A 110,721-nucleotide genomic window follows, 5' to 3' on the forward strand; every position below is an offset into this window, starting at 1 on the left:
CAGACGGCTCGACGGTCTCGACCTCGGTCACGTTGTTGCTGGTCATCGATGCATCTTCCATGATCGGGAGTTACACCGAACGTTTTACAGTCCCGAGACTCTCACGCACCATGACGTGGAAGAGGAGCGAATATGCCCAGGCAGGGAATGAATGAAGGAAACCGCCGCTTGCAGTACGGCGAAGGACGAGGACATCCCGAACTCATCTGCGCGGTGGCGGAGGACGTGGGCGTGGAGATCACGCCATCGGGCGCGTCGTCGGCCCGAGGCGTTGATGTGGCCGGGCTGAATGAGCTGGCGGCTGCACCCGACATCGTCCTGAAGCCACTGTTCGACGCCGACTTGGCACGATTGGGCCGCCAGGCCCAATCGATGCCGCGGGCAGGGGAGTCCGCCGGTCAGGTCGAGGGGAACCTTGGCAGAATGGTGCGCTTCTACCAGGTGGACGCGCCCGAGGACCGGCTTGAGGAGATCGCCGGAAGACTCCGGGGACTCGACGTCATCGAGGCCGCCTACGTCAAGCCGGCTGCCGAACTTGCCCGCGCCGGAACCGAGGCCCGGCCCCGGACACGCTCCTTCTCCAAGGCTGAGGAGCACAAGGAAACGCCCATCAACGACATGGCCCCCATTGGCCCGGACGCACCGTCGATGACACCCGACTACACGGTCCGCCAAATCTATCTGGGCCCGGGCCCGGCTGGCATCGACTCCCGCCACGCCTGGCAGCAGCCCGGCGGCACAGGGCACGGGGTCCGAGTGATCGACTGCGAATGGGGTTGGCGCTTCGGGCACGAGGACCTGCTCCAGAACCAGGGGGGTGTCATCGCGGGAAACAACAGCACCGACACCAATCACGGCACCGCTGTCCTCGGCGAGATCAGCGGTGACATGAACGGGTTCGGCATCACCGGTATCGCGCCCGACGCGGTGATCAGCGCCTCGTCGTTCTCCCTGCCGACCGCGACCGCCATCCGGGCCGCCGCTGACCGACTGGGTCCCGGGGACATCCTTCTCCTGGAGATTCACAGGCCGGGTCCACGGGCCACCGGGACAGGCCAGCAGGGGTTCATCGCGGTCGAGTGGTGGCCGGATGACTTCCTTGCCATCCGGTATGCCACGGACAAAGGCGTGGTCGTCGTCGAAGCCGCTGGCAATGGCGCGGAGAACCTCGACGACCCGGTGTACGACAGGTCCCCCAGCTTCCCCCTGTGGTGGACCAACCCGTTTCGGCGCAACCTGCTCGACTCCGGTGCCGTCATAGTCGGCGCCGGCGCTCCCCCGCCCGGCACTCACAGCGCGGACTGGGGCCCCGACCGTTCCCGCCTCGACTTCTCCAACTTCGGCTCGTGCGTTGACGCGCAGGGTTGGGGCCGAGAGGTCACCACGACGGGATACGGCGACCTGCAAGCGGGAGGGAATCCCGACTTCTGGTACACCGACAGGTTCAGCGGGACTTCGAGTGCGTCCCCGATCGTCGTTGGCGCTGTCGCATGCGTACAGGGCGTGCTGAAGGCGAGCGACCGTGTTCCGCTGGACGGGTGGCAGACCCGTAAAGCGCTGAGGAACACCGGCTGGCCTCAGCAGGACGCGCCCGGACGCCCGGCCACCCAGCGGATCGGGAACCGGCCCGACCTGAGTCAGCTGATTCCGGCCGCGCTGGCATGATCGCCGGCGACCGCCGACGACAGTCGGCGCTGCGTGGCCAGAGCTAACAGCAACTCATTTTCCACCAGCACCGTGTCCTATGTGGGGACTGCCCATTGGTCCGGTCAGGGGGCGGGGTGCGTGACCCCGACCGTCTTCGAGGGGGACGCCGGCGCCTCCAGCCGTCTCCACTCGAGGTCACAGGGCTGTGACTGGACAGGCGCGTTGGCGGATTGTCACGCATGTTGGCGCAGCCGCCGGAGTGACTGGGCGCTCAAGTTCGCGGGCACAGCACGCACGCCAGGACCTGCTGCCTCGGCGACCAAGTCATGACCACCGTGCAGGGCTGGCGTCTCCTGCGAAAGGTCCGCTGCAGCACCAACCGGATCGCTGACCCCGTGAAGGCCACCGTCGCCCTTCATCAAGCCTCAAGCTGAGGTCGGAAAAGGCTCTCAACGTCTTTGCGCACTATGCGGTGCCGTATCCTGCGGTGGGACAGCCATCGCCGCTGCCTCGCTGGACCACTGCAGTAGTAGCCCATGTGGCGTGTAGCTGCCCGGGCTTGCGCCGGCCGCCGGGGAATACCAGATCAAAGGTATGCCCTGCACGAGCGGTGTCAGAGTCTGGGCCGACGGCCGGTTCGCTCCCGCACTGCGGAGGTCGTGCGCGACTTCCGGAGGCAGGGAGACTCGTCGTCGACGGCGTCCTCGGGCCGCAGACCTGCCCCGTCTCCTCAGCTGAACCCGCCGCATTGCGCCGCATTCGGCGCGGCGTGACGATAGAGGAAAGGGCCTGTTCCCAGCGGCAGTCCGCCACCTGACCGGTGTCGTGCCGTGATTGCGGCGGACCGTCCGCTCCGAGCTTCCCCGAACCCCTGAACAGGCGAATCGGAGGACGACGGACATGACGGAAGAAGAGCGCTTCACTGTTCCGGTGAGCAGGAGAGAAGACCTTGGAGCCTCGGGTGACGAGAAATCCCAGGACCGCAAAACGAACGTCACGGTGCGCCGGCCCTACCAGACGGGTCAGGTCCCTGATGTGCTCGTCGAACGCGAGGGCCGCGAGGGTGTACGTCCGGCTCCTGGCCGGACCACGAGGTCCGGGAAGAGTTGAGGGCCGGAGGGAGATGCCACGATGTTGCAGTATCTGAACCGGTGCCCGTTCACGGTTTCGGTGGCCATCATGCGGTTCACCCCCGGTTGCCCGGACGGCGGCGACTGGACGAAAGAAGGCTGGTGGAACATCCCACCGGGCGGCTCCAAGATTCCGTACGGCGGTGATCTGGACGACGTGAGCGTCTGGTGGTGCGACTTCATCATGGGCGGTGGGAAGGTGTGGCCGGGCTCGGGGATCACCCGCGCCCTGCCGTTGCGGGAGTTCAGCTGGTGTGAATGGACGGCCAGCACCGACTCCTTCGACGCCGACATGTTCCTGTACAACGTGGACAGCAACAACGACCAGATCTTCGACATCGCCCCCTGACCCGGCGCTGCCGCAGTACCGCCCGTGGCTGTACCAGCCGTCCAGTACCGGCGCGGGTGTCGAACTGCCAGTCGTCACCCCACATATGGACCTCGCCCGCCCTCCCTCGCCCGCCCTCCCGTTCCCGCCGAACGCAGGTCCGGCGGGAACCTGCCAAGTCCTTCTTCACTTCGGCGTCGAAGCCGAAAATCCGGACGTGACGCTGCGGCGCCCGGTGGAGGGCGTCCGAGAGGGCGCTTGTGCGGGGTGAACTGGGCGGCCACCGCGTTCATCCAAGCGGTGGCCGGCCGACGATGGCCTCCTCCTGCATGAGGGGAGGCCACCGGCGCGCTATGTGCTCAGCGATTGGTCCACAAGTTCCACACCCAGGGCCAGGCGGAGCCCTCGGCGCACTGATAACGGTCCCAGTGTCCACGATCGATGCCCTGTTGGCCGGCGGTCTGGCAGCCGCCCAGGGTCATGTACTTGCCGCGGTGGATGTTGAGGCTGTCGGCCGCCTGGACTGCGGCCACCCGATGGGATGCCGAGCCGGGTGCCGCGACGGCAGGCGCCGCCGCGCCCAGGCCGAGCCCGACCACGGCGATCGCTGCGTAAGCGGACAGTGCGGTGCGTACACGCATGGTGAAGGTCCTTTCGGTAGGGGTTCGAAGTTGGGTCCGTGCGACATCCGCCGACACGGCCACGACCACCGGCACGCTCACCCTTGGGGGTGATCTGCTCAGCCGGTACGCCGAGTTTGCGCAGGAAGCTGCGCCTTCACAACCAGATCCCGCTTGCTTCACTGATGTCGGGATAAATACCATCCTGACCTGCTGGGACGCACCCGTCCCGGGACATGGGACAGCCGGCGGGACGCCGTTGCCCCGCCAACGGAGAGGGCCATTTCGATGACCGGCCAACGGCCCGACCACGGCGCGACAGCACGGAAGCTGGGGCAGGCGCTGCGGAGCCTGCAACAGCAATCAGGGAGCACACTGCGCAGCCTCGAGACCCAGGTGCGTATCAGCGACTCGTCTCTCTCCCGCTACTTCCGCGGCGAAACCGTGCCTGCCTGGCCCGTGGTGAGGGACCTGTGCCACGCGCTGGGAGCAGATCCTGCCGAGTACCGCGCCCTGTGGGAAGCTACCGCCCAGCCCCCGCCCGACGAAGCAGTCACCACCGCCGACGCTGCCAGTCCGTCACGCTCGCCCGGCGTGGCCCGGTGGCACCGATGGCGCAAACCTCCGCCCAGCCGTGGAGCCATCGCCGCGGCCGCTGCCACGGCGGGTGGACTCGTGGCGGTGGGGCTCCTGTTGCTCCTACTCCCCCCACAGGGCGTGCCCGGTACCGCGCCCGCGGCACAGGACGGCGCAGACAGGAGCAGCGATGCAGGTGTTCTCGTCCACAACGTCGAGAAGGCATGCCAGGAACCACGCACAACGGAATGCGCACTCTCCCTGGCCTACAACCCCTACCGCCCCTATGTCACTGCCAACTCAGCCGACCGTGTCTGGCACCACGATCTGCTCGATGCCCGCTGCACCATCGCCAACGGCATCACTGTCACCGACGAGAACCACAAGCACACCAGCATCTGGATCCAGGTCACGCGAAACGGAAAACACCTCTGGCTCCCCGGAATCCGTGTCCACCCCGACAACCTGAACCAGCTCACCACCGCCCTGCCCCCATGCCCCCCTTGAGCGCCCATGTCGCCTCAATACGGCAGCAACCCTCCACACGACGCAGACGGCAGAACACACCAGCAGGCATCCGGCTGCCCCCTGTTCCCCCACCCCGGCCCGTCACGGCAGCGCTGTTGGCCTGCGGGGCGGTGGTACCGCGCGCAGGAGCTCCCACAGGGGACGGGACCCGTCGGCCCAGGCGGCCAGGGTGTGGCGGTCGATGAATTCGCCCAGGTGGACGGGCCGGCCGGTGCCGTGCAGGTCGGGGATCCGATGGCAACTCCCGCGTGACCCGCGCTGCGGTGTTCGCACTGGATGAGCCAGTGACGGCCGAAGGCTTCGGTGGCCTTCACATCCGCCCCGTGGTCGCCCACGCCGCCGGCCTGGACCGCCTCAGGTGACGGGGGGTCACGTCTGGCGACGCAAGTTCGCGGCCGCACGATCAACGATCGCCGCAGCCCTGGGAGCCTTGCTCGCGCCGAGAGACGGACGTTGCCGCCCGGGCATCTCCCCCGGGCGGCAACTGCGGGAGTATCGGGCGCCTCAGGGTGTACCCGTCAGCGGAGTGGCCAGGGCCTTGGTTTGCCGACTTGCCGCCGATGGTGCCGCTGACCGCGATGCAGGTTTCCGGCCATCGGCGTACACGGGTCGGCATAAATCGTGTAGTAGCCGTCGTCGACGTCGCCGACCCCCTTCAGCGGTGCGAGTGATCCACGCTTCCTTCCAGAACGCCGCGCCTGGGACGTTGCGCACTGCAACGGCACAGATCTTGTTGACCGCCCCGTTCCAGAAGAGAGATAGGGTGCCGGAGTTACCGATGGCCGCCGATTCGACGACGCTATAACCTGCCCCGCACAGACCGTTACGCGAGGCGTTGCGCAGTCGCGGGGAGCGCCAGCATCCCGGCACTCGCCAGGGCCAGCGCGCCAGCGACATGCCCTTATTACCCGTCCGCCGCCTCGGCAGCGGGCCGGGACGTGGCGGAGGCCAAGGTGCCGCAGTGCCCTGGGCCGGAATGCCCGGCCCAGGATCCCACCTGGCCGTTGAAGGACACGCAGGTACCAGGCGCGTGCAGATAGACCGGACCCGCGTACTGGGTGTAGTCCCCCTCGTCCCACACGCCGGCGCCGTCGCTCTCCCTGAAGAGACCCACATACATGAACTGCCGCGAGCCACCGGACTTGGGGACGGTGTAAGCGCAGTTCTCTCCTGTCGCGCTGCTGTAGTAAAGATAGGTGTAGCCGGTATTGAACTCCAGGGTGTCGATCTTGGTTCCGGCGCAGACAGCGGCAGCATGCGCGGCGCTCGCACCACCCGCGACCAGTCCCCCGGTACACAGGGCCAATATGGCGGCGGCAGCCGCCGTCCGCTGTGCGGACTCTCTCAACAGGAAGCGCACGTTGATCTCCTTCTGTGGAGATGGGCCATACCTGAACCAGATCAGAGTGTGCTGGCAGATAGGCAGAAAACAATTCGAAAACGCGTCAAACCGCTCTTTGCGGTTCCGTAAAGGACACTCGGCCTGACCGTGGCGTTGCCGGGAGGTCGCGCCTACACCCGGATCAACTCTCCTCCGGGTCTGCGCTCGAGTGCCTGCCGTGAGGCACACGCCAGACAGACCGGCGCCGATCACGCCGCCCCGGGGGGGGAAGTGTTCAGGTGGTCGCCCGATCGGGTTGCCGCTGGATGTGACGTCAGATGTGCTCCGCAGGAGTCAGCCGTGCAGCAGTTCCAGTCGGCGCTGAACTGCAGCGATCGCCCCAGGTCGCCGACCAGGCACATGACCGCGCAGCGCGACCAGGGGCGGGCCGAGTTCTTGAGCGCGTCGCGGATCCCGGAGCTCCTGCCACTGGTGGTGTGCACGGTCGACGGCATCTACGACTGCGGGATCGTCCGGGAGTTGCTGCCGCGCGAGGCGAGCATCGGCTGCGGACATCCACAGCTCGCAGCTTCGCGCTGGATCTCCGGCGAGACGTGCGAGGTCGGCCCGAATCTCGAGCCAGTGAATCGTCTGCGCGGAGCCGGCGCCGTAGGTGCGCAGCGCCCATTCTTCCCACATGGATGCGAGTGCCACGGCCTCGCTGTGTCGTCCGGCGTGGGCCGCGGCGAGGATCGCGGGCAGCGGATCGTCTGGTTCCGTTTGCTGGGGGCCCCGGCTCGGTGCCGGGCCGGCTGATGGTGCGGGAGTGGCGAGGGGCGTGATGTCGATGGCCAGGTGCAGTGCGTCGCCGGAACCGGCCTGCACCCCAACTTGAGCGATGGCCTGCTCATGAAGTTGAGCGAGCGGCGGATTGCTTCCACTGCGCCAGGTGGTGGCGATGGTCTTCAGGTAGGCCGGCTCTACGGTTCGGCGGCGTGGCGGCTGCGGGGCTACACGGCCGTACAGGCGTATCCCGTGGCCGATCGTGAGGCCGTCGTCACGGATGTGCTGCCAGGTGTCCGGGGTGGCGATCAGGTCGGCGACGACGGTGGTGGTGCCGGGTTTGCGTGGTTTTAGTTCCCCTGCCAGCCAGTGCCAGGGGAGGGCGGAATAGCGCAGGGTGGCCGGTGTGGTGCGGGCCAGGGCGAAATGGACCAGGTGCTGCTTGGTATCGAGGTGGAGCTGCCCGACCAGGAAGAGGGTAAGCGGACCGGGCGTGGTGGCCGCGGCGCGGATACGGGTGAGGACGGTCTGCGGGTCGATCGGATCGGCGAGTTCGACGATGGTCCCCGCCGTGGTGCCGGTCAAGATGCTGGGGGGGACGGCTGCGAGCGCGGGCAGGACACTCGTCGCATTGATGAAGCCGCTTCTTCCTGCCGGGGAAGCTGCGAGGAGCAGCGCGGTCCCCGGTGCTGTGTTCTCCACTGTGATCACCACATCAGCACGGTAACCCGTGCTCCCGGGGTGGATTACCAATCAGCCGGGAGTACGCAAGGGGCGGGCCTCAACGTTTTGGCCCCTCCTCGCCGACCAGTCACATATGTACTCGTTCTTACAGGGACCACCTCGTACTCCACCACCGTGTCGAAGTAATCGAGTCGACGGTCTCGGTCCCACGGACCGCTATCAGGTCACGAAAGTGGCGCCTGCTCTTCGCCATCGCCTCGATGGGCGGCACGGGCACCTCGGGCGTGCAGGCTGCCTACGGCCGGCTGTGATCGTGGCGTTCGATCGCGGGGCTCAGCGGCGCCCCGGTGGGCGCGAGCGCGGAGGAGGCGTGTCGCCATGCCCGGCAGAGCACATGGTTCGACTTCGAAGCCGATGCGGACTGATTTCCAGAACCAGTCGGTTCCGACTCCGGCATAGCCGCCCTCTCCCCGGCTGCCGTCGACTCGCCGTGCTGGCGGCGACGGACACCGACTGGAGCGACCGCTTCCCGACGCGAACCTTTCCGGAGCTGGTCCGACCCCAGCTGTAGAACTGGTGGCGGCCGGAGGTCATTACGGGCCGCCTGACGGCAGCGTTACGGCTGGGGCTTCTTCGCGAACACCCACCGGTTACCCGCGAGCGCGTCGTTCGGCTCGGGGAGCGGACCGCGTCCGTGCCGACGAGTGAAGTCGAAGGGGGTGTGAACCGATGTGGACCAGCCTTGGCTCGCCAGATCACCTGCGGAGTCGGGCCGCGGCTGTGCGTCGAACAGGTCGAGCAGGTCGATGCCGAGCTGGTGTTTCGTCGAGGTATAGAGGGGGCTGTCACGATATTCCAAGAGGTTTTTCTCGAGCTTGACCTCGAATGCCAGCGCACTTCCCCCCGTGCTCAACCTGTCCACCGTGTCGATGAGGTAGGTTTCGGCGGCAGCGGGCAGGTAGAACAGTAATCCCTCAGCCAGCCAGACGCTTGGTGCGGCGGCGTCGAAGCCGGCGTCGGTGAGCGCTGCGACCCAGTCGGCTCGCAGATCGATCGGGATCGGTATCCGAGTCGCTTTCGGGGTGGCCGACGTGCCGCTCAGCACTTTGTGCTTGAACGCAAGCACGCCCTCCCTGTCGATCTCGAAGATCACGCAGCCGGGGGGCCAGTCGAGTCGGTACGCCCGTGAGTCCAGTCCCGCCCCGAGCAGGACCACTTGGCGTGCGGCAGCTGTGCGCACCGACTGGATGAGGAAGTCGTCGAGGACTCGAGTGCGCAGACCGAAGTAGCGTGCGAATCGACCCCACAGGGGGTTCGCGTCCCCGTCCGGAACCTGTTGTATGCGCACCGGCCAGGCCGCGGACGCCGGTGCGGCACGTACGAAGTGTTCTGCGTATACGTCCCGTGCCAGGCTGTCGGGGCGGTGGGTCTCGATCGCTCGGGCTGCGGCGACCATGAGACCGGTCAGACCGACGCCGCCCTCCACCCCTTCCACATCGGTGTTCTGCTGTGCTGTGTCGGCCATGTGTACTCCCTTGGTGCGGGTAGGGACATGAGCGTGCTTGATGAACTGATGAATCTGTGGTGAAGGCACGGCTCCACAGCTTCGGGGTCCTGTTCCCGGGGCCGTACGCGGTGGGGGGCCAACTCTGCGGCCACCGGCTTTGTTCAGCGGCCTGATCAGTCCGGTCGGCCCGGCGTGGGTCATCTCGCCGCCCGGGCCGGCCCTGGCGGGGCGCGGTGTCCGTGGCTGTGGGGTGAGTGCTTTGCTCATCGGCATGGAACCAGGACGGGTTTGACCACAAGGCCCGCGTCACAGTCGCGTTCGGCCTCGTTGATGTCGGTGAGCGGGTATGTTCGGAGCAGCTGGTCGAAGGGGAACAGCCCGGCCTGCCACAGTGCGGTCAGCCGGGGAATCAGCAGTGCCGGCACCGCGTCCCCCTCGCAGATGTGGGAGATCCTCCGGCCTCGGTCCAGTGCCCCCGGATGGAGCGGGAGCGTGGTGTGGATGCGTGCTACCAGGCCGAGGTGACCGGTTGGACGCAAGGCCTGGAGCGCGTCGTTGATCAGCTCGGCGGAACCCGTGGTGTCCAGTGCGTACTGTGCTCCGCCGTCGGTCAGTTGCTGGATGCGGCCGGGCAGGCCGGGCGATGAGGCGTGGAGCGGGATCGCGTGGAGTCGTTCGGCGAGGGCCAGCCGTTCGGGATGCCGGTCGATGGCCACGGTCACCGCTCCGGCGGCGGTGGCCGCCATCACCGCTGCCAGGCCTACCGCTCCCGCGCCGAAGACGGCGATGGTGTCGCCGGGGCCGGCGCCGAAGGTGTTGAGGACCGCTCCGGCGCCGGTGAGGAAGCCGCAGCCGAGCGGTCCGAGCAGTTCGACGGGCAGGGAGGTATCGACCCTGACGGCATTGCGGGCCAAGACGATCGCGTACTCGGCGAACGAGGACTGGCCGAACCACCGGGGGGCCAGTTCGCCTCCGGCCGCGTCGGTGAAGCGTCCCGCGTTCTCCCTGCGTCCTCCGAAGAGGTTGAGGGAGGCGAAGGAGTCGCAGTAGGCGGGGGCCGCGCCCGTGCAGTTGCGGCAGTGTCCGCAGGAGTCGAAGCTCAGCACGACATGGTCGCCGACGTTCAGGCCGGTGTCCGGGCCGCCCGTCTCCACCACGGCCCCGGCCCCCTCATGACCGAGCACTGCCGGCAGCGGGGTGCGCCCTGCCGAACGCCGGACCGCGAGGTCGGTCCGGCACATCCCGCAGCCCGCGATCCTGACGAGGATCTCGCCGTCGGCCGGCCCCGCGTTCAGGATCACCTCCTCGACGGCGAACCGGTTTTCGTACGAGCGCAGCACCGCCGCACCGAACCTCATCGTCATGCCTCCTTCGGACGGTGCACGACGAACGGCCTCAGGTTCCCGTAGAGCCCCCAGGGTCCGCCCGTGACGCCGACACCGCTTTCCTTGGTACCCGCGAAGGGCTGCGCGAGGGACAGTTCGGCGTGGTGGTTGATCCAGGCTGTCCCGCACTCCAGCCGGCCGACGACCGCCTCGGCCCGGTCGAGGTCGCTTCCCCATACCGAACCGCCCAGTCCGAAGCCGGTGTTGTTGGCCGCCTCGACGGCTTCGTCGAGGCTTCCGTACGGCAGCACCGGCAGGACGGGGCCGAACTGCTCTTCTGTCACCACCGGGCTGCGGGAGGGGACATCAGCAAGGATGGTGGGGGCGAAAAAATAGCCCGGCCGGTCCAGTCGGTGGCCACCAGCCGCGACTCGGGCACCGTCCGCGAGGGCCTGGGTGGTGCAGTGTTCGACCCGGGCCAGTTGGGGGGCGTTGTTGACCGGCCCCAGCTCCGAGTCCGAGTTGAGGCCGGCTCCTACGACTACGGTCTTCGCGCGCTGCGCGAGGGCTTCGACCACCTGTGAGTAGAGGCGGGCCGGGGCGTAGACGCGTTTGACCGCCATGCAGACCTGCCCGCAGTTGCGGAACGCCGCCCAGAACAGGCGTTCCGTGATCCGCTCCACATCCACGTCCTCCAGCAGGATCGCGGCATCGTTCCCGCCCAGCTCCAGGGTGACCCGGGCGAGCGAGGCCGCCGCGCCCGTGGCGACGGCCCGTCCGGTGGGAACGGAACCGGTGAACGTCACATGGCGGATCCCGGGATGCGATGCGAGACGAGCACCGAGAGGCTCGCGGCCGGTGACGACCGTCAGTACGTCCTCAGGCAGGGCGGTGGAGATGACGGACCCCAGCAGTTTCGTGGCCAGGGGTGTGAACGGCGACGGTTTGAGCACCATCGTGTTGCCCGCGGCGAGAGCGGGCGCGAACTTCGCCGACGCGAGCTGGAGTGGGAAGTTCCACGGGACGATCGCGGCGACGGGCCCCAGCGGCCGCCAGTGGATTTCGCTGTGTACCGGTCGGCCGTCCGTGATGAGCTGGGAACCAGGGGTCAGCTCGGCGAAGTAGCGTAGACGGGCTGCCGTGCGGGCGATCTCGGCGTACGACTCGGACAGGGGTTTGCCCTGTTCACGGGTAAGCAGCGGGGCGAGGTCGGCCCCGGCCGTCTCGACAGCGTCGGCTGCCCTGAGCAACGCGCTGGTACGGGTGGCGGGGTCGGACCGCCAGCTGCGCCAGGCCTCGTGGGCCCGTTCTACGACGGCGTCCAATTCGTCCGGCTGCTGGTCGGGAACCTCGTCGAAGGTCTCGCCCGTTGCCGGATCGAGCACGGAGAGACATTCGCCGGGGGTCCCGGGCGGCCGACTGGGCGGGCGTGTAGGCATACCTGACGGTCAATTCGCAGCGGGGGAAGCGGGCGCGGCAGCCAGGTGTTCCCGGGTATGCCGGTTCATCTCCGCCCGGAAAGCGGCGATCAGTTGTGGCTGGATCCTTCCGGCGTTGCGGTCGCCCCTCTCGCAGACCGCTCCGCGTACTCCCACGATGTCTGTGCCGATACGGGTCAGCGCGCCGAGGTCTGCCGCCCTGATGCTGCCCGCGAGAGCGGCGAGCAGATCAGCGTCATGGGCCAACTGGACGAATTGCGCGCACAGGTCGGGCGACAGATGGTCGAACAGCCGTGTTCCGTCCTTGATCGCGGTGTCGAGCATGGCGGCGTCAGCACCGGAACAGCGTGCGATGTCGGGCAGCGCGAGTGGGTTGACGCATCCGATCCGGTGAGCGTCGGCGTAGCCGGACGCGACGACGAGCGCGTCCGGCCGGTGGTCCTTCACTGCCCGGACCACGCCTTGCATGACGTCGATGGCCTGTTGGGGCGTCGTGCATCCGTAGAGGCCGACCTTGATGTACGTAGCTCCGGAGACAACTGCACCGAGCGCCGCCTGAGCCACCGTGCCGGGCTTGTACGGTACGTCTCCCACGGTCGCGGAGACCGGCTTGTCCGCCGGGACCGCGGCACGGATCTCCCTGATGACCCACGGGAAGTTCGCACCGAGCGAGCCCTCGTCGGGCTTCTTGACATCGACGATATCGAGGTGCTCGGCCGCTTTCGCGCAGTCAAGGGCTTCCTCCACACCATCTGGAGAGATGAGCAGCAACAACGTGGTTCCTTCCACCGTATGTTCACCCGCCGAAGGAATAGGGCGAGTGTGCGCGGAACTGTTCGGATCACGTGCGGTCCGATCATGATTACCGGAACCTGCGGTCACCGGCAGGGCGTACGGAGTACCGAACGAATCATTGCCATGAGGAGTCCACGCCCTCCTGGCGCGCCGTCCCACGCCGGTTCGGACCACCTGCGAGCAGGTGCCATGAAGACCCGCCGGTGCCTACGAACAATCTTGGTAACCACAGTGGTCACCGACGGTGGTGTCCGGGGTCCGGTCCCCTGGTGGTGCTACGTCACGGTTCGCCACAAACAGACCACAGACCCACCACCCGTTCAGACCCCACAGGCCCCGGGCCGGCTACGGCGGGGGCGGTCGCCATCGGTGGACCGGCCCGGCCCACCGTCGAACAACCAGACACAGAACCGGAGGAAGAAGCCCCAGGAGCGCCGCGGCGCCACTCGGCCGACGGGAACCTGAGGATATGCGTTCCTCGCATCGTTGCGAGTCGTGTCGAATCACTCGCCGTAGGTCCTCGAGCGCCGCGTCGAGATCTTCGGGTGCAAAGTCCTGCACTCGGTTCCACAGCGCCAGGTACGGGGACGCCGGTGTCTGCACCTGCAGAGCGAAGACCCTGCGGACCGCCTCCTCCACACGGATGCTCCGGCGTGCTCATGGCGGATCATGCCGGGCTACGCAGTCGCCGAGGTGCGGTCGCCGAAAGGGCGGAGGTGGAGGCGAGAGCCATCGCTTCCGATGGCCCGTTCGCCCAGGTTTAACTATGTTGATACCGGTTACTGGTGCGGCGATGTCTGAAGAACGGGAAGACACGGCTGACGGAGACATCTCATGGGTCTGCGTCCGCTCTCGCTGTTGATGAGCCGACCCGTGTCCGTAGCCCCGACCGACGTTCCGCATACACACCCCACGACGAAGGGGAAACGAAAGTGACCGACACGTCGCACGAACCGACCACGATGGACTCCGGCGCCCCCGTGGAAAGCGATGAACATTCGCTCACCGTCGGCCCAGCGGGGCCGATTCTGCTGCAGGACTCCTACCTGATCGAGCAGATGGCCCAGTTCAACCGGGAGCGAATCCCCGAGCGCCAGCCGCACGCCAAGGGCAGCGGCGCCTTCGGGCATTTCGAGGTGACCGGAGACGTCAGCGGCTACACCAAGGCAGCACTCTTCCAGCCCGGAACGACGACCGACATGGTCATCCGGTTCTCCACCGTCGCCGGCGAGCGCGGAAGCCCGGACACCTGGCGCGACCCGCGCGGCTTCGCGGTGAAGTTCTACACCAGCGAAGGCAACTACGACATGGTGGGCAACAACACCCCCGTGTTCTTCGTGAAGGACCCGATGAAGTTCCAGCACTTCATCCGGTCCCAGAAGCGCCGTGCGGACAACAACCTCCGCGACCACGACATGCAGTGGGACTTCTGGACCCTCTCCCCCGAGTCCGCCCATCAGGTCACCTGGCTGATGGGTGACCGTGGCATCCCGCGCACCTGGCGTCACATGAACGGCTACACCTCCCACACGTACATGTGGATCAACTCGAAGGGCGAGCGCTCCTGGGTGAAGTACCACTTCAAGACGGACCAGGGTGTCGAGACGTTCACCCAGCACGAGGCCGACCAGATGGCGTCGGCCGACACCGATTACCACATGCGTGACCTCTTCGAGCACATCCGTGACGGCGACTTCCCGAGTTGGACGCTGTACGTACAGGTCATGCCGTACGCGGACGCAGTGGACTACCGGTTCAATCCGTTCGACCTGACCAAGGTGTGGCCGCACGGAGACTATCCGCTGATCAAGGTGGGGCGGATGACCCTGGACCGCAATCCCACCGACAACCACGCCGAGATCGAGCAGGCAGCGTTCCAGCCGAACAACCTGGTTCCCGGCATCGGCCCGAGCCCTGACCGCATGTTGCTGGCACGTCTGTTCTCGTACGCGGACGCACACCGCTACCGCATCGGAGCCAACTACCAGCAGCTCCCCGTCAACGCTCCGGTCGTGCCCGTGCACACGTACTCCAAGGACGGGGCGATGGCGTATCGGAAGACCACCGATCCCGTCTATGCCCCGAACTCGAAGGGCGGCCCGGCCGCCGACACCGACCGTTACGGGAACCCGCCGAGCTGGCACACCGACGGAGACATCACCCGTGCGGCGTATGTCTCCCATGCAGAGGACGACGACTGGGGTCAGCCCGGCACCATGGTGCGCGAGGTCCTCGACGACGCGGCACGGGACCGGCTGGTGAACAACGTCGTCGGCCATCTGCTCAACGGCGTGACCGAGCCCGTGCTCCGACGGGCTTTCGAGTACTGGTCGAACATCGACAAAGCGATCGGCGAGCGTATCGAGCAAGGGGTGCGCGCCAAGGCCGACGAAAGGGACCCCAAGGCCTCGGAGCAGGGCAACCCCGCGCGTCGGTCCATGCAGGACAAGGCCTGATCACCAGGCGTCCACCACCCCGGGCCCCTGAACCCTTGTCCGCGAAGTGCCGCGCTGCGCCCCGGCCCGGGGGCGCAGCGCGGGCTGCCTTCGAGAAATCTGGACCTGACGGGTCCCGTCGCTCCGGTGTGGCGCCGGTCGCCGCAATACGGGTCAGCCCAGGAGTCTCGCGAGGTGTGGTGGTGCGGCGGCCAAGGACCGGGAACCCTGCCGGCCCTTGCCAGACCGCAGGATGCCGATCACCGTGGTGAGGCCGGAGGAGTCGAAGAATTCCACGGGCTCCAGATCGATGATCAGGTGTGGCCTGCCCAGCCTGATCAATTCCCGAGCCCTGGTACGTAAGGGGCACGCTGTCGACGTCGATCTCGCCGGCGATGGTGAGGACGGCGATCGAATCCGTCGGTTGCCGGACGGTGAGGGCGAGGCTCGGCCGTCGCGTCACGGATGTCAGTGCTCCAGGCCGGGGTGCGATCGCGGCCAAAGCGACGGTGACCGCGGAAGATCACGTAAAGGATGCCGACCGCGGGGTCATACCCTACGACAACTGTTGCTGTGCAGAAACTTTACGAGGCCGACGGTGACCTCAGGAACCGTTGCGGACGGAGGTACGATATTCAGGGCCACACGCGTGTCCCGGAACCTTTGCCCTGGCTGTCCATGCGAGCGCATCCGATACCCGGCTTGTTTGCCCGGTCCGGTGGCCAGACGGACGAGTGAGGCGATGCCGGATCGGAGTGTCATCGATATGGGCCTGAACCCCGAACCCGACCACAGGTCCCGGGATGCGGCCCGTGAGGGTTCCGAGTTCGTCGAACTTCTGGAAGTCCTCTGGGAACACGGACGTGAGGCCGTGCCGACCGGTCCGGTATCTCCCTCCCAGCTCCGAGTGTTGTACACCCTGGACCGGGAGGAGGGCATCAATCTGCGCATGCTCGCCGAGGCCCTGGGATCGGCCTCCCCCTCGGTAAGCAGACTGTGCGACCGACTGCAGGCGACAGGATTCGTGGAGCGCGCCCCCAGCCCGGTGAGCCGTCGGGAGCTGGAGCTCCGGTTGACCAGCCACGGCAAGGCGTACCTCGTCGACCTGCGCACGCGCAGGGAAGAGGTACTCATGTCGACGATCGACGCCATGCCGGCCAAGGCGCGGCGTTCGCTCCTCGAAGGGCTCAGGGCTTTCCGCGGCGCGGCTGCGGCCTCCGGGCAGGACAGCAGCGGGGCGAGACCCTTGCGGTCGACCGGATAGAGCCACTCGCCCGCTCGCCCGCCCAGGTCACGCGTACGCGTCACCGGCGGAGGCACGCCGACCGAACCAGTCCAGGCAGACCACCAGGGCGTCATCGTCCAGCGGCGTGGTACCCCGGTGGTCCCTCAGGTCGCGGAGTACCGCCAGCGGCACCTGCTCGGACGGCAGGAAGCGGTGCGCGGACAGCGACCGCGCGAGGCCGCGCTGCCCGTAGCACTCCCCCGCCGCCGACGCGCTGTCGTAGACACCGTCGCTGCCGATCAGCAGCCGGTCGCCGGGTTCGACGCGCAGGTGCTCCGCGACGTACTCCGTCTCTTCGAACATGCCCAGCGGGAGCTGCGCGTCGAAGTCAAGGGACTCGACGCTGCGGCCCCTCAGCCGCCACATCCGTGGGGATCCCGCGTCCACTGCCTCCACCTCACCCGTCGCCAGGTCGAAGCGCAGCAGCAGGACCGACGCGTGCAGTGCGCCACGGTACTGGGTGTAGACGGCCTGGTCGGCGAGACTGGCCTGGCCGGCGAGGTCGAGACCGGCCCGCCGGGCATTGCGCAGTGCGTTGACGACGAGATTGGTCAACAGGGCCGCCTCCATCCCTTTGCCCATGCCATTGGTGACGGTGAGCGTGAGGTGATGGGCCGACACCGACCAGTCGAAGTTGTCACCGAAGATCGCGTAAGCGGGCTCCAGATGGGCACCCAGGGAGAATTCGGGGCACGCAACGGAGCGGCCGGGCAGCAACTGCCACTGCATCTCCGCGGCAAGGGTCAGCCGTGTGGCGCGGCGGGCGAGGAGGTAGAGGTCGGTATCGCGTTCGGCTACCAGGATCTCATGGCCGAGCGCCTCGCAGATCTGCTGCATCTCAGCCAGGTCCGCCCGGGAGCACCTACCCTCCGGCGCTGTGACGGTGAGGACACCGAGCCGGTCACCACGGACGGTCACCGGCAGGTGCGCGGTCACCGGGCCCGGCGTGATCCGCGGCTCCACATACGGCTCCTGGGCGCCGAAGGCTCGCCCCTGCGGGCTGCCATGAACGTGCACCGGTTCGGCGAGCGGCGCCTCGGACACCACCTGGAGCGTGGTCATGCCGTAGTCGGCGAGCCGCAGCTCCACACTCTGCACGCCGCAGTGCTCCCGCAGAGCCGCCGTGACGACGTCGAGGAGCAGATGGGGTGCGGCCTTGCGCAGCTCCCGCTCGACCGCAGCGAATCTGTCCACGTGATCCTGCTTCTCCATCGTGCCGCGCCGAGACCCGGGCCGTCTTCGGGCCCCGGCATTCGGCCCCCAGCGTACGGGCCTGAACCCGGGCCAGCTCGGCACGCCCCGAAAGGTCGCACCGGTGGCCGGGGCTGCTCATCTTACGATGTCCCGAGACAACTGTTTCCACACAGCAAGAAAATGCGCCGTACGGTGCATGGGGCCTCCGATGCGGGGCAAGGGCTCGGAAGGAAGCGCGCTCAGTACCAGGGAGGGTGGGAACAAGAAGTGATTGCTGAACAGACTGCCGAGGACGTACCGGCTGATGAGCTGTCGGCTGCGGAGGCCTTGCCGTCGCGCGTCGGTGAGCTGCCCTGGATCGAGGACGCGGGCAAGGTGACGCCGAAGGACGCCCGCGCCCTGTCGAAGCTGTTCTTCGAGCAGTTGCAGGTTCTCGAGGAGGGCACGCACGAGTACCAGTACGCGCGGAACACCCTCATCGAGATGAACATCTCCCTGGTCCGGTTCGCCGCCCGCCGCTTCCGTAACCGGGGCAGCGGCGACATGGAGGACATCACCCAGGTGGGAACCATCGGCCTCATCAAGGCCATCGATCGGTTCGAGCTCTCGCGGGAGGTTGAGTTCGCCACCTTCGCCGTCCCCTACATCGTCGGCGAGATCAAGCGTTTCTTCCGTGACACCACCTGGGCCGTCCACGTCCCCCGACGGCTGCAGGAGCTCCGCGTGGAACTGGCGAAGGCCAAGGACGAACTCGCGACCCACCTGGACCGTGACCCGACGGTGAAGGAGCTGGCAGCCCACTTGGAGCTCACCGAGGACGAGGTCACCGAAGGGATCATCGCCTCGAACGGCTACACCGCCGGATCGCTGAGCCTGCCGGCCGACACCGGGGAGACGACGAGCGCGGCGTCCCGTACTTTCGCCGACGTCCTGGGTGAGCCGGACTCCGCCATCGAGACGGTGGAGAACCTGCACGCCTTGGCCCCGCTCCTGGAAGAGCTCGACGACCGCGAGCGCCGCATCATCGAGATGCGCTTCGGTCAGGAGATGACCCAGTCCCAGATCGGCGCCGCACTCGACGTCTCCCAGATGCACGTGTCCCGTCTGCTCACGCGCACCCTCGGGAAGCTCCGGGCAGGCATGTTGGCCTGATCAGCCCGGCCCGCCCCCTGTCCTCACATCGAAGCGCGAGAACGAGCATGGACATGTAAAAAACAGTCCATGGGCGTCGCCAACCGTCCGGACCCGACCCTGTGCTTGGGGCGGGCTCCGACCGGGCCTCCGTCTCGTGAATTCTCCCGCCGTCTGGAGGCTTCGGAGATGGCCGTACACAAAAACCTGGGCTCTTTCGCGCATTAGGGGGCTTGTTCGGAGGGTGCACGGCGGCGCAGTCGCCACCCGGTCAGCCAGGAGGAGGCGGGGATTCTCTTCGCGCGAGCCTTGGGAGGCCGCGCCGAAGAACCGGCTCCGTGCGGTCGTGGCCGCCATGGTGGAGCCGGGGACGCTTGTGCTTCCGGACGCGGGCACGACGACCGCGCGCGTCGCTGCGCACCTTGCCGAGCGGGCCCCGCTGATGGTGGCAGTTCTCAGCCCGCAGGCCACGGTGCGCCTGGCCGACCGGCCGTGAATCGATCTGCCGACCGTCGGGCGCCTGTCCCGTCCCGTCGAACGATCTCTGGTCGACCCCCTTGGCCTGCGCACGCTCGAGGCCCTGACCTTGAGCTGTTTCGTGCTGTCCCTCGGCGGTGCGCACGCCGAGTACGGGTGGTCGGAGTCCAGGCTTGGTCGCATCCGCCGCCGCGATCGTTCGGACGGCACCCGACAGGGCAGCCCGTTCGACGGCCGTGCAGTCCAGTGAGGGATCCCGGCGCGCATCCCAACGGCCCAGCGATGTTGACGGCCCTTCGCGACGTCTGCGTCCCGTCCTGGCCTGCTCGACGGCAACGTGCCCGCGGACGCAGTCCGCAAGGAGGCAGCCGAGGGGACCGGGCTCATCATCGCCCCCGAGCCGGCCTCCTGCGTCTGCATGAGTCCTGGGTCCATCACCGAATGTCTGCACTTCGGATCGCCGCCGAGGGAGAGCACATCGAGCCCCTGGAACTCCCGATCGAGAGGGACCTGACGAAGATCCGCAGCGGGGACATCGCCGACGCGGCGCTGCTCCAGTGAGCCGTCCTCGACGGGCCTTTTCCGGCGCCCCGGCACACTCATGGCGTGATGCCCGGCGCCATTCCCCAGGCCGGTGGGGAGCCGGACCACGCTCATCCGATTCATCCTGATATGCGCCCTTCGGCGAGCCGTCCTAGCCTGACAGATATTGCTCGGGCACCGGGCAGTCGACAGCCGGTCAGCCGGCGGAGGGCGAGCTTCCATGGCGAAACGGCGTATGGGATCCGGAATGCTGGGCGAGTTGTCGGCCGAGTTCGCGGGCACGATGGTCCTCATCCTCTTCGGCTGCGGCGTGGTGGCCCAGGTGGTGGCCGGCGGGGCTTTGACGGATCCGCCCGGCGGCCTCGGAGACCACGACAGCATCGCCTGGGCGTGGGGGCTGGGCGTCACCCTGGGTGTCTACGTGGCGGCACGGCTGAGCGGCGCCCATCTCAATCCCGCCGTAACCCTCGCACTCGCCGCTTACAAGGGGTTCCCGTGGCTCAAGGTGGCACCCTACGCACTGGCCCAGACGGCCGGCGCTTTCGTGGCTGCGCTCCTTGTCCGCTGGAACTACAGCGAGGCACTGGCGAAGGCCGACCCCGGACACACCGTCAAGACGCAGACGGTGTTCTCCACCCTCCCCGCCAACGGCAACCCAGCTCTGCCGGTCCACGAATGGGGTGCGTTCCGCGACCAGGTCATCGGCACCGCCATCCTGCTGCTGTTGATCATGGCCATCACCGACCTGCTGAACACACCGCCGGGCTCGAACCTGGCCCCGTTCGTCATCGGCCTGGTAGTGGTCGCGATCGGGATGGCATGGGGAACCAACGCGGGTTATGCGATCAACCCGGCCCGTGACTTCGGCCCCCGCCTGGCGAGCTTCATCACCGGGTACGGCGGAGCGTGGAGAGATCAGTACGGAAATCTCTACTTCTGGGTCCCGATCGTCGGCCCGCTCATCGGCTGCCTGCTCGGCGCGGGCCTGTACAAGGCGTTGGTCGGCCGGTTCCTGCCTACCGCGGAACCCGAGCCACCGGGGCGCGTCCCGGCACCCGAGGACTGACCGCACCGGCCGGAAGGTGGCACATCATGGCGGACTTCATCGGCGCGGTGGATCAAGGAACCACCAGCACCCGATTCATGATCTTCGACCACGGCGGCAACGAAGTCGCCAAGCACCAACTGGAGCACGCCCAGATTCTCCCCCGCTCGGGCTGGGTGGAGCACGATCCGGTGGAGATCTGGGAGCGCACCAATTCGGTGATGCAGAACGCCCTCCGGTACGGCGGTCTGGCTCCGGGGGACCTGGCGGCGATTGGAATCACCAACCAGCGCGAGACCACGGTGATCTGGGACCCGCGCAGCGGGCGGCCCTATTACAACGCCATCGTGTGGCAGGACACCCGCACCGACGCCATCGCGGCGGACCTCGAACGCACGGGCCGCGGCGAAGTCATCCGCCGCAAGGCCGGACTGCCGCCGGCGACCTATTTCTCCGCCGGCAAGATCCAGTGGATCCTCGAGAACGTCGACGGCGTACGGGAGGCCGCCGAGAGGGGCCACGCCCTTTTCGGCAACACGGACGCTTGGGTGCTGTGGAACCTGACCGGCGGTCCCGACGGCGGCATCCACGCCACCGACGTGACCAACGCGAGCCGCACCATGCTGATGGACCTGGTGACCCTCGACTGGGACGACGAGCTGCTGAGCTTCTTCGGCATCCCCCGGGCGATGCTCCCCACCATCAATCCCTCCTCGCATCCGGACGCCTTCGGTTCCACTCGCACCTCCCGTCCACTGCGCGCGGCCATTCCCATCGGCGGGGTCCTCGGCGACCAGCAGGCGGCCACCGTAGGACAGGTCTGCTTCGCACCCGGGGAGGCCAAGAACACCTACGGCACAGGCAACTTCCTCCTGCTCAACACCGGCACGGAACTGGTCCGCTCCGAGCACGGTCTCCTCACCACGGTGGCGTACCGGTTCGGTGACAGCCCAGTGGTCTACGCGCTGGAAGGTTCCATCGCCGTGACCGGCTCCGCGGTGCAGTGGCTGCGCGATCAGATGAAGATCATCAAGACTGCGGGCGAGAGCGAGGCCCTCGCCCGCAGCGTCAGCGACAACGGCGGCATGTACTTCGTCCCCGCGTTCTCGGGTCTGTTCGCCCCCTACTGGCGCTCCGACGCCCGAGGAGCAATCGTCGGGCTCGCCCGGTACAACGACAACGCCCACCTGGCACGGGCAACCCTGGAAGCCATCTGCTACCAGAGCCGTGACGTCGTCGAAGCCATGGAGCAGGACTCCGGCGTCCACCTCGACGTCCTCAAGGTAGACGGCGGGGTCACCGCCAACGACCTCTGCATGCAGATCCAGGCCGACGTCCTCGGCGTCCCGGTCAGCCGTCCCGCCGTCGCGGAAACCACCGCTCTCGGCGCCGCCTACGCGGCAGGGCTGGCAACCGGCTTCTGGCAGGACACCGACGAACTGCGCACCCATTGGCACGAGTCCGAACGGTGGTCGCCGCAGTGGTCGGCCGACCAGCGCGCGGAGGGCTACGCAGGCTGGAAGAGGGCCGTGGAACGTACCCTCGGCTGGGTCCACGTCCCGTAGGCCGCCGCGGCGGTACCGTCTGTTCAGCACGACGGACCCTCCGCAGCCGTACAGCGCGTCGGATAAGGTCGCCGCCATGCTGCGACTCGGGATCCCCGTCATCGGTGTCTCGGACGTCCCCCACGCGGTGGCCTTCTGGACCGCGGCTATGCACCTGGTCGCCACCGACGAGTGGCACAGCGGAACATGGCGGACGCTCAATCACGCCGACGGCTCCGGCCGGGCCCTCGGCCTGATGCACAGCACCTCGCCCGCCGAGCCACGACCCCGTCTCCACCTGGACCTCTTCACGGATACGGCGGAGGAACAACAAGCTGAGGTCCGGCGACTGGTGGGTCTCGGTGCGCGGACCGTGGACTGGCACCTCTACCCGCCGGAACCGGATTTCGTCGTTCTCGCCGATCCGGACGGCACCGTCTTCTGTGTGGTGGACCTGAGCCACGCACCCAGCGGGGGTGACCAAGCCGGCGCCCTGATGGACCGCGCATGCCCTCGGGCAGCTTCCGGGCACCTCGCGTCGGGCACCGGGCCCGTGTGGCGCCCGCCATGGACCTGCATTCGTCCTCGCGATTCCTGTCGTGCAATGCTGAACAGCACGTCAGACTTGGCGGGTAAGCGAAAGAAAGCGCAGGGTGAGGGCAGTGCGGCGGCGGGGCGGGGCCATCATGTGGGATCGGTTCGCGGCGTCCGATCCAGGACTGCTGCGGCTAACGGCGGGGCTGCGGACCGTCTCGGCGGTCGCGCTCACCCTCGGAGTCCTGGCCCCCTTCGGCACCGATGTCACCCATATGGTCGCCGGTGCGATGACAGCGATGACCGCCACCTTCGCGATCAAGGACACACTCGTACGCGATCAGGCGGTCACCCTCGCTCTGGGCCTGCCGGTCGCGCTCGTCGCGACGTCGTTGGGTGCGCTGCTGGCCTCTCAGGTCATCCTGGGTGACCTGTTTTTCGTGGCCCTCATCTTCGGAGCCGTCTACTGCCGGCGCTTCGGTGATCGTGGGACCGCGCTGGGCCTCATCGGCTTCCAGATCTACTTCCTCTCGCTGTTCGTCGGAGCGGCGACGACTACCCTGCCGGCGCTCTGCCTGGCTCTTTGCGTCGGGTTCGGCTGCAGTGCGGTGGTGCGATTCGCCGTCGTCCCGGAAACGCCCCCACGCGTCCTGGCACGACTGCGCGATGCCTTCCGGACGCGGGTCGCCCAGCTCATCTCCATGCAGATCGAGCTGCTCGACGCCGAACCCGGGCAGTTGGAGAGAGTGCTCGACGACCTGCGGCGGCGCACCGCGCGACTGCATGAGACCGCTCTGATGATCCAGGGCCGTCTGGAGGAGGGCACACAGGACACCGACAAGGCGGCGCTGCTGCAACGCCGGGTCGCGGACGCCGAGATCGCCACGGAACGGTTGGGCATGCTGCTGCTGAACGCCCGCAGCGCCGAGCGTGCGGACACCCTCACGCTTCATCTGCCGCACGCGCCCGTACCGCTGACCGGGGACTGGAGGCCTGCCGATGACGACGCGACCATAGCCCTGCGCCGGGACCTGAAGGCTCTGCACCTCCTGGTCATCAGGCCGGCGTCGAACGACGAAGGCACGGCGGTGGCCCACATCCGCAACAGACTGCTCGGCTATCGCGACGAGGAGAGGCTTCCGCCCGCGCCCGCCGGCATCCAGGACGCCTTCCGCGGCATCGGCGAGGCCGCCCGGTCCGTGCTGGGTCTGCGACTCGCACTGGACGGGCCTCAGGACGAGTCCGACGACTCGCCGGCGACCACCCGTTCCCGCGAGGAGTTCGACGCGGAGGACATCGCGCTCGCCTCTTCCGAAGAGCCCGAGGACGAGGAGCGCACCGGCTTCCAGCGGCCCACCACGAGGGCGGCCTTCCAGGTGTCGGTGGGCTCGGTCCTGGCCATCATCGGCGGTGAGCTCCTGTCCACCCAACGCTGGTACTGGGCCGTCCTCACGTGCTGGGTGGTCTTCCTCAACACCGCCTCAACCGGCGAGATTCTGGTGAAGGGCTACCGTCGGCTCCTGGGCACCCTTCTGGGCGCCGTGGCCGGTGTCGCGCTGGCCGGACTGGTCGGTGACCATACCTGGGTCGCGTTCGCGCTGGTCCTCGTCTTCATCTTCGCGATGTTCTTCACCGCTCCGCTGTCGTACGCGCTCATGTCCTTCTTCGTCACGGCCATGCTGAGCATGCTCTACACCCTGCTGAACTCGTACAGCTTCGATGTGCTGGTGCTGCGCATCGAGGAGACCGCGATCGGCGCCGCGTGCGGTGTCATCGCCGCCGTACTGGTGTTGCCGGTGCACACCGACCGGCGTACCGACGAACTTCTGGGCACGGTCCTGGACAGGCTGGGCGACGTCGCGTCCGCATCGGTGGAGCAGCTCAGCGGCGGGCCTGCGTCCGATTTGCTGGGGAAGGCCCGCAGCTTGGACACGGCACTGGACGAACTGCGGGATTCCACCAAACCGTTGACCTACCCGATCACTCCGCTGCGCGGCCGACGGCAGACCGTCCGCTATCTGGTGGCGCTGCTGGAGACATGCGCCTACCACGCCCGCGCGCTCGCGGCGACGGCCGAGCTCGTGCCGCACAGCAAGACCGTCGCGGCGGATCCGCGGCTGCATCGGGCCGGGCAGCGTATCGCCCACAACATCGAGGTACTTGCCGCGTATGTGGAGGACGAGCGGGCGCGGGGCGAGGTCCGGTCGGGTGCCAGTATCGTCTCGACGTTGCGGGACGAAGGATCAGGCACCCTGCCGTCCGGGTCGGTGGCCTCCCGCGTGCTGCGTCACCTGCAGCGACTCGACGAGGGAGTGGTCGGTCTTGCCCGCCCCTTGGACGTGCCGGTAGCCGAGCGTGCCGGGGCGAAGGCGGTACGCGGCTGAACGGCTCGGGTACTGCTCCGGCGCCCCGGACCGCTTCTCCACGACCGGCGAACAGGGCAGCCAGATCGTCGCCCTTCGCGAGCGGGCCCCCGGCCTCCGAGGTTCGCCGGTGGAGATACTCTGCTGAAGGAAGGCTGCTCCCCGTGCCCGATGCGGTCGACGCCGACGGCATCGCCCGCTGGCACGTGCCCCTCCCTCCCGACAGCCATCGCGCGGTCACCCTCTTATACGAACTGCCGGCGAGCGTCAAGGTCACCGGGCTGTGAAACTGAACGGTCCGCCGCACTGCGAGCGGACCTCGCGCCGAGGTGCGCGCTCGTCCGCCGGATGCGGTGGCTCTCACGGTTCTTCCTCGAGACTGGATCCGCCGTGGCAGGCCGGCTCGCTACAAGTTCCCGCGCCACCTGCCGCTCCCGCACGCCCTGGCGATGACTCTGCACCGGTCAGGTGGGCAAGCTGGACTGCGGGCGACGGTGGCGCGGGAACTCATGGCCGAGGGACGAAGCGGATCACTTGATGGTGGTCCGGCGAACCTCCTTCAAGGCTGCGCAGTTGGTGTTCTCCACCGACACGTACACGTTGGCGATATTGCCGCCCCAGCTCACGCAGTAGCCCTTGCCGTAGGCGTAGGCCGGCCCCGCGTACGACGTGAAGTTTCCTGAGTCGTCGGCCCACTGGTCGGTGGCGGGAACGTAGATGTACGTCGACATGGACGTGGCCGCGCCCGGGCTGGAGCGAATGGTCGCGACGCAGTTCTTGCCGTTCGAGGAGTTGTACGTCAGGTAGACGGTACCCAGCGAGCCGACGGGCACCGAGTTCACGGTTTTGTAGCCACTGCCGCAGACGCCCTGGGGTGTGACGTCGGGCGCGGCGGAGGCGGTAGTGGCGAAGGCGGTCGTGGCACCCATCACCAGTGCGGTCAACGCACCGGCAGCCGCAATGGAACGCGCGTTTCTCATATATCCCCCTTGTATCCCTGAGAGCGGTTTGCTCCTACTTGATGGGACCGCCGATCATCCCCGATGGTTGTGCCGCGTCCGGGACCTTGTGCCGGACGACGGCCGCACAGATGGGGATGCGCTCGTTGTGACACGACGCAGGGGACCTGCCTGACCGACACCGGCTGAGCCCTTTCCCTGTGGGCGGACAACACGGCGTCAGCGCGCCCAGGCCTGATGGGAGGCCGACGGGAGAAGGCATCGCACCGCTCTGCGGCTGATGGCCGACCGTGCGCAATGGCTTCAGTCGGCAGCTACCACGTCAGCCCCGCCCACTTCGGGAGGATGGCCTGCGCTGGTTTCACCCTCGCCCCCTTCACGGTCGGGCGACGCGATACCGACAGCGACGGCTTGCTGCCGGACGGGAAGGCGAGGGCCCCCGTCGCGGGTGACTGCACCGGAGGCGGGTAGACGTTCGGCGAGACCCGCCAGAAGCCTGGCGTAGGCCGCGCGCTTCGGCCGCCGCGGCTCCGCCTTCCCGCTTTCCCAGTTACCCACCGCTTCTCGTCGCACTTCGAGCGCGGTGGCGACCTGAGCCTGGCTCAACCCGGCCGCTTCGCGCAGCCGCTTACGTTCGGCAGGCGCTGGCAGTCCGTCCCGCGCGACCTGTTGGAGTAGTGCGTCGACAGCCCCGAACAGCTCGTTCCCAGCGGACAAGGGACCACCTCCCAGGACGACGATACCCCCAACCACTCGGCCATCCGCGCCCGAACCGCACACGAAACGCTCTTCCCCGGCTCACCCTCGGGGCCGGCGCGACAAGACATGTCGAACAAACCCGACCTGACGTGAAGTCATAGCGCCCGTTCCGTTCGTCCTGGATTCAGCCTGCTTCCGTCTTCCATGACCAGGCGTCCGCCTCACCGGGATCTCGGACGGGTCCGCTCCCATGCGAAGTCGGCTACCGAGGGCTCCGGTTGCGGATGCCCTCACCACATGTGAGAGATTGTCATTCCTCTTCCTGAATCCTCTGAACGGGAACGGTTCAGGAGCCAGGAGCAGAAGACGACAGAATCGGGCCGCGGCATGGCAAACGCGCTCATCAACAGGGCTTTATGCGGCGCGCGTTCGCCGCGTTCGCGACCAGATCCCCACCTCTGGCAGGGGCGCGACCCGGTGATAGCATCCCCGCATCTGTGATCTTGATCCACTTGGATTCAGATGCTGATCTGCGATCGGCGGCCTGCCCTCCACGCAACAGCGGCCCGGCAACGCCGAGTGGCTGTGTCGCGGGTCCTCGCGAGGTATGTCCGTCGCCGTCCGCCTGCGCCGGGAAAGGTTTTCATGAATCAAGACGCACTCGTGTGGTGCATGGTTGCGGTGGCGGCGACAGCCGTTGCCGCGGTCGTGGCACTCGCTGCCCGTAACAGAGCCCTAGGGGCGAAGAAACAGCAGTCCGAGGCAGAGCTGAGGCGCCAGCTGCACGCATCCGACAGCCAACTCCACCTCTCGCGCGCAGAACTGCAGCGCTTCAGGAGCGAGCAGGACGGAACGCTCCGGGAGGCCAAGGAAGCGGCGGAGGAGAACACCAAGGCGGTCCTCAAGGGCGCGGCCAGCTTCCTGCAGAGTCTCGCGGCGGAGCAGACGACGCTCCTGGACGGCGTCCAGCGGAAGTACGGCGGCCACGCCGTGCTCAGCGACCTGCTGGAGGTGAACCACGCCAACGCGCAGATGGCGCGCAAGGCGCAGGGCATCGCGGTCATGTGCGGTGCACCGCTCGGCCGCCGCAACAGGGCCGCCAGCGTCTACGACGTGGTGCGCAGCGCCCAGGGGCAGATCCGTAACTTCCACCGGGTTTCCGTCATGCAGCAGACCGCTCTCGCGCTGAAGGCGTCCGCGGTGGCGCCCGTCGCCCTCGCCGTGGCCGAACTGCTTGACAACGCTGCCAGCTTCTCCCAGCATGACGCACCGATCGAGGTAACGTTTCAGCGGGCCCAGAGCAACCTGTGCATCGTCATCGACGACGCCGGCGTCGGTATGAATGACGAGGACCGCCAGCGGGCGACCGACCTGCTCTCCGGCGATGTCCTCCCCCGCCTGTCGCAGCTCGGGAACCAGCCCAAGTTCGGCTTCCCGGTGATAGGCCTGATCGCACGTCAGTACGGCTTCAAGGTGGATGTCACCGGAGTCTCCCGGTACGGCGGCGTCCGGGCCGTCGTCCTGCTGCCCGAGGAGCTGTGGACCATGGAGGAGACACCGCCTGCCCAGGAAGCGCCCGTCAGCAGCATTCTGCGTGCGGAAGGCCGGTCGCCGAGCGGGACATCGCGTACGACTCACGGCCTGCCCAAGCGCGGAGCGCGCCAGGCGCCCATCGCGAGCGTGCCGGACCCGGTGACGACGCGATCGGCGCCACCGACACCTGAGAGGACCGGCCGTTCCTCCGGACGCAGCCTGGGGGCTTTCCAGCGCGGCACCCTGTCAGGCCGCAATCTCGATACCACGTCGCCCGAAGGGTCCGAAGACGCATGACCGCAGACCTGTCGTGGATGCTCGAGGACATCGTGCAGAACGTGCCCCGGGCACGGCACGCCGTCCTGTTGTCCGCGGACGGCCTTCCCCGTGGGGCCACGGAGGGCATGGCCGAGAAGGAAGTGCGTACCATCTCCGCCGCCATGGCCGGGATGCAGTCGCTCAGCCGGGCCACGGCCCACTTCGCCGGACCGGAGGAGGACCGGCAGTGGAGTCAGACGATCATCGAGTTCTCCCACGGGTGGAGCTTTCTGATCGGAGCAGGGCAGGGTGCCTACCTGGCCGCGGCCGCCGCACCCGATGTGGACATGCAGCAGATCTCCTTCCGTATGCACCGCCTTGTCGCCCGGCTGGGAAACAACCTCACCTCGCCCCCCAGAGTCAATACCGCGGATGACGCCGGGACGCGGAACACCGGGACCGCCCGGCGTGGAGGGACGGGCGATTCGGGTTTCGTGCTCGCCGATCTCGACCAGGTGATCGCCGATGTACAGGGGGCCCGTCACGCCGTGTTGCTGGGCTCCGACGGGCTGCCCCGGGGGGCGACCAGCGGGCTGAACCGAGATGTGGCGGACACGATATCCGCGGCCATGACGGGCATCCACGCCTACAGCAGGGTCACCTCGCAGTTCGCGGGCGTCCAGGAGGACGCCGCGTGGCGGCAGACGGTCATCGAGTTCCAGCACGGCTGGATTTTCCTGATATCGGCAGGTACAGGGGCATTCCTGGCCGCCGCCGCCGAGCACGACTGCGACATCGAGGAGTTCACCACCCGCCTGCACGAAGTGATCCCGAAGCTGACCCCGTCGGCTGCGGGCGGAGAGGGGGTGGCCCATGCCTGACGAGTCCGGTCACGAGCTGGAGCTGACGTCGACGTTAGTCCCTCTCTTCGTCATCACCAACGGACGCGCTCTGCCCCCGGACCACGAGTACGAGCACACCACACTCGTCATGGCGGCGCAGGACGCATCGGCCTCGGCGCGCACGCTCTCTCCTGAAGCCGGCCAGGTCGTGGCCCTGGTCACCGAGGGTTTCCTGTCCGTCGCCGAGGTGGCCGGCCACACGCACCTGCCGCTGGGCATCGTGCGCATTCTGCTGGCGCAGTTGGAGGAGGACAGCCTCATTCTCGTGCGGAGGCCGATACCTCGCGCCGAGCGTGTCGACAGAGAACTGGTCAGCGCCGTGCTCGAAGGCCTGAAGAATCGATTCGGAGCGTAACGCGTGTACCTGGATCCAGACGTCTCCCACGCGGTGAAGATCCTTATAGTCGGGCACTTCGGGGTCGGAAAGACCACCTGCATCGCAAGTCTCTCCGAGATCGAGCCGCTGCGGACCGAAGAGGAGATCACCGAGGCCAGCGAGGGATTCGACGACCTGTCGGGCACACCTCACAAGAAGACCACCACTGTGGCCATGGACTTCGGCCGCCTCACCCTCAGCGACTCGCTGGTCCTCTACCTCTTCGGAACGCCTGGCCAGGAGCGTTTCAAGGAGATGTGGGAGGAGCTGTCGCGGGGTGCGCTCGGCGCGCTGGTCCTCGTGGACCCTGAGCGCCTGCACGAGTCCTTCCCCGTCCTGGACTTGGTCGAGAGCTTCGGTCTGACGTACGCCATCGGGGTCAATCACTTCGAAGGGACCACGGATTACCCGCTCGACGAAGTCCGCGAGGCTTTGAACCTGACCGCCGACACGCCCGTCGCCAGGTGCGACGTCCGTGACGAAAGAACCTCGGCGCAGGCACTCATCACCCTCGTCGAACATCTCATGTCCCAACTCGGCTAGGAGCGACGCACCATGCAGCAGCCGCTTGACCCGCAGGAGATACCTCCCGGGTGCCCCGTGCACGAGAACGTCCGGCTGTACGGCCCCTCCTTCGGAGCCGACCCCGACGGCCACTACGCGCATCTGCGTTCGTTCGGCATGAGCGCACCGGTCGACATCGCCCCGGACGTGGAGGTCGAGCTGGTCACCAGCTACGACGCTGCCCTCTATGTCCTGCAGAACCCCGCTTCCTTCGTCCGGGACTCCCGCCGCTGGAACGCGCTGAATGAAGGCCGGGTCCCGGCAGACAGCCCGGCCCTGCCGATGATGAGCCACCGCCCCAACGCGCTGTTCAGTGACGGTGCGGCGCACGCCCGGCTGCGCCAGGCGGTCACCGACAGCCTCGCCACGATCAACGAGCTCCAGCTCGTGAGGCAGACGCAACAGTCCGCCGATTACCTGATCAGCCGCTTCAGCTCCCAGCCCCGCGGCCAGGCGGAGCTGATGGCGGAGTACGCCCAGCCGTTGCCGCTGCTGGTCTTCAGTGATCTGTTCGGCTGCCCGCCGGAGATCGGTGACCGTGTGATCGCCGGGATCAGTGGCATCTTCGAGGGCACCCCGGGTGCCGACGAAGTTCTGGGTGGAGCGCTCACGGAGCTGATCGCCCTCAAGCGGCGTCGTCCCGCCGCCGACCTGACGACGCGTTTGATGGAGCATCCGGCCCAGCTGAGCGACGAGGAGGTGCTGCACCAGCTCGTGACCCTGCTCTCCGGCGGTACCGCACCCCTGACGGCCACGATCGGGAGCAGCAGTGCGTTGTACCTGGGAGAGGAATGGCAGACCGGACTGCCGGTCGAGGACGCGGTTTCCCAGAGCCTGTGGAATTACGCGCCGATCGCCAACTACGCGGCTCACTACCCGGTCCATGACGTCGAACTGGGCGGCAGGACGCTTCGGACCAACGACCCCGTGCTGATCTCTTTCGCCGCGGCCAACACCGACCCCAAACTGACCGAGCACCGCCAGCAGCTCAGTGCCAAGGCGCACCTCGCCTTCGGTGCGGGCCCGCACGCGTGCCCCGCCAAGGACCCGGCGTTCATGATCGCGGTCACCGCGGTCGAGACCCTGCTCAACCGGCTGCCCGACATCGAGATGCGGGTTCCGTTCAAGACACTCGCCTGGACGCCGAGTCCGTGGAGCCGTTCGCTGGTGACCCTCCCGGTCCGGTTCACGCCTCGAGCCCAGCCTTCGGCCGCTGCAGGACCCGCCCACACGGAGCCGGGTGGCACACCTCAGCAGGCCGCGCCCGGCGGACAGCCCTCCGGTTCGCAGGCTTCCCAGCCGCAGGGTGCTGCGGCGCCACAGCACAAGGGGGGTCTGTTCAGCCGATTCCTGGCATGGACGAGAGGGGAGTGATTTTTGTTACCCCCTGATGCCCCTGTGTTATTGGATGCTTCAAAGATCTTGTGGGTATGCATGGCGGCTGGTTCTAGAAAGGAGCCGCCATCATGGGAGTCACCGCAACTCCGTCGTCCGACCGCAGGGCCTCCGCATCCCTCTTCTCGCGTCTGCGGACGGCACAGGGGCAGGCTGATCCCTTCCCGATATACGAGGAGCTGCTGTCCAGGGGTGGGGTGAGCCCTGCTCCGTGGGGTGGTTCGTTCGTCACGGGCTTCGACATGTGCGATCAGGTACTACGCAGCCGCGACTGGCTGGAACCCGACAAACGCTGGCGCGAGCGGCAGGGATCAGGCACACGCTGGAACGCCTCGTCCTCGCGGGAAATGAGCAACACGCTGGCCGCACTCAATCCCCCCGACCACACACGGGCCCGCCGGGCGGCCGGCACGTTCGACCGGGCCACGGTGGGGCGGATCGGCCGGTCGGTGAGCCGGACGACCGATCAGCTCCTGAGCAGCCTGGTGGAACGGTTGCGGGACGGGGAAGCGGACTTCTCGGCCCTCGTGGGCGAAGAACTGCCGGTCGCCACCATCGGTGACTGGCTCGGGCTGCCTACTGCCGACTGGCCTCGTCTGCGAGAGCTGACCCACGACCAGGTCTTCACTCAGGAACTGCTCCCGTCGGCAAGCCAACTTGCCGCATCGGATGCGGCCACGGCCGAACTGCGCGTCTACTTCATGGGCCTGGTGAAGGATCGGCGCGCCCGCCCCGGCGAGGATCCGGTTTCCCGCTGGATACGGTCCTGGGACGCCGTGGAACCCGACCGCGACAAGGCCGACGAGGCCGTCTACTTCCTCGTGCTGTTCATCCTCCTGGCCGCCCTGGAAACCACCGCGACCCTCCTGACGACCATGACGCTCCTGCTCGTCGAGAGCCCGGCACGGTGGGACCTTGTCGCGGACAACCTCGATCTGGTCCCCGCGTTCGTGGAGGAGGCACTGCGCTACGACCCGCCTACCCATGTCATCAGCAGAGTCGCCGCCGCAGACTGCGTACTGGGCGACATAGAGATACGCAAGGACGAGATGGTGCATCTCATGGTGGGGGCTGCCCATCGGGACCCGGCGAAGCACAGGGAACCCGATGTATTCGACCCCTTTCGCCCACAGGCACACCTCGCCTTCAGCGGCGGCATCCACTACTGTCTCGGCGCACCGCTGGCCCGGCTGGAGGCCCAGACCCTTCTCGGTCACCTCATCCGTCGCCTCCCCCGTCTCACCCTCGTGCGCCGCCCGACGATGGCCCCCCGGGTCGCGTTCCGGCGCCCGCTGAACCTGGATGTCGCTTTCGCATGAACGAAACCGTCAGTTCGCTCACCAGCTCCTCCCGCAAGGCGATACGTGTCGAGGAGGACGGACCCGTGCTCCATGTCCGCCTCAACCCCTGGGACCAGGAAGACACTCTGGGCGCCGCCGTCGTCGATGATCTCCTCCTTCTGCTGGATGATCTGCACGAACGCCCCGACATCCGCGTCCTGACTCTGTCGTCCATGGGTTCGGACTTCTGTCTGGGCGCCGACCGCAACGAGTACCAGGCGGCGCTGGCCGCGGATCCGACCGGATCCGCGTTGCGGCGCATCGCGGACAAGGCTCAGCGCCTGTGCCAGGCAGTGGAGAACACCCACGCGGTCACCATCGCCAGGCTCCACGGCCGGGTGATCGGTGCAGGGCTCGCGCTGGCCTCGTTCTGCGACCTGCGCGTGGGGGCGGACACCTGCCGCTTCCGCATGCCGGAGATAGGGGTCGGGCTCCCACCTGCCTGGGGAGGAGCCATGGGCCGCCTCGTCTCCGAGGCCGGTGCCGCCAGGATCCGTGAACTCATGCTGACCTGTGACGTATTCGACACCACCACCGCCCACCGGCTCGGCCTCGTCCACCGGACCGCCCCCCTCGACCGACTGGACGAGGTCGTCAACGGCTGGACGAGGCCTCTCGTCCGGCGCTCGCCCGAAGCCCTCGTCCTGACCAAGCGCATGCTGGCCGGCTACGCGCGGGCCGATCGAACGACGGATGCCTCCCTGCTCGACTCCCACCTCCTGACCGCCCACATCAACCAGCAGCGATAGCCGACCCCCCGCCCGGTGCCCGGTGAGATTCTCGACTACGCGACGGGCCGTCCTCGGTGCTCGGCGACCGGATGCGAGAGACCCGCCGTGGAAGGGGTCGCTCGGCTGCTTCAGTCCGGATCACGCCGACCCACGAGGCCGACGCGGTCCGGGCGAAGGGCCCCTGGTGGCTCGGCCTACGGCGCACGTCCGCACCGGCATGATGGTGTACAGCTGACATCCGCCCCGCACCGCGGCAGGTCGAGCGTCCGCTTCTACGATTTCTGCTGTCCCGGCTGTGGCACTGACAGGATCGCACTGGCATCCGACAGCGACACCGTTTCGCGGTGAGTTGGGTCGTATGAGCACCGGCCGTGCTCCTGATGCTGCACCACTGCCGGGTGCGCCACAGATACAGCACACCGGAGAAGCTCCGAGCAGCGATCGCCGAGGACGACGTGCGGGCTCTGCGGTCGCAGGCGATGAGTGGCGAAGATCAACGAGGACCTGGGCGAGGCCGAGCGGATGCTTCGCCCGGCGGTGGACCGGAGAGACCCCGAGGTCATGTGGGAGAGGGGCCGGCTCGTCGAGCCACGCGACGGCCTCGCCGCATCCGGGCGGTGGTTCCGGATGGCTGCGGAGAACGGTCACTTCTTCGCGAAGCGCCTCCTCCGGCCCGGGCACGCACGCACCATGGACGGGAACCCGCTGTAGGGGCAGGAGTAGGACCACCCGTTCCGCCACGCCGCCCGACGAGGTCGTTCACGCCTCGATGTAGGCGACAACCACTACGGTACGCAGTGCGGTGACGAAGTACAGGACTCGTACGTCCTCGACCTCATCGGCGTACTGCCGCAGCGCGGGCTGTGTTGTGGGGCCGGGGATGGGATCACCGATGTCAGGGTCGACACTGATGGCGACAAGCGTTCGGTCGAGAGCGTGGACGGCGTTCTCGGAGAGCTCTTCGAATTGCTTGACCGCAAAATCGCTGAAGGCGATTCGGGCGCGCCTCTGCCCCATCAGGCGACGGCCGGGCGCTGGGCGGCGAGCTGGGCGAGGTGCGCGTCGCGGAGGTCCTCCCACGGGGTGCACTCTTCGACGGAAGGCATGCCGTTCGCAGCGATGTCCTCGAGGACCCCGGCCAAACGGTCGGCGTCCGCGCGGGTCTTGGCCGCGTACGCGCGGACCGCGTCGGCGACCGCGGGCTCCAGCGGCATCCGGTCTGCCGCGGGGGCGGGGGCCGGCTGTTCGCTCATCGAAGGCTCCAAGGGACGGGCTTGGGGTGTCCGCCCAACGGTATCTCCAGGCCTGCACGCGGGTGACCCACTCGGCCAGACTCCCTCGGCCGAGCGGCGTATCCCATGACGAGGAACGGTCGAGGAAGCGAGCCTTGGGTTCAGGCAGTTCCCGCCCGCCGCACGCCACCGGCGGCGTGCGCTGCCTCCCGGACGCAACGACCGGCGGGACCCGTGCGGATCAGAGCTGGAACTCCGCAGGGGACAGTCCCAGTGCGGTGCACGCCTCCCGGAGGATCATGTGCTCGGGCTGGGAGAAGCTGCCGTCGGCGCCGGCGATGACAATGCCGGTCTGGATGACGGCTCGTGCCTCCGTCGGCTTCTTGGCCGTCTTGGCGATCTCCTGCATCGCATCTGCCTTGCCCTGCTGGAAGTTGAAGGTCAGCTGATCCACGTGCTTGTTGAAGCGCTGACGCAACTGTTCTGGCGGGAAGTTCTGCAGCACCTCGTTGCCGAGGATCATCGATTCCACATGCTGACGCTCGGCGGGGTCCACGTGTCCGTCAGCAGCCGCGACCAGTGCGCACATGGCCATGCTCGCGTCTCGGTAGGCTCCGCTCTTCAGCTCCGTCTTGAGGGAAGCCAGCTGCGTTTTCAGCGTGCTCACCAGTTGGGCACGCGACCCGCTGCCGGATCCCTGTCCGCCGCTTCGCCCGCCGGCCGCGCCGCGCGCGCCCTGGGACTGCTGCAGAGTCCTGGCCTGATCCTTGAGCCGGTCCCACACTGCCATGGAGGTCACCTCGGTCTTCGTCTGAATAGTCGGTCACGAGCACGCGGGCTCATTGGGCCAACGGCCTACCCGGGGTAAAGGTTCCGCAAAGTGGCCGGAGTTTCATATCGGGAGTGACTGCCCGGACGTTGCGGCATCCAGTCCCCGCAAGGCCCCGCGCGACGAGAGCACGTCACTCCGCGCTTTCGCTCGTGGGCTCCGAGAGCCTGGGACAACTCAATGACAATCGTGGTGCTCTCAGCCTGCAGCGCACCCACCCACCGGATCCGCCTTCGGCCAGGCTGCTCGACGAGGCCTACGGGCGGTAGCGGAGCGGGTGGTCGGCGGGCACCTCGGTCAGCACGATGCGGTGGCCGTCAGGGTCCGCGATCCACATCTCGATCAGCCCCCAAGGTTCTCTATGCGGCGGCCGGAGGATACGCGCCCCCCGCCCCGCCAGCTCCTCGTGCGCAGCCACGCAGTCAGCGACCTGCATCCAGAGCCGCAGCGTTCCGGTGGGCGGCGTATCCGTACGCCCTGACACTTCGAGGAAGCCCCCGCCAAGGAAGTACACGGTTCCGCGGTCGGGGCCGGTACCGAACTCCCTGTAGACGGACAGCCCCAGTGTCTGTCCGTAGAAGTACCGGGAGGCCTCCGGGTCCCCAGGGCTCAGCAATACGCGGCTGCTCAGGACATGCACCATGGTCACGACCTTACGGCGGGCAGCAGCGATGGATCGGCACACCGCTCCGCACCGTTGGAGTGCTCCCGCCCTGTGCGGGCCGGCGGACATGGGGTCGGTCGCCCGGCCCCGGAACCACGCTGCGACCGGCGCATTTCGGCCCCGAGGTCAATGGGCGATGGTGTCGATCAGCTCGCGTGCTCCCTGGCGCAGCAGGGTTACGGCGACGGAGGAGCCGAGGGTGGCGGGGTCGAGCGGGCCGGCCCATTCGTGTGCGTTGAGGACGGTCTTGCCGTCGGGGGTGAACACGCAGGCCCGAAGCGAGAGGTCTCCGTTGCGGTGGGCCGTGGCGTAGCCGGCGATCGGGGAGTTGCAGTGCCCCTGGAGGACGTGGAGGAACATGCGCTCCGCCGTGATCTCCCGGTAGGTCCCCGGGTGGTTGAGCGCGCTCACGGCGTCGATGGTCGCCGCGTCGTCCTCGCGGCACTGCAGGGCAAGGACGCCCGCGCCGATCGGAGGGCACATCGTCTCCGGGGAGAGGATGTCGCTGATCACCTCAGGGCGGCCGATGCGGTGGAGACCCGCCACAGCCAGAAGGAGGGCGTCGGCCTCCCCCGCGTCAAGTTTCGCCAGTCGCCGGTTTGCGTTGCCGCGGAACGGAACACAGTTCACGTGAGGATGTGAAGCCGCGAGCTGCGCGGTCCGGCGAACGGATGAGGTGCCGACACGTGCGCCGTCGGGAAGCTGGTCGAGCGTCAGCCCGCCCGGGTGGACGAGGGCGTCGCGGATGTCGTCCCGCTCGAGGAAGGCTGCGAACGTCGTGCCTGCCGGGAGCGGGCGGTCGGCGGGGATGTCTTTGACGCAGTGGACGGCCAGGTCCGCCTCCCCGGCGAGCAGGGCGGCGTCGACCTCCTTGGTGAAGGCCCCCTTGCCTTCGACCTTCGAAAGATCGCCCATCCACCTGTCTCCCGTGGTCTTGACGGGGACGACCTCGGTGACGGTGGCGGGATGGCGGGCCGCCAGTTCGGTCCTTACACGCTCCACCTGGGCCAGGGCCATGGGTGAGTCGCGCGAGACGATGCGGATCAGCTCAGGGACGGACATGGCTCCACGATAGGCCTCCGGACTCGAGCGGCGTTCGTCCGACGCGGTTCGGGGCGCCGGCTTCCGGACCGCCGTCGCAAAGGATGGCGGTGACGACTCCGTCGATTTCCGGCCGCGTTGAATTTATGACCCGCGCGCTCCGTGCTCAGGTCTTGCAACCCGGCTGTTGCAAGACAATAAGCCGTTCATCAGCGAGAGTTGCTGTTTCACCACCTGGAAATAGCCGCACCAGCAGGCGCAGACCCGGTTGCGCTTGTCTTCTGCCCTCGCCCCGTGTGGCTGATTCGATGCCATGCGGCCTTGCCTCACTCCCAGGAGGGCTGTCAGCCACCCTGGGAGATCCCTAGCATGACCACGCACGGACACCGATTAACTCTTTTTGAGCCGCGAGGGACCGGATGAGCAACGGGGACACTTCCATTCCGACGAACATCGACGTGAACGTGCCGAGTGTCGCGCGGATGTACGACTACTACCTGGGCGGCAAGGACAACTACCCGGCCGACCGGGTGGCATGTGAACAGCTCCTGGAACATGTGCCGAGCACCAAGGTCCTGGCCGTGAACAACCGAAGGTTCCTGCGGCGCGTCGTGCACCACCTGGCGTCCGATTACGGCATCCGGCAGTTCATCGACCACGGATCCGGCCTGCCGACCCAGGACAACGTCCATCAGGTCGCCCAGCTCGTGGATCCCGGGGCCCGGGTGATCTACATAGACAACGACCCCATCGTCCTGGCGCACGGCAAGGCCATACTCGAGGAGAACGACAGGACCGCGGTCATCCAGGCGGACATGCGGGACACCGAGGGAATCTTCGGCCACCCGGAGACCAACCGGCTCATCGACCTCGACGAACCGGTGGCCGCCCTGTTCGTGTCCGTCCTGCACTGCATTCCGGACGAGGACGACCCCGCGGGTCTGGTGCGCCGGGTGGCCGCCGAACTGGCTCCGGGAAGTTTCCTGGTGGTGTGCCAGCTCGTGAGTGAGGAGGCGGCCACCCGGGACTTCGTCACGGACTTCATGGCGAAGAGCACCGGCAATCAGTGGGGCCGGGTGCGCCGGCCGGCTGAGGTACACGGGTTCATGGAGGACCTCGACGTGCTGGAGCCGGGCCTGGTGGAGGTTTCGACGTGGCGGCCGGATTCCGATCTGGCGCCGAAGCAGGAGACCCACGAATGGATCGAGTACGGCGGCGTCGGCCGCAAGTGGTGACAGCTCGTGAGGCGGCAGGACGACGGTAACGGGGGCACTCAGCTGTAGCGCTCGAGTGCCTGCCTCAGCACGCCTCTGCTCTCGGCCGGGCTCGGCGATTGGGCACTGAGCGAGTCGAGGATCCACCGGTACTCGTCCGTGCTCTCCTGCTTGTTGACGGACGTGGCGTTGGTCAGGTGCTCGATGTACGCGACATCGGGGAGTCCTTCCATCGCGAACCGCAGATACGTGATGCCGTTGCCTGGAGACGTGTGGGCGGTCACCTCGAAGGGGGCCACCTGCACGATCACGTGGGGCAGCTCCGTCATCTCCAGCAGATGGGCGAGCTGCTCACGCATCACCCGGGCGCCACCCGTCGGGCGCAACAGCACGGCCTCGTCCAGCAGCACCCAGAGCTTCGGTGCGTCTGGCCGCATCAGTAACTGCTGGCGTCTGAGCCTCAGTTCGACGCGGCGTCGAGTGACCTCCTCCGATTCGATAGCATGTCCGGAACGCACCACCGCGTAGGCGTAGTCGGCGGTCTGCAGCAGTCCCGGAACGTAATGCCCCTCGTACGTACGAATGGACGCGGCGGCCTCCTCCAGTCCCACCAGGGGCTCGAACCAGTCCGGCAGTACATCGGCGTAGTTGCGCCACCATCCGCGCTGCCCCGCCCTGCGCACCAGCTCGATGAACTCGGCCGTCCTGACGGGGTCGGCCACTCCGTAGAGAGCGAGGAGATCGGCGGCGTCGCGTTCCTTGCACGGTGAGTGCCCCGTCTCCATCCGGCTGATCTTCGCCGTCGAGCACCGGATCCGGTCGGCGGCGTCATCAGGGCTGAGGCCCGCCTCGCCACGCATCCGCCGCAGCTGCGCGCCCAGAACCAGACGCAGGGCTGTGGGACTTGCCCCTGCGGCAAGGGCGAACGTCGGCCTCCGTGACGGCTGAAGCGGTTCAATGCCGGGCATGCGGACTCCTGAGGACGGGCGTCTTGACGCCAGTGTGCCATCAGGAGCCCCCGGAGGGCCCGGCCGATACGAAGAATGCCGTGCTTTTCAGCCCTTCCTGCCTCGCGTTCAGCCGGTCATGATGTCGAAGTCGCCGTCCCTGACGCCCGCGAGGAACGCGCGCACCTCATCTGCCGTATACACGAGGGCAGGACCCTCGGGATACCTGGAGTTGCGTACGGCCACCGCACCGCCGGGCAGCCGCGCCAACTCGACGCAGTTCCCACTGGGATTGCTGTGATGACTTTTCTTCCACTCCACGCCGGTCAGGGAGTTGGCGGGAACGCCATTGTCGATGTTCTGCATGCGGTCCGTCCTTTCGTCGCGCCGTCACATACTGGTGTGCCACCAGGGCCCGCGCCGGGTGAACTGGTGTCCCCACCTCACACCCCTGGGTGCAATTCCGGATGCAATTGCACCCAGTACGCGGACGGCGAGGATACTAGTGCTCATCCGACCCACGGCACCACGAACCGGCTTTCAGCGGAGGGCGATCAGCGCTCATGCAGGCGGAGAACACACCACGTCACGGAGCAGTTGTCCCCGTGCCCGGCCCGGCCGGGAGTGGCGCGGACCCTTACGAGGAGCTGGCGCGGGATCTCGGCATCGGGGCCCCGGGATTCACCACGCGCGGCCTAAGCACGGAACCGGAGAGTCTGCGGCAAGCGCGGGTGTTCGTCCGCGACGCGCTGGAGGGTTGGGGCCTGCGCTCCTGTGCGGACGATGTCACCCTCGTCGCGGGCGAGTTGATGGGCAACGCGGTCTGCCACGGTCTGCAGCCCACCTCGCACCCCGCCGAGCGGGCGCCGGCCCGGCTCGGCCTCGCTTGTCAGGACGGGACGCTGGTCTGCGCGGTGAACGATCCCAGCCCCGAGGTGCCCGTACTGCGCCAGGCGGACGAGTCGCTCGAGCGTGGCCGAGGCCTGCGCATCATCGACGCACTGAGCAGTTCCTGGGGCTGGTCGCGGTCCACCGGGGCCGGCAAGACCGTCTGGGCCAGGATTCCTCTCCTCCGGGCCCCCGCGCGCTACAGCCCGGCCAGTGCCGTCCAGGCTTCCGCCAGGAGCGTGTGCCCGAGCGGGGTCGGGTGGACTCCGTCGCCCGCGATGTACGCGGCGCCGCCCGCGTCGCTCGCCGCCTGGTTGAGTAGCCCGTCCGCCGCCAGCAGTGCGGCGCCGAACTCCTCGGCCAGCCGGCGGACCGTCTGAATTCTGGGGTCGAGGTCCTCTCGCCAGGTCCATTGGTCTTCTCGCACCGGCACGAGGAAGGGCTCGATGAGGATCAACCGGGCGTCCAGCTCGTCCCGGACCTGCGTGAGGATGGCGCGGTAGTCGTTCTCGTACGCACGCACCGAGGTGACGGCGCCCGAGTCGTAGCGGCGCCAGGTGTCGTTCACGCCGATCAGGACCGACACCACGTCCGGTTCGAGGTCCAGGGCGTCCTCACGCCAGCGAGCGCGCAGATCGGAGACGCCGTCTCCGCTGACGCCCCTGTTGACGAACGTGATGTCGCTGTCCGGCCGTGCGGACCGCACACGTTCGGCGGCGATACAGGCGTAGCCGTTGCCCAGCGGACTGTGCTGTTCCTCCAGCCGTCCCACATCGGTGATGCTGTCGCCCTGGAAGAGGACGGTTGCTGAGCGGTGCAGGGTGACGGTCACACGGTGCTCCGAACGGTGAGAAACCAGGAATGCCGGACGTGACCCTGCCCACAGACGTCCAGCGCGATCCGGACCAGGCCTGATCGGGCCCGGCATGATCCGGACCAGCCCTTCAGCGGGCGGAGGCCGGCGCGCGTACGGCACTGAAGTCGAGCGCGCTCTCCACCTCCAGCAGGGTCTGCTCGGCCACCCGCCGCACCTCGGCCGGAACATCACCCTGCTCCTCCACCAGACCGGCGTAGATCGGCGCGTCGGATGCCTCTGCGAAACTCACGTGAAACTGCCTATCGATCGGTTATGCCCGCCAATCAGCGGAAACGGGAGCCGAGTGTACGCGTTCCCCTCCGGCAGCCGGATAGCGGACCCTGAGAACGGGATGCGGCCACCGGAAAACCGGGTCGTCGGCGGCCGCGGCGTCCGCGAGGCTGGTTACACCGGAGGGGCGTGGCTCAGAGGCCGGAGCGCCGGTCTCCAAAACCGGATTCCCCAGGTTCGACTCCTGCCTCCCCCTGCGGGATCGGCCCCCGCGTCGCCGGGGGCCCGGTCCGCTATTCGATGACGAGCTCGACGTCGATGTTTCCGCGCGTGGCCTTGGAGTAGGGGCAGTACGCGTGCGTCGCCTCGACCAGGCGCCGGCCGGTCTCCCCCTCGAGTGCCTCGGGCAGCTCGACGCGCATGACGACCGCGAGGCCGAAGCCCGAATCGTCCTTGCCGATCGAGACCTCGGCCGTCACGGAGACGTCCTTGGCGTCTACCTTCATCTCACGGGCGACCGAGCTCATCGCGCTGGCGAAGCAGGCGGCGTATCCGGCGGCGAAGAGCTGCTCCGGATTGGTGCCCTCTCCGTTCCCCCCGAGGGCCGGCGGCAGGGCGAGCGCGAGGTCGATCCGTCCGTCCGAGCTCACCGCCCGGCCTTCACGGCCGTTGGCGGTGGCGGCAGCGGTGTACAGCGCGTCCATGGGATGACCTTCTCTCGTACGACGGTGACCGTGGACCGGCCACATGCACGAGAGTGGCACACAATACAATTGTGCACAACTAAATGAAGGGCTGCAGGCTACCCTGGATCCATGACGCCACGACCGACCCCTGTCCCCGACCCGACCGACCTGCCGGACACCGAACTGCTCAAGCTGGACCACCAGGTCTGCTTCTCGCTGCAGGCAGCCTCCCGCGCGTTCGGTGGTGTCTACCGGGAAGCACTCAGGGACCTCGGCCTTACCTACCCGCAGTATCTGGCGATGATGGTTCTCTGGGAGCAGGGCCCGCTGCCGGTCAAGACGATCGGCGAGCGGCTGCACCTGGACTCCGGCACGCTGTCGCCGCTGCTGAAGCGGCTGGAGAATGCCGGTCTCGTCAGACGCGAGCGCAGTCCGGAGGACGAGCGCTCGGTCCTGGTCCACCTCACCGACGCCGGAGCGGGGTTGCGCGAGCGGGCTCTGCCCGTCCCCCGCTCGGTCCTCCGGGCCACGGGACTGTCGGTCCAGGAGGTCCTGGCCCTGCAGGCGACCCTGGGACGGCTCACCGCCTCCCTCGGCCGACAGACTGACCGGACAGACTGACCGGACAAAGGATCACCGAGTCCGCGGCCACCGTGCAGCACTCGCAGGAGTTGCGGCACCGAAATATGATGCAGTAACTATCGCAACGCGGAGCGGCCCATGAACCGGCGTCGAAGTTCCCGGTCGGCGAGCGCCGAGGACCTGCTCAGCACTTTGCAGCATCTGACGGCCCGTGCACGGCAGGAGGTTGAGCTGCATCAGGCCCGCGTCGAACTGGCGCAGGCCCTGCAGCGCAAGATGCTGCCGGCCACACTGCCCGCCCTTCCGGGACTGCAGACCGCTGCTCGCTATGCACCCGCTCGCGACGGGCTGGACATCGGCGGCGACTGGTACGACGGCTTCGTGCTGCCGGACGGATCGCTCGGCATGGCCGTAGGCGACGTCCAGGGACATGACGTCGAAGCAGCTGCCTTCATGGGTCAGGTCCGGATCGCCATGCGCGCCATCGCCAATTCGGCCGCCGACCCGGGCGAGGTGATGGCGCGAACGAACGATCTGATCCTGTCGATGGACTCCACTCTCTTCGCCACGTGCTCGTTCCTCCGGCTGGATCCGCGAACCCGGGAACTGCGCAGCGCCCGCGCGGGTCATGTCGCCTCCGTGTGGGCCACGGCCGATGGACGCTCGGGCATCACCGCCGACGCCGGCGGCATCCCGCTCGGCATCGAGGCGCGGCAGCACTACCCGGTCACCCGGCGCGACCTTGATGTGGCGGGCGCTCTCGTCCTGCTCACCGACGGAGTCATCGAGGGACCCTCCTTGTCGATCGACGACGGTCTGGACCGGATCAGGCGCCTGGTGAGCGCCCACGCCGTCACCGATGCCGAGGAGTTGGCCGACCGGGTGCTTCAGGCCGCGGTCTTCACGGGCCACGAGGACGACGCGGCCGTGCTCGTTCTGCGCCACGGCGATGCCTCCTCGGGACGCGGGTGAGCACGAACCGCTGCCGCGCGTGTCACGTCGGCCCGCAGTCATGAGCGGTGTCTTATGAGATTCGTGATCCGCAGCGAGGAAACCAGACGCCGAGCCGTGATCGTTCTGCAGATGCTGGGCGTCGCCGCTGCGTATTACGCGTCCGGACGGCTCGGCCTGCTCAGACAGGAAGCGGTGGGGAACTCGGTCGTCACACCGCTGTGGCCGCCCACCGGTATCGCCGTGGCATCGCTGCTCTACCTGGGGGTCCGCATCTGGCCCGCGATCGCACTCGGCGCTCTGGTCATGATCATCTCGATGAGGGACGGGCTCACCTTCTGGGGCCTCGCCGTCGCGGCGGGCAGCGCGCTGGCGCCGCTGTGCTCATTCCTCGCACTGCGCGCGGTCGGGTTCCGTAAAGAGCTGGACCGCCTGCGCGACGGCGTCGTCCTGGTATTTCTGGGAGCCATGGGAGGGATGCTGATCAGCGCCACGGTGGGCGCCGGCGTGCAGATGCTGAGCGGCGCGCTCCCCGCCGCTCAGTTCTGGCAGGTCTGGGCGGCCTGGTGGGCGGGAGACACCATGGGCGTGCTGATGGTCACACCGGTGGTGCTCGTCCTGCACAGGGCACGCATGCCCAGGCTGGACGACCGGTGGATGGAGGCTGTGGCGCTCGCGGCCGTCGCGGTGGAAGCGACAATTGTCGCGACCAGGAGTTCGCTGTCCATGATCTATCTCGTTTTCCCGGTGCTCATCTGGGCCGCCCTCAGGTTCCAGCTGGCCGGCAGCGCTCCGTGCGCCTTTTTCATGTCGGTCATGGCGATCATCGCCGGAACCGACCGGGTCGGGCCGTTCGTCGACCACACGGTGCTGGAGGTCATGCTCAACCTGAGCATTCTCAACGGCTGCGTGGCACTCACCGCACTTCTGTTGGCGGCGATCGTGACCGAGCACAACAACATCCGTTATGAGACCGAGGTGGCGTGCGAGGAGCTGGCCGCTCTCGTGGAGGAGCTCACCCCGAGCCCCGGGCCCGGAGGCTCGTCCCACAAGCGTCCGAGCGGGCCGAAGCCGCCTTGAGGGGCCGTGCCTCAGTCGATACGCGGGAAGTGGTGCGCCAGAAAATTGTTGCGGAACGTGCCGTTCGGGTCGAGTCGTTCGGTCAGCCGTTCGAAGTCGGCGTAGTGGTCGTACAGCTCCCGGAGCGTGCCTGGCGGAGTGGTGAAGACCTTGCCCCAGTGCGGCCTGGCCCCGAACGGGGCGAGGGCCTCCTCGATGGCCCCGAGGGCGGGTGTGACGGCTGCGGTGTCGGGCACCCAGGTGAAGTGGAAGGCCACCGCGTCCCTCCCCTGGGCCGGGCTGAGCCACAGGTCGTCGGCCGCGACGGTTCGGATCTCCCCGATCTGGAGCAACGGTGAGAACTGCTGCCGGATCCGGTTGAGGGCCTCGTAGGCCGCTACGGCGTCGTGCCGGGCGACGAAGTACTCCGACTGCAGTTCGTCCCCGTTACTCGGGGTGAATTCGAGGCGGAAGTGAGGCAGCCTGGCATGCCACGGGCCGGGAGCACCCTGCTGCTGCGTGCAGTGCTCTGCCGCCACACCCGGGACCGGATGCCGCGGACCTTCCGCGAGCGTCGCGCCGTGCCACTGGTTGGGGGCGCTGCGGGGACCGTCGTCAGTGACCCGCTGCTTGAGCCACACCTGGTCGACCGGACCGCCGTGCCAGCCTGTGAACAGGCTCACGCTGTAGGCCGCGGACATCACCTCGCCGAAGTGGGCGAGCATCTGCTCCTGTGGGAGCGCCTCGTACACCCACTGCTGGACCTCGAACGTGGGTACGAGGTCCAGGGTCAGCCGGGTCACCACTCCCAGCGCGCCCAGCGACACCACCGCACCGTCGAAGTCGGCGTCGCCCCGCTCCAGCGACACGACGCCACCGTCGGCGGCGACGAACTCCAGGGCTCTGACGGCCCCTGCCAGGGAGCGGTTTCCCACGCCCGAACCGTGAGTGCCTGTGGCGCAGGCCCCGGCTACGGAGATATGGGGCAGCGAGCCGAGGTTGTGCAGCGCGAACCCGCTGCGGTGCAGGGTGGCGTTCAGCTCACCGAAGCGCAGACCGGCGCTCACCGTCGCAGTACGGGCCTCCCTATTGATCTCGATGGCACGAGGCAGGCCCGCGACGGATATCAGGGTGCCGTGGGTGTCGGCGACGGTGTTGAAGGAGTGGCCCGTGCCCAGAGCCCTTACAGCCGTGCCGGCGGACACGATGTCCTGGAGCTCGGTGACGGATGTGGGGGTGTGCAACTGCTTCGCACCGAAAGTGATGTTGCCGGCCCAGTTCGTCCGGCGGGCGGACGGGGCGTGCGCCGAAAGGTCGATCATGCCTCGAAAGCTTACGCTCCGCTCATCCGCGGGCGCGGGGCTTGCGGCCCACCCTGCTGACGTCGCGTGGAGCTCAGTACGGCAGAGGCCGTCCGGACGGTGTTCGCAGGTCCAGCGGGGGCGGCCCCGCCGGGGGCTGCGGACGGCGGACGATCTGGATGCGGCCCACGGCCACCACCTCCTCCTGGTAACCCGGTATCTGCCCATCCTGGCGCCCTTCACACGTCGGGCGCCGTCCGGACCGCCCGGCCGCTCGCGGATGCGGACTCGGCGATGGGCGGTGACTCTTGAGGAGTGGGGGAAGCCGAGGCTAGGAGGATCCGCCATGTCCGCGTTGGACAAGATCAAGAAAATGCTGAAGGGCCACGAGGACCAGGCCGGGAAGGGCGTCGACAAGGCCGGAGACATGATCGACGACCGAACCCAGGGCAAGTACGGAAAGCACGTCGACACCGGCCAGGACAAGCTCAAGCAGCAGTTCGGCTCGGACCGCGACCCGGACAACCCGCCCCGCCCTTGACCATGCATACGTCGGCCCACCGTCTGACCTCCTTCCCGGCGCCGGACCCGGCCGCGGCTCACGCCGTGTCGGGTCCGGCACTTTCGTGCGTCCGGGCCCGGGAGTGAATCGAGCACATGACCGAATTCCTGTTATCGCCCCCGCCGCACAGCGTCTCCCGAGTGTGGGAAGTGACGCAACGGGATCATGGAAGAGCGAGCACAGCATCGGCGAGACACGCGACGTGGCATTGATCGAAGCCGCGCAGAAGGGCACCCCCGAGGCACAGGACCGGCTCGTCGCGTCCTTCCTGCCGCTGGTCCACAACATCGTCGGCCGGGCGCTGAACGGCCACGCCGATGTCGACGACGTGGTCCAGGACAGTGTGCTGCGCGGCCTGACCGCACTGCGCAGCCCGAAGAGCCTCCGGTCCTGGTTCGTGGCCATCACCATGAACGACTACTTCTCCCACACATCGCCGGACGGCACGGACCCCGGTGCCCGCATCACCGCGGCCGGATCCGGTGGAGTACCTACGGCGAGAACATCGCGAAGGGCCAGTCGACCGCCGCGGCGGTGATGGACTCCTGGATGAACAGTTCCGGTCATTGGGCCAACGTCCTCGACTGCGCTTTCAAGGAGATCGGGATCGGCAGAGTGGACTCGTCCGGCGGCCCCGTGTGGACCCAGAACTTCGCCACCGCCCTCTGACACCGAGGTTCGGATGACTGTCACACGGCGGAAACGAGCGGGTAGCACTCCCTCCACGTGAGGGATCTACGCTGAGTCCGAGCCCAGGCCGAAGGTGTCCGTCGGCGACAGACGCCTTCCCTCGCGGACAGGAGCACGGTGCCCACGCCCTCTCGTCTCGCCCTTGCCACCCGACTCCCCCCTTGGCTCGCCCACGTGCTGCGCGCCCAGCGCGGACCTGTCCCGTGGAACGCGGTGCTGCGCGGAGCTCTGGCCGCCGTGCCATTGCTGGTGGCGGTACTCGCCGAGCGGCCGACCGCCGGGGTCCCCGCCGCCCTCGGCGCGATGCTGGCCGGCATCAACGACCGGCCCGGCAGCCGCCGGGCCTCGGTCGCCCGGCTGGGGTTTCCCGCTCTGGCGGGCTCGGCCGGTCTGCTGCTCGGCACGGTGATCGCGGGAGCGGTCGGCGGTGGGCGGTCCGTGATCTTCCTGCCGCTCGTGTTCGGGATCCTGGGTCTGGTCGCGGGAGCGGTCAGTTCGACGGGGCCCGTTGCGTCCGCGTGCGGCACACAGGTGCTGGTCGCGGTCGTGATCGGGGCCGGCATGCCATTGCCGGAGCCGGGCCCCTTGCGCGCCCTGCTGTTCCTGGCCGGTGCGGGATGGCTCCTGCTGCTGCGGCTGGTTCTGCCGTCGCCGGGCCGGCTCGGCGGCGGGCCGTACCGGCTCGACGGGGAGCGGGAGGCGGTCGCGGCGGTGTACGACGCCGTGGCCCGGCTCCTGCGGGCTACGGGTGGCCCGCAGGCCCTCGCTGGGCGCGCGGCACTGAGTGCCACGCTCGACCAGGCACAGGACGCTCTGGCCGGGCCACGCCTGCGGCGCTACGCGAGCTCCGCGGCCGAGCGTCGGCTGCACGCCCAGTACGCTGCGGCGTTCCCGCTGGCCGAGGCAGCGACCGCGCTGGCCTGGGCCGGGATCCCGCTCGCTGCCCGGCTCGTGGAGGGCCCGCGAAGGCTGGCGAACGCGGTGCGGGCCGGCGGGCCGTGCGGACCGCTGCCGGCCCCGGCCCGCACGGATGCCGGGTTGCGGGCCCTGGACGACGCCTTACTGCGGGCCGCGGCAGTCTTCGACCGCCCTGACCGGACGCCACCGGGCAAGCACGGGAGACGCCGGTACTTTCCCGTCCTCGGCCGGGCGTGGAGCGCGGCAGGACGTGAGTACGGTCTTCGGGTCGCGATGTGCTGCGCGACGAGTACGGTCGTGGCGCAATGGCTGCACCACGACCACTGGTACTGGCTGCCCGCCACCACCGTGTTCCTCGTGAAGCCCGATCTCGGGCCACTGGTCTCCCGGGTGGTGTGCCGAGCCGTGGGTACCGTCGCGGGCGCCGCGGTCTTCGGCGCCGCGGCCATGCTGGTGTCCGGGCCGTTCCCGCTGGTCGCGACGGTGGCGCTGTGCGGCGCGCTTCTTCCGGTCGCCACCCGTCACTTCGCGGTGCAGACGGCGGTGGCCACCGTGCTCGTGCTGTCCCTCGTCCTCCTGGGCGGTGAACCGTCCGCCTCCTGGGGGCGGGTGGTGGAATCACTTCTCGCCTGTGCGACGGTGCTTCTCGTCGGGCACCTCCCGCTGCCGGGCCGACAGGGCCACACCGTACGGGCCGCTCTCGACGCGGCGGTGGGGGCGGCGCACCTCTATCTGGGGCATGTCCTGGACTCTCCTGAAGACCACACCGGGAGAGGAGCGCTGCGGCGCGACGCCTACCGGTCGCTTGCAGCGGCACGTACGGCGATCGACTTGTCTGCAGCCGAACTTCCGTCAGTGGCACGGCACTCCGCCGGGTCCGAGGGCGTCGCGGGTGCGGTGGAACGGCTCATCGACACCACTACGGCGTGTGCGGTGCAGTTGGACCACCCGGCCGCCGGACTGCCCTCGTCGCACGCCGGGCTGCTCGCTGCGCATCTCTGCGAGCTCCACCGGGCATGGGCGGTCCCGACACGGTGAGCGCCTGCTTCTAGGATGCGGCACATGATCGCTGAATTGCAGTGCGTGGTGCTGGACTGTCCCGCCCCTGCGCGGCTGGCCGGGTTCTACGCTGCCGTGCTCGGCGGGGAGGCCGACAGGCCCGACACGCGGTGGGCTCTCGACGAGAACTGGGCGACGGTGCACACTCCGTCCGGACCGGTGCTCTGCTTCCAACGGGTCGAGGAGTTCCTGCCTCCGCGGTGGCCGGACCCCGCCCACCCGCAGCAGTTCCACCTGGACTTCGGTGTCCCGGATCTGGACCGTGCCCAGGAGCAGGTGCTCGCGCTCGGAGCGACTGTGCTGGACGGGGGTACCGTCGCGCGGAGCTGGCGTGTGTTCGCGGATCCGGCCGGGCATCCGTTCTGTCTGGTGAGGCACTGACCTCGGGCGCCTTGACGCGGGGCCAGGCGCCCGAAAACCGCGTCAGCGGCCGATCAGTGTCAGGGCGGCGCAGGCCCCGCCCACTGTGCCGACGGTCAGGACGGACAACGCCACGCAACGGGCTCTGAGCCGGTCGTAGCGTGCGGTGTACTCGCCCCGGAGTTCCACGGCACGGCCGGCGATCCTTGTGAGCGTCTCCCGGCAGACCTTGACCCTGTCCGCGATGTAGACGCGTTCGACGTCCGCACGCTGGGCGGTGGTCAGCCAGGGCAGGGCGTCGGCGAAACGGCGGGCCTGTCTGCGCGCCTCCTCGACCTCGGCGTTCCAGAGCAGATAGCCCTCCACCTGAGCCAGGCCTCGGGCGCTCTCCTTGTCCGGCTTCACGTGGACTTCCTCTCCTCGAACCGTCGCCCCGGGGCCTATTCCTGCTTGTCCCCAGGAGCGACGGTGACGGACTCGTGCGGACGGTTCACCGCTTCCTCCAGGGCACGGATCGAGGGATAGTGCAGGTCGAACGCCGGCGATTCGGAACGGATCCGCGGCAGGCTGAGGAAGTTGTGCCGGGGCGGCGGGCAGGACGTCGCCCATTCGAGCGAACGACCGTAGCCCCAGGGGTCGTCGACCTCGATCTTCTTCCCGTACTTGGCGGTCTTCCACACGTTGTACATGAACGGAAGCATCGACAGACCCAGCAGGAACGAGGAGATCGACGAGATCGCGTTCAGGGCGGTGAAGCCGTCGGCGGCGAGGTAGTCCGCATAACGGCGCGGCATGCCCTCGGCTCCCAGCCAGTGCTGCACCAGGAACGTGCCGTGGAAGCCGACGAACAGCGTCCAGAACGTCATCTTCCCGAGCCGCTCGTCCAGCAATTTGCCGGTGAACTTCGGCCACCAGAAGTGGAATCCGGCGAACATCGCGAAGACGACGGTACCGAAGACGACGTAGTGGAAGTGCGCGACGACGAAATACGAGTCGGAGACATGGAAGTCCAGCGGCGGCGAGGCCAGGATCACGCCGGTCAGACCACCGAAGAGGAAGGTGACCAGAAATCCCACCGACCAGAGCATCGGTGTCTCGAAGGACAATGACCCCTTCCACATCGTGCCGATCCAGTTGAAGAACTTCACACCGGTCGGCACCGCGATGAGGAACGTCATGAACGAGAAGAACGGCAAGAGCACACCGCCCGTGACGTACATGTGATGTGCCCACACCGTCGCCGAAAGGCCGGCGATGGCGATCGTCGCACTGATCAGACCGACATAACCGAAGATCGGCTTGCGGCTGAATACCGGAATGATCTCGGAAACGATTCCGAAGAACGGCAGAGCGATGATGTACACCTCTGGATGACCGAAGAACCAGAAGAGGTGTTGCCAGAGCAATGGGCCACCGTTGGACGGGTCGAAAATGAGTGCGCCGAATTTGCGGTCCGCTTCCAGCGCGAGCAGCGCGGCAGCCAGGACGGGGAAAGCCAGCAGGACCAGGACACCGGTCAACAGGACGTTCCAGGTGAAGATCGGCATGCGGAACATCGTCATACCGGGGGCGCGCATGCAGATGATCGTGGTGATGAAGTTGACCGAACCGAGGATCGTGCCGAAGCCGGAGAAGGCCAGACCCATGATCCACAAATCGGCGCCGACGCCGGGCGAGCGGACCGAGTCGGTGAGCGGTGTGTAGGCGAACCAGCCGAAGTCGGCCGCACCCTGCGGGGTGAGGAAGCCTGCCACGGCGATCAGCGAGCCGAAGAGGTACAGCCAGTACGCGAGCATGTTCAGCCGCGGGAACGCCACGTCGGGCGCGCCGATCTGCAGCGGCATGATCCAGTTCGTGAATCCGGCGAACAGCGGCGTCGCGAACATCAGCAGCATGATCGTGCCGTGCATCGTGAAGGCCTGGTTGTACTGCTCGTTCGACATGATCTGCGTACCCGGGCGGGCCAACTCGGCGCGCATCACGAGTGCCAGGACACCACCGATGATGAAGAAGGCGAACGAGGTGATCAGATACAGCGTGCCGATCGTCTTGTGGTCGGTGCTGGTGAGCCACCTGATGACCACGTTCCCCGGCCGCCGACGCCGTACAGGCAATTCGTCCTGGTAGGCGGCATCGGCTTCCGCCGATACTGAGGGGCCCCTCGTCGTCACTGCGGCACTCCTTCGGTCAACGGCCGGTTGCGGACTCGGCGACCAGAATGGACTCCCCGCGGCAGGACCGCAGGTCATCTTCGTGCGCATGCACCACTGGCTGTCAAAGGACACTCGACTGGCCGATGCTCATGGCGTCCGTGTTGACGCGCGCCGCCTCAGGAGCCCGCCCCGCCCATAGGCCGTGACCCAGGCGCGCATCGCCTTCCGTGAGGAGAAGCGGGGGCCACGTTCTTGTCGAGCGGGTCGTCGGTGTACTGGTGGATGCACCAGACTGTTTCGATACGTGGCGGCCCACTTCTCCGTAGTCGGCGATCCAGAGTCCGTCACCGGCGATTCCCGCCATCGAGGACGGACTGACGGAGAGCCGGTGGACCGCGCAGCAGATCGGCCATTCGGTGATCAAGGCATCAAACGGCAGCTACGCCCAGGACATTCTCGACAAGGGACTCCCCCGCGGCGCACCCGGCCAGCAGGCCTTCCGGTCGCCTGCGACGACCCGGGCTCCTCGGTCCGGCTTCAAGGACACTGATGTGTGTACGCCACACTGTCCAACGAGCCGGCACCGCCATCCGTTCGCACATGATCCGTCCGGCTGTCGTGAGATACACCGGCCGGCCGAGGACGAGGAGTACCCCTAATGCCCCGCACCATGTCCGTATCCGACAGCATCCTGATCCGGATGTCGCCGTCCGCCGTGTACGAACGGCTGAGCGATCCCACCGCGATGGGACGCTGGAGTCCGGAGAACCGGGGGGCGAGAATCCTCGGAGAGCACCGGGAAGCTCATGTCGGCATGGTTTTCGAGGGCCGCAACAAGCGCGGTTCCTTCCGCTGGACGACCATGTGCACGGTCACGGCCGCCGATCCGGGCGTGCGGTTCGCCTTTCGGGTGCACGCGATCGGGGTTCGGAGACCACGGCTGCCGGGTGCCATCGCACTGTGGGAGTACCGCTTCGAGGCGGTCGACGGCACCACCCGCGTCACGGAGACCTGGACGGACGATCGGCGGGCCTGGCCCGACTTCGTCGCCAACGCCTTCGACCGGGTCGCGACGCGTGGGCATACGTTCGCGGAATTCCAGCGCGGAAACATCCGGACTACGCTGGAGCGCCTCAAGTCAGCGCTGGAGCAGGAAGGCTCGGAAGAGCCCGGCCATGTGGGGGACGGGCCACGGCCCGGGTGAGGCATGGGCCGACCGGAGCCGGAGGTACAGAAACGGCCGCCGGCTCCCCCCTACGAACGGCTCCGGGACCGTCACGTCGCCGCCACTCGTTCCTCGTCGCCGACGAAGCCGAGTCGCCGGTTCATGGCGATGAACGTGGCGTTGTCGCGGACGGCGGGAGGTCCGCAGCGAGGTCCTGCCGTTGGCACGCGAAGCCGATGGCCAGAACCCACATAACAAGCGCGATTCCCCGTCTCCGGTGGCTCTCCAGAACCAGCGGTCATCTCACTGGATGGCAAGCCCCTCGGGCTGGAGCGACATCGGCGCCAGGACGAACCCAGGCCCCCGTGCTCCGGGTGTCGGCCGAGCAGATCTTGTTCAACCCGTATGGTGCGCGCCGATGTTCGGTCGTTTCACCCACGGCTGCCGTGGCCGTGAACTCGATCTCGTTCTGCCGGCACCTTTACAGGTACGGCTCGAATCGGGTCGGGCGCATCCAGGTCAAGGCTGAGTCGAACCCACTCGACGGCCATGAGCACCTCCACTGTCACCGGTCCTGGGCACGGATCCCGGAGCCTGCCGAGCCCTGAACGGAACGCGCCCGGCGGACAGCCCGCGACCACCGGCACCGCCTGGCAGGCTGCCGCCGGGGGCGGCCGTCACCTCTGCTTTCCGCATGCGGTACGAAGTCCGTGTGAACGAACAGACCCGGCCCGCGACCGTTCGCGTGTTCATCGCCCTCGCCCCGCCCGACCACGCGAAGGAAGAACTCGCCCGAGAACTGCGCACCGCCTACGGCACCCACCCGCACATGCGGTGGAACCGCATCGAGGACTGGCACATCACCCTGGCGTTCCTCGGGGAGCTTCCGGCCGTAACCGTCCCGCTCCTACGCCCGCCGCTCGCCGGCCTCGCGGCGGCCCACCGGCCACCTCGCCTGGCGCTGCGCGGCAGCGGCCACTTCGACGAACGGGTGTTGTGGAGCGGAATTGAGGGAGACCTCGACGAGCTGCACATGCTCGCCACCGACGTGCGTACCGCCGTCAAGGGCTGCGGTGTCGCCTTCGAGGACCGTCCCCTGCGCCCACATCTGACCTTGGCCCGTGCCCGCCGGGGAGACAGGTCCTCGGCTGGGGAAATCGCCGCCGGTCTTGCCGGATTCGCCGGCCGGCGATGGCCCGCCGAACGTCTGCACCTGGTCGGCAGCAACGTCGGCCGTAGCAGCGGGCCGATCCACTACCGCGACATCGAGGCCTGGGCTTTCTGCGGGGGGATCCGCACCGGCTCCTGAAGGAGCGGGCCGAGCCCGGCGGCCCTCCCCGCCACCCGCCGGGAGCCGACGTGGGTGTTCAGGCGTTACCGGGCCTGCTTTCCGCCCGGTGCGGAGGCCGGGTGAAGGAACTTGGCAGTATCGTGGCGCGTTGCCCCCTTCGCCGCGTTCAGCTGGGCCCGGGTGAGGAAGAGGGCACCTGTGAGGTCGGCGTCGGACAGGTCGGCGTCACGGAAGGGCGGCGGCGAGCTGTTGCGGCCGGCAGGGTGAGGGCTTCCGTCAGGTACCGGAGCAGTTGGTGAAGCTGCCTCGTGACCGGGAGGACCTGGAACGTCTGCTGAGCGGTGTCCGTGCGTGGGTGCGACACAGCAGAGGCCGAAAGAGTTCGCGCATTCGGCGCGCAGGGCGGCCCGTTCGGTGCCGGGTGCGGCTGTCGGGACGTCGTCGGGCCCGTGACCAGGTTCCTCCGGTGTGCGGTACCCGCCGAGCTCACGGGTGTGTGCGGATCCGGCGGCGGCCACTGTCAGTGGGCGGGCGCACACTTGGCCCAAACGGAACGGGTGTGAAGGGGGCTGGACATGAGAGCGTCGGAGGAGAGGGGCTTCGAGCCCGCGACCGGCGACGGCCCCGCCGTCCCCGAAGCTGCGGGCGGGCGTGCAGGGGAGGTGCGAACCGCCTTCGACGGGATGCTTCAGATCAGGCGGCTGACCCGGGCGGGGGCAGCAGATCCCGAGGGTGCGCCGGCCCCCTGGGAGCTGCACCGGCCGCTACGGGCTGTGGCGTTGGCGCTGGAGGCCGCCGGGATACCCGCGTCGGCGCTCAGCCCGTCGGGCGAGCGGACCGCCACCGGCTATCGCGTGTGTGAGAGCGAGGCGCCCGGACCGGTGCGGGTCGAGTGGACCGGCCCGCCGGGCAGCGGAGCGGCGCACGACGAGGCGGAGGCGCTGGCCGAGTGCGCTGCGGTGCTGCGGCGGCTGGGCTGGATCGCCCTGGTGTACCGCGGGCCCCGCCGACGGCGCTTTCTCGAGGTCGAGCCGCCGCCTTCGGTCCGACCGTGAGGGGCCTTCCGTAGCGGTCGCGGGGGCATTGTCAGACCCATGAGGAATGCTTGACGGTCCGACACCTCTGACCGGGAGATGCTGAGATGCACGAAACCGAAATCGCTGCGGCACAAGCGTACGTCCGTCTACTGGCAGCCACGCGCGCTGCGCTCGCCGACCCGGCCGACGCCCCCCTGTACATGCCGCTGCTCAGCTCCCCGATCGAAGAGGCCGATGAGGCTCTGCGGAGCGCGGGCCTCGCGGGGAACGAGGACAGGCTCTTCGCGATCGTCAGGAAGCTTCAGCCGAGCCAGACGGGTTCCGGTCGCTGACCGTTCCCTGGTCGCGGTGGGTGCCCCGCTCCTGAGAGGGGCCGGCCGGGCGCTTCGCGGAGGCGTCCACCGCGGCGTGCCGCCGGCTGCTGGCCGCTGAAGTCGGCCACCGACCGCCGTACAGGAGCGAGCCGGAGGTGGTGAGGGTATCTTCGGACCGGAGAGGATCATCGGCCAGCCGCCGTACAGGCTCATCGGAGTCCTCGCGGAGCTCTCCGTGGGTGACGGTCAGCCGGCAGGAGTCGCCGACGGAATCGGTCGGTTCTGCCCCTCACCGAGCGGGCAGGGAGCGCCGGGCGCACGCATCTCGGGGCATGGGCCCTGGATCCAGTCCCAGGACACGCGGGCGACGAAGCTGTATCTGCTCTGATATCGGGATCGGTGATCGCCTCCCGGAGGCGCTCGGGAGATGTGCGGATGCAGATCTCGAAGACCTTCTCGATGGAGTTTTTCAGGCGGCTCCGGGCCTCTGACCCCGGCTGCCCAGGGCTCCGCGTAGTTGCCCACCCACCGGTTGGGGACGAAGCCGGATGGGCGGCGGGTGCAGGAGGTGGAGCTTCTCCCGCCCCTCGTCGCCGTGTAAATGTGACCTTTCGGTCTCCGGCCGACGCGGGCAAGTTGACCGGAAGGCGCTCACCGGTTGCGATGAATTGATTCAAATCAAGAAGAAACTTGACTAGCTGCTTGACGAGAAGCAGTGCTCAAACCTAGCGTACGTTCCGGATGAAACGATTCACATCCCCGATCCTGACAGGTCGCCGGATGACTCTGCTTACGAGGTGTTCATGTCTGATGTGTCGGCCGTCAAGGCAGCTCTGAAGTCTCAGGTCATCGAGACGCCGTCCTGGGGGTACGGCAACTCCGGAACGCGCTTCAAGGTCTTCGCCCAGCCCGGTGTCCCACGCGACCCGTTCGAGAAACTCGCGGACGCGGCGCAGGTGCACCGGTATACCGGAGTCGCCCCTAAGGTGTCGCTGCACATTCCGTGGGACCGGGTGGAGGACTACGCGGCGCTGACCCGGTACGCCGAAGGGCTCGGGCTGCGGATCGGTGCGATCAACTCCAACGTCTTCCAGGACGACGACTTCAAGCTGGGCTCGGTCACCCACCCGGATCCGAAGGTCCGCCGCAAGGCCACCGACCATCTGCTCGAATGCGTCGACATCATGGACGCCACCGGCTCGCCCGACCTCAAGCTGTGGTTCTCGGACGGCACCAACTACCCGGGCCAGGACGACATCTCCAGCCGTCAGGACCGCCTGGCCGAGGCGCTCGCCGAGGTCTACGAGCGGCTCGGCGACGACCAGCGGATGCTGCTGGAGTACAAGCTCTTCGAGCCCGCCTTCTACACCACCGACGTCCCGGACTGGGGCACGTCGTACGCCCACTGCCTCAAGCTCGGGCCGAAGGCTCAGGTCGTCGTCGACACCGGCCATCACGCGCCGGGCACCAATATCGAGTTCATCGTGGCGTTCCTGCTGCGCGAGGGGAAGCTCGGCGCGTTCGACTTCAATTCCCGTTTCTACGCCGACGACGATCTCATGGCAGGCGCCGCCGACCCGTTCCAGCTGTTCCGGATCATGCACGAGGTGACCAAGAACGGCGGCCTCGATGCCGAGACAAACGTCAACTTCATGCTCGACCAGTGCCACAACATCGAGGCCAAGATCCCGGCCGTCATCCGCTCGGTCACCAATGTCCAGGAAGCGACCGCCAAGGCTCTGCTGATCGATGCCGACGCGCTGACCGAGGCGCAGCGTTCCGGTGATGTCCTTGCCTCCAACGGAGTGCTGATGGACGCGTTCAACACGGACGTACGGCCGCTGCTCGCCGAGGTCCGCGAGGAACTCGGTCTGGCACGCGACCCGTTCGCGGCCTACCTCGCCTCCGGTAACCAGGAACGCGTCGCCGCCGACCGCGTGGGTGGAGAACAGGCGGGCTGGGGCGCCTGAGTCCCGCCCCCTCCCCTCCGTACGTCCAGCCGCACCCGCCCGCCCCCTCTTCTCGAAGGAACCCTCATGACGTCCGCGACGCACGCCGAAGTCGCCGCGCTCTTGGAGCGCGCCCACCGGATCGGCTCCGACCCCCGCAACACCAACTACGCCGGTGGCAACGCCTCGGCCAAGGCGACGGAGACCGACCCGGTCACCGGTGGCGCGGCCGAACTGCTCTGGGTCAAGGGCTCGGGCGGCGACCTCGGCACACTGACCGAGGCCGGCCTCGCAGTGCTCCGGCTGGACCGGGTGCGCGCGCTCAAGGGTGTGTACCCGGGGGTGGAGCGCGAGGACGAGATGGTTGCGGCGTTCGACTACTGCCTGCACGGCAAGGGGGGCGCGGCCCCGTCCATCGACACCGCGATGCACGCGCTGGTCGAGGCCGCCCACGTCGACCATCTGCACCCGGACTCCGGGATCGCACTGGCGTGCGCGGCCGACGGCGAGAAGCTGACCGCCCAGTGCTTCGGTGACAAGGTCGCCTGGGTAGGCTGGCGTCGGCCCGGCTTCCAGCTGGGTCTCGACATCGCGGCCGTCAAGGAGGCCAATCCGCAGGCGGTCGGTGTGATCCTGGGCGGCCACGGCATCACGGCCTGGGGAGACACCTCCGAGGAATGCGAGCGCAATGCCCTCTGGATGATCCGTACCGCCGAGACGTTCCTCGAGGACCAAGGCAGGTCCGAGCCCTTCGGCCCCGTGGTCCCGGGGCGGGAAGCTCTGGAGGAGGATGCGCGCCGGGAGCGGGCCGCGGCCCTCGCTCCGGTGATCCGCGGGCTGGCGTCCACGGACCGGCCGCAGGTGGGACACTTCACCGACACGGTGCCCGTACTGGACTTCCTCTCGCGCGCCGAACACCCTCGTCTCGCCGCTCTCGGCACGTCCTGTCCGGACCACTTCCTCCGTACGAAGGTCAGCCCGCTGGTCCTCGATCTTCCGGCCGACGCGCCGCTGGAGGAGGTGGTGGCCCGGCTCGAGGTGCTCCACGAGGAGTACCGGCAGTCGTACCGCGCGTACTACGAGCGCCACGCGGCGCCAGACTCACCGGCGATGCGCGGAGCCGACCCGGCGATCGTGCTGGTGCCCGGTGTCGGCATGTTCTCGTTCGGCAAGGACAAGCAGACCGCCCGGGTCGCCGGGGAGTTCTACCTGAACGCCATCAATGTGATGCGCGGCGCCGAGGCCGTCTCCACGTATGCGCCGATCGAGGAGTCCGAGAAGTTCCGCATCGAGTACTGGGAGCTGGAGGAGGCCAAGCTCCGCCGGATGCCGAAGGCAAAGGCGCTGGCGACCCGGGTCGCGTTCGTCACCGGCGCCGGCTCGGGCATCGGCAAGGCCGTTGCACACCGGCTCGTCGCTGAGGGCGCGTGTGTCGTCGTCGCGGACCTGAACGCCGAGAACGCGGCGGCGGTCGCCGAGGAGCTCGGCGGCCCGGACAAGGCCGTCGCGGTGACGGTGGATGTCACGTCCGAGGAACAGATCGCCGATGCGTTCGCAGCCGCCTCACTCGCCTTCGGCGGTGTGGACCTGGTCGTGAACAACGCTGGGATCTCGATCTCCAAGCCCCTGCTGGAGACCACGGCCCGGGACTGGGACCTGCAGCACGACATCATGGCGCGCGGTTCGTTCCTGGTGTCCCGCGAAGCTGCGCGGGTGATGCGGGCCCAGGATCTCGGCGGCGACATCATCTACATCGCGTCCAAGAACGCCGTGTTCGCGGGCCCGAACAACATCGCGTACTCGGCCACCAAGGCCGACCAGGCGCACCAGGTGCGCCTGCTGGCGGCCGAGCTCGGCGAGCACGGCATCCGGGTCAACGGGGTCAACCCGGACGGGGTGGTACGGGGTTCCGGCATCTTCGCGGCGGGCTGGGGGGCCCAGCGCGCGGCGACGTACGGCATCGAGGAGGAGAAGCTGGGCGAGTTCTACGCCCAGCGCACGATCCTCAAGCGCGAGGTTCTGCCGGAGCACGTCGCCAACGCCGTCTTCGCACTGACCGGTGGAGACCTCACCCACACCACCGGCCTCCACATTCCCGTCGACGCCGGTGTGGCGGCGGCCTTCCTGCGCTGACCGTGTGCCACCCTGCCGCGCCCCGGATGCCGTACCGCGCGCACCCGGGGCGCGGCTCTGCCCTGATCGGATGAGAGTTTCCATGTCTGCGACTTCACGACGCGACCCGGTGTTCGCCGCGGTGGACCTGGGCGCCACCAGCGGCCGGGTGATAACCGGCAGGGCCGGCCCCGACGAGCTGGTGCTGACCGAGGTGCACCGCTTCGCCAACACGCCGGTCCGGCTCCCCGACGGGCTCCGCTGGGACGTACTCGCCCTGTACCAGGGCATGCTGGAAGGACTGCGCGCGGCGGCCCGTAGGGGCCCCGTCACCTCGGTGGGCATCGACACCTGGGCCGTGGACTACGGTCTCCTGGACTCCGACGGCTCCCTCCTCGGCCTCCCGTTCCACTACCGCGACGGGCGCAACACCGCCGCTGCCGAGGATGTCCTGCGCGACTTCGACGCGCAGGAACTGTACGGCATCGGCGGACTGCAGCACCTGCCGTTCAACACGGTCTTCCAACTGGCCGCCCACCGTTCGACGGCTCAGTGGCCGACGGCCCGGACCCTGCTTCTCATGCCCGATCTGCTGGTGTACTGGCTGACGGGGTCAAGGGGCTCGGAGGTGACCAACGCGTCGACGACCGGTCTGTTCGACGCGCGTGCCGGTGACTGGTCCGATGCGCTGATCGAGCGGCTGGGGCTGGAACGTTCACTGTTTCCTGCTCTGCGCGAACCCGGTGAGCGAGCAGGCACCCTCCTTCCGCACGTAGCCGGGTTCACCGGCCTGCCGACGGGCACACCGGTGACGACCGTCGCCTCGCACGACACCGCATCGGCCGTGGCCGCGGTCCCGGCGACCGAACCGGGATTCGCGTATGTGTCGTGCGGAACCTGGTCATTGGCGGGTCTCGAACTGGACGCACCGGTGCTGACCGAGGCGTCGCGGGCGGCGAACTTCACCAACGAACGCGGTGTGGACGGCACGGTGCGCTATCTCCGCAACATCATGGGGATGTGGCTGCTCGAGGAATGCCGTCGAACGTGGGAACGCGCCGGTACGTCGACGGGTCTGGCGGCTCTTCTCGCGGACGCGGCGCATGCCCGGCCGTTCGCCGCAGTGATCGACCCGGACGATCCGGAGTTCCTTGCGCCGGGTGACATGCCGTCGCGGATCGACGCCGCGCTCACCCGGACCGGCCAGGCGACGCCGGTCGGTCCCGGCGGATACGTGCGCTGTGTACTGGAAAGCCTGGCACTGGCCCATCGCAGAACACTGCGCGAGGGCGCTGAGCTGGCGGGCCGCGAGCTGACACGCATCCATCTGGTCGGCGGCGGTTCGCGCAACGAGCTGCTGTGCCAGTGGACCGCGGATGCGACCGGCCTGCCGGTCACGGCGGGGCCCGCCGAGGCGACCGCGCTCGGGAATGTGCTGCTTCAGGCCCGGTCCCACGGGCTGGTGGGCGGGCTGACGGACATGCGTCGTCTGGTCGCGCGCACCCAGGAGTTGCGCCACTACACCCCGCAAGGGGACCCGGGAGCCTGGGACCGGGCGGCGGACCGGCTGGCGGTACACGTATGAGAGGCCCTCCGGCCCCCTCTGCCGACGCGGGCGGGTGGGGCCAGGGGCGATGTAGGGGCGGGGCGGTCAGATCGAAGCCAGGCCCAGTTCCTGGTCGCCGAGCGGCTCGAAGTGGCGGGCGACCTCGGCGGCGGTCACATCGCCGATCTCGGCGGGGCACCATCGCGGGGCACGGTCCTTGTCGATGATCCGGGCGCGAACGCCCTCCACCAGGTCATGGCCGGTGAAGGCCCGGCAGGAGACACGGAACTCCTGATCGAGGGCGGCTTCCAGACTACTGAGCCGTGCACTGCGGCGTACGGCGGCCAGGGTGACCTTGAGCGCGGTGGGTGACGCGGTGAGGAGCACGTCGGCGGCCTCCTTGGCGGCGGGCACTCCGCTGTTCACCAGCCGGTCGACGATTTCCTCCACGGTGTCGGCGGCGTAGCAGTCGTCGATCCATGCCCGGTGCGCCGCGAGTTCTCCTTCCGGGGCACCGGTCGCAAATCGCCGCACGGTTTCCGTCACCTCGGTGGGTGTCGCGCTTCCGGCGAGCTCGGTGGTGAGGTCGGGGAGGTGGTGCGACGGGACGAAGCGGTCGGCCAGCCCGCACAGTATGGCGTCGGCCGCGTCGACGGCCCGGCCGGTGAGAGCGAGGTGGGTGCCGAGCTCACCCGGTGCCGCGGCCAGCAGGTAGGTGCCGCCCACGTCGGGAACGAAGCCGATTCCGGTCTCGGGCATCGCAACGCGTGAGCGCTCGGTGACGATGCGCATGCCACCGTGGGCGGATACGCCCACGCCGCCACCCATCACGATGCCGTCCATGAGCGCCACGTACGGTTTCGGGAATCTGGCGATCCGGGCGTTGAGATGGTACTCGTCACGCCAGAAGTCCACGGAGGCACGACGCCCCGCGCGGGCGTCCTCGTAGATCGACCTGATGTCGCCGCCGGCGCAGAGGCCCCGCCCGCCGGCTCCGGCGATCACGACGGCGGTGACCGCGTCGTCGGCGGCGGCCAGCGTGAGCGCCTCGCCGATGCCGCGCACCATGGTGTGGGTGAGCGCGTTCAGGGCCCGGGGCCGGTTGAGGGTGACGTGCAGGATGTGACCCTCGGTATGCAGCAGGACGGGCTCGTCGTCGTTCATAGATGCGCTCCGGTCGGCCGTGGATGATCCTGCGTGCCATTCTGCGACGGCCGGGGCGAGGGCCCGGCACCGGGTCCCCCGTGGCACCGCTGTGGCACTCCCGAACCACGGGCTCGACAATTAAGAACTACGGGCCGCGATGTCCAGCAGCCCCGCCGGACGACCTCCGGAGCAGGCATGACCGACTCTTCACAGCGAGCAGACGGCGAAGCGACGCCCTGGCGCCGGCCGGACCGGCGACACGCAGGTGAGACCGGGATCGCGGAGCGACTTGCCATGAACCGGACCGGCAGCTTCGAATGGGATCTGGATGCCCGGACCATAGATGTCGACGAATCCGGGCTGATGGTCTTCGGCCTGGATCCCGCGACGTTCGACGCGTCACCGTCGGCGGTGATCGACCGGCTGGACGCGGCGGACCGCGCACGCCTGGACGTCACCATCGACGAGGCCATCTCCGGCGGGAGCAGTTCCTACAGCGTCCACTTTCAGGTGCCCGTGGAAGACGGGACCCGCCAGTGGACGCACGTACAGGCGCGCATCCTGCGGTCCGAGGACGGCCGGGCGCACCGCGTCATCGGTGTGGTGCGGGACGCGACGGCCGAGGTCACCCATTCGGCCATCGCGCTGGATCTGGAGAAGCGGCGCCGTCACCGGACGAGCATCGTCGAAGCCACCACCGCCGCGATGTCCCGTGCGGTGACGGTGGACGATGTCACCACCGCGCTCACCGGCCCGGGCGGACTGGTAGGAATCGGTGCGGACGGGCTGGCGCTCGGGCTGGTGGAGAATTCCGCGCTCACGATCATCGCGCTGAGCGGTGACTCGGTGGAGGTGCTCGAAGGCCTGGGTTCCGGGCAGCTCGACGCGACGCTGCCCCTCGGCGACACGATCCTCAGCGGGCGCCCCCGGTTCATCAGCTCACTCGATTCACTGATCCGGCGCTATCCGGTGCTCGCACCGCACATCGGCGAGCTGAATTTCCGCGCCGTCGCCTACCTTCCGCTGATAGCTCAGGCCCGCTCGCTCGGCGGGCTCGCGCTCTTCTACCGGGAACGCACGGTGTTCAACGCGGACGAGAGGATCCTGTGCCTGGGGCTGGCCGCCATCGTGGCCCAGTCGCTGCAGCGTGCGATCCTCTTCGACGAGGAACGCGAATTCGCAACGGGGCTCCAGGCCGCCATGCTTCCGCGGCGGATCCAGGAGATCGAGGGCGGAGAGATCGCGGTCCGGTACCACGCGGCGTGGAGCGGGCGCGAGGTAGGCGGCGACTGGTACGACGTGATCACGCTGCCCAGGGGCCGTATCGGCGTCGTGGTGGGCGATGTGCAGGGACACGACACGCACGCCGCAGCGATCATGGGCCAGCTGCGTATCGCCCTCCGCGCCTACGCCTCCGAGGGGCACCCCCCGGCGACCGTACTGGCGCGGGCCTCTCGCTTCCTCGCCGAGCTGGACACCGACCGGTTCGCCACGTCGACGTACGCGCAGGTGGACCTCGCCACGGGGGCGACGCGCGTGTCGCGCGCCGGACACTTCGGGCCGCTGATCAGGCACACCGACGGGCGGGTGGGTGTCCCTCAGGTGCGCGGAGGCATGCCGCTGGGAATCTCCACGGTTTTCCGGGACGAGGAGTATCCGGAGACCCGCCTCGATCTGGTGCCGGGCGAGACTTTCGTCCTGTACACCGACGGGCTGGTCGAAGAACCGGGTGCCGATGTCGACGCGGGTGTCGACGCGCTGATTCATGAGGTGAGCGGCGGGCCCGACGGTGCCGAGGCGCTGGCCGACCATCTGTCGGACCGGCTGTGGGAACGGTGGGGTTCGGGCGACGACGTTGCGCTGCTGGTCCTGCGGCGCAGCCCGGATCTCGGGTCGCCGCGTGCTCCCCGGCTGCACCAGTACATTCATCAGGCGGACCCGCAAGGGCTCTCCGATGCCCGAGCGATCGTGCGTCAGGCACTGACGGACTGGGACCTCGAAGGCCTGGCGGATGACGCGGTGCTGATCACCGGGGAATTGCTCGTCAATGTGCTGCTGCATACGGAGGGCGGTGCGGTATTGACGCTGGAGGTGCTGCCGGAGCCCGTTCGGCGCATCAGGCTGTCGGTCCAGGACCGCTCCAGTGTGTGGCCGCGACGGCGCACTCCGGGCGAGACGTCGACCTCCGGGCGGGGGCTGCTGCTTCTCGACGCGGTGGCTGAACACTGGGGCATCGAGCCCCGTGGAGAGGGCAAGGCCGTCTGGTGCGAGCTCGGCCCCGCGTCCTGAGCCTGTGGGCTGCGATGGAACGCCACGGGGGCGCACCGCAGCAGAGCGATGCGGTGCGCCCCCAGCCGAGCCGGCGGCGTTCTACCGCCGCCGTTCCGGACTTCGCGGACGCGTCAGTGCTGCACGCTGCGGCGCTTGCGGACGGACCACAGGATGCCGCCGCCGGCGAGCAGAACCGCGACAGCGGCTCCGCCGATGACGGGCGTGGCGGACGACGAACCGGTCTCGGCCAGGTCCGGCGCGCTGCTGCTCGACTCCGCGGGAGCCGGCGCGGCCTCCGTGGCGGTCTCGCTCGGCTCGGGGGCCTCCGAGGCCGGCGGCTCCGAGGCCGGCGGCTCCGTGCTCGGGGCCTCCGTGCTCGGGGCCTCCGAAGGCGTCTCCTCGGTCGGGGTGGGCGACGGGGTGTCGCCCTCGCACACAGGAGCGGTCTTCGTCTCGTCGACGGAGTACCTGTCGCTGTCCCCTGCCTTGACGACGAGACGGACGGTCAGCTCCTTGTCGTGCTTCGGGAGCTGGAGCGGGGCCTTCGTGCTGAAGTCGCGGCCGAACTGGGTCGTAGCCAGAAGGTCTTCGCCGCCCAGGACGGAGACGGTCACCTCGTTGGTGGCGTCACCCGAGTAGGCCGTCAGGTTGAGCGTCACTTCGGAGCAGGTCACGGCCCAGGTGAGGGTGTGAGCTGCGGCCGGACCGGCGGAGATGACCCCGCCCGCCAGGCCGACTACCGCGGCGGCCGCGAATGCTCCCGCGCCACGCCACGATCTCCTGGGTATGGTCATGAATTCTTCCTCCATATGAGTACACCGCTGGGATGGCGGTGGGGCGCACAGTACTGCCCCCGCCCCTGAGGGGGCACACCCGCCCCATGTCTCAGCGATGCAGCAACCACGCCCACATCACCGCTACTTGGGACATGAAGGACACTCCAGGATTGGCCGGAAGCCACTGGGCTCGCGGCCGGTCCGGCGGCCGGCAAGAGGGTCAGAGCGCCTTGTGCATGATGTGGAGCCCCACATAGCCCTCTGCGGGGTGCTTGAACCCCTCGGGCAGGGTCCCGATGATCTCGAAGCCGAGTGAGCGGTACAGCCGTAGGGCGTGGGTGTTCGTCTCCACCACGGCATTGAACTGCATGGCGCGATATCCCGCCTTACTTGCCCAGTCCACGGTGTACGCGCACAGAGCCCTGCCCACGCCCCGGCCGGAGTGATCCGGACTGACCATGTAGCTGGCACTGGCGATGTGGGAACCGTTGCCCATGTGATTGCGGTTCATCTTGGCCGTGCCAAGGACCGTCCCGGTGTCGTCGACCGCGACGACCGTGCGACCCGGCTCGGGGAGCAGCCACCAGCCTCGAGCCAGGTCTTCAGAGAGATCCACAGGGTAGGTGAAGGTCTCGCCTGCGGCTACGATGGTTCGGAAGAACGGCCAGATGGCGGGCCAGTCCTTGTCGGTGGCATCTCTGATCAGCATGGGGGCCAGGATGGCCGCGCCACCAGTTCGGCGCAATCGCTTTACCGATCTCTGCACCCAGGCCCGCGCAGCCCGATCCGGACGAGCAGCCCCCGCACGACACCGGCCTGGATACCGGAGCGACGAGGCACCCGGCCGGTCCGCCCGGACACAGGCCTCGAGCCGTTCGGCATTGAACCGTGCAACACCGGACCGTCCGCATCCCGTCGGTCCGGCATCGGGCGGAACGCGGGCTCGATTCCTGGTCGCGGAGCGGGGCGGACCTCACGCGCGTGTTCCAACTCCAGCGTCAGATTCACCCGGCGCCATAGGATTTCGTCCGGATCATCCGCCAGTATCAGCCTCACCATGGCCTCCCTCCCCGAGACGGACCCCGGGCGCGCGAAGGCGGGATCCGGCTGCACCCGGGCCAGGTAGGCACGCTCGTAGGGGTCCTCCACCACCTCCGCCAGCTGGACCGGGTCAAGAGCCGATGCCTGCAAGGCGGCGCGTGCCCACGGATCGTCGTTCCGGCTGAGCAGCTGGTCGACCCTGCGTGAACGCCAGTTGCGTGCACGCCGGTCGGTGCCTTCGTCCAGCATGGTCCTCATCCCTACCGGGCTCTTCCCCGCGAGCAGATCGGGCTCTCTCGCCGCGAAGGCGAGAAGCTCGTCCACCAGATAGAGCCAGACCACCGTGCGATAGCGGTTCAGATAGAACGCGACCGGGGAGATGCATCCGACGCGGGCCAGACCGGTGAAGCGCACGGGGCTCACACCGAGCAGTGTGGCGCCTTCCGCTGTACCCGCTGTACGCACCTGGTCCCGAAGCGATTCGGGGAACCCCGGCAGAGCGCGCAGCCGGTCGATCTCCTCCTGCCGGATCCGCGGCCTCGCCCCGCCCGCGGCCGGCTCCGCACCGATCAGTCCCAGATGGACGGCCAGATCGAACTCGCCGCGTTTCAGGTTTAGTTCTCGCGCTGCGCGGCCCGCGGACACGCACGTCGGCGCTGCCGCGTCGGCGGTGTACGTGCGGGTGGCTTCCGTAACGGTCATGACCGTCCTCCCCCGTGAGTCGACTACTCTGTGTGACCACGGTAGCTCGGGGAGAATTCCCTCGCAAAGCCTGTGGACAACTCGCAAGCATCCACAGAAGGAGCACGTCAGAGACGGTCGATGCTTTCGACGCCCTGCCGTACCGTCACGCCGAGGTGTTCGCCCACCCGGTTGACCAACAGGGTCATCTCGTAGGCGACCTGACCGACATCGGCTTCGGCGGCGGTCAGAACGCACAGGCAGCTGCCGTCCCCTGCCGCCGTCACGAAGAGCAGAGCCTCATCGAACTCCACCATGGTCTGGCGTGCTCTTCCCGCCCGGAAGTGACGGCCCGACCCGCGGGCCAGGCTCTGCAGCCCGGACGATACCGCCGCCAGATGCTCCGCGTCCTCCCGGGCCAGACTCGTGCTGGCCCCGGTCACCAGCCCGTCGTTCGACAGCACGAGCGCATGCTGGATGTGCTCCACCCGGCTGGTGAGATCGTCAAGGAGCCAGTCAAGTCCCCGGTCCAGCGCCATGTGCTCGTCCTCCCCGTTGGTCCGTCGCCGCGTTCCGTGCAAGCCTTGCGTACGGCCCGCCTGCGGGCAAGCGCCACCCCACACCGGGGGCGTCGCTTCGCGCCACGGTCCGCTCTTCGTCCAAGACGGGCTTCCGGCACAGGACCTGGAGACGGGCGCCCCTGCCGGGGCCCTCGTCTCACGCCAGGCCCTTCCCCTGCGCCGAACGAGTGGAGGAGCCTCGCCGTGTGCATCCGTCCGGCACCGTCCGTCACATTCGACCACGCGGATCAGGACCTCTTTCCCGGGGCGCGGTCGCGCGCGTCACACAGGACGACGGGCGTTCCCCGGTCCAGATCCAGTGCGCGCAGGACGTCGCCGCCCTCGGCCTAGGGCACTCGAGCGGTCGCGGCTGTGGCCGACGGCGAAGACGCCCGCTCCCACCACCAGCATCGCCACAAGGAGGCGGAGAAGGGTGAGCGGCACGTCGTAGCGGATTTCGGTGCCGATGGCACCGAATCCGGGCATGGCGACGACATGCATCGCGCAACTGCCGGTGCCCAAGGGGGATGCGGGGTGAGCAGCCTGGTACAGCGTGACGGCCGCTGGTGCGGAGTGCGCGGACGGTGCGGCGCAGCTCGAGGGCGTCGCCGATCGCTGCCCTCGCTCACGACAGCGCGGGAGTCAGCCAGCCGAAGGTGGCGTGGCCCAGGCCCTTATGGTCCCGAAATGCTGGACCGCTTCGGGGCGCGCACCAAGTGCGCAGCTCGAAAGGCGCGGGGATATGTTTCCGAACGATCAGGCAGCGTGCAAACGTGTGCACAGCATCGTGCCGTTTCGCTCGGGTGCGGACTGGGCGATCATGTCCATATGGCAGACGACCACACACACGTCCAGGAATTCTTCTCCGCCCGGGCGGCGCAATGGGACAGCCGTTTCCCCGATGACGGCCCCGCCTATGCCGCCGCCGTCAGCGAACTCGGTCTGCGTCCCGGCGCCGCCGTGCTCGACGCGGGCTGCGGTACGGGGCGGGCGCTGCCGGCCTTGCGGACGGCGGTCGGGCCCGGGGGGACGGTGCTCGGGGCCGACCTGACGCCCGCGATGCTGCAGGTGGCCCTGCGAGCGGGAAGAGAAGCGAGCGGCGCCCTGCTCCTGGCGGATGCCGCACGGCTTCCGCTGCGTGCCGGGGCTCTCGACGCCGTTTTCGCCGCCGGGCTGATTTCGCATCTTTCGCACCCCGGGACCGGACTCTCGGAGCTGGCGCGGGTGGTGCGCCCAGGCGGCCGGCTCGCCCTGTTCCACCCCGTCGGGCGAGCCGTGCTTGCCGCGAGGCACGGCCGGACCCTCTCCGACGACGATCTCCGGGCCGAGCCCTCTCTCACCCTCCTGCTGGCAGCCGCGGGCTGGCGTCTGGACGCGTATACCGACGAGGACAGCCGGTTCCTGGCACTGGCCGTACGAGCCGGCTGAACGGCCGCCGTGACCACGGCAGTACGGCCCGGCTGAACCACCCCGCAGCTTCGGCGGGCCGCCCCCGGCTCACTCGACCGTTCCGCCAAAGGGCCGTCCGCGCGGCACGGGACAGCCACGCACGCCCGCCGTCGGGAACGTGCCGAGCCGGGCCACCTCGTAGCCGTCCGGGTAGCCCTTGATCTCGGGGTTCTGGCGGGCGTAGTGCGGGGTGGAACGCGGTGGTAGGAGCCGCACCGCTCGCGCTCTCAGGCGCAGAGCGCCGCGCGTCAGCCCCCGGGCGACGGGGCCCGGCCGCTCGTACCGAAACGCCCGCAGCAGCGAGTCGTCGAGCAGGGCCAGGCTGGCCCTTCGGATCACGGGCGCGAGCGGGCGCGGGTACCAGGAGCCCATCAGGGCCAGGGTGGCGTCGGAGACCGCGCGTGCGCCCTCGTCCCAGCCGAAGTGCTTGTCCTCGTAGGAGTCCAGGGCACGCTCGAAGTCCTCGTACGTCTGCGGCACGTCCTGGATGCCCATGCGGGCGCCGAGGGTGCGGTAGTACACGGCGAAGGCGCGCATCTCATGGCCGGACAGTCTGCGCCACCCATACGTGTCGAGCCAGCGCTTGGGGGTGACGACGAACGTGCAGAGCACATAACGCATGTCGTCGTTGCTGATGTCGTAACTGCGGTGCATCCGGTTGATCCGCCGGACGGCCGTACGGCCCGCTTCGCTGTCGAAGCCGTGCTCGACGACGGTGTCGAGAAGTAGTGCGGTGTCGTCGTACCTCTTCTGTGAACGTTCCGTCAGTTCTCCTGTCGCCGCGAGCAGTCGTCCGATGCTGGGGACCGCATAGGTGCGGTACAGGGCGAGTTCGAGAGCCCGGGTGATGTCCCAGGGAAATTCGTACGACACGGTGAACCGGTAGATCTCCAGAAAGTCCCGTTCAGGGTCCAGGCGTTGAATTTCCTTCAGGCGCTCGAAGCGCTTCACCATGCTGTTCCCCTCGTCGGCCGGAAGCACAACCCTAATTGCGCCGCGCAGGCCCGCACCATGGCACGAGGGGTGCTGTCGCACGCCCTGGGGGCGAGTCGCGCAGGCCGCACACGTCGCCGTTATCGCTTGCCAGGGTGTCGACGACAGGGTTACCGAGTAGTTAAGGTGCGCCGACGGACCAGCGATCAGGGATGAGGGTGGGTGCTGTGGCAGGGACTGACGAAACGGTCGCCGACGACGATGCGCTGTTTGTGCTGACCGCGGTGCTGCTGACCCCCGCGCAGTTTCCCAGTGTGCTCGGCGACGACTACGTGGCCGCGTGCGCCGTGCTCGGTCTCGAGCCGTACGCCGAGGGGTACGGTCTCGTACTCGGCCAGGACACCGGCGGTGCCCGCTGGACGGTGGTCGTCGAGGACGTCTCACTGGTGGCGGTCGCCATCGCCTCCTGGGACTGCGGGATGGAGTACGACCTCTCCCCCGACGACCGCTCGGTGGTCTGTGCGCTTCCGGGATGGCCGCTCGCGCTGGCGGTCGCCGCGCCGGGTGTCCCCGAGCCGCACGACCCGTCGCCCGATCCGGACGGTGCGGGGCCGGCCCCCCTGTCCCCGCCGGACACCGAGGTCTGGGGCGCGGCGCAGCGGCGTCTCGGGGCGGACGAGATCGCCCTCCAGTGGGGCGCGTGGCGCGCGCAGATAGACGACGAGACCGCGTTCGGCCGGTCCGGGCCCCGCCGGCCGGACGGCGGGGCTCCGGCCGACGGCGCACGGACCGAGAACGCCGGGAGCATGGCGGAGCCCACCGGATCCGGGCAGCACCCCGGCGTACGCAAGGCGCTCGAAGCAGCGCGGGCGTATGTGGCCTCTCCGCCCCCGCCCGGCCGGATCCGCTCCGCGTTCGCCCCTGACGGGGCACGGACGCTGCGTGCCGACGGCCCCGGCTGGTCCCTCGTTGCCAGGACCGACGACATCGCGCTCGTCCTGCTGGACGAAAGGCCGGGCGAGGTCATGCCGGTCGGCCGCGGACCGGAACTGCCCGGACTGCTGGAGTCGCTCGAAGAGCTGGCCGTCCGGCCGTCCTGATCCCGGCGGTGCGCCGCAGGCCCCGCACCGCTCGGCCCCCTGCACCACACGCGGTCCGATGGACGGTGCGGCTCCGCGGGCAGCTCGGCCTTGACCGGGTCACCGGGCCCGTGCGACTCCGCCCGTCGCCCATGAACCCGCCTTGCGGACGCCCGGTCGCCCGCGCGGCCGCCGACCGTTACTGCTCACCGCGGTGACTGTGCTGTTCAGCGTCCGATCTCTTTACGGCTGATCCTGCGGAGCCTGCGCCTCTGCGCCGGGTCGAGCAACAGGTACCCCGCCACGGGCACGCCGATGAGAACCAGCAGCGACCACCAGAATCCGATGAACGGAATCAGGACGACTGCCGCTACGACTCCCCCGATGGCGATCTTTGCACCGTTCGACATGATCCATGCCTCCTCCGCGGCCGGAGCCGCTCCTGGTGAGAGAACGCCTGTGCGCCCCTGTCAGTTCCGGGTACGCGGCACAGGCTCCGCAGCGGTCTACCGGAGCGGCTCGCCGACCTCATGCATGTGCTGCAGTGCCTGCCGGTAGGACTCGACGATTCCTGTCTCCGCGTACGGCATCCCGATCGATGCGCAGTGCGCCTTGACCAGCGGCTGTGCCAGCCGCAGGTGGGGGCGGGGCATGCTCGGGAAGAGGTGATGCTCGATCTGGTAGTTGAGGCCGCCGAGGAACCAGTCGGTGAGGACTGCGCCCCGTACGTTGCGCGACGTGAGGACCTGGCGCTGCAGATGGCCCCAGCGGTCACCGTCGGGGTCGGGCATCTCCATGCCCTTGTGGTTCGGTGCGAAGGCCATGCCCAAGTGGAGACCGAACAGAGCGTGGTGCACCAGGGCGAAGACGACGGCCTTGCCCGGAGACATGACGGTCAGGAGCAGTGTGGCGTACAGCGCGAGGTGGCCGGTCAGCAGGAGGCCGGAGAGCGCGCGCTCACGGACGGGCTGGCGCCGCAGGAACTGGAAGCCGTAGATCTTGAGGGCGATGCCCTCGAGGAGCAGCATCGGGAAGAAGAGCCGCGCCTGGTTGCGGGTGAGCCAGCGGGCGAAACCCTCACGCTGGGCGGCCTGCTTCTGGGTCCACACCAGGGCGCCGACACCGACGTCGGGGTCCTTGTCTATGTGGTTCGGGTTGGCATGGTGGCGTACGTGCTTGTCGTTCCACCAGGCCTCGTTCATACCGAGGAGCAGATTGGCATGCACGAAGCCGACGATCCGGCCGGCCTTGCGGTCGCCGGTTATCTGGGCGTGGCCCGCGTCGTGGCCGAAGAAGGCCGTGCGGGTCCACAGGATGGCCAGCGGCAGGGCGAGGAACAGATTCCACCAGGTGTCGCCCAGGAGCACCATGCCGGTGATCACCGCTCCGAGAGCGACCAGGTTTGCGGCGATCCCGGCCGCGTACCAGCCGGTGCGCCGGTCCAGGAGCCCCTGCCCTTTGACGGCCTTCAGGAGCGGTGCGAAATCACTGCCGGGAGCTTGAGCGCCCGCCGGGCCCTCCGATCCGTCCCGTGGCTGTGGCGCAACGGTGGCTGATACGGCTTGGGGCATGACGTCTCCGGTTTCTGGGCATCTGCGCTGACCTCGTCAAACGTACGGATGGCGAGCCTGCGGCAGCCATGGCGCCACCACCCCGATCATGCGGGGGAAAACCCCACTGCCCGGTGGTGGTACAAGCTGCACCCCAAGCTTCAGAAGGCAGAAATAAGTGATATGGGTCACTGTACATTTCTCCCGGGACGGGACGTGGGTGGAGTACCCTCGGCGACCCCGGGCTCACTAGTCAAATTTGAGGAATCTGACATCGCTGTGCACAGGCTCCCTGCGGCAACCCTCAACGAGAACGCTGAACCATCCCGCTGCTCCGCAGTCTTCCTCCCTGCTGATCCGGCCCGTACCGGCCTGATCGCGTTCTGGAATGCGGACGGTAGCACCCCTCCCTGCCATCCAGGGAGTCCGACGGAATTGACGGTCGTCGGAAAGGACATCCGTCCTTACGTCGTCCCGGCGTTGCTGATGCCCGTGCGGGAAGCACTGCCGGTACTGACACGGGCGCGGGCGGACACCCGTGCCTCTCCCTCTGCGGCGTTCTGGGGCGCTGCCGGGGTCCTCGCGCTCCAACTCGTCGCGCGCGGGCTGATGCTGCCCGGGCTGAGTCCCACGGACCGCGATGCCTGGCGTGCCGGCCCGCTGACCGCGGACGATCTCGAGCGGATCCGAGTGCTGGCGGCTTCCATGCCGCCCGACGCCCACGCGGTACCGCTCGACGTGGCTGCCCAGCCCGTGATGCTGGCCGAGCCGGAATCGCTGCTGCGGTCGTTCCTCGACGCGGTGGTGGATGGCCTGCCGCGCACACCGGCGGCCGAATTGGTCACGGGCACACCCGCGTACGCCGCCCGGGCCACGCAGCATCTGCCCGGACTGCGGCCGTGGGCGGTTGATGTGGCGGCCGGTCACGATGCGGGCGTACGGCTCTCCCTTCGGGTCGAGGTCTCGGGGCTCGGCGATGCGACGGGCGCGGAGGTGGCGGAGGCGGCCGGGGACGATGCCGGCCACGCACCCTCCTTCCGCGCGGTCCTGCAGATCCACAGCGTCCAGGATCCCGCCCTTGTCGCCGACGCGGCGGATGTATGGGCCGACCGCTCCCCCGCGGCTTCGCTGTTCGGTCCCCGCGCCCGCATGGACGCCCTCCTCGCCCTGCGCCGCGCCGCCCGCGCCTGGCCTCCGCTGACGCCTCTTCTGTCAGCCGCGGTCCCGGATGCGGTCGAGCCCGGCGACGAGGAGATCGCGGAGCTGCTGGGCCCGGCGGCCCGGGCGCTCGCCGCGACGGGCGTCCAGGTGCACTGGCCGAGGGAGCTGGCGCGGAAACTCAACGCGCGTGCGGTGATCGGCCCGGAGGACGACGGCACCGGGGCGACGGCACGGACCGGAGGAGACACGCCGTCCTTCCTCTCCGCCGACGCGCTGCTGTCCTTCGACTGGTGGTTCGCGCTGGGGGACCGGAAGCTGAGCCGGGCGGAGCTCGACCGGCTGGCGGAAGCGGGCAGACCGCTGGTCAGACTGCGTGACCAGTGGGTACTCATCGACCCGGAGGACGCCAGGCGTGCCCGCGAGACCCGGGACCGCAAGGTCACCCCCATCGACGCGTTGGGGGCCGTGCTGACGGGGGCCACCGAAGTCGACGGACGCCGGATGGAAGTGGCCGCGACGGGCTGGCTCGAGCGGCTGCGCGAGCGCATCGCCGACCCGGAGTCGGAGGACCGGACGGTCGGTCAGCCGGACGGGCTCGACGCGAGTCTGCGCGACTACCAGCTGCGTGGCCTGAACTGGCTGCACACCATGACCTCGCTCGGCCTCGGCTGCTGCCTTGCCGACGACATGGGACTCGGCAAGACGATCACGCTGATCTCTCTCCATCTGCACCGGCAGGGGATCGAAGCAGCTGCGGGGCCCACACTCGTGGTGTGCCCCACCTCTCTGATGGGCAACTGGCAGCGGGAGATCGAGAAGTTCGCCCCGGGTACCCCCGTTCGCCGCTTCCACGGCGGGTCGCGCTCGCTGGAGGGCATCGCGGGCGGCGAATTCGTCCTCACCACATACGGAACGATGCGCCTGGACGCGGCTCGGCTGGCTCAGGCATCCTGGGGCATGGTCGTCGCCGACGAGGCGCAGCACGTCAAGAACCCGCACTCGGCGACCGCCAGGCAGCTGCGCACCATCGGCGGGCGCGCCCGTGTCGCCCTCACCGGTACCCCGGTGGAGAACAACCTCTCCGAGCTGTGGGCCATCCTCGACTGGACGACCCCCGGACTGCTCGGGCGGCTCGGTACGTTCCGCACCCGCTATGCGAGCGCGGTGGAGGGAGGCAACGACCCCGGCGCGGCCGAGCGGCTCACCTCGCTGGTCCGCCCGTTCCTTCTGCGGCGCCGCAAGTCCGACCCCGGCATCGCACCGGAGCTCCCGCCGAAGACGGAGACCGACCGCGCCGTGTCGCTCACGGCGGAGCAGACCGGTCTGTACGAGGCGGTGGTACGCGAGACACTCGAGGAGATCTCCGGCGCGGACGGTCTCGCACGGCGCGGGCTGGTTCTGAAGCTGCTGACGGCACTCAAGCAGATCTGCAACCACCCGGCGCAGTACCTCAAGGAGGAACAGCCGCGGATCGTGGACCGTTCCGGAAAGGTGGAGCTGCTGGACGAGCTGCTCGACACGATCCTCGCCGAGGGCGCGAGCGTGCTGGTGTTCACCCAGTACGTGCGGATGGCGCGCCTGCTGGAACAGCATCTCGCGGCGCGCGGGGTCCTCACCCAGTTCCTGCACGGCGGCACCCCGGTCGCGGCACGGGAGGCCATGGTCAATCGCTTCCAGGCGGGCGAGGCACCGGTGTTCCTGCTGTCACTCAAGGCCGCGGGTACGGGGCTCAACCTCACCCGGGCCGGCCATGTAGTGCACTTCGACCGCTGGTGGAATCCGGCAGTCGAGGCGCAGGCGACCGACCGTGCCTACCGGATCGGACAGACCCAGCCGGTGCAGGTGCACCGGCTGATCGCCGAGGGCACCGTCGAGGACCGTATCGCCGCCATGCTGGCACGGAAACAAGGGCTCGCGGACGCGGTGCTCGGCAGCGGCGAGGCCGCGCTGACGGAACTGGGCGATGCGGAACTGGCCGAACTGGTCGAGCTGCGAGGGGGCGCACGATGAACGAGGGGCTCGAGCCGGAGCGTACGTTTGCCGCACTTCCTCCCGCGCAGGGCCGCAGCTTCGCCTCGTCCTGGTGGGGACGGGCCTGGCAGAAGGCGCTGGAGGACACGGCGCTCGACGGTCAGCAGCTCAAAGAAGGGCGGAGGCTGGCCCGCGAGGGCAGGGTCGGCGCGGTGTCCGTCCGGCCCGGCCGACTCACCGCGGTCGTGCAGGACCGCGACTCGACGGCGTACCGCAGTGATGTGCTGCTCCAGGAGCTGAGCGAGGAGGAATGGGGCCGGTTCCTGGACATGGCGTCCGAACGGTCCGGGCACATCGCCGCCCTGCTCGACCGTGAGATGCCGCCCCATCTGGTGGAGGACGCGGCCGCCGCCGGTCTCGATCTGCTGCCGGGAATAGGGGACCTGGAGCCGGAGTGCAGCTGCGAGGCCTGGGACCACTGTTCACATACGGGCGCCCTGTGCTACCAGGTGGCTCGGCTGCTCGACCAGGATCCGTTCGTGCTGCTGCTGTTGCGTGGTCGCGACGAGCGGCGGCTGCTCGACGAGTTGCAGGTGCGCAGCGCCGCTCGTGCGGTCCGTGGGACGGGTAGCGGAGAAACGTCGGTGGAGGACCGGGCCGGTGAGCAGGCCTCGTGGGGCGTGCGGGCCGACGAGGTGTACGCCGCGTGGGACACTCTGCCGCCGCTGCCTCCTCCCCCGCCCCTGCCCACGGAGCCGGGGCCGCCACCGTCGTTGGACACGGAGACGGTTCCGGCTGCGGGTGTCGACCCCTCGGCTTTGGAATTCCTGGCTGCGGACAGCGCTGTACGGGCGTTCGCGATGCTCGCGGAGGCGCTCGCCGCAGGCCACGAACAGCAGCCGCCGGCAGCCGGGCTGACGCCGGAGCAGGACGCGGTGCGGCTGGCTGCCGACGGCCGGCCCGACGCCCGGCTCACGGCGCGCCTCGGCGCGGCGGCCGGACGCGGGGCTGCGGGGCTCGACGTCGCGGTGCGGGCCTGGCGGTTCGGCGGGACGGCCGCGCTGGCAGTGTACGACGAGGAGTGGCTACCCGGCCCTGACGATCTCGCCCGTGCGCGAGCACAGCTCGCCGACGCATGGGACGAGGGCGAGGGCCCGCAGCTCCATGCCGCCGGCAACCACTGGACCGTGGCCGGTTCCGCCGTGCAGCTGCGGTACGGGCGCGACGGGTGGTGGTGGCCGTACGCCAGGGAACGGGGGCGGTGGGTGCCGACCGGGCCGGCGGAGGACGATCCGGCGGCCGCGCTGGCCGGAGTCCTCTCCGTTTGCTGAGGGCTGGGGACGTTCGTCGCGTCCCGTCATCGCTCGTGCGGAACCGTACGGCGGGTCAGCGCGTGTTGTGCCGTAGACCGGACCCACGCACAGGAGTACTGATGCAGCGCAGACGGATACTTCAGGGCGCCGCGGTCACCGCCGCCGCGGCGCTCCTTCCGGCGTCCGTCCGGTCCGTGGCCGCCTCCACGTCGGACACGGACCACCGCGGGGCGCAGTGGTATCCGGCATCTACGTCCAACTACACGCCATCGGGCCGCCCTTCGGCCAAGCCGGTCGATCTCGTCATCGTCCATGTCGCCCAGCAGACGTTCACCCAGACGATCGGCATCTTCCAGAATCCGGCCAAACAGGTGTCCGCCCACTATGTGGTGCGTTCGGGGGACGGTTTCGTGGCCCAGTGTGTGCGGGAACGGGACACCGCCTGGCACGCGGGCAACTGGGATTACAACACCAGGAGCATCGGTATCGAGCACGAGGGCTGGGTCGACCAGCCCGCCTACTTCACCCACACGATGTACGAGCGGTCGGCGAGACTCACCGCGGGCATCTGCGACCGCTACGGCCTGCCCAAGGACCGCGCGCACATCATCGGCCATCATGAGGTGCCGGGCAGCGACCACACCGACCCCGGGGCCCACTGGGACTGGGTGCGCTACATCCGCCTCGTCAATCTGGTCTGAGCCCCGCCCCGCGCCGGCGGAGGGAGGCAGCAGCCCCCGGGCCGGTGCGAATCCGGTCAGCCCGCCGCGTGTCAGGTTTAGGGTCATGCACGTGCTCGGCGCTTCCTCGGCCGAGAAGCCCGGCACCGTCACGAGCGCCATGTGGCCCGTGCCAGTGCCCGTGATCACGCAGGCCTTGACGGCGGTGGGGAACCTTTGCCTCCATGCGGTTCCCGTGCCGGAGCTCCGGCACGGCGCGCGCCCTCCGCGCCACCCGCCGCCGGGTCACGTGCGGCCGCGCCCTCCTCCGGTACGTCGTCCTCCTCGGCCATCGGTTGCCCCATGGCCCCTCCGCCCCGCAGGCGTTCCAGGTCTGAGGAGCGGACCTGGATGACCAGCAGCGCGATCAGCGCCGCGACGACGGAGAAGACGGCGGCGGCGACGAACGCGCTGGAGACTCCCGAGGCCAGCACCTGGTCACCCCAAGGGGCCGGAAGCTCCCCCGTCCTGCGGAACTCCAACTGCTGGGCGGGGGTCGCCTCGGCCAGGAAGCGGGGTATCTGGTCCATCGCCTCGTTGTGGCTGACCGTCCCGAACACGGTGACCAGAATGGACAGCCCCAGCGAACCGCCCACCTGTTGGGTCGCGTTGAGGATCCCTGACGCGGCGCCCGCTTCTCTCGGGGCCACACCCGACACCGCCATCAGGGTCAACGAGACGAACTGCATGCCCATGCCGAAGCCGAAGACGAGTACGGGACCGAGAATGCTGCCCAGGTAGGTGCTGTGGACATCGGTCTGCGTGAGCCAGCCCAGCCCCGCGGCCGCCAGGATCGCGCCCACCACCATGAACGGTTTGGGGCCCCATCTGGGCAGTAGCTGCGAGGCGATTCCCGCACTGATCGCGATGATCACGCTCACCGGCAGGAAGGCCAGCCCGGCACGCAGCGGGCTGAAGTCGAGGATGTTCTGCACGAAGAGGGTCAGGAAGAAGAACATGCCGAACATCGACGCGGCCAAGCTCAGCATCATCCCGTAGGCGCCGGCACGATTACGGTCACGGAACATGTGCAGGGGCGTGATGGGCTGCCTCGAGCGGCGCTCGACGGCCAGGAACAGGGCGAGGAACACCACGGCGGCGCCGAAGGCGGCGATGGTCAGGCTGTCGCTCCAGCCCTCCTTGGAGGCCCTGATGAAGCCGTAGACGAGCAACACCATACCGAGCGTGGAGATGAGCGCCCCGAGGAGGTCGAAGCGACCCGGGTGACGTTCGGATTCCCTGATGTGGCGGGGCGTCGCGAGGGCGATCAACAGGCCGATGGGCACATTGACGAAGAGCACCCAGCGCCAGTCGAGCCACTCCACCAGCAGACCACCGGCGAGCAGGCCGATCGCGCTGCCGCCCGCTGACACCGCGGCGAACACTCCGAACGCCCGGTTCCTCTCGGGTCCCTCGCGGAAGGTCGTGGTGATGAGCGAGAGGGCGGTCGGTGAGGCGATCGCACCTCCGACGCCTTGCAGCGCGCGCGCCGCGAGGAGTTGCCAGGATTCCTGTGAGAGGCCGCCCAGCAGTGAGGCCAGCACGAAGAGCAGCACGCCGAAGACGAAGACTCTGCGGCGCCCGAGAATGTCGCCCAGCCGCCCACCTAGCAGGAGCAGCCCGCCGAACGTCAGGGTGTAGGCGTTGATCACCCACGACAGGCTCTCGGTCGAGAAGCCGAGGGAGGTCTGGATGTGCGGCAGAGCGATGTTCACGATGGTGATGTCGAGAACCACCATGAGCTGGCACGAGGCGATGACGAGCAGGGCGATGCCCTTGCCTCGGCCCCGCTCCGGGGATCCGGCAATCGGCGCAGACTTCGCTCGGGATCCGGTCATGACGCTCAGTGCCGTATGCGTCGGCAGTGAACAGAAACGTTCACTCATCGACCGTAGGTGGGGCCGGACGGGTCCGCCAATCGATCACATGGCAGACGCACGGACGCTCGGGCGCACGGCCCTCCGGGTACCCCGCCGGACCTGAGCGGCCGGCGGGGCCGGGGGGCCGGGGGGCCAACCCTTTGAGGTCCGTGTCAGGCGAAGTTCACGTCACTGCACAGGAAGTACGTCTGGTCCATGTGCGACGCCTGCCAGATCGTGTAGACCACATGACGGCCGCTGAGGCCCGAGGTACTCACCGGGATCTCGTAGTTCTGACTGGGCGCGTAGCTTCCGGTCTCAGTGACCAGCTGGAGGTCGCCCCAGGTCAGCGCCTCCGTGGCGGGGTCGAAGCCCTGCCGGGTGACGTACACCTGGAAGTAGTCGGCGCCATGGCTCGCCTGGTCGTACAGCTTCACGGTGAAGTCACCGGTGACGTCCGTGGTCTTCCACGCGCCCACGGTGTCGAGGGAGTTGTACCGCCCGCCTTCCGCCCGGCCGCCGCTGCACAGCTGGCCGTCGGGTACGGCGGCCGGGAAGTCGCCAGCGGAGCCGTTGCGGTACAGCCCGTTCCAGTTCCACATGGCGTTCGGGTCGGCCTTCCACGCCTGCCAGCACATGGGGTCCTCCTGCTCCATGGCCGGGTTCTGGAAGTCATCGCCCCAGCGCAGCCAGCAACCGTAGTTGCGGGAGGCCGGGTCGACGACGGAGCCGTGGGCGCTCGCGGTGCCTGTCCACGGGAGGAGGCAGAGGAGTGCGGCGACGAGTACGCCGCCGAAGCGCAGCGCCCAGCCGCTTAAGTTGACGCGATCATGACATATCATGGATGCGATCTCCATTTCCGGGAGGTGGGGGGATCCGCCGGCGTGGGAGCGCTCCCGCGCCTCTTGAGGCTTTGCCCCGCCACCCCCGCGCCAAACATGCCGACGCGACATCACCAGTAGTGGCGGCGACCTCCGACCGCATGCCCCACAGCCCCCAGCAGCCACAGCGCGAGCCCGATCACCAACAGAATGATCCCGATGGTCCACAGGACACCGAGGCCGGTCACCAGACCGAGAATGAGGAGGATGGCTCCGATGATGATCATGACTACCTCCGGTCGCGCCACCTTCACGCGAAGAGTATGCGCATAAATGAGCATATGCCTCGACCGGTGTCTTGCCCATATGCACCTCGGCGCTCTGAGGTGAACGTACGGCAGCGGCGTTCCCGTCAATCGCGGGGCAGCAGGGTCCCCAGCGGGCCGAGGTCCAGGTTGAGGTCTTCGGGACGCACCCCATGTTGCTCGCAGAGCTCCGCCATACGCTGGTCGAGCAGCATGAGGGTGGTCCCGATCTCGTCCACCTGACCGTCGGTGAGGTCTCCCTGATCGATTCGGCGGATGGCCTGGCGCTCCATGAGCTGGCGCAGCAGCTCCACCACGGTCAGTACGAGTGCTACGAGGTCCCGCCCCAACTGGTCGGCGTCGACGTCGAGTCGTGAGGACGTCACAACGGGCCCCCGTCCGCCCAGGGAGCCGGAACGCGTTCGTTGACGGAGGAGAGAAGGGCATGGAGTGACAGCCGCACGAGGGGAACGTCCGCGATCGCGATCACGAGGTCACCGCTGATCACCACACCCGTCGCCAGTACCCTGTCCAGCAGATCGACGAGAGGCACGCCGATGGGGCCGACCAGGGGCTCGGGATTGTCCCAGGGCACCACTTCGCGTTGCATGTCTACACCTCGCCGACGAAGGAGTACGGCACCCAGGGACCGGAGATTTCGATCTGTGCACCGGTCGAGTTCCGCAGCGTCCGGATCAGTTCCCCGAGCTCGGCCTTTCGGTGCTCCCCCACCAGGTAGGTGGCGTTGAGCACCTGGACGCGGCCCTTTTCCGCCGACTCGGAAGCCTGCAGGCGCAGTCTGCGTCCCGCGGCGGCGACCGCCTGGAAGGCGGCGTCCACCGTCTCGGCGACCCGCAGGGCGTCCTCGTGCCGTCGTTCGCGCCGCGCCTGCACTCCGCGCCTGCGCTCCAGATAGGCGAGACCGGCTCCAGGGGCCGGGCGCGAACGTGCGGCCGGCGCCTCCGACGGGCGAGCGGGGGGGCTCGGATCCGGCGCCGGGAATGCGGCCGCGTAGACCTTCACACCCCACTCGCAGTGGCCCGCGGTGCGCTCCAGGGCGGCGCGGAAGCGCCCGGTCTCGTCGAGGAGTGCCTGCCGGGCCCGCTCCTCACCGTGATAGAGAGTCGCCAGCGGGAGAGGAACAGTGGGGCACGCCGCGGCGGCTGCCGATACCACGTCGTGATGCGCGCGGGCGTATCGTTCGAGCTCGTCCCGGTCGGACATACGGGCCTGCCACACCTCGTCCGTGAAGTCGGCCGCCCGGACGGTCTGAACGATCGCGGTCAGCTCACCGAACCGCAGTCGGCGCAACGGTTGGCTCTCCGCGACTCCCTGCAGGCCCGCGAACGCTGCCGGATCCGGTGCCTGGCACACCGCGAACACATAGAGGGCACTTCCCTCCGCGGTCAGTTCGAGTCCCCGCTCCGTCATGCGCTTCGAATCTCCTTACTCATCGGTCGTCCGACGTCTCGTCCGTCTTCGATTCGAGCGCTTCCAGACGCTCACGCAGTTCACGGTTCTCGTCCTGGAGAGAGTTACGGGCGGCACGCGAACTCAGCGCGGGATCCGTCTCCCACCAGTCGATACCAGCCTTCTTCGCGGTATCCACGGATGCAACGAACAAGCGGAGCCTGATGGTGAGCAGCTCGATGTCGAGAAGGTCGATCTTGATGTCACCCGCGATGACGATGCCCTTGTCGAGGACACGTTCGAGGATGTCGGCGAGGCTGCTGTTCTCCGGCCCCGGAACGGGGTACGCCTCCCGCCCGAGGTCGAGATCAGTCACCTCGACGCCCTCCGCCCGCGTCGCTTCCTGGGCGCGGCTTCCTCTTCCTCGGGCTCTTCCTCATCTGCTTCGTCTTCTGGTTCCTGGTCGTCCTCGTACTCCTCCTCGGGCTCTTCTTCGGGTTCCTCGTCGTCCTCGGGCTCTTCCTCTTCCTCCTCTTCCTCCTCTTCTCCCTCTTCCTCCTCTTCCTCCTCGGGCTCCTCTTCCTCCTCGTCGGATTCCTCCGGCTCCTCGCTCTCGGCTTCCTCCTTCTCGACGGCCTCTTCGTGCGTCACGACGACTTCCCCGTCGCGGATCTCGCCGCGCCAGCCCTCGGGCTCCTCGTCGGTGAGCGTGACGAAACGCTGGAAGAGTTTGAAGTCGAGTCGCATGCGGCGGCCTTGTACCCGCCACAGATTTCCCGTTTTCTCGAAAAATCCCGAGGGGTAGTACTCCACCACCAGGACGATCCGGGTCAGACTCGGGGCCAGCTCGTGGAAGCTGACGCAACCACGTGTGGAACCCTTGGCTCCCTCGGAGGTCCAGACGATGCGGTCGTCGGGCACCTGTTCCTGGACCGTCGCCTTGAAACCGCGCGAGGACGGGCCGATCTTGACCTTCCAGTCGCTCGACATCTCCTCATCCATCGAGACGCTCTGAACGCCCTTGGTGAAGCCGCTGAACTCGTCGTACCGAGTCCAATGGTCATACGCGGTACGCAGGGGAACTCCCACATCGAGGACCTCGATGATGTTCATGGACTTGCCGCCGCCCGGCTTGCCCTTGCCCTTCCCGCCGCCCCCGAAAACGTCCTTGGCCTTGTCCACGACTTTGTCCTTGACGCTTCCGGCCTTGTCCGCGACGAAGGCCTTGACCGGGGATTCTCCCTGAAGAACGCGAGAGGCGATCGACGGCAGCGAACCGCCGCTATCGGCCATATCGGTGAGCTGCCCCGTGAGACCGGTCAGCTTGTCGCCGGCCTTCTGCGCGAGCTTCCCTGTCTGTGCGCCGAAAAAATTGGAGACTTCCCCGCGAAGGCGGTCCAGACCCGACTCTTCCGCCCCGGGTTCATCCTTGTCCGTCCTGGCCATGGCTGCCTACCTCCGCCGTTCGCCGCGTTGGGACGCGGATCGCTTCGATGACGTCGCTTTCTTGGCTGAAGCGGTCTTCCGGGTTGGTGACTTCTGGGCCGGTGCCGACTTCTTGGCAGGCGCCTTCCGGGCAGCGGACTTCTTCACCGGTGCCGATTTCTTGGCTGCGGTCTTCTTCGCAGGCGCCTTCTTGGCAGCCGTTTTCTTGGCGGCGGCCTTCTTCGCGGCAGGCTGCTTCTTCGCCGCCGCCTTCTTGCCGGCCCGGCGAGCGCTCGGTCGCGGCTCTTCCGACTCCTCCTCTCCTTCCTCTCCTTCGTCTTCTTCCTCTTCCTCCGGCTCCTCTTCCTCCGGCTCCTCTTCCTCCGGCTCCTCTTCCTCTGCCGGTTCCTCTTTCTCCGGCTCCTCTTCCTCTGCCGGTTCCTCTTCCTCCTCTTCCTCCGGCTCGTCCTCGTCGTACTCGCCCTCGTACCCCTCGTCTTCCTCCTCTTCCTCGTCCTCGTCATGCGCCCCCAGCCGCGCCGTCCGGTCACTGATGGCGTCGGCCAGCGAGTTCATGCCCCGGTCCGCCGCCGCCGTCAGCGCCTTCCTGCCGGAGACGAGGACCTCGCCCTTCAACTGGTTCTGCAACTCGGCGAACTGCGGCATCTCGCTCAGTCGGCGCACGCCTTCAGCGGCGAGCTGGCGTGGTTCCAGGCCGAAGCGCCTGCCTGCCAAGTAGGTCGCGACGGAGAGGGCAAGCCGACCCTTCTTCGTACGGCCGAGCACGTATCCGCCCACCACGGCTGCTGCGAGCGTAACCTTCGTCTGATCTTCCATGAGAGAGTCACCTTCGATGGTTCGGCGCGGAGCGCACTCGTACGGCATGGAGCCGGTCGAGCAGCTCCTCCTCTTCGCGTTCGAACTCCGCCAGGCTGACGTTGCCGTCCTCGAGCTCCTGGTTGAGCGCGGCGAGCTGGGCCCGGATCACTCCCGGGTCGTGAAGTTCGCGGTCCGCCGCATAGTTCACCTTCTCCGCGACCCAGATGACACCGCGCACCGGTGCGAGGGGCAGCAGGAGCAGGCCGGTGAACAGTCCCATGTCAGCCCCCTGCCACCGGTGTCCGAAGATTGCGGGCGGAGACGAAGCTGTAGCAGGGCAGTGGCCCCGCGACACGGAGGTCCACGTGCTCGCGATGCGCGTCGGCGAACCGCTGCACCGTTGCCCGGAAGGTGTCACTCTCGCACCGCTCGACGAGGAACGACACGTTGAGCGCGCAGCCATGGACCTCCGGCCCGGCGGCCACCGCGCGGGCCATGGGTGTGAGCTTGTGGAGGATCTTCTTCCCCGCCTCGGCCGCCCGCCGTGACAGGGCGGTGGCCACGGCCTCACCGAGTCTGACGTTCGCCTCGTAATCGGGGCGCCTGCGAACGGCCTCGCGCAGCCGTCGGACGGTCTTCTCCTCGGCGACGACGGCAGCGAGCGCATGCTGGGCGGGGAGCGCCTTGAGATTGATTTCGACGCTGCCGTCCAGGTGCTTCAGGGTGGCGAGGTGTTCCGCCTGCGATCCGGCCATCTGGGCCCGTACCGACTCCTCGTCCGGTGCGATCGTCCCGAAGCGCATAGGCAGCACAGGGCCACTGTCCGAGAGGCGCAGCAAGACTTCTTGATGGGCCATCAGATCTCGCCTCCGCGCACGCAGTTGGGGTGGCGCGTCGCTTACGACAGCGGTGACCTGCCCCTCACCGGCCAGCCGCAGCGCGGCCGGAGGGCTGCCCACTCCGACCGCGTCGGCCGGGAGAGCCTCGCCCGCCGGGATGATCGCGTAGACGTACACGCCGTTCTCGGTCACGGCTCACGCCTCCGCGTGGCGGCGTCGGCTCGCCGCTCCGTCGCGTGCGGGTGTCCGGCGCTTCTTCGGCCGCTCATCCCTCTCCTCCTCATGGTCGTCGTCGCCACCGCTCCCCACCGCCTTGCGAACGCTGTCGCCGACGGACTCCGCCGCCTTGCGCACCTTGCGTTTGCCGACCGACCTGGCGGCACGTCCGCCGAGCAGTTCGGGGATGGTGGTGCTGCCCGAGTCGCGTTCCAGGTCGAGCCGGTTGCATGCCTCGGCGAAGCGCAGGTAGGTGTCCACACTCGCGACGACGATGCGCGCGTCTATCTTGAGGATTTCGATGCCGACCAGCGACACACGGATGAACACGTCGATGACCATGCCGCGGTCGAGGATGAGTTCCAGAACGTCGTAGAGCGTGCCGGCCCTCGGCGGGCACGGGGCGACTTCGTCGGCGTACATGGTGGTGGTCATGGAGCGTCCTTCCGGATGAGAGGCGAAACGAGACGGTCATTCGTCGGCGGAGCCGCGCCGGTAACGGCGGACTCTGCTGTACTCCATGAGTTCGCCCCGCTCATCGATCTGCACCTCGTAGGAGGCCAGCAGGCTCGTGGTGTCCGGGATGCGGGGAACTTCGAGCACGTCGACGACGACGCACCAGCCGTCGTCGTGCCGCCGCACGCCCGAGACCCCCTCCGTGGGGTGGCAGATCAGTCTTTCCAGGCTTTCGCAGGCAGCACGGGCCGCGTCCTCGGGGCCGCGCCGGGTCGAGGAGCGGGGGGCTGCCGTCTTCGCTGTGTGCCCGGATCCGGCACGCCTGTTCTCTGCCATGGAACCAAGTCTCATCAGGATCGGTCCCGGCGCATCCCGACGGACCGCCGAACGGCCGGAAGTCCGGGCCGAGGCACTCACCCTTTCGGCGTTCCGGCGGGACGCATCGCACGGGACGCGGGCAGAGTCGTATGCATGAGTGAGAGCCATGGCCCCTGCGGGCCCGAAGAAGAGCACGTACGGCCATCCGGGTCCGACGACATGACCGTCGAGGCGGTCGGAGCGCTGACGGAGGCGCTGGAGACGGTGGAGCGTGCCCGGGGGCAGCTCTACGGTTTCCATCAGCTCACGGGTGGTGCCGACCTGACGCTGGACCGGGCGGTCGAGCTGCTCCGGATGGGTGGCCATGGGGAGCACGCCGACCTGGTGGAGCGGGAGATCCTGGGCCGCAACGTGGTCCCCGGCTGCTGGACCTTTCAGCTCGTCGAGGCGTACGACGACACGTACTACCGGCCGTTCATGAAGGTCGAGGAGCGGGTGCGTCAGGAGCTCCTGGGAGGGCGGCGCCATCTCTACGAGGCTGAGATGAAGGAAGCGCGCCGTACGCGTGGGCACCCTGATCACACCGCGCGGCCCTGACGATGGATCCGGCGGACGCCCTACGGCGGATCGCGTTCCTTCTGGAGCGGTCCCAGGCAGCGACGTACCGGGTGAAGGCCTTCCGCACGGCGGCGGAGGCGATCAGCTCAATGGGCGGGGAGGAGGTCACCGAACGGGTGGCGCACGGTTCACTGGAGACGGTGCGCGGCATCGGGCCCAAGACGGCCAAGGTGATCCGTGAGGCCGTGGGTGGCGCGACGCCCGGGTATCTCGAAGCACTGGAGCAAGAGGCTTCGGCACCATTGGCCTCGGGCGGGGAGACGCTACTCGCCGCTCTGCGCGGTGACTGCCATCTGCACTCGGACTGGTCCGACGGGGGCAGCCCGATCGCGGAGATGGGCCGGACGGCGATCGAGCTGGGCCACGAGTGGGCGGTGCTCACGGACCACTCGCCCAGGCTGACCGTGGCCAACGGGCTCTCGACCGAGCGTCTCCTCGATCAGCTGTCCGTCGTGGCGGGACTCAACAAGCAGTGGGCACCGTTTCGTCTGCTCACCGGTATCGAGTGCGACATTCTTCCCGACGGCTCGCTGGACCAGCACCCCGACGTTCTGGAGCGCCTCGACGTGGTGGTCGTCTCGGTCCATTCGAAACTGCGCATGGACGCGGCTCCGATGACGGAGCGGATACTCGCCGCCGTACACAATCCGCACGCCGACATCCTCGGGCACTGTACGGGACGTCTCCTCGGCGGGAAGAAGCGGCCCGAGTCGGAGTTCGACGCCGATCGGGTGTTCGCGGCGTGTGCCGAAGCGGGGACTGCGGTGGAGATCAACTGCCGCCCGGAGCGGCTCGATCCGCCACGCCGTCTGCTCCGGCAGGCGGTCGCGTCGGGTGCTCTGATCTCGATCGACACCGACGCGCATGCTCCGGGACAGCTGGACTGGCAGCCCTACGGCTGTGCGCGGGCGGAGGCGTGCGAAGTTCCCGCGGACCGTGTCGTCACGACGTGGCCCGTGGAACGGCTCCTGGACTGGACGGGCGAGAGGCCGCGCTCGTAGGCCCGCGCCGGGGTGCGCCGCGAGGACAGGCCGGTCGCGGCTGTTCGGCGTACAGTCGATCACGATTGTCCATGTGACTCCGGGGCGTGCCGGGGCAGGAGGCAACCCATGCGACATCACCATGCAGGCCCTTCCCTTCCACGACCCCGCGGAGTGCTCTCCGCAGGGGTGGCCGGTTTCCTGCGGGACGACGGCCCCCTGCCGGATCCGGATGCCGCCCGGGCTGCCGAGCCCTACGGCGACGATCTACAGCTCGCCCTGTACGTGTGTTATGAGCTGCACTACCGCGGGTTCACCGGCGTACGTCCCGAGCTGGAGTGGGATCCGTCGCTGCTCGCGGTACGTGCCGCGCTGGAGGACCGCTTCCTGACGGCTCTGCGGCAGGACGCCCCGGTGACCATGAACCTCGATGACATCCTGGACGGCCTCCTCGTGGAACCGGTCCGCGGATCCGGCGTCTCCTGGTTCCTCCAGGACCGGGGCGAGCTTCGTCACCTGCGCGACTACGCGATGCAGCGTTCGCTGTACCACCTCAAGGAGGCCGACCCGCATGCCTGGGTGCTGCCCAGGCTCAGCGGACGGGCCAAGGCCGGCATGGCGGCGATCGAGTACGACGAGTTCGGCGCCGGGCGCGCGGACCGTGTCCACGCCCAGCTGTTCGCCGACCTCATGACCGATCTGGGCCTCGACACCGCGTACGGCCGCTACCTGGACGAGGGCTGCGCGCCCATGCTGGCCCTGGTGAACCTGATGTCTCTGTTCGGACTGCACCGCAGGCTGCGCGGAGCGCTGGTGGGCCACTTCGCCGCCGTCGAGATCACCTCCTCCCCCGCTTCGCGACGCCTGGCCCGGGCCATGAAACGCACCGGCGCGGGCCCCGCGGCAGAGTTCTTCTACACCGAGCACGTCGAAGCGGACGCCGTGCACGAGCAGGTGGTACGCCGCGACGTGATCGGCGGTCTGCTCGACGACGAACCCGAACTGGCGGCCGACATCGCGTTCGGCATCACCGCCACCTCGTGTCTCGAGGACCGGCTCGGAGACCGGCTGCTGGCGGACTGGCAGGCCTGAAGCCCCGTCCTGATCCGCACCCGCCGGCCAACCAACGAACGGAGTCGCAGATGTCCGCAGACATGGCCGAGGACACCCGTCCCACCCGGTTGATGACCCTCCCGGGCGTGTACGCACCGCAGCACGACACCCGCCTGCTCATCGCCGCGCTGGACCAAGAAGGCATCGGCCCGGGCACCGAGGTCCTGGACGTCGGCACGGGGAGTGGCGCCCTCGCTCTGCACGCGGCAGGGCTGGGTGCGCGGGTGACGGCCGTGGACATCGCCAGGCGGGCCGTGGCGACCGCCCGGCTGAACGCGCTGCTGCACCGTCGGCGTATCACCGTGCAGCGCAGCGACCTCCTCGCGGCGCTGCCCGGCCGTTCGTACGACCTGGTGATCTGCAACCCGCCCTATGTGCCGTCGCCCATGGGCCGGCTCCCCGGGCACGGTGCGGCGCGGGCCTGGGAGGCCGGGCGCGACGGCCGGGCGATCCTCGACCGGGTCTGTGAGACCGTGCCCGCCGCGCTGCGCCCCGGAGGCCGTCTCCTTCTCGTGCACTCCGGCCTGTGCGACAGCGACGTGACCCTGCGGCGTCTCTCGGACGCCGGGCTGCGGGCCGTTGTCAGCGACCGCGCCCTCGTACCCCTCGGCCCCGTGCTGCGCTCCAGACTGCGCTGGCTCCGGGAGACGGGTCTGGTGGACGGAGGAGAGATGGAGGAGGAGCTGGTGGTCATCCGTGCCGAACAAGCCTGAACGTCCCTGCCGGCTCACTCTCAGCGACGAAGGGCCTCTCCTGGTCGAAGGGCCTGTGGAAGTCATCTGCGCGAACGGTAGTGTGGCCACCTCCGAGCGGTTCGTCGTGGCTGTCTGCATGTGCCGGCGCAGCCGCGTGTACCCGTGGTGCGACACCAGTCACCGACGCCGTACGCAGCCCGGCGAGGAGCCGCACCGGCGGGCGGACTGAGTCTCACTCGTCGGCGCGCAGCCGCGCCTGCGTCGCCCCGCGCAGCCTGCGGGACATCTCCCGCAGCCGCGGGTGGCGTTCGTGGGCCTCGGCAGACCGGCGGTCCAACTCCTCGGCCAGGCGCTCCGTGCGTTTGTCGATGTCGAGTTCATCGAGGATGCGGTCGACCTCCGCGAGCAGTGCGCCGTGCAGCTGCCACTGCCTGGGGTGTTCCTGGACGTCCTCGAGCAGCAGATCCGCCACGCGGTCGCGCGTCGTGCGACTGCGGGCGAGCGCGTCGGCCAGGCGTTCCTCGGCCTCCTCGCCGCTCTCGGCCATCGGCGTGGTGATCATGACCGCGAACCCTTCGATGGCGTCGGACATGTGCCCGAACAGTTCTCGGAGATCCCTGGCCACGTCCTCGGGGAGGAGCGATTCCTCTGCGCGTGCCTTGGCGAGGTCGGTGAGTGTGCGGGTGAGGACACGCAGCACCACGGCGCAGATCTCCAGCGTGTCGAGCCCGGTCCGCAGGACGACGCGGAAGAGCAGCCCCTGCCGGACGCGGGGGTTGAGCATCAGGCTCTCCTCGGCCTGACGCAGGGAAGCATCGACCTCCACGATGGCGTGGTCCAGGCGGCGGGCTTCGTGCAGACGCGCTGCGGCCTTTCGCACGGGGTGAGTCCCGCCGATCTCGTCGCCCAGGGTCCGGAACATCTTCCCCATCCGCTCCCCCAGGCCGCCGATGGCGGCGCCCGCCGGCTCGACCCAGACGGGCGGTGCCAGCAGGAGGTTGAAGAGCAGGCCGACCCCGGCACCGATCAGGGTTTCCAGCACGCGTTCCCAGGCGGTGTGAGCGACCTGCGAGACGCCGAGGACCAGCATCGCGCTGATGGCCACCTCCGGCACGAACTCGTTGACCCGTACCAGCCTTCCGATCAGCAGGGAGGTCAAGATGGTCAGCCCGAGGCTCCACCAGCTCAGGCCCACCAGAGAGCTGAATCCACTGGCGATCAGGACGCCGACGACAACGGCGTTCACGCGCCGGATACCGGTGGTGAGCGTGGCGTAGAGCGTCACCTGCACTACGAGAAGGGCGGTGAGAGGCGCGGTGAGAGGCGCCGGGTGCGGGGCAGGGAGGGCCGTTTGGGCCACCGCGAAGGCGATGACAGCCGCCGCCGTCGACCGCAGAACCTGGGCCGCGGCCGGCTCAGTGGTGCGCTGGACGAGTTTGACGACGGGCTCGGGCGTGGTGACTGCGGGCATTCCTTGACGGTGCCCCGTTGCACCGTCCCGCAGCGCCGACGGGAGCTGTCGGACCCCGTACGGACGTACGCGTGCCGCCATCGGCACCGGCCTCGCGGGCCTGGCCGCGAGGAGGGAAGGTGGATACATGGCTACCTCACTCACGCCCCCGGGAGAGACACCTCCCGCCGAGGGCTGCATAAGCGAAGCACACGTAGAACGCGCCGACGGAGGGGTCTGGGAACACCCGGTCCTCTGGGCAACCGTGGTGCTGCTGGGCTCGGCAGTGGTCGCGGGGTACTTCATCGCGCGCATCTTCGGGTTCACGTGAGCACGCGCCGGACTCTGGACGCGTTGCTGGAGCGGCACGGGACCACGTATGCGGTGGAGGCGGGTATCCGGCTGCGGAACACCCCTCAGCCTTTGTACCAGCTGCTCGTGCTGAGCCACCTGCTGAGTGCGCGGATCCGCGCACAGGTCGCGGTGGCCACGGCTCAGGCGCTCTTCTCCCACCGGCTGCGGACGCCGCGCCGTATGGCTGACGCCACGTGGCAGGAGCGTGTCGACGCGCTGGGCGAAGGTGGCTACCGCCGGTACGACGAACGCACTGCGTCCCAGTTGGGGGAAGGCGCCCTGCTCCTGCTCGACGCGTACGGCGGGGACCTGCGGCGGCTGCGCCGGGAAGCCGACGGTGACACGGACACGCTGCGCTCGGGGCTGCGCCGCTTCCCCGGGATAGGGCCGGCGGGCGCCGACATCTTCCTGCGCGAGGTGCAGACGGTCTGGCCCGAGACGGCGCCCTACCTCGACGCGAAGGCACTCCAGGGGGCGGAACGTGTCGGTCTGCCCACGGCACCGGACGAGCTCAGCCGGCTGGCGAAGGACCAGGACCCGGCCGTACTCGCCGCGGCACTGGTGCGGGGCGCGCTCGACAGGGGCTGAACCTGATCAGCTGGTCGGCCGCCGCTTGCCCGGCTTGGTGGAGCGGCCTTCGACAAGCGCCCGCCGGATCTGTGCGGCTGTCGCGCGGGCGTGTTCCGAGGTCGCCGTCCGGTCGGCCACCGCGGTGACGAAGCGGTGGGTGGGGCGCAGGCACTGGCCGCACGGTGTGTCGGTGGTGAGCAGGTAACCGTCCTCGCACCGCGGATTCGCGCAGTGGCCCGGGCTCACGAGCGCCTCGGCGATCTCCTGCGGTGCCCAGCGGCGTCGGCCGTCCTCGTCCTTCTCGTGGAGGGCGTGGGACCAGCGGACGTTCCACCGGCGTTCGAGCCGTTCGAGGAGCTGATCGGGAGTGCGCCGGGCGAGCTCCCGGTGGATCAGATCGTGCACCGTACGGGGGTGGCGATGGCCGAGTGCCTGGACGAGCGGTTGCGGAAGGGCCTGAAGGATGTAGGCGACCGGATCGCCGCCCGCGCGCTCACGCCACTTGCGGCAGGCGCAGGAGCCCTCGGCAGGGAGTGCCCGCTGGCATCGGCCGCACCGGCCTCGGCATTCCGCACAGAGCCCGTCGTCGAGCCCGTCCAGATGGGGTGCGGGGGCCCTGCCACAGTCGCGGCAGCAGGCGGCGCAGGGGCCGCAGAGGCGCTCGTCGCCCAACTTCGTCATCCACTGCCGCTGCTGGCAGCGACAGCACAGGGCGTTGTTGCAGTACTCGTGGTGGGCGGCGCCCGAGTGTCGTCCGGGGGGCGGGAATGACATCGCTTCGTTCTCCAGGTGCGTGGCCGGGATCGGTCAGGTCCAAGCCATGTCGACGAAGCGCGCGCAGGGGCCCTCGAGACGACGGTATCGCCCCGGCCGGTTCCCGTGCGGCGCTCTGCCACGATCGGGTAGACATTCTCTCGCATCCGGACGGTGCGCGGGTTCAGGGACGCAGACCGCTGACGACGTTCGCGGTGGCGGTGATCCCTTCGTGGATGGTGGGAGCCATGCTCGTACCCGCGAGGAGGAATCCCAGCAGGGCGCAGACGATCGCGTGCGAGATCTTGAGTCCGCCGTTGCGCAGGAAGAGCACTGCGAGGATCAGCAGAAACAGCACCACTGAGATCGTAATGGCCATGGCCAACCTCCTCCGCCGCGCCGGAATCGCGGCATTCGGCCGCCAGTGTGGCGCAGCGGAGAGGCCGTCCAGCGCACTGGCGTGTCCGCCGAACGGGTGTTGACGCACGGTGACCGGTGGCGGCGGGCGGCGCCGCTCAGTCGCCTCGGCTGCTGCTGGGCTCGCGTCGGCGCAGGAAGTGCTCGAGCCCTGCCAGGTCGTCGGTGTTGAGATGGTCGACGTCCGCGGCGACGAGTTCGGTCCACACGGCGTCGCGTTCCGGGCCCGCGAGATCGGGCGTACCCCAGAAGCGGACCCGTTGTCCGCGTGCGTGGGCCGCCGAGACGGCGGTGCGCAGCCTCTCGCGTTCGGCGGCAGGGAAGGGTCCGGCCCCCTGCCAGCTGAAGCTCGCGGCCCAGTTGCTGCTGATGAGCGGGATGAAGGAGGCGGGAGCCCCGGTGCCGAGGTCCTCCGGACGGCCGTCGTAGAAGGCGTAGCGCGTGGACTGCGCCTCCATCGGCACGCGGGCCGCGCGGTCTCCGGAGATGACAGGGGTCACCGCGCCGATGCGGACCCGGCCGTGGACCGCGCGGGTGAGGATGCGGCGGTAGGGGCGGAGCACCCGGTCGAGCGCGAGGTAGGCGGCCGCGCCGTCGGTCTTGATGTCGATCAGCAGCTGCAGCGGGTCGGGGTGACCGGCGTGGACGGAACCGTGGTGGGCGCGGACCCGGGCCAGCAGGGGGTCGAGGTAGAGCGAGACGAGGGTGCGTGCGGGGTCGAGGCTCGCGGCCTCGTGGGCGACGAGCAGTTCACCGTCGACGAGGAAGATGTCTGCCTCGACGCTGGTGAAACCGTGCGCGAGCGCATCGTGGAGAGGACGCGGGTGCAGGTAGTCGTTGTGCGCATGGGCGCGGGCCAGCGGCCGGGGGCCACGGAGGCGGGCGGTCTCGAGAGGTGCCGCGGCGGCCGTCTGGGCGGGGATGAACGCTCCCGCAGCGGCGGTGGCGAGGGCAGTGGTGACGACTCTGCGACGGGTCAGGTGTGCCATGGGGTCTCCCTGAAGCGGTCGGGCGGGGGGACGCGACGAGTATGGGAGCGGTGACACGCAGAAAGGCAGGTACCTGCCAAGAATTGGAGTATCCTTCGCCCGCGTGTCGGCTGCCCTGCGCCTGGTGTTTCCCCTGCTCTCCGCTTCGGACTTCCGTAGGACTTGACGGGGCGGGGAGCCATGGCACCAGGCGCCCCGCCCCGGAGCAGCCTTACGGAGCCGAAAGCTTTACGAGCCCGGCTACGGCTTCGCGGTGGCGTCCCGCGGTGCCGTACGCGATCGAGTCGGCCTTGGCCCGTTTCAGATACAGGTGCGCGGGGTGCTCCCAGGTCATTCCGATTCCGCCGTGCAGTTGGACGCACTCCTCCGCGGCGCGCACCGCGGCCGTGGAGCAGTAGGCCTGCGCCACGGCCACCGCGAGCGGTGCGTCGGGGCTGCCGGTCGCGAGCGCGTCCGCGGCGTTGCGGGCGGCAGCACGCGCGGAGACGACCTCGAGCCAGAGCTGGGCCATCCGGTGCTTGAGCGACTGGAAAGAGCCCACCGGCCTGTTGAACTGGTGGCGTTCACGGGTGTGCCGGACCGTTTCGGTCAGACACCACTCGGCCAGCCCTAGCTGCTCGGACGCGAGCAGTCCGGCACCGGCCAGCAGGCCCGCGCGCACGGCCGCCGCCGCGGGGCCCGCCTCCGCGAGCCGGGTGCCGGCAGCCCCGGTCAGGGTGACGGTGGCGAGCGGGCGGGTCAGGTCGAGCGGGACGAGCGGCTGGACGGCGATGCCGTCCCCACCGGTCTCCACCGCGTACAGCCCCTCCGCGGTGGGCACCAGCAGCACATCGGCCGCCGAGGCCTCCGCGACGCCGGTCACGGTCCGCTCCAGGGTGCCGGTCATCGCGGCGGCTCCGTCGGCGGGGGCTGTCGCGAACGGCAGGGCGAGCACGGCGACCTTGCTGCCCGCCGCCAGCTCACCGAGGAGTTCGGCGACCGGGCCGTCTTCGTCGCCCAGAGCGAGGAGGATGCCGGTCGCGACGACGGCGCTCGTCAGGTACGGCGCCGGGGCGACGCTGCGGCCGAGTTCCTCCAGGACCACGGCGGCCTCGCGATGGCCGGCGCCCTGGCCTCCGAGCTTCTCCGGGACCAGCAGTCCGGCTGCTCCGATCCCCACGGCGAGCGATTCCCACAGCCGCAGGTCGTACGGCGTGTCGGACTCTATCCCGGCAATTACTGTCGGCGCGTCGGCCCGGTCGGCGAGCAGCGAACGCACGGCCGAGCGCAGGTCCTCTTCGGTCTCCGAGTAGAGCAGGTCGGGCGACTGGGCGGCTTCGGTCCGTGCGGTCATCGGGCAAGATCCTTCCAGGCGACGTCCTTGTCGTTCCGCGGCTCGACGGGCAGACCGAGGACGCGTTCGGCGACGATGTTGAGCAGGACTTCGCTCGTACCGCCCTCGATAGAATTGCCCTTGGAACGCAGATAGCGGTAGCCGGCGTCGCGTCCGGTGAAGTCGACGAGCTCCGGGCGGCGCATGGTCCAGTCGCTGTACAAGAGGCCTTCGTCGCCCAGGAGTTCCACCTCCAGCCCGCTGATCTCCTGGTTGAGCCGGGCGAACGCGAGCTTCATGCCGGAGCCCTCGGGGCCCGGCTGTCCGGCGACGAGCTGCTGCCGCAGCCGCTCACCGGCGAGCCGGGCGACCTCGGCCTCGACCCACAGCGTGAGCAGTCGCTGGTGGAGGTCGTGGGTGCGCAGGCCCGGCTGTTCACGCCAGGTCTTCGCGACGGTGCCGATCATGCCGCCCTCGCGAGGGATGCGGGCTCCGCCGATAGAGACGCGCTCATTCATCAGCGTGGTCTGGGCGACCTTCCAGCCGTCACCGACCGGGCCTAGGCGCCTGCTGTCCGGGATGCGTACGCCGGTGAGGAAGACCTCGTTGAACTCGGCCTCGCCGGTGATCTGGCGCAGTGGCCGCACTTCGACACCGGGGTCGGTCATATCGCAGATGAAGTAGCTGATGCCGCGGTGCTTGGGGACGTCCGGGTCGGTGCGGGCGATCAGGATGGCCCAGCGGGCCACATGGGCACTGGACGTCCAGACCTTCTGCCCGTCGACGACCCAGTCCTCGCCGTCGCGGACGGCGCGCGTGCTCAGAGCGGCGAGGTCGGATCCGGCACCGGGCTCGCTGAAGAGCTGGCACCACACCTCCTCGCCGATCCACAACGGCCGTAGGAAGCGCTGCTTCTGCTCCTCGGTGCCGTAGCCGAGAATCGTCGGGGCCGCCATGCCGAGGCCGATGCCGATGCGGCGCGGGTCGTTGTCGGGGGCTCCGGCGGCGGCGAGTTCGGCGTCCACGACGTGCTGCAGGGAGCGCGGCGCGTCGAGTCCGCCGAGCCCGACGGGGTAGTGAACCCAGGCCAGGCCGGCATCGAAGCGCGCCTCGAGGAAGGCGCTACGGCCGGTGGTGGCCGGCGAGTGTGCCGCCAGCAACTCCTGGGTGAGGCGGCGGATCTGTGCCGCGTCGATGGCGGTACTCATCGGGTGCCTCCTGACGGCAGGACGACGATACGGCCGGTGCTGGTGCCATCAGCGACCCGCTGGACGGCTCGTGCCGCGTCGGCCATGGGAACGCGCTCGCTGATCAGCGGCTTGATGACGCCCTGCGCCGCGAGCTCGGTGAGCTCGCCGTGGCAGGCGCGGACTGCGGCAGGGTCCTTGGTGTTGTACAGACCCCAGTGGAGGCCGGCGATCGAGTAGTTCTTCACCAGAGCGTGGTTGAGGCCGGGCGTGGGGGTGACCCCGCTCGCGAAGCCGACGACGACGACCCGCCCCTCGAAGGCGATGCACTTGACGGACTTGGCGTAGGCGTCTCCGCCGACCGGGTCGTAGACGACGTCCGCGCCGCGTCCGCCCGTGGCTTCCTTCACCACCGCGACGATGTCCTCGCTCCGGCGGTCGATGACCAGGTCGCAGCCCAGTTCGCGGGCGATGGCGGCCTTCTCCGGGCCGCCTACGACCCCGATGACGGTGGCGCCGGCGGCCTTGCCGAGCTGGACGGCCGCGCTGCCGACACCGCCGGCGGCCGCGTGCACCAGCAGCGTTTCGCCCGCCTGCAGATGTGCACGCCTGTGCAGCCCGAACCAGCCGGTCTGGTAACCGATGTGCAGTGCGGCGGCCTCCGCGTCATCCAGGGCCTCGGGGGCGGGGAGCAGGGCCGCCGTGTCCGCGACTACGTACTCGGCGAAGCCGCCCTGCGGGAGGGCGGGGGTGGCGAGCACCCGGCGTCCGTCCTCGGTCTCACCGCAGACCTCGACGCCGGGAGTGAAGGGGAGCGGGGGCCTCACCTGGTACCGGCCGCGGCAGATCAGCGCGTCGGGGAAGTTGATGTTCGCCGCGCGCACCCTGAGCAGCACCTGCCCGTCCCCAGGGGTCGGCCGGTCCGACTCCTCAAGCTTCATCACCTCGCTCGGCTCGCCGTTCCGGTGCACTCGCCATGCCTGCATGAGGGGCCTCCACAACTGTCGGCATTACCACTGCTCCGGCGCATACTAAGCGGTCGCTTGCCAGTCTGGGAACACCTGGCGCCAGTCGGCCCGGGCCCGTTCACGCCCGCTTCGGCTTGGCCCTGACGTGCATCCGCTCCCCCTGCGGCCCGAACAGGCTGAGGAATTCGACCGGCTCGTCGCCGGCGGGGCCGAACCAGTGCGGGAGCCTGGTGTCGAACTCGGCGGCCTCACCGGGAGCCAGGACCAGGTCGTGCTCGGCGAGCTTGAGCCGCAGCCGGCCGTTGAGCACGTACAGCCACTCATATCCCTCATGGGTGCGCTGCTCGGGCGCCTCGGTACAGGAGACCTCCTGTATGACCTTGTACGCCTGGAGGCCACCGGGCCGGGCGGTGAGCGGCAGGGAGGTCTTCCCGCCGTGCACGATCGGCTTCGCCTTGACCCTCGGATCACCGACCGGCGGCGCCCCGACGAGGTCGTCGAGCGGTACCTCATGGGCCCTGGCAATGGGGAGCAGCAGCTCCAGGCTGGGACGCCGACCACCGGATTCGAGACGGGAGAGGGTGGAGACGGAGATTCCGGTGACCTCGGAGAGTCCCGCGAGTGTTACGCCCCGGTCCTTGCGCAGCCGCCGCAGCCGTGGACCGACCCCGGTGAGTACGGCGTCGATCCCAGGGTCGTCCTCGTTCTGTTCCTTCATGACATCCATTGCAGAATCAGCAAGCCCGTTTGTCAATCGGGTGTCCACCGCGGAGGCACCGGTCCCGCCGCGCGAGGGGGCCGGGCGCGCACGGCGGGCTTTCCGGCGAACGGATGCGTGCATTGCGGGAGTGGTACGGGGCAGGGGGCAAGGTGTCCCCCCGGCCGGACACACCGTGCGACAAGCCGTGCCCGGCCGGGATGTGATACCCGTCCGGGGGACAGGGTGAGCAGGACCCCGGCCCGTCCCTCCGGCGACCGAAAGGAACTCGCTCGTGATCAGCACCACCTCCCTCTCCCCCTCCGAGGCCGCGGCCCGGCTGGAGGAGTTCACCGTCGTCGACGTGCGGGCCCCCGGGGAGTACGCCTCCGGGCACGTGCCCGGTGCTCTGAACGTTCCGCTCGACCGGCTCCCCGAAGCGGTGCCCGCCCTGAAGTCGGCCTCCGCCCGCGGCTCCCTGCTCATGGTGTGCGCCTCCGGCGTGCGTTCCACCAGGGCGTGCGAGATCCTCGCCGACGCCGACATCGACGCCGCCGCCCTGACCGGCGGGACCTCCGCCTGGGAGGGCGACGGCCACGGCCTGGACCGCCCGGTGGGTGCCCGGACGACCTGGCCCATGGAGCGCCAGGTACGCCTCGCCGCCGGTTCTCTGGTGGTGGTCGGCCTGGTGGCGGGCCGTCGCTTCCCGGCGGCCCGGTGGCTGTCGGCCGGCATCGGCGCCGGGCTCGTCTACTCCGCGGTGAGCAACAGCTGCGGTATGGCCGCCGCCCTGGCGAAGCTCCCGTACAACCGCGCGCCGCAGTCGGCGGTCGGCCTGGACGCCACACTGGACGCCCTCCAGGGGTGAGCGAACCGCTGCGGGTCAATTCAGCTAGCGGTCGCTGTCGCCCCGCACGAGAGAGAGGAGCCGGTCCAGCACGTGGGGGCCGCCCGCACGCACACCGTCGTGCTCGTACTCACTGGTCACCCACGTGCGCAGGCCACGGATCGAGGACGCGGTGCGCAGCGCGTGGCCGGTGTCCACGTACATGTCGTCATGGTAGACGGCGGCGGCCACCGGTACCTCGTTGACCGCGAGCCGCTCGGTGTCGTACAGGACGGGCCAGTCGGTGCGGGCCGCGAGCAGCTCCGCAGTCCCACGCAGGGGGCGCAGGGCGGGGTCGACGTCAAAGTGCCAGGGGTGAATACTCTCGCCGGTGAAGAGCACGGGGCCGTCGCCCGCCAGCGCGGCGGTGGCGTCGAACTGCGGGAACTCGGCGCGGACGCGTTCGGCCGCCCAGCCGGTGGGCCGCGCGCCCTGGCCGTAGATCGCCTCATGCATCAGGGCGTACAGCGGGTGTCCGGCGAATGAGGTGGCGGCGCGCATGGCTTCCTGGAACCCGTCCGACAGCTCGGCCCCGTGCGGGCCTTCGACGAACGCGTTCTCCAGAAGGTAGTGCAGTTGATGGCTGCCGTTGCCGCCTCCCAGCATGATGCCGAGGGACTGGAATCCCTCGGGTGTCAGGGTGTGCCCGGCGCTGTCCGGGCGGTGCTCGGCGAGGTACGCGGCGATCGCGCGGGCACGTGCGACATCCTGCGGGTAGCGGGCGTAGTGCGCGGCTACCTTGCGCTCGATCCGCGGATAACCGGTCCGGTAGACGTCGTCGGCGTGCGCGTCCAGCGAGGGCAGGCCCCCGGTGATCAGGACAGCCTCGAGCCCCTCCGGAGCGGCCGACAGATAGTGGACTGCACAGAAGCCGCCGAAGGACTGCCCGAGGACGGTCCAGGGCGCGCCACCGGTGAGCCGGGGGCGGATCAGTTCGCAGTCGCGGACGATGCTGTCGGAACGGAAGTGGGCGAGGTAGTCGGCCTGCTCGCGCGGGCCGCCGCGCAGCGGCAGCGTCTGCCGGTTGGCAGGGGTGGACAAGCCCGTGCCACGCTGGTCCAGGAGCAGCACACGGAACTCCTGCACCGCCCGCCCCAACCAGGCCTCCGCGCCGACGAAACGGCGGGCGCCGAAGCCGGGGCCGCCTTCCAGATAGACCAGCCACGGCAGGTCCTCCGCGGCCTTCCCGCTCGCGACGGCTTCGCGACCGAAGAGCTCGATCATCTCGCCGCCCGGATCGTCGTGGTCGAGCGGGACCGTGAACCGTCGGTCGGTGAGGACGATGCCGGGCTGGCGATAGCTGCGCAAAAGAACTCCTGTATCCGATGTTTCCCGGACAGTTCAGCACACCACCATGACCCGGTCGGTCGCGGCCCGTGTGCGCCCCGCCCCGGCTGCTCCTGCCGTGCACTCCTGACTGCAAGGTGTCGTGCGACCGGCTCTACCTGCGGCCACCTTCGACCCGCGTGTGCAATGGCGTCACGATTCCGCCGCAGCTCGGATTCGGTGTCTTCCAGGTACCCGACGACGAAACCACCGCCGGTCGCCGGCGCATTTGAGGCGGGCTACCGCCCCGTCGGCACCGCCGCCGTCCACGGCAACGAGGCGGGCATAGGCCGCGCGCCGGCCGAGTCCGGGCTCGCCTGCGAGGAGCTGGTCCTCACGACGAAACTCCGGAACGCGGACCACGGATAAGCCTTCACTCTCGCCGCGTTCGACGCGAGCCTTGCCGAGCTCGGCCTCGTCCGTGCGGACCTCTGCCTCATCCACCGGCCCACCCCGGCCCGCGACCTCCAGGTCGACACCTGGCGCGCCCTGAAGAGGCTGCTGTCCGACGGACGGATCCGCCGCGGGATCTCCAACTTCCAGCCCGCCCCTCCAGCGGCCCTCGTGCACGGTGCGCGGCGCGTCGTTGACCTCGCGCTCCGTGTAGACGCGGTCGCGCGCGAACTGTGTGTGTCCGCGAGGTGCCCGGACACCTGTCCGCGACGGCGGGTTTCTGGGGAAAATCGCCATCAGGCGCCCACCCGAGAGGAGTCCGGCCACCTGGTGCGAACCGCGGGGTTCCGCATCGGACATCCCGGACGCCTCGCAGGCGCAGGCCGGACCAGCAACGCGCTTTTCCGCGATAAGAAAGCTTGGTGACCTTCGGGCCGACCGTCGTACGGTGTGACCATTCATTCTCGCGACACGAGGCGGTCCCGCATGGCCCTGTTCGATCTTTCCCTCGATGAACTGCACGCCTACCGCAGCCGGTCGGTGGAGCCCGAGGACTTCGACACGTTCTGGTCGGCCACGCTCGACGAGGCGAGAACCCACGACCTGAACGCCCGCTTCGAGCTGCGCTCCGGCCTCGGTCTCGTCACGGTCGACGTGTACGACGTGACGTTCGCCGGCTTCGGCGGCCACCCCGTCAAGGGCTGGTTCGTCATACCGGCGGGGACCACCGACCCCCTCCCGGTCGCCGTGGAGTTCATCGGGTACGGCGGCGGGCGGAACCTGCCCCACACCCACCTGCTCTGGGCCTCGGCCGGCTTGGCCCACTTCGTCATGGACACCCGGGGCCAGGGCAGCGGCTGGGCCCCGGGGGATACAGCCGACCCCGTGGGCTCCGGCCCCTCGCTGGCCGGATTCATGACCCAGGGCATCGAGGACCCGGCTACCTACTACTACCGCAGGGTGATCACGGACGCGGTACGCGCGGTGGAGGCGGCCCGCTCGCATCCACTGGCCGACGCCTCGCGCACCGCCGTGATCGGCGCGAGCCAGGGCGGCGGTCTCGCCCTCGCCGCCGCCGGGCTCGTGCCCGGCCTGGCGGCCGTCGCGCCGGACGTGCCCTTCCTCTGCGACTTCCCCCGGGCGACCCGAATGACCGACCGTAAGCCGTACCGCGAGATCGGCGACTACCTCAAGACGCACCGGGGCCGGGCCGAGCAGACCGACAGGACGCTCGCCTACTTCGACGGGGTCCACTTCGCCGCGCGGGGGCGGGCACCCGCGCTGTTCTCCGTGGCCATGGAGGACCTGACCTGCCCGCCGTCCACGGTGTTCGCCGCGTACAACGCGTACGCACACGCCGACAAGGAGATCGAGGTGTACGACTTCAACGACCACGAGGGCGGCGGCCCGTTCCAGCACGCGAAGCAGCTCACATGGCTGCCTGGTCTGCTGAAGGCCTGACGGACGCGCGCGGCCCGGACCCCCTTGACCTGCCTCACGCGCGGAGCCTAGGTTTCCCGGAGAGAAAGCGCTTGCTGTCCGGCGAGCGCCCATATCCCCACCTGAAGGGGTGTTTGTCACGACCAGCAATCCTTCGCACCGGGAGCCGGTGCGGGTCGCAATCGTCGGCACGGGTGCGATCGCGCGTGGCAGTCATCTGCCCGCGCTGACCGCACTCGCCGACGGGCAGCCGTTGGAGATCGTCGCCGCGGTCGATGTCGACGCGGCCTCGGTCGAGGCGTTCTGCACCGACGCCGGGATCGCCCACCCGTACACCGACCTCGACCGAATGCTCGCCGAGCAGCGCCCGGACCTGGTCACTCTCGCCACCCCACCCCGGTTCCACCGCGACCAGTCCGTGGCCGCACTACGCGCCGGGGCGTGGGTGTGGTGCGAGAAGCCGCCTTGTCCGTCGCTGCAGGACTTCGACGCGATCGAAGCGGCCGAGGGCGCCGGTGGTGACGGCCCGTACGCCGCGATCGTGTTCCAGCACCGCTTCGGTTCGGGCTCCCGGCACGTCCGGGAACTGCTCGCCGGACAGGCCATGGGCCGGCCGCTGGTGGCTCATTGCCAGACCACCTGGTACCGGGACGAGGCGTACTACTCCGTTCCCTGGCGCGGCGTTTGGAGCAGTGAGGGGGGCGGGCCCGCGATGGGGCACGGAATCCACCAGATGGATCTGCTCCTCGATCTGCTGGGGCCGTGGGCGGAAATTCGCGCGATGGCGGGCCGTCTGGTGCACGACGTGGAGACGGAGGATGTCTCCACCGCGCTGATCCGCTTCGAGAACGGTGCGATGGCCACCGTCGTGAACAGCGTGCTCAGCCCGGACGAGGTCAGCCGGATCCGGATCGACTGCGAGCGGGCGACGGTCGAGCTCACCCATCTGTACGGGCATCGCAACGCGGACTGGCGGATCACGCCGGCCCCCGGGGTCACGTCCGGAGAGGCAGACGTCTGGCGGGACTTCGGGCCCGATGTGCCCAGCTCGCACGAGGCACAGCTCAAGGGCCTGCTGGAGGACCTGCGGGCCGGACGCAGGCCGCGGAGCAGCGGCGCGGACGGCCGCAAGAGCCTCGAACTGGTCGCCGCGCTCTACAAGGCGGCCTTCACCGGCTACACCGTACGGGCGGGCGAGATCGGACCCGGCGATCCGTACTACGGCGCGCTGCACGGCAACGCTCCCGGCTGGGCGCCGGAGCACCTGGTGCGTCCCGCGGAGGTCCCGGCATGACCCAGGCATTGGAACTCGTCCACCGGCACGGCGACCACCTGTCCGTCATCACGACGGGAAGCGGGGTGGAACTGCTGCGTTACGTCTACCGGGCCGAGGACGCGTGGGAGGCCCCGAAGCCGTACATCCATCCCCTGCGCACCCTGTCCGGGCAGGTGGTGACCGGATACCGGCCCAATGACCACCGCTGGCACAAGGGGCTGCAGATGACCGCTTCGCATCTGTCGGGCGCGAATCTGTGGGGCGGCAACAGCTACGTGCACGGCGAGGGGTATCGCGCCCTTCCGGAGCGCGTCGGTTCCATGGCGCACGCCGGCTTCGGCGAAGTGTCGGTGCATGACGACGGGGTCCGTTTCGCGGAGCGGCTGACCTGGCACCCGCACGGCGGAGAGCTCTGGGCCGAGGAGACGCGGCGTATCGAGGTGCACGACATCGACACCGTGACCGGCAGCTGGGCGCTGACCTGGTCGTCCACCGTCACCAACCGGCGCGAGGAACCGTTGCGGTTCGGCAGCCCGACGACGCACGGCCGCCCGGACGCGGGATACACCGGGCTGTTCTGGCGAGGGCCGCGCGCTTTCCGGGACGGGCGGATCATCGCTTCTGACGCGGAAGGTCCGGACATGATGGGGCGGCAGTCCCCGTGGCTCGCGTACAGCGGTGAACACGACGAGGCCGACGGGCACGCGACACTCGTTTTCGTCCACTCCCCGGAGAACGACCACACCGGCGCGGATGGCTCGCATCCGGCTCACTGGTTCGTGCGCAGCTCCCCCTTCGCGGCCGTCGCTCCGTCGTTCGCCTTCCACGAGGAGCTGGTACTGGATCCGGGGGCGACCCTGGCACGCCGCTACCAAGTCCTGGTGGCCGACGGGGCCTGGGACCGCGACCGGATCACCTCCGCGGTCGGGGCGCTCTCCTGGTAGCGGCCGACCGTTCGGGCTGTCGCCTCAGCTCTTCCCTGCCGGGGAAAGGACGAAGACCGGGATCTCCCGGTCGGTCTTGGTCTGGTAGTCGGCGTAGTCGGGGAACGCCTCGACGGCGCGGCGCCACCACAGGGCCTTCTCCTCCCCCGTGATCTCGCGGGCGACCATGTCCTGCACCACGGTCCCGTCCCGCAGCTCCACCTGGGGGTCGGCCTGCACGTTGTAGTACCAGACGGGGTGCTTCGGGGCGCCGCCCAGGGACGCCACCACGGCGTACTCCCCGTCGTGCTCGACACGCATGAGCGGGGTCTTGCGGAGCTTGCCGCTCTTGGCGCCGCGCGTCGTCAGGAGGATGACGGGCATACCGCGCAGGGTGGTTCCTTGCGTCCCTTCGGAGCTCTCCATGAGCTCGACCTGCTCACGGACCCAAGCCGTCGGGCTCGGCTCGTACTCGCCCTCGATCGGCATGGCACGTGTCCTTTCGTCGGAGTGCTGCGGTCGCGTGCCCATCATCGCCCGCTCGGGGTGAGGGAGCACTCAGGGACACCGTCGTACATCCTGCCCACCGCGCGCCGTCTCATTCTCCGGACATCCATGAGACGGCTGGATCAGAGATCCGGTCAAAGAAACCGAGCCTCTTCAGCTGCATACGTCCCTTTATTTCCGAAATATCCCCCTGCCCCGATCCGGGGGCTACCGCGCACAGGCCGTACCGTGGGGGCAGCGGAGTAAGCCAAGCCTTACCCCGCTGCACTCTGCCCGTGCTCGTCCGCCCTAAGGAACAACACTCCATGACACGCCCCGTCCGCGTCGCCATCGTCGGAGCCGGTCCCGCCGGAATCTACGCAGCGGACGCGCTTCTCAAGTCCGAGGCCGCCCAGGAGCCGGGCGTATCGATCGACCTGTTCGAGCGTATGCCCGCCCCCTTCGGCCTGATCCGGTACGGAGTCGCTCCGGACCACCCGCGGATCAAGGGCATCGTCAAGGCGCTGCATCAGGTCCTGGACAAGCCCCAGCTGCGGCTGTTCGGAAACGTCGACTACCCGAACGACATCGGCCTGGACGACCTGAGGTCCTTCTACGACGCCGTGATCTTCTCCACCGGAGCCGACGCCGACCGCGCCCTGGACATACCCGGTATCGAGCTCGCCGGCTCCTACGGTGCGGCCGAGTTCGTCGCCTGGTACGACGGCCACCCCGAGGTGCCGCGCACCTGGCCTCTGGAGGCCGAGAAGGTCGCCGTGCTCGGCGTCGGCAATGTGGCCCTGGACGTGGCACGCATCCTGGCCAAGACGGCGGACGAGCTGCTGCCGACCGAGATCCCCGCGAACGTCTACGACGGGCTCAAGGCGAACAAGGCCCTCGAGGTGCACGTCTTCGGGCGGCGCGGGCCGGCCCAGGCGAAGTTCAGCCCGATGGAGCTGCGCGAGCTGGACCACTCGCCGAACATCGAGGTCATCGTCAACCCCGAGGACATCGACTACGACGACGGCTCGATCGCCACCCGGCGGGAGAACAAGCAGGCCAACATGGTCGCCTCCACGTTGGAGAAGTGGGCGATCCGCGACGTGGGCGACCGTCCGCACAAGCTGTTCCTGCACTTCTTCGAGTCCCCGGTGGAGGTCGTCGGCGAGGACGGCCGAGTCGTCGCCCTGCGCACCGAGCGCATGGAGCTGGACGGCACGGGCAACGTCAAGGGCACGGGTAACCACACGGACTGGGACGTGCAGAGCGTCTACCGCGCGGTCGGCTACTACTCGGAGGAGCTCCCGAAGCTGCCCTTCGACGTGATCTCAGGCACCGTCCCGCACGCAGCCGGACGTGTACTGACCGGTGACGAGCCGCTGCCCTCGGTGTACGTCACCGGGTGGATCAAGCGCGGACCGATCGGCCTGATCGGGCACACCAAGGGCGACGCCAACGAGACCGTGGCCTGCCTGCTGGAGGACCATGCCGCCGGCCGGCTGCCCGCCCCCGCGCAGCCGGGTCCCGACGCGGTCGTCGATTTCCTGGAGCAGCGCGGCGTCCGCTACACCACCAAGGAAGGCTGGCACCGCCTGGACGCCCACGAGCAGGCGCTCGGCGCCGAGCAGGGGCGTGAGCGCATCAAGGTCGTGGAGCGCGCGGCCATGCTGGACGCGTCGGGAGCCTGACAGCCGGTGAGCCACCCGCGCCCCCGTCGCCCTCCCCGAGGGGCGCCGGGGGCGCGGCACTGTCCGGAGGCGGGCCAGGAGTCTCGCGTCCGCCGGGCCCGAGGACGTGGCATCACGGCCACGGTGTCCTGAGCCGATCCAGCCGCGCTCCGTCCCGACATCGCGGGCCAGGGCGGCCCCACCGCCGCACTCCGTGCCCTTCGGGCAAGGACGGCCTTCCCGTCCCGGAGGAGGGCCCGGACTCCGACTCGCTGCTCCACGCCGGGGTCGCGAGCCGGTGCCGCCTCGGGAGAACTGATCAGAGCTCACCGTTCGCACACCCGACCGGCCGCTTCCGCGCCGGACCATGATCCCCTGCGGCCGGCCGAATCCGAGTGACAGCACCTGCACACGAGGGCGAGCCGACAGGGCCTGCCCGCGTACCGGGCGCTCGTCGAAGCGGCCTACGGAGAGCACTCGCTCCGCGAGCTCGGTCCGTCAACCAGCCACAGGACGCTCCGCTTCTCCGCAGCGCCCGTCCTCGCCTCGCCGTCGTCCCGATGTGCCGCGGCGACCACGATCCCGCAGGCGACGAAGGTGGCCGCACGTCAAATGCCCTCATCTCCCAGGCCCGTGACGCCAGACCGACGACGGCTCGCAGGAGCTGCCGGCCGAGCACCGACGCGTGCAGCCCGGTGTGCGCCGGCGTGCTCGTCGTAAGCGGAACGTGGATGTCCCGAGGCCGTAGACTCGCCGAATGGCCAAGTACTTCGACGTGCACCCCGAGAACCCCCAGCGCCGCACCATCACCAATGTGGCCGAGAGCATCCGGTCCGGCGCCCTCGTCGCGTATCCGACCGATTCCTGTTACGCCCTCGGATGCCAGTTGGGCAGCCGCGACGGGATCGACCGCATCCGGTCGATCCGGAACCTCGACGACCGCCACCACTTCACCCTCGTGTGCCAGAACTTCGCGCAGCTCGGCCAGTTCGTCCAGGTCGACAACGACGTCTTCCGCACGATCAAGGCAGCGACGCCCGGGAGTTACACCTTCATTCTTCCCGCCACCAAGGAGGTACCGCGGCAGTTGCTGCACCCCAAGAAGAAGACCGTCGGCGTCCGGATCCCTGCTCACACCGTCACGCAGGCGCTTCTGGCCGAGCTCGGTGAGCCGCTGCTGTCCAGCACCCTGCTCCTGCCTGACGAGGAGGAGCCGCTGACGCAGGGCTGGGAGATCAAGGAGCGCCTCGACCACGTCGTGGACGTGGTGCTCGACTCCGGGGACTGCGGAACCGAGCCGACCACCGTCATCGATTTCTCCGGTGGCGAGCTGGAAGTCGTACGCCGGGGAGCCGGCGACCTGACCCGCTTCGAGTAGCACCCCACCCGCACGGTCACTCCGCGCTTCCGGCACCCCTGCTGAGATGCGCGCACCCCCGGGAGCCTGGTTCGGTGGAGGGGTCCGCTCCGCCCAGTTGCAGGGAGTGATCATGAGCGAGTCAGAAGACGTCCAAAGCCGTCTGCGGCAGATGCGTGGCCGGGCCGAGGAGCTCGAGAAGGCCGCCGAGCAGGCCACCGACCCTGCGGAGCGCCGGCGCCTCCAGGACGAAGCCCACCGGCTCGAATCGCAGAGCGCGCAGGTCAGCGGAATGGCGAGCGGGGACATCTATCCCATGGAGTAGGCCGGGTGAGGGGCGTCCGGGGGCTGCGGGACGGGGCCGCGCTTGCCGTCATAGGCATGGCGTGTTAGTACCGGAACTGAGGTGACATGCGGTGGATGCGCGGAGGGCGGGCTTCCCCTCCCCCGCCCGTCCTCCGAGCGCGCTGCGCGAAAGGGGTCCGGTGACGTATATGAGATGGCAGGCCTTCCTGACAGCCGTCCAGGAACGCGGCGCCTACGCTTCGGCCCTCGAAGCGGAACGCGCGTCACGCGTGGTACTGGCGTTGCTCGGAGCGCATCTGGTCGGCGAGGAGCGGAACGAACTGGCCGCCCGGCTGCCGGAGACGTTCGCGCTCATCCTCCTGAACCCACTGCAGGCCGCCGAACCGCTCAGCTCCGAACGGTTCGTGCGCGCGGTGTCCGCCTGGATCGAGGGCGCGAACGAGCAGACGGCGGCCTGGGACACCAGTGCCGTGCTCAGCGTGGTGGCCGACGCCTCGAGCGAGGAGCTGCTCCAGCGCCTCCTGCTGCAACTGCCGCCGGGGTACGACCTCCTGTTCGGCCACCCCGGCAGCGGCTGACGCTCAGCCCAGGCCCACGATCCGCGCGAGCCGCCGCATGGAGTCCACCAGCGCCGCACGGTCGTACGTGCTCGTGGTGACCAGGACCTCGTCCGCGCCGGTCTCCTTGATCACCGACTCGAGCCCGTCCGACACCGTGTCCTCGGTTCCCGCCAGGTGTCCCCGCAGCCCGTTCTCGAACAGGCCCCGTTCCTTCTCCGTCATGGACAGCGATTCGATCCGCTCGGCCGGTGCCAGCGGCGGGAAGGAGCCGTAGGTTCGCGAGTACGCCATGGACCACGCTTCCGGGACCAGCAGTCGACGCGCTTCCCGCGCGGTGCCGGCGACCGCGACGGTGCCGGCCAGGATCACATAGGGCTCCCGGGCCCACGCGGAGGGGCGGAATCCGCTGCGGTAACCCTCGACCGCTCCTATCAGCTTCTCGCGGTCGCGGAGATCGCCGACGACGAGCGGCAGGCCGGCGTCCGCGGCGATGGCGGCGCCTCGGCCGGTCGCCAGGACGTACGGGGGGATACGCAGGCCCTCCGCGGGGCGGGCGTGGACCTGGGGATGAGCCTGCTGGGTGCCGTCCAGCCAACCGAGGAGCTCGGCGAGCTGCCCCGCGAAGGCATCGACGTCCTCCTTGTCCCGGCCGAGGGCTCTGCGGATCCCGTCGGTGAAGCCGACGGAACGTCCCAGCCCCATGTCGATCCGACCGGGGAAGAGCGAGGCGAGCACCCCGAACTGCTCGGCCACGACGAAGGGCTGATGGTTCGGCAGCATCACCCCGCCGGTACCCACCCTGATCGTGGAGGTCGCGGCCGCGACGGCAGCGGCCAGCACCGTCGGCGCCGAGCCGGCCACGCCGGGCACGCTGTGGTGCTCGGACACCCAGAAGCGGTGGTAGCCGAGTGCCTCGACCGCGCCTGCCAGCGCGACGGTGTCCCGCAGCGCCTGCGGATGGTCGTGCCCCTCACGGGTGCGGGAACGGTCGAGGAAGGAGAACCGGGTCGATGCGATGGAAGAGCTCACGCCTGGTTCAACGCCGCAGGCGCGCCGGGATTCCCCGCGGCCGTACGGTCAGTGCCGCGAGGCCGTCGCGGCGATCTCGGCGGGAGTGTCGCGGAGCCCGAGGCGCAGGTGCTCGACGTGATACAGGGCCTGGTCGAGGAGTTCGGCGACATGATGGTCGTACAGGGCGTACACGATGGAGCGCCCTTGGCGTTCGCCCGCGACCAGCCCGAGGTTCCGCAGC

General features: G+C 68.9%; 113 protein-coding genes and 11 pseudogenes (1 of these 124 only partly in view). 61 read left to right on the forward strand and 63 right to left on the reverse strand.

Features of this window, described 5'->3' with window-relative positions:
• Window positions 1–168 precede the first annotated feature (168 nt).
• Window positions 169–1,665, forward strand: coding sequence for a S8 family peptidase (locus tag ACWD04_RS19665; RefSeq protein WP_451133546.1), 1,497 nt, complete (start codon window positions 169–171; stop codon window positions 1,663–1,665).
• 1,113 nt (window positions 1,666–2,778) lie between these two features.
• Window positions 2,779–3,126 carry a hypothetical protein gene (locus tag ACWD04_RS19670; RefSeq protein ID WP_451133548.1) on the forward strand — a complete coding sequence of 116 codons (348 nt, stop codon included), beginning with the start codon at window positions 2,779–2,781 and terminating at the stop codon, window positions 3,124–3,126.
• Between the two features lie 338 nt (window positions 3,127–3,464).
• Here the strand turns inward: ACWD04_RS19670 and ACWD04_RS19675 are convergent, their stop codons facing one another.
• Complete coding sequence (locus ACWD04_RS19675; RefSeq protein ID WP_451133550.1) at window positions 3,465–3,746, reverse strand: hypothetical protein; 282 nt, start codon at window positions 3,744–3,746, stop codon at window positions 3,465–3,467.
• Window positions 3,747–4,013: 267 nt separating this feature from the next.
• Between ACWD04_RS19675 and ACWD04_RS19680 the strand changes: the two genes are divergently transcribed.
• A complete protein-coding gene (locus ACWD04_RS19680; protein WP_451133552.1) occupies window positions 4,014–4,808 on the forward strand; it encodes a helix-turn-helix domain-containing protein in 795 nt (264 codons plus the stop codon).
• 102 nt (window positions 4,809–4,910) lie between these two features.
• On the opposite strand, the pseudogene ACWD04_RS19685 reads toward ACWD04_RS19680, so the two are convergent.
• From ACWD04_RS19685 to ACWD04_RS19695, 3 genes and pseudogenes are all read right to left on the reverse strand, one after another.
• Window positions 4,911–5,182, reverse strand: a pseudogene (locus ACWD04_RS19685) (restriction endonuclease); the annotation flags it as partial.
• Window positions 5,183–5,733: 551 nt separating this feature from the next.
• A complete protein-coding gene (locus ACWD04_RS19690) occupies window positions 5,734–6,189 on the reverse strand; it encodes a hypothetical protein (protein ID WP_451133554.1) in 456 nt (151 codons plus the stop codon).
• A gap of 315 nt (window positions 6,190–6,504) precedes the next feature.
• Entirely contained in the window at window positions 6,505–7,647 is a 1,143-nt protein-coding gene (locus ACWD04_RS19695) for a hypothetical protein (protein ID WP_451133556.1), read from the reverse strand.
• 293 nt (window positions 7,648–7,940) lie between these two features.
• On the opposite strand from ACWD04_RS19695, the gene ACWD04_RS19700 reads away from it, so the two are divergent.
• Complete coding sequence (locus ACWD04_RS19700) at window positions 7,941–8,042, forward strand: hypothetical protein (protein ID WP_451133892.1); 102 nt, start codon at window positions 7,941–7,943, stop codon at window positions 8,040–8,042.
• Between the two features lie 191 nt (window positions 8,043–8,233).
• Here the strand turns inward: ACWD04_RS19700 and ACWD04_RS19705 are convergent, their stop codons facing one another.
• The 5 genes from ACWD04_RS19705 to ACWD04_RS19725 form a co-directional block, all read right to left on the reverse strand.
• On the reverse strand, window positions 8,234–9,142 hold the full coding sequence (locus tag ACWD04_RS19705) for a class I SAM-dependent methyltransferase (RefSeq protein ID WP_451133558.1): 909 nt from the start codon (window positions 9,140–9,142) through the stop codon (window positions 8,234–8,236).
• 245 nt (window positions 9,143–9,387) lie between these two features.
• Window positions 9,388–10,482, reverse strand: coding sequence for an NAD(P)-dependent alcohol dehydrogenase (locus ACWD04_RS19710; RefSeq protein ID WP_451133894.1), 1,095 nt, complete (start codon window positions 10,480–10,482; stop codon window positions 9,388–9,390).
• Between the two features lie 2 nt (window positions 10,483–10,484).
• Window positions 10,485–11,888: an aldehyde dehydrogenase family protein gene (locus ACWD04_RS19715; protein ID WP_451133560.1), complete on the reverse strand. Its 1,404-nt coding sequence runs from the start codon at window positions 11,886–11,888 to the stop codon at window positions 10,485–10,487.
• Between the two features lie 9 nt (window positions 11,889–11,897).
• Complete coding sequence (locus ACWD04_RS19720) at window positions 11,898–12,662, reverse strand: (5-formylfuran-3-yl)methyl phosphate synthase (RefSeq protein ID WP_451133562.1); 765 nt, start codon at window positions 12,660–12,662, stop codon at window positions 11,898–11,900.
• A 366-nt stretch (window positions 12,663–13,028) separates the two neighbouring features.
• A complete protein-coding gene (locus ACWD04_RS19725) occupies window positions 13,029–13,322 on the reverse strand; it encodes a DNA glycosylase AlkZ-like family protein (protein ID WP_451133564.1) in 294 nt (97 codons plus the stop codon).
• A gap of 293 nt (window positions 13,323–13,615) precedes the next feature.
• On the opposite strand from ACWD04_RS19725, the gene ACWD04_RS19730 reads away from it, so the two are divergent.
• A complete protein-coding gene (locus tag ACWD04_RS19730) occupies window positions 13,616–15,139 on the forward strand; it encodes a catalase (protein WP_451133566.1) in 1,524 nt (507 codons plus the stop codon).
• Window positions 15,140–15,292: 153 nt separating this feature from the next.
• Here ACWD04_RS19730 and ACWD04_RS19735 read toward each other — a convergent pair whose 3' ends face one another.
• The gene (locus ACWD04_RS19735; protein WP_451133568.1) at window positions 15,293–15,460 is read right to left on the reverse strand and encodes an STAS domain-containing protein; all 168 of its coding nucleotides are present in this window, start codon (window positions 15,458–15,460) and stop codon (window positions 15,293–15,295) included.
• Window positions 15,461–15,884: 424 nt separating this feature from the next.
• Here ACWD04_RS19735 and ACWD04_RS19740 point away from each other — a divergent pair, with 424 nt between their 5' ends.
• Window positions 15,885–16,382 (forward strand): MarR family winged helix-turn-helix transcriptional regulator, encoded by a 498-nt coding sequence (locus ACWD04_RS19740; protein WP_451133896.1) that lies wholly within the window; start codon window positions 15,885–15,887, stop codon window positions 16,380–16,382.
• Between the two features lie 27 nt (window positions 16,383–16,409).
• Here the strand turns inward: ACWD04_RS19740 and ACWD04_RS19745 are convergent, their stop codons facing one another.
• Window positions 16,410–17,597 carry a PP2C family protein-serine/threonine phosphatase gene (locus tag ACWD04_RS19745; protein WP_451133570.1) on the reverse strand — a complete coding sequence of 396 codons (1,188 nt, stop codon included), beginning with the start codon at window positions 17,595–17,597 and terminating at the stop codon, window positions 16,410–16,412.
• 267 nt (window positions 17,598–17,864) lie between these two features.
• Between ACWD04_RS19745 and ACWD04_RS19750 the strand changes: the two genes are divergently transcribed.
• The 6 genes and pseudogenes from ACWD04_RS19750 (at window position 17,865) to ACWD04_RS19775 (ending at window position 25,521) form a co-directional block, all read left to right on the forward strand.
• Window positions 17,865–18,749 (forward strand): SigB/SigF/SigG family RNA polymerase sigma factor, encoded by an 885-nt coding sequence (locus ACWD04_RS19750; protein ID WP_451133572.1) that lies wholly within the window; start codon window positions 17,865–17,867, stop codon window positions 18,747–18,749.
• Between the two features lie 1,219 nt (window positions 18,750–19,968).
• Window positions 19,969–20,814, forward strand: coding sequence for an MIP/aquaporin family protein (locus ACWD04_RS19755; RefSeq protein WP_451133574.1), 846 nt, complete (start codon window positions 19,969–19,971; stop codon window positions 20,812–20,814).
• 26 nt (window positions 20,815–20,840) lie between these two features.
• Window positions 20,841–22,358 (forward strand): glycerol kinase GlpK, encoded by a 1,518-nt coding sequence (glpK, locus tag ACWD04_RS19760; RefSeq protein ID WP_451133576.1) that lies wholly within the window; start codon window positions 20,841–20,843, stop codon window positions 22,356–22,358.
• A 76-nt stretch (window positions 22,359–22,434) separates the two neighbouring features.
• Window positions 22,435–22,821, forward strand: a pseudogene (locus tag ACWD04_RS19765) (VOC family protein); the annotation flags it as partial.
• A gap of 202 nt (window positions 22,822–23,023) precedes the next feature.
• Window positions 23,024–25,255 (forward strand): FUSC family protein, encoded by a 2,232-nt coding sequence (locus ACWD04_RS19770; RefSeq protein WP_451133578.1) that lies wholly within the window; start codon window positions 23,024–23,026, stop codon window positions 25,253–25,255.
• Window positions 25,256–25,398: 143 nt separating this feature from the next.
• Window positions 25,399–25,521 (forward strand): hypothetical protein, encoded by a 123-nt coding sequence (locus tag ACWD04_RS19775; protein WP_451133580.1) that lies wholly within the window; start codon window positions 25,399–25,401, stop codon window positions 25,519–25,521.
• A 243-nt stretch (window positions 25,522–25,764) separates the two neighbouring features.
• On the opposite strand, the gene ACWD04_RS19780 is transcribed toward ACWD04_RS19775, so the two are convergent.
• Both ACWD04_RS19780 and ACWD04_RS19785 read right to left on the reverse strand, forming a co-directional pair.
• Window positions 25,765–26,214, reverse strand: a complete 450-nt coding sequence (locus ACWD04_RS19780) for a spore-associated protein (protein ID WP_451133581.1) — start codon at window positions 26,212–26,214, stop codon at window positions 25,765–25,767.
• A gap of 282 nt (window positions 26,215–26,496) precedes the next feature.
• Entirely contained in the window at window positions 26,497–26,973 is a 477-nt protein-coding gene (locus ACWD04_RS19785; protein WP_451133583.1) for a helix-turn-helix transcriptional regulator, read from the reverse strand.
• Between the two features lie 564 nt (window positions 26,974–27,537).
• Here ACWD04_RS19785 and ACWD04_RS19790 point away from each other — a divergent pair.
• From ACWD04_RS19790 to ACWD04_RS19825, 8 genes are all read left to right on the forward strand, one after another.
• Window positions 27,538–28,722, forward strand: a complete 1,185-nt coding sequence (locus tag ACWD04_RS19790) for an ATP-binding protein (RefSeq protein ID WP_451133585.1) — start codon at window positions 27,538–27,540, stop codon at window positions 28,720–28,722.
• Complete coding sequence (locus tag ACWD04_RS19795) at window positions 28,719–29,564, forward strand: roadblock/LC7 domain-containing protein (protein WP_451133587.1); 846 nt, start codon at window positions 28,719–28,721, stop codon at window positions 29,562–29,564. The genes ACWD04_RS19790 and ACWD04_RS19795 overlap by 4 nt, the downstream gene beginning before the upstream one ends.
• Window positions 29,557–29,940: a DUF742 domain-containing protein gene (locus tag ACWD04_RS19800; protein WP_451133589.1), complete on the forward strand. Its 384-nt coding sequence runs from the start codon at window positions 29,557–29,559 to the stop codon at window positions 29,938–29,940. The genes ACWD04_RS19795 and ACWD04_RS19800 overlap by 8 nt, the downstream gene beginning before the upstream one ends.
• A gap of 3 nt (window positions 29,941–29,943) precedes the next feature.
• Window positions 29,944–30,504: a GTP-binding protein gene (locus ACWD04_RS19805; protein WP_451133591.1), complete on the forward strand. Its 561-nt coding sequence runs from the start codon at window positions 29,944–29,946 to the stop codon at window positions 30,502–30,504.
• Between the two features lie 12 nt (window positions 30,505–30,516).
• Window positions 30,517–31,899 carry a cytochrome P450 gene (locus ACWD04_RS19810; RefSeq protein WP_451133593.1) on the forward strand — a complete coding sequence of 461 codons (1,383 nt, stop codon included), beginning with the start codon at window positions 30,517–30,519 and terminating at the stop codon, window positions 31,897–31,899.
• 92 nt (window positions 31,900–31,991) lie between these two features.
• Entirely contained in the window at window positions 31,992–33,239 is a 1,248-nt protein-coding gene (locus ACWD04_RS19815) for a cytochrome P450 (protein ID WP_451133595.1), read from the forward strand.
• On the forward strand, window positions 33,236–34,009 hold the full coding sequence (locus tag ACWD04_RS19820; protein ID WP_451133597.1) for an enoyl-CoA hydratase/isomerase family protein: 774 nt from the start codon (window positions 33,236–33,238) through the stop codon (window positions 34,007–34,009). Before ACWD04_RS19815 ends, ACWD04_RS19820 begins: the two co-directional genes overlap by 4 nt.
• A gap of 465 nt (window positions 34,010–34,474) precedes the next feature.
• Window positions 34,475–34,702, forward strand: coding sequence for a hypothetical protein (locus ACWD04_RS19825; RefSeq protein WP_451133599.1), 228 nt, complete (start codon window positions 34,475–34,477; stop codon window positions 34,700–34,702).
• A gap of 48 nt (window positions 34,703–34,750) precedes the next feature.
• Here the strand turns inward: ACWD04_RS19825 and ACWD04_RS19830 are convergent, their stop codons facing one another.
• From ACWD04_RS19830 to hemC, 5 genes are all read right to left on the reverse strand, one after another.
• Window positions 34,751–35,008: a hypothetical protein gene (locus ACWD04_RS19830; RefSeq protein ID WP_451133601.1), complete on the reverse strand. Its 258-nt coding sequence runs from the start codon at window positions 35,006–35,008 to the stop codon at window positions 34,751–34,753.
• Window positions 35,008–35,244 carry a hypothetical protein gene (locus tag ACWD04_RS19835; protein WP_451133603.1) on the reverse strand — a complete coding sequence of 79 codons (237 nt, stop codon included), beginning with the start codon at window positions 35,242–35,244 and terminating at the stop codon, window positions 35,008–35,010. Before ACWD04_RS19835 ends, ACWD04_RS19830 begins: the two co-directional genes overlap by 1 nt.
• A gap of 220 nt (window positions 35,245–35,464) precedes the next feature.
• Window positions 35,465–36,013 carry a tellurite resistance TerB family protein gene (locus tag ACWD04_RS19840; protein WP_451133605.1) on the reverse strand — a complete coding sequence of 183 codons (549 nt, stop codon included), beginning with the start codon at window positions 36,011–36,013 and terminating at the stop codon, window positions 35,465–35,467.
• A 295-nt stretch (window positions 36,014–36,308) separates the two neighbouring features.
• The gene (locus ACWD04_RS19845; protein WP_451133607.1) at window positions 36,309–36,695 is read right to left on the reverse strand and encodes a VOC family protein; all 387 of its coding nucleotides are present in this window, start codon (window positions 36,693–36,695) and stop codon (window positions 36,309–36,311) included.
• Window positions 36,696–36,842: 147 nt separating this feature from the next.
• Window positions 36,843–37,778, reverse strand: a complete 936-nt coding sequence (gene hemC, locus ACWD04_RS19850; protein ID WP_451133609.1) for a hydroxymethylbilane synthase — start codon at window positions 37,776–37,778, stop codon at window positions 36,843–36,845.
• Window positions 37,779–38,176: 398 nt separating this feature from the next.
• Here hemC and ACWD04_RS19855 point away from each other — a divergent pair, with 398 nt between their 5' ends.
• The gene (locus tag ACWD04_RS19855; protein ID WP_451133611.1) at window positions 38,177–38,992 is read left to right on the forward strand and encodes an SAM-dependent methyltransferase; all 816 of its coding nucleotides are present in this window, start codon (window positions 38,177–38,179) and stop codon (window positions 38,990–38,992) included.
• A 38-nt stretch (window positions 38,993–39,030) separates the two neighbouring features.
• On the opposite strand, the gene ACWD04_RS19860 is transcribed toward ACWD04_RS19855, so the two are convergent.
• Window positions 39,031–39,939, reverse strand: a complete 909-nt coding sequence (locus ACWD04_RS19860; protein ID WP_451133613.1) for a helix-turn-helix domain-containing protein — start codon at window positions 39,937–39,939, stop codon at window positions 39,031–39,033.
• Between the two features lie 108 nt (window positions 39,940–40,047).
• On the reverse strand, window positions 40,048–40,284 hold the full coding sequence (locus ACWD04_RS19865; RefSeq protein ID WP_451133615.1) for a DUF397 domain-containing protein: 237 nt from the start codon (window positions 40,282–40,284) through the stop codon (window positions 40,048–40,050).
• A 197-nt stretch (window positions 40,285–40,481) separates the two neighbouring features.
• On the opposite strand from ACWD04_RS19865, the pseudogene ACWD04_RS19870 reads away from it, so the two are divergent.
• Window positions 40,482–40,967: pseudogene (locus tag ACWD04_RS19870) on the forward strand (ATP-binding protein); the annotation flags it as partial.
• Between the two features lie 38 nt (window positions 40,968–41,005).
• Here ACWD04_RS19870 and ACWD04_RS19875 read toward each other — a convergent pair.
• From ACWD04_RS19875 to ACWD04_RS19885, 3 genes are all read right to left on the reverse strand, one after another.
• Entirely contained in the window at window positions 41,006–41,638 is a 633-nt protein-coding gene (locus ACWD04_RS19875) for an SGNH/GDSL hydrolase family protein (protein WP_451133617.1), read from the reverse strand.
• Between the two features lie 112 nt (window positions 41,639–41,750).
• On the reverse strand, window positions 41,751–41,912 hold the full coding sequence (locus tag ACWD04_RS19880) for a hypothetical protein (RefSeq protein WP_451133619.1): 162 nt from the start codon (window positions 41,910–41,912) through the stop codon (window positions 41,751–41,753).
• Window positions 41,913–42,186: 274 nt separating this feature from the next.
• Entirely contained in the window at window positions 42,187–42,597 is a 411-nt protein-coding gene (locus ACWD04_RS19885) for an organic hydroperoxide resistance protein (protein ID WP_451133621.1), read from the reverse strand.
• 111 nt (window positions 42,598–42,708) lie between these two features.
• Between ACWD04_RS19885 and ACWD04_RS19890 the strand changes: the two genes are divergently transcribed.
• From ACWD04_RS19890 to ACWD04_RS19900, 3 genes are all read left to right on the forward strand, one after another.
• A complete protein-coding gene (locus ACWD04_RS19890) occupies window positions 42,709–43,200 on the forward strand; it encodes a MarR family winged helix-turn-helix transcriptional regulator (protein WP_451133623.1) in 492 nt (163 codons plus the stop codon).
• A gap of 99 nt (window positions 43,201–43,299) precedes the next feature.
• A complete protein-coding gene (locus ACWD04_RS19895; RefSeq protein ID WP_451133625.1) occupies window positions 43,300–44,133 on the forward strand; it encodes a PP2C family protein-serine/threonine phosphatase in 834 nt (277 codons plus the stop codon).
• A gap of 63 nt (window positions 44,134–44,196) precedes the next feature.
• The gene (locus ACWD04_RS19900; RefSeq protein WP_451133898.1) at window positions 44,197–45,192 is read left to right on the forward strand and encodes an MASE1 domain-containing protein; all 996 of its coding nucleotides are present in this window, start codon (window positions 44,197–44,199) and stop codon (window positions 45,190–45,192) included.
• Window positions 45,193–45,203: 11 nt separating this feature from the next.
• Here the strand turns inward: ACWD04_RS19900 and ACWD04_RS19905 are convergent, their stop codons facing one another.
• Complete coding sequence (locus ACWD04_RS19905) at window positions 45,204–46,493, reverse strand: FAD-binding protein (protein WP_451133627.1); 1,290 nt, start codon at window positions 46,491–46,493, stop codon at window positions 45,204–45,206.
• A 325-nt stretch (window positions 46,494–46,818) separates the two neighbouring features.
• Between ACWD04_RS19905 and ACWD04_RS19910 the strand changes: the two genes are divergently transcribed.
• The 5 genes and pseudogenes from ACWD04_RS19910 (at window position 46,819) to ACWD04_RS19930 (ending at window position 50,082) form a co-directional block, all read left to right on the forward strand.
• A complete protein-coding gene (locus ACWD04_RS19910; RefSeq protein ID WP_451133629.1) occupies window positions 46,819–47,013 on the forward strand; it encodes an antitoxin in 195 nt (64 codons plus the stop codon).
• 223 nt (window positions 47,014–47,236) lie between these two features.
• Window positions 47,237–47,389: pseudogene (locus ACWD04_RS19915) on the forward strand (hypothetical protein); the annotation flags it as partial.
• Between the two features lie 60 nt (window positions 47,390–47,449).
• Window positions 47,450–47,703, forward strand: a pseudogene (locus ACWD04_RS19920) (CAP domain-containing protein); the annotation flags it as partial.
• A 138-nt stretch (window positions 47,704–47,841) separates the two neighbouring features.
• Window positions 47,842–49,680: an FUSC family protein gene (locus ACWD04_RS19925; protein WP_451133631.1), complete on the forward strand. Its 1,839-nt coding sequence runs from the start codon at window positions 47,842–47,844 to the stop codon at window positions 49,678–49,680.
• A gap of 24 nt (window positions 49,681–49,704) precedes the next feature.
• Window positions 49,705–50,082, forward strand: coding sequence for a VOC family protein (locus ACWD04_RS19930; RefSeq protein ID WP_451133633.1), 378 nt, complete (start codon window positions 49,705–49,707; stop codon window positions 50,080–50,082).
• A gap of 42 nt (window positions 50,083–50,124) precedes the next feature.
• Here ACWD04_RS19930 and ACWD04_RS19935 read toward each other — a convergent pair whose 3' ends face one another.
• The 3 genes and pseudogenes from ACWD04_RS19935 to ACWD04_RS19945 form a co-directional block, all read right to left on the reverse strand.
• Window positions 50,125–50,466 carry a hypothetical protein gene (locus ACWD04_RS19935; protein WP_451133635.1) on the reverse strand — a complete coding sequence of 114 codons (342 nt, stop codon included), beginning with the start codon at window positions 50,464–50,466 and terminating at the stop codon, window positions 50,125–50,127.
• Window positions 50,467–50,501: 35 nt separating this feature from the next.
• On the reverse strand, window positions 50,502–52,232 hold the full coding sequence (gene ctaD / locus ACWD04_RS19940; protein ID WP_451133637.1) for an aa3-type cytochrome oxidase subunit I: 1,731 nt from the start codon (window positions 52,230–52,232) through the stop codon (window positions 50,502–50,504).
• Window positions 52,233–52,361: 129 nt separating this feature from the next.
• A pseudogene (locus ACWD04_RS19945) lies at window positions 52,362–52,566 on the reverse strand (hypothetical protein); the annotation flags it as partial.
• Between the two features lies 1 nt (window position 52,567).
• Here ACWD04_RS19945 and ACWD04_RS19950 point away from each other — a divergent pair.
• From ACWD04_RS19950 to thpR, 3 genes and pseudogenes are all read left to right on the forward strand, one after another.
• A pseudogene (locus ACWD04_RS19950) lies at window positions 52,568–52,740 on the forward strand (NADP oxidoreductase); the annotation flags it as partial.
• Between the two features lie 132 nt (window positions 52,741–52,872).
• Window positions 52,873–53,418, forward strand: coding sequence for an SRPBCC family protein (locus ACWD04_RS19955; RefSeq protein WP_451133639.1), 546 nt, complete (start codon window positions 52,873–52,875; stop codon window positions 53,416–53,418).
• A 655-nt stretch (window positions 53,419–54,073) separates the two neighbouring features.
• On the forward strand, window positions 54,074–54,688 hold the full coding sequence (thpR, locus tag ACWD04_RS19960) for an RNA 2',3'-cyclic phosphodiesterase (protein WP_451133641.1): 615 nt from the start codon (window positions 54,074–54,076) through the stop codon (window positions 54,686–54,688).
• 58 nt (window positions 54,689–54,746) lie between these two features.
• Here the strand turns inward: thpR and ACWD04_RS19965 are convergent.
• Window positions 54,747–54,903 (reverse strand): annotated as a pseudogene (locus ACWD04_RS19965) (pentapeptide repeat-containing protein); the annotation flags it as partial.
• 342 nt (window positions 54,904–55,245) lie between these two features.
• On the opposite strand from ACWD04_RS19965, the gene ACWD04_RS19970 reads away from it, so the two are divergent.
• The 5 genes from ACWD04_RS19970 (at window position 55,246) to ACWD04_RS19990 (ending at window position 61,667) form a co-directional block, all read left to right on the forward strand.
• Entirely contained in the window at window positions 55,246–55,725 is a 480-nt protein-coding gene (locus tag ACWD04_RS19970) for a hypothetical protein (protein WP_451133643.1), read from the forward strand.
• A gap of 86 nt (window positions 55,726–55,811) precedes the next feature.
• The gene (locus ACWD04_RS19975; RefSeq protein WP_451133645.1) at window positions 55,812–56,039 is read left to right on the forward strand and encodes a hypothetical protein; all 228 of its coding nucleotides are present in this window, start codon (window positions 55,812–55,814) and stop codon (window positions 56,037–56,039) included.
• Window positions 56,040–56,824: 785 nt separating this feature from the next.
• Window positions 56,825–57,991: an L-rhamnose isomerase gene (gene rhaI, locus ACWD04_RS19980; RefSeq protein WP_451133647.1), complete on the forward strand. Its 1,167-nt coding sequence runs from the start codon at window positions 56,825–56,827 to the stop codon at window positions 57,989–57,991.
• Between the two features lie 66 nt (window positions 57,992–58,057).
• Window positions 58,058–60,103: a bifunctional aldolase/short-chain dehydrogenase gene (locus tag ACWD04_RS19985; RefSeq protein WP_451133649.1), complete on the forward strand. Its 2,046-nt coding sequence runs from the start codon at window positions 58,058–58,060 to the stop codon at window positions 60,101–60,103.
• Between the two features lie 82 nt (window positions 60,104–60,185).
• The gene (locus ACWD04_RS19990) at window positions 60,186–61,667 is read left to right on the forward strand and encodes a rhamnulokinase (RefSeq protein ID WP_451133651.1); all 1,482 of its coding nucleotides are present in this window, start codon (window positions 60,186–60,188) and stop codon (window positions 61,665–61,667) included.
• 66 nt (window positions 61,668–61,733) lie between these two features.
• Here ACWD04_RS19990 and ACWD04_RS19995 read toward each other — a convergent pair whose 3' ends face one another.
• On the reverse strand, window positions 61,734–62,792 hold the full coding sequence (locus ACWD04_RS19995; protein WP_451133653.1) for an enoyl-CoA hydratase/isomerase family protein: 1,059 nt from the start codon (window positions 62,790–62,792) through the stop codon (window positions 61,734–61,736).
• Window positions 62,793–62,969: 177 nt separating this feature from the next.
• On the opposite strand from ACWD04_RS19995, the gene ACWD04_RS20000 reads away from it, so the two are divergent.
• Window positions 62,970–65,063, forward strand: coding sequence for a SpoIIE family protein phosphatase (locus tag ACWD04_RS20000; protein WP_451133655.1), 2,094 nt, complete (start codon window positions 62,970–62,972; stop codon window positions 65,061–65,063).
• A gap of 113 nt (window positions 65,064–65,176) precedes the next feature.
• On the opposite strand, the gene ACWD04_RS20005 is transcribed toward ACWD04_RS20000, so the two are convergent.
• The 6 genes and pseudogenes from ACWD04_RS20005 to ACWD04_RS20030 form a co-directional block, all read right to left on the reverse strand.
• On the reverse strand, window positions 65,177–65,839 hold the full coding sequence (locus ACWD04_RS20005; protein ID WP_451133657.1) for an LAETG motif-containing sortase-dependent surface protein: 663 nt from the start codon (window positions 65,837–65,839) through the stop codon (window positions 65,177–65,179).
• A gap of 202 nt (window positions 65,840–66,041) precedes the next feature.
• The gene (locus ACWD04_RS20010) at window positions 66,042–66,530 is read right to left on the reverse strand and encodes an N-acetyltransferase family protein (RefSeq protein WP_451133659.1); all 489 of its coding nucleotides are present in this window, start codon (window positions 66,528–66,530) and stop codon (window positions 66,042–66,044) included.
• Between the two features lie 41 nt (window positions 66,531–66,571).
• Complete coding sequence (locus ACWD04_RS20015) at window positions 66,572–67,564, reverse strand: DUF6397 family protein (protein WP_451133661.1); 993 nt, start codon at window positions 67,562–67,564, stop codon at window positions 66,572–66,574.
• Window positions 67,565–67,671: 107 nt separating this feature from the next.
• Entirely contained in the window at window positions 67,672–68,082 is a 411-nt protein-coding gene (locus tag ACWD04_RS20020) for a roadblock/LC7 domain-containing protein (protein ID WP_451133663.1), read from the reverse strand.
• A gap of 200 nt (window positions 68,083–68,282) precedes the next feature.
• Window positions 68,283–68,438, reverse strand: a pseudogene (locus tag ACWD04_RS20025) (ATP-binding protein); the annotation flags it as partial.
• 13 nt (window positions 68,439–68,451) lie between these two features.
• A pseudogene (locus tag ACWD04_RS20030) lies at window positions 68,452–68,716 on the reverse strand (MHYT domain-containing protein); the annotation flags it as partial.
• 215 nt (window positions 68,717–68,931) lie between these two features.
• Here ACWD04_RS20030 and ACWD04_RS20035 point away from each other — a divergent pair.
• The gene (locus ACWD04_RS20035; RefSeq protein ID WP_451133665.1) at window positions 68,932–69,531 is read left to right on the forward strand and encodes a class I SAM-dependent methyltransferase; all 600 of its coding nucleotides are present in this window, start codon (window positions 68,932–68,934) and stop codon (window positions 69,529–69,531) included.
• A 69-nt stretch (window positions 69,532–69,600) separates the two neighbouring features.
• On the opposite strand, the gene ACWD04_RS20040 is transcribed toward ACWD04_RS20035, so the two are convergent.
• Window positions 69,601–70,506 carry an oxygenase MpaB family protein gene (locus tag ACWD04_RS20040; protein WP_451133667.1) on the reverse strand — a complete coding sequence of 302 codons (906 nt, stop codon included), beginning with the start codon at window positions 70,504–70,506 and terminating at the stop codon, window positions 69,601–69,603.
• A gap of 206 nt (window positions 70,507–70,712) precedes the next feature.
• On the opposite strand from ACWD04_RS20040, the gene ACWD04_RS20045 reads away from it, so the two are divergent.
• A complete protein-coding gene (locus ACWD04_RS20045) occupies window positions 70,713–71,585 on the forward strand; it encodes a hypothetical protein (RefSeq protein WP_451133669.1) in 873 nt (290 codons plus the stop codon).
• Between the two features lie 206 nt (window positions 71,586–71,791).
• Here the strand turns inward: ACWD04_RS20045 and ACWD04_RS20050 are convergent, their stop codons facing one another.
• Both ACWD04_RS20050 and ACWD04_RS20055 read right to left on the reverse strand, forming a co-directional pair.
• The gene (locus ACWD04_RS20050; RefSeq protein ID WP_451133671.1) at window positions 71,792–71,974 is read right to left on the reverse strand and encodes a hypothetical protein; all 183 of its coding nucleotides are present in this window, start codon (window positions 71,972–71,974) and stop codon (window positions 71,792–71,794) included.
• A 96-nt stretch (window positions 71,975–72,070) separates the two neighbouring features.
• Window positions 72,071–73,135 carry a fatty acid desaturase family protein gene (locus ACWD04_RS20055; RefSeq protein ID WP_451133673.1) on the reverse strand — a complete coding sequence of 355 codons (1,065 nt, stop codon included), beginning with the start codon at window positions 73,133–73,135 and terminating at the stop codon, window positions 72,071–72,073.
• Between the two features lie 258 nt (window positions 73,136–73,393).
• On the opposite strand from ACWD04_RS20055, the gene ACWD04_RS20060 reads away from it, so the two are divergent.
• From ACWD04_RS20060 to ACWD04_RS20070, 3 genes are all read left to right on the forward strand, one after another.
• Entirely contained in the window at window positions 73,394–76,285 is a 2,892-nt protein-coding gene (locus tag ACWD04_RS20060) for a DEAD/DEAH box helicase (RefSeq protein ID WP_451133675.1), read from the forward strand.
• Window positions 76,282–77,577: an SWIM zinc finger family protein gene (locus ACWD04_RS20065; protein WP_451133677.1), complete on the forward strand. Its 1,296-nt coding sequence runs from the start codon at window positions 76,282–76,284 to the stop codon at window positions 77,575–77,577. The genes ACWD04_RS20060 and ACWD04_RS20065 overlap by 4 nt, the downstream gene beginning before the upstream one ends.
• Window positions 77,578–77,678: 101 nt before the next feature.
• Complete coding sequence (locus tag ACWD04_RS20070) at window positions 77,679–78,260, forward strand: N-acetylmuramoyl-L-alanine amidase (RefSeq protein ID WP_451133679.1); 582 nt, start codon at window positions 77,679–77,681, stop codon at window positions 78,258–78,260.
• A 164-nt stretch (window positions 78,261–78,424) separates the two neighbouring features.
• Here the strand turns inward: ACWD04_RS20070 and ACWD04_RS20075 are convergent, their stop codons facing one another.
• The 13 genes from ACWD04_RS20075 to ACWD04_RS20135 form a co-directional block, all read right to left on the reverse strand.
• On the reverse strand, window positions 78,425–80,116 hold the full coding sequence (locus ACWD04_RS20075) for an MFS transporter (protein WP_451133681.1): 1,692 nt from the start codon (window positions 80,114–80,116) through the stop codon (window positions 78,425–78,427).
• Window positions 80,117–80,310: 194 nt separating this feature from the next.
• Window positions 80,311–80,979 (reverse strand): lytic polysaccharide monooxygenase auxiliary activity family 9 protein, encoded by a 669-nt coding sequence (locus tag ACWD04_RS20080; RefSeq protein ID WP_451133683.1) that lies wholly within the window; start codon window positions 80,977–80,979, stop codon window positions 80,311–80,313.
• A gap of 110 nt (window positions 80,980–81,089) precedes the next feature.
• Window positions 81,090–81,245, reverse strand: a complete 156-nt coding sequence (locus ACWD04_RS20085; protein ID WP_167359481.1) for a DUF6131 family protein — start codon at window positions 81,243–81,245, stop codon at window positions 81,090–81,092.
• 125 nt (window positions 81,246–81,370) lie between these two features.
• A complete protein-coding gene (locus ACWD04_RS20090; protein WP_451133686.1) occupies window positions 81,371–81,649 on the reverse strand; it encodes a gas vesicle protein K in 279 nt (92 codons plus the stop codon).
• Window positions 81,646–81,873, reverse strand: coding sequence for a gas vesicle protein (locus ACWD04_RS20095; RefSeq protein ID WP_451133688.1), 228 nt, complete (start codon window positions 81,871–81,873; stop codon window positions 81,646–81,648). The genes ACWD04_RS20090 and ACWD04_RS20095 overlap by 4 nt, the downstream gene beginning before the upstream one ends.
• Window positions 81,874–81,875: 2 nt before the next feature.
• Window positions 81,876–82,694, reverse strand: a complete 819-nt coding sequence (locus ACWD04_RS20100; RefSeq protein WP_451133690.1) for a GvpL/GvpF family gas vesicle protein — start codon at window positions 82,692–82,694, stop codon at window positions 81,876–81,878.
• A gap of 19 nt (window positions 82,695–82,713) precedes the next feature.
• A complete protein-coding gene (locus tag ACWD04_RS20105; protein WP_451133692.1) occupies window positions 82,714–83,049 on the reverse strand; it encodes a gas vesicle protein in 336 nt (111 codons plus the stop codon).
• Window positions 83,046–84,119 carry an SRPBCC family protein gene (locus tag ACWD04_RS20110; RefSeq protein ID WP_451133694.1) on the reverse strand — a complete coding sequence of 358 codons (1,074 nt, stop codon included), beginning with the start codon at window positions 84,117–84,119 and terminating at the stop codon, window positions 83,046–83,048. Before ACWD04_RS20110 ends, ACWD04_RS20105 begins: the two co-directional genes overlap by 4 nt.
• 6 nt (window positions 84,120–84,125) lie before the next feature.
• A complete protein-coding gene (locus ACWD04_RS20115) occupies window positions 84,126–84,935 on the reverse strand; it encodes a histone protein (RefSeq protein ID WP_451133696.1) in 810 nt (269 codons plus the stop codon).
• Between the two features lie 7 nt (window positions 84,936–84,942).
• The gene (locus ACWD04_RS20120) at window positions 84,943–85,197 is read right to left on the reverse strand and encodes a gas vesicle protein GvpG (protein WP_451133698.1); all 255 of its coding nucleotides are present in this window, start codon (window positions 85,195–85,197) and stop codon (window positions 84,943–84,945) included.
• Between the two features lies 1 nt (window position 85,198).
• Window positions 85,199–85,948 carry a GvpL/GvpF family gas vesicle protein gene (locus ACWD04_RS20125; protein WP_451133700.1) on the reverse strand — a complete coding sequence of 250 codons (750 nt, stop codon included), beginning with the start codon at window positions 85,946–85,948 and terminating at the stop codon, window positions 85,199–85,201.
• Between the two features lie 3 nt (window positions 85,949–85,951).
• On the reverse strand, window positions 85,952–86,407 hold the full coding sequence (gene gvpJ, locus ACWD04_RS20130; protein ID WP_451133702.1) for a gas vesicle protein GvpJ: 456 nt from the start codon (window positions 86,405–86,407) through the stop codon (window positions 85,952–85,954).
• 36 nt (window positions 86,408–86,443) lie between these two features.
• Complete coding sequence (locus ACWD04_RS20135; RefSeq protein ID WP_451133704.1) at window positions 86,444–86,764, reverse strand: gas vesicle protein GvpO; 321 nt, start codon at window positions 86,762–86,764, stop codon at window positions 86,444–86,446.
• 135 nt (window positions 86,765–86,899) lie between these two features.
• Here ACWD04_RS20135 and ACWD04_RS20140 point away from each other — a divergent pair, with 135 nt between their 5' ends.
• The 5 genes from ACWD04_RS20140 (at window position 86,900) to ACWD04_RS20160 (ending at window position 90,381) form a co-directional block, all read left to right on the forward strand.
• Entirely contained in the window at window positions 86,900–87,343 is a 444-nt protein-coding gene (locus ACWD04_RS20140; RefSeq protein WP_451133706.1) for a hypothetical protein, read from the forward strand.
• A gap of 2 nt (window positions 87,344–87,345) precedes the next feature.
• Window positions 87,346–88,365 carry a PHP domain-containing protein gene (locus ACWD04_RS20145; RefSeq protein WP_451133708.1) on the forward strand — a complete coding sequence of 340 codons (1,020 nt, stop codon included), beginning with the start codon at window positions 87,346–87,348 and terminating at the stop codon, window positions 88,363–88,365.
• Between the two features lie 108 nt (window positions 88,366–88,473).
• On the forward strand, window positions 88,474–89,436 hold the full coding sequence (locus ACWD04_RS20150) for an iron-containing redox enzyme family protein (RefSeq protein WP_451133710.1): 963 nt from the start codon (window positions 88,474–88,476) through the stop codon (window positions 89,434–89,436).
• A gap of 50 nt (window positions 89,437–89,486) precedes the next feature.
• The gene (locus tag ACWD04_RS20155) at window positions 89,487–90,170 is read left to right on the forward strand and encodes a HemK2/MTQ2 family protein methyltransferase (protein ID WP_451133711.1); all 684 of its coding nucleotides are present in this window, start codon (window positions 89,487–89,489) and stop codon (window positions 90,168–90,170) included.
• Window positions 90,154–90,381 (forward strand): CDGSH iron-sulfur domain-containing protein, encoded by a 228-nt coding sequence (locus tag ACWD04_RS20160; protein WP_451133713.1) that lies wholly within the window; start codon window positions 90,154–90,156, stop codon window positions 90,379–90,381. The genes ACWD04_RS20155 and ACWD04_RS20160 overlap by 17 nt, the downstream gene beginning before the upstream one ends.
• 3 nt (window positions 90,382–90,384) lie before the next feature.
• Here ACWD04_RS20160 and ACWD04_RS20165 read toward each other — a convergent pair whose 3' ends face one another.
• The gene (locus tag ACWD04_RS20165) at window positions 90,385–91,623 is read right to left on the reverse strand and encodes an FUSC family protein (RefSeq protein ID WP_451133715.1); all 1,239 of its coding nucleotides are present in this window, start codon (window positions 91,621–91,623) and stop codon (window positions 90,385–90,387) included.
• Window positions 91,624–91,750: 127 nt separating this feature from the next.
• Between ACWD04_RS20165 and ACWD04_RS20170 the strand changes: the two genes are divergently transcribed.
• Window positions 91,751–91,933 carry a DUF6480 family protein gene (locus ACWD04_RS20170; RefSeq protein ID WP_451133717.1) on the forward strand — a complete coding sequence of 61 codons (183 nt, stop codon included), beginning with the start codon at window positions 91,751–91,753 and terminating at the stop codon, window positions 91,931–91,933.
• Window positions 91,930–92,544: an endonuclease gene (locus ACWD04_RS20175; RefSeq protein WP_451133719.1), complete on the forward strand. Its 615-nt coding sequence runs from the start codon at window positions 91,930–91,932 to the stop codon at window positions 92,542–92,544. Before ACWD04_RS20170 ends, ACWD04_RS20175 begins: the two co-directional genes overlap by 4 nt.
• A gap of 6 nt (window positions 92,545–92,550) precedes the next feature.
• Here the strand turns inward: ACWD04_RS20175 and ACWD04_RS20180 are convergent, their stop codons facing one another.
• The 7 genes from ACWD04_RS20180 to ACWD04_RS20210 all read right to left on the reverse strand — a co-directional run bounded on the left by ACWD04_RS20180 (window position 92,551) and on the right by ACWD04_RS20210 (window position 98,870).
• Window positions 92,551–93,300, reverse strand: a complete 750-nt coding sequence (locus ACWD04_RS20180) for a hypothetical protein (protein WP_451133721.1) — start codon at window positions 93,298–93,300, stop codon at window positions 92,551–92,553.
• 163 nt (window positions 93,301–93,463) lie between these two features.
• Window positions 93,464–93,658 (reverse strand): hypothetical protein, encoded by a 195-nt coding sequence (locus tag ACWD04_RS20185; protein WP_451133722.1) that lies wholly within the window; start codon window positions 93,656–93,658, stop codon window positions 93,464–93,466.
• Between the two features lie 136 nt (window positions 93,659–93,794).
• Complete coding sequence (locus tag ACWD04_RS20190) at window positions 93,795–94,685, reverse strand: phosphatidylinositol-specific phospholipase C/glycerophosphodiester phosphodiesterase family protein (RefSeq protein WP_451133724.1); 891 nt, start codon at window positions 94,683–94,685, stop codon at window positions 93,795–93,797.
• A 211-nt stretch (window positions 94,686–94,896) separates the two neighbouring features.
• The gene (locus ACWD04_RS20195) at window positions 94,897–96,018 is read right to left on the reverse strand and encodes an acyl-CoA dehydrogenase family protein (RefSeq protein WP_451133726.1); all 1,122 of its coding nucleotides are present in this window, start codon (window positions 96,016–96,018) and stop codon (window positions 94,897–94,899) included.
• A complete protein-coding gene (locus ACWD04_RS20200; protein WP_451133728.1) occupies window positions 96,015–97,205 on the reverse strand; it encodes an acyl-CoA dehydrogenase family protein in 1,191 nt (396 codons plus the stop codon). The genes ACWD04_RS20195 and ACWD04_RS20200 overlap by 4 nt, the downstream gene beginning before the upstream one ends.
• Entirely contained in the window at window positions 97,202–98,170 is a 969-nt protein-coding gene (locus ACWD04_RS20205; RefSeq protein WP_451133730.1) for an NADPH:quinone oxidoreductase family protein, read from the reverse strand. The genes ACWD04_RS20200 and ACWD04_RS20205 overlap by 4 nt, the downstream gene beginning before the upstream one ends.
• 100 nt (window positions 98,171–98,270) lie before the next feature.
• Window positions 98,271–98,870, reverse strand: coding sequence for a helix-turn-helix domain-containing protein (locus ACWD04_RS20210; protein ID WP_451133732.1), 600 nt, complete (start codon window positions 98,868–98,870; stop codon window positions 98,271–98,273).
• A 274-nt stretch (window positions 98,871–99,144) separates the two neighbouring features.
• Here ACWD04_RS20210 and ACWD04_RS20215 point away from each other — a divergent pair, with 274 nt between their 5' ends.
• Window positions 99,145–99,717, forward strand: coding sequence for a rhodanese-like domain-containing protein (locus tag ACWD04_RS20215; protein WP_451133734.1), 573 nt, complete (start codon window positions 99,145–99,147; stop codon window positions 99,715–99,717).
• Between the two features lie 24 nt (window positions 99,718–99,741).
• Here the strand turns inward: ACWD04_RS20215 and ACWD04_RS20220 are convergent, their stop codons facing one another.
• Window positions 99,742–101,043: an alpha/beta fold hydrolase gene (locus ACWD04_RS20220; RefSeq protein WP_451133736.1), complete on the reverse strand. Its 1,302-nt coding sequence runs from the start codon at window positions 101,041–101,043 to the stop codon at window positions 99,742–99,744.
• A 137-nt stretch (window positions 101,044–101,180) separates the two neighbouring features.
• On the opposite strand from ACWD04_RS20220, the pseudogene ACWD04_RS20225 reads away from it, so the two are divergent.
• From ACWD04_RS20225 to ACWD04_RS20240, 4 genes and pseudogenes are all read left to right on the forward strand, one after another.
• Window positions 101,181–101,628, forward strand: a pseudogene (locus ACWD04_RS20225) (aldo/keto reductase); the annotation flags it as partial.
• Window positions 101,629–101,940: 312 nt separating this feature from the next.
• Window positions 101,941–102,915 carry an acetylxylan esterase gene (locus ACWD04_RS20230; protein WP_451133738.1) on the forward strand — a complete coding sequence of 325 codons (975 nt, stop codon included), beginning with the start codon at window positions 101,941–101,943 and terminating at the stop codon, window positions 102,913–102,915.
• Between the two features lie 109 nt (window positions 102,916–103,024).
• Window positions 103,025–104,188: a Gfo/Idh/MocA family protein gene (locus ACWD04_RS20235; protein ID WP_451133740.1), complete on the forward strand. Its 1,164-nt coding sequence runs from the start codon at window positions 103,025–103,027 to the stop codon at window positions 104,186–104,188.
• Window positions 104,185–105,114, forward strand: a complete 930-nt coding sequence (locus tag ACWD04_RS20240; RefSeq protein WP_451133742.1) for a DUF6807 domain-containing protein — start codon at window positions 104,185–104,187, stop codon at window positions 105,112–105,114. Before ACWD04_RS20235 ends, ACWD04_RS20240 begins: the two co-directional genes overlap by 4 nt.
• 24 nt (window positions 105,115–105,138) lie before the next feature.
• On the opposite strand, the gene ACWD04_RS20245 is transcribed toward ACWD04_RS20240, so the two are convergent.
• Window positions 105,139–105,582, reverse strand: coding sequence for a nitroreductase family deazaflavin-dependent oxidoreductase (locus ACWD04_RS20245; RefSeq protein ID WP_451133744.1), 444 nt, complete (start codon window positions 105,580–105,582; stop codon window positions 105,139–105,141).
• Window positions 105,583–105,905: 323 nt separating this feature from the next.
• Between ACWD04_RS20245 and ACWD04_RS20250 the strand changes: the two genes are divergently transcribed.
• The 5 genes from ACWD04_RS20250 (at window position 105,906) to ACWD04_RS20270 (ending at window position 109,487) form a co-directional block, all read left to right on the forward strand.
• Window positions 105,906–107,267 (forward strand): FAD-dependent oxidoreductase, encoded by a 1,362-nt coding sequence (locus ACWD04_RS20250; protein WP_451133746.1) that lies wholly within the window; start codon window positions 105,906–105,908, stop codon window positions 107,265–107,267.
• A gap of 384 nt (window positions 107,268–107,651) precedes the next feature.
• Window positions 107,652–107,966, forward strand: a complete 315-nt coding sequence (locus ACWD04_RS20255) for a DUF6193 family natural product biosynthesis protein (protein WP_451133900.1) — start codon at window positions 107,652–107,654, stop codon at window positions 107,964–107,966.
• A 37-nt stretch (window positions 107,967–108,003) separates the two neighbouring features.
• On the forward strand, window positions 108,004–108,624 hold the full coding sequence (locus tag ACWD04_RS20260; protein WP_451133748.1) for an L-threonylcarbamoyladenylate synthase: 621 nt from the start codon (window positions 108,004–108,006) through the stop codon (window positions 108,622–108,624).
• A gap of 112 nt (window positions 108,625–108,736) precedes the next feature.
• Window positions 108,737–108,928 (forward strand): DUF6381 family protein, encoded by a 192-nt coding sequence (locus ACWD04_RS20265; protein WP_451133750.1) that lies wholly within the window; start codon window positions 108,737–108,739, stop codon window positions 108,926–108,928.
• A gap of 169 nt (window positions 108,929–109,097) precedes the next feature.
• Window positions 109,098–109,487 carry a DUF2267 domain-containing protein gene (locus ACWD04_RS20270; protein ID WP_451133752.1) on the forward strand — a complete coding sequence of 130 codons (390 nt, stop codon included), beginning with the start codon at window positions 109,098–109,100 and terminating at the stop codon, window positions 109,485–109,487.
• 3 nt (window positions 109,488–109,490) lie between these two features.
• On the opposite strand, the gene ACWD04_RS20275 is transcribed toward ACWD04_RS20270, so the two are convergent.
• Together ACWD04_RS20275 and ACWD04_RS20280 are read right to left on the reverse strand one after the other, a co-directional pair.
• The gene (locus ACWD04_RS20275) at window positions 109,491–110,498 is read right to left on the reverse strand and encodes an MsnO8 family LLM class oxidoreductase (protein WP_451133754.1); all 1,008 of its coding nucleotides are present in this window, start codon (window positions 110,496–110,498) and stop codon (window positions 109,491–109,493) included.
• Window positions 110,499–110,546: 48 nt separating this feature from the next.
• Window positions 110,547–110,721 carry the 3' end of an ArsR/SmtB family transcription factor gene (locus ACWD04_RS20280; RefSeq protein ID WP_451133756.1) on the reverse strand. It continues 212 nt past the right edge of the window, so the window shows 175 of its 387 coding nt (coding positions 213–387); the start codon falls outside the window, past its right edge; its stop codon occupies window positions 110,547–110,549.

The sequence above is a fragment of the Streptomyces sp. NPDC002911 genome, assembly GCF_053591835.1.

Coding starts and splice junctions, on each gene's coding strand:
- ACWD04_RS20005 (WP_451133657.1), bottom strand. CDS start 65,839: ATGACCATACCCAGGAGATCGTGGCGTGGCGCGGGAGCATTCGCGGCC.
- ACWD04_RS20265 (WP_451133750.1), top strand. CDS start 108,737: ATGAGCGAGTCAGAAGACGTCCAAAGCCGTCTGCGGCAGATGCGTGGC.
- ACWD04_RS20140 (WP_451133706.1), top strand. CDS start 86,900: ATGAGTGAGAGCCATGGCCCCTGCGGGCCCGAAGAAGAGCACGTACGG.
- ACWD04_RS19865 (WP_451133615.1), bottom strand. CDS start 40,284: ATGCAGAACATCGACAATGGCGTTCCCGCCAACTCCCTGACCGGCGTG.
- ACWD04_RS19670 (WP_451133548.1), top strand. CDS start 2,779: ATGTTGCAGTATCTGAACCGGTGCCCGTTCACGGTTTCGGTGGCCATC.
- ACWD04_RS19845 (WP_451133607.1), bottom strand. CDS start 36,695: ATGGTGCATGTCCTGAGCAGCCGCGTATTGCTGAGCCCTGGGGACCCG.
- ACWD04_RS20110 (WP_451133694.1), bottom strand. CDS start 84,119: ATGGCCAGGACGGACAAGGATGAACCCGGGGCGGAAGAGTCGGGTCTG.
- rhaI (WP_451133647.1), top strand. CDS start 56,825: ATGTCTGATGTGTCGGCCGTCAAGGCAGCTCTGAAGTCTCAGGTCATC.
- ACWD04_RS19990 (WP_451133651.1), top strand. CDS start 60,186: ATGTCTGCGACTTCACGACGCGACCCGGTGTTCGCCGCGGTGGACCTG.
- ACWD04_RS19835 (WP_451133603.1), bottom strand. CDS start 35,244: ATGAGCGAACAGCCGGCCCCCGCCCCCGCGGCAGACCGGATGCCGCTG.
- ACWD04_RS19985 (WP_451133649.1), top strand. CDS start 58,058: ATGACGTCCGCGACGCACGCCGAAGTCGCCGCGCTCTTGGAGCGCGCC.
- ACWD04_RS20205 (WP_451133730.1), bottom strand. CDS start 98,170: ATGCAGGCATGGCGAGTGCACCGGAACGGCGAGCCGAGCGAGGTGATG.
- hemC (WP_451133609.1), bottom strand. CDS start 37,778: ATGTCCGTCCCTGAGCTGATCCGCATCGTCTCGCGCGACTCACCCATG.
- ACWD04_RS20070 (WP_451133679.1), top strand. CDS start 77,679: ATGCAGCGCAGACGGATACTTCAGGGCGCCGCGGTCACCGCCGCCGCG.
- ACWD04_RS20100 (WP_451133690.1), bottom strand. CDS start 82,694: ATGACGGAGCGGGGACTCGAACTGACCGCGGAGGGAAGTGCCCTCTAT.
- ACWD04_RS19675 (WP_451133550.1), bottom strand. CDS start 3,746: ATGCGTGTACGCACCGCACTGTCCGCTTACGCAGCGATCGCCGTGGTC.
- ACWD04_RS19705 (WP_451133558.1), bottom strand. CDS start 9,142: ATGGCCGACACAGCACAGCAGAACACCGATGTGGAAGGGGTGGAGGGC.
- ACWD04_RS19710 (WP_451133894.1), bottom strand. CDS start 10,482: ATGAGGTTCGGTGCGGCGGTGCTGCGCTCGTACGAAAACCGGTTCGCC.
- ACWD04_RS19975 (WP_451133645.1), top strand. CDS start 55,812: ATGCACGAAACCGAAATCGCTGCGGCACAAGCGTACGTCCGTCTACTG.
- ACWD04_RS20145 (WP_451133708.1), top strand. CDS start 87,346: ATGGATCCGGCGGACGCCCTACGGCGGATCGCGTTCCTTCTGGAGCGG.
- ACWD04_RS19820 (WP_451133597.1), top strand. CDS start 33,236: ATGAACGAAACCGTCAGTTCGCTCACCAGCTCCTCCCGCAAGGCGATA.
- ACWD04_RS20155 (WP_451133711.1), top strand. CDS start 89,487: ATGTCCGCAGACATGGCCGAGGACACCCGTCCCACCCGGTTGATGACC.
- ACWD04_RS20250 (WP_451133746.1), top strand. CDS start 105,906: ATGACACGCCCCGTCCGCGTCGCCATCGTCGGAGCCGGTCCCGCCGGA.
- ACWD04_RS19890 (WP_451133623.1), top strand. CDS start 42,709: ATGACGCCACGACCGACCCCTGTCCCCGACCCGACCGACCTGCCGGAC.
- ACWD04_RS19810 (WP_451133593.1), top strand. CDS start 30,517: ATGCAGCAGCCGCTTGACCCGCAGGAGATACCTCCCGGGTGCCCCGTG.
- ACWD04_RS19790 (WP_451133585.1), top strand. CDS start 27,538: ATGAATCAAGACGCACTCGTGTGGTGCATGGTTGCGGTGGCGGCGACA.
- ACWD04_RS19905 (WP_451133627.1), bottom strand. CDS start 46,493: ATGATCGACCTTTCGGCGCACGCCCCGTCCGCCCGCCGGACGAACTGG.
- ACWD04_RS19995 (WP_451133653.1), bottom strand. CDS start 62,792: ATGAACGACGACGAGCCCGTCCTGCTGCATACCGAGGGTCACATCCTG.
- gvpJ (WP_451133702.1), bottom strand. CDS start 86,407: ATGACCACCACCATGTACGCCGACGAAGTCGCCCCGTGCCCGCCGAGG.
- ACWD04_RS19780 (WP_451133581.1), bottom strand. CDS start 26,214: ATGAGAAACGCGCGTTCCATTGCGGCTGCCGGTGCGTTGACCGCACTG.
- ACWD04_RS20020 (WP_451133663.1), bottom strand. CDS start 68,082: ATGGCGCTGGACCGGGGACTTGACTGGCTCCTTGACGATCTCACCAGC.
- ACWD04_RS20150 (WP_451133710.1), top strand. CDS start 88,474: ATGCGACATCACCATGCAGGCCCTTCCCTTCCACGACCCCGCGGAGTG.
- ACWD04_RS20095 (WP_451133688.1), bottom strand. CDS start 81,873: ATGCAACGCGAAGTGGTGCCCTGGGACAATCCCGAGCCCCTGGTCGGC.
- ACWD04_RS19885 (WP_451133621.1), bottom strand. CDS start 42,597: ATGGACGCGCTGTACACCGCTGCCGCCACCGCCAACGGCCGTGAAGGC.
- ACWD04_RS20240 (WP_451133742.1), top strand. CDS start 104,185: ATGACCCAGGCATTGGAACTCGTCCACCGGCACGGCGACCACCTGTCC.
- ACWD04_RS20195 (WP_451133726.1), bottom strand. CDS start 96,018: ATGACCGCACGGACCGAAGCCGCCCAGTCGCCCGACCTGCTCTACTCG.
- ACWD04_RS19680 (WP_451133552.1), top strand. CDS start 4,014: ATGACCGGCCAACGGCCCGACCACGGCGCGACAGCACGGAAGCTGGGG.
- ACWD04_RS20135 (WP_451133704.1), bottom strand. CDS start 86,764: ATGGCAGAGAACAGGCGTGCCGGATCCGGGCACACAGCGAAGACGGCA.
- ACWD04_RS20085 (WP_167359481.1), bottom strand. CDS start 81,245: ATGATCATCATCGGAGCCATCCTCCTCATTCTCGGTCTGGTGACCGGC.
- ACWD04_RS20230 (WP_451133738.1), top strand. CDS start 101,941: ATGGCCCTGTTCGATCTTTCCCTCGATGAACTGCACGCCTACCGCAGC.
- ACWD04_RS19715 (WP_451133560.1), bottom strand. CDS start 11,888: ATGCCTACACGCCCGCCCAGTCGGCCGCCCGGGACCCCCGGCGAATGT.
- ACWD04_RS20200 (WP_451133728.1), bottom strand. CDS start 97,205: ATGAGTACCGCCATCGACGCGGCACAGATCCGCCGCCTCACCCAGGAG.
- ACWD04_RS19855 (WP_451133611.1), top strand. CDS start 38,177: ATGAGCAACGGGGACACTTCCATTCCGACGAACATCGACGTGAACGTG.
- ACWD04_RS20010 (WP_451133659.1), bottom strand. CDS start 66,530: ATGCTGATCAGAGATGCCACCGACAAGGACTGGCCCGCCATCTGGCCG.
- ACWD04_RS19860 (WP_451133613.1), bottom strand. CDS start 39,939: ATGCCCGGCATTGAACCGCTTCAGCCGTCACGGAGGCCGACGTTCGCC.
- ACWD04_RS19770 (WP_451133578.1), top strand. CDS start 23,024: ATGTGGGATCGGTTCGCGGCGTCCGATCCAGGACTGCTGCGGCTAACG.
- ACWD04_RS19955 (WP_451133639.1), top strand. CDS start 52,873: ATGCCCCGCACCATGTCCGTATCCGACAGCATCCTGATCCGGATGTCG.
- ACWD04_RS20245 (WP_451133744.1), bottom strand. CDS start 105,582: ATGCCGATCGAGGGCGAGTACGAGCCGAGCCCGACGGCTTGGGTCCGT.
- ACWD04_RS19895 (WP_451133625.1), top strand. CDS start 43,300: ATGAACCGGCGTCGAAGTTCCCGGTCGGCGAGCGCCGAGGACCTGCTC.
- ACWD04_RS19755 (WP_451133574.1), top strand. CDS start 19,969: ATGGCGAAACGGCGTATGGGATCCGGAATGCTGGGCGAGTTGTCGGCC.
- ACWD04_RS20190 (WP_451133724.1), bottom strand. CDS start 94,685: ATGGCACACCTGACCCGTCGCAGAGTCGTCACCACTGCCCTCGCCACC.
- ACWD04_RS19800 (WP_451133589.1), top strand. CDS start 29,557: ATGCCTGACGAGTCCGGTCACGAGCTGGAGCTGACGTCGACGTTAGTC.
- glpK (WP_451133576.1), top strand. CDS start 20,841: ATGGCGGACTTCATCGGCGCGGTGGATCAAGGAACCACCAGCACCCGA.
- ACWD04_RS20050 (WP_451133671.1), bottom strand. CDS start 71,974: ATGTCGAACGGTGCAAAGATCGCCATCGGGGGAGTCGTAGCGGCAGTC.
- ACWD04_RS20065 (WP_451133677.1), top strand. CDS start 76,282: ATGAACGAGGGGCTCGAGCCGGAGCGTACGTTTGCCGCACTTCCTCCC.
- ACWD04_RS20055 (WP_451133673.1), bottom strand. CDS start 73,135: ATGCCCCAAGCCGTATCAGCCACCGTTGCGCCACAGCCACGGGACGGA.
- ACWD04_RS20075 (WP_451133681.1), bottom strand. CDS start 80,116: ATGACCGGATCCCGAGCGAAGTCTGCGCCGATTGCCGGATCCCCGGAG.
- ACWD04_RS19930 (WP_451133633.1), top strand. CDS start 49,705: ATGATCGCTGAATTGCAGTGCGTGGTGCTGGACTGTCCCGCCCCTGCG.
- ACWD04_RS20210 (WP_451133732.1), bottom strand. CDS start 98,870: ATGAAGGAACAGAACGAGGACGACCCTGGGATCGACGCCGTACTCACC.
- ACWD04_RS20080 (WP_451133683.1), bottom strand. CDS start 80,979: ATGATATGTCATGATCGCGTCAACTTAAGCGGCTGGGCGCTGCGCTTC.
- ACWD04_RS20260 (WP_451133748.1), top strand. CDS start 108,004: ATGGCCAAGTACTTCGACGTGCACCCCGAGAACCCCCAGCGCCGCACC.
- ACWD04_RS20120 (WP_451133698.1), bottom strand. CDS start 85,197: ATGGGACTGTTCACCGGCCTGCTCCTGCTGCCCCTCGCACCGGTGCGC.
- ACWD04_RS20115 (WP_451133696.1), bottom strand. CDS start 84,935: ATGGAAGATCAGACGAAGGTTACGCTCGCAGCAGCCGTGGTGGGCGGA.
- ACWD04_RS19815 (WP_451133595.1), top strand. CDS start 31,992: ATGGGAGTCACCGCAACTCCGTCGTCCGACCGCAGGGCCTCCGCATCC.
- ACWD04_RS19795 (WP_451133587.1), top strand. CDS start 28,719: ATGACCGCAGACCTGTCGTGGATGCTCGAGGACATCGTGCAGAACGTG.
- ACWD04_RS19910 (WP_451133629.1), top strand. CDS start 46,819: ATGTCCGCGTTGGACAAGATCAAGAAAATGCTGAAGGGCCACGAGGAC.
- ACWD04_RS20000 (WP_451133655.1), top strand. CDS start 62,970: ATGACCGACTCTTCACAGCGAGCAGACGGCGAAGCGACGCCCTGGCGC.
- ACWD04_RS20015 (WP_451133661.1), bottom strand. CDS start 67,564: ATGACCGTTACGGAAGCCACCCGCACGTACACCGCCGACGCGGCAGCG.
- thpR (WP_451133641.1), top strand. CDS start 54,074: ATGCGGTACGAAGTCCGTGTGAACGAACAGACCCGGCCCGCGACCGTT.
- ACWD04_RS20040 (WP_451133667.1), bottom strand. CDS start 70,506: ATGGTGAAGCGCTTCGAGCGCCTGAAGGAAATTCAACGCCTGGACCCT.
- ACWD04_RS20165 (WP_451133715.1), bottom strand. CDS start 91,623: ATGCCCGCAGTCACCACGCCCGAGCCCGTCGTCAAACTCGTCCAGCGC.
- ACWD04_RS19740 (WP_451133896.1), top strand. CDS start 15,885: ATGGGCCTGAACCCCGAACCCGACCACAGGTCCCGGGATGCGGCCCGT.
- ACWD04_RS19840 (WP_451133605.1), bottom strand. CDS start 36,013: ATGGCAGTGTGGGACCGGCTCAAGGATCAGGCCAGGACTCTGCAGCAG.
- ACWD04_RS20270 (WP_451133752.1), top strand. CDS start 109,098: ATGAGATGGCAGGCCTTCCTGACAGCCGTCCAGGAACGCGGCGCCTAC.
- ACWD04_RS19830 (WP_451133601.1), bottom strand. CDS start 35,008: ATGGGGCAGAGGCGCGCCCGAATCGCCTTCAGCGATTTTGCGGTCAAG.
- ACWD04_RS20185 (WP_451133722.1), bottom strand. CDS start 93,658: ATGGCCATTACGATCTCAGTGGTGCTGTTTCTGCTGATCCTCGCAGTG.
- ACWD04_RS20035 (WP_451133665.1), top strand. CDS start 68,932: ATGGCAGACGACCACACACACGTCCAGGAATTCTTCTCCGCCCGGGCG.
- ACWD04_RS20170 (WP_451133717.1), top strand. CDS start 91,751: ATGGCTACCTCACTCACGCCCCCGGGAGAGACACCTCCCGCCGAGGGC.
- ACWD04_RS20180 (WP_451133721.1), bottom strand. CDS start 93,300: ATGTCATTCCCGCCCCCCGGACGACACTCGGGCGCCGCCCACCACGAG.
- ACWD04_RS19970 (WP_451133643.1), top strand. CDS start 55,246: ATGAGAGCGTCGGAGGAGAGGGGCTTCGAGCCCGCGACCGGCGACGGC.